The sequence below is a fragment of the Paracoccus sp. R12_2 genome (assembly GCF_017744015.1).
Lineage (GTDB): Bacteria > Pseudomonadota > Alphaproteobacteria > Rhodobacterales > Rhodobacteraceae > Paracoccus.
In genome coordinates this window covers 1-110124 of the sequence record NZ_JAGHRA010000014.1, presented here as the reverse complement: position 1 = coordinate 110124, position 110124 = coordinate 1, and the positions used below count along the sequence as shown (strand labels likewise).

Sequence of the window (110124 nt, the reverse complement as noted above, 5' to 3'; positions counted from 1 at the left end):
CCGTGTGGCAGCGCGATCTTTCGGTCGGCCACAACAAGGTCGGCGACATGCTCGCGGCCACCGGGGACGGGGCGGGGGCGCTGGCCGCCTATCGCGAAGGCATGGCGATCAGCAGCGCCCTCGCCGCGCGGGATCCGGGCAATTCCGTGTGGCAGCGCGATCTTATTGTATCACATGTGAAGCTCGCCGAGCGAGGCGGCAATGCAGTCGAGGAATATCGTGCAGCTCTAGCAATCGCGATGAAGCTGTCCGATGCTGATCGACTGCGACCCGTTGACCATTGGATGGTTTCGGAACTGGAACTGCGGTTACAGAATGCAAGGAACGAAAACGACAAGACTTAACGGAAAGCATCTGGCCGTGGGCACACAGCAATTCGTATTGACCAACGCCCAGGTACGCTGACATCCAAAGGAATATCGCTCGCCCTGCGCGGTCGGCGATTTCGGACACGCGAGATCATGGACGCCCGGCACGGGCGCTTGCAAGCCACGCCCCTTCGGCGCGGCGCCGTCCTTGACCCGTGTGGGAGACTCCAGAGACCGTGTGGGGTGGTGCGGCCTGGCCCCGGCCGAGGCTCGGCCGGGTTAACAGCCAGGCACGATTGTTGCGCCGGTTGGCCGTCGCTGCCGCGCCAGGGCGCGGCTCGGCGCGAAGCGCCGGGCCTGTCCGGTCTTCTGGCTTTCAGCCGGGGGCCGGACGGGGCAAAACTTGGCACCTCGCAAAAAAAGACCCCACGAAGATCGCGGGGCCAGTCAACCTTCGTCGCAGAAGGAAAGGGGTCAGCCTGCGCCCATGATCGCATGACCGCGCGGGTTCGCGCGCCGCAGGGTGAAGGGCAGGGCATCGAGGGCGATGCGCCCGGCCTCAAGGCTGTGCAGGAAATCCAGCAGATAGACCGGATCGCCGGGATAGGGTGCGCCGTCCCACGCCGCCCGGACCCTGCGCCGCTGCCGTGATGGCATGGCGTCGATCAGGCGGCGGGCACGCCGCCACTGATCGGCGCGGCGCTGGCGGCTGCGGGCCTCGTGCGCGGCCCAGGCATTCGCGCGGGCCTGCATCAGGTCGTCGGGGCTTTTCTGCCGGGCCGCGATCTCGGCGGCAAAGAGCGGCAGGGCCTCCCGGTCGGCTTTCTGTCTGCGGGCCAGCGCGGCTCGCTTGCGGGCGGTGTCGGTGAACGGGTGACGGGGCGATCTGAGGAAGCGCATCGGTCAGCCTGCCGTGGCGGATCGTGCGGCGACGGCCTCGATCCCGTCCCTGATGCGGCGCAGATCGGCGGCTTCCGCATGATCGCCGTGGGCCACAGCCCGCGCCAGATCAGACTCTATTTGGCGAAGATTGTCTTGGGCGGTTGCATATTCGCAGCCGATGGCATGGCCGACGCGGTAGCCCCCGCCGCAGGAGCATGAAAGACCGTGCCATGATTTCTCCCGTGCATAATCCATCTGTGCTGTCCTTTCTCAATCCGGGTTGCAGGGGCCGGGGCGCGCGATGATCACGCGCCCCGCTGGTATCAGGCCATGCCCTCGGGCAGCCATGCCGCGATGCGGGCCTCCTGCGCCTCGGTGATCCCAAGCGCCTTGCGCGTGTCGGCATCGCTGAACAGGGTTTCCAGCTTTGCCGCCTTCTCGCCCTTTTTCAGCTTGGCGAAGCTGGTGGCGGTGGGGTGATCGGTGGCGAGGTCCAGCAGATCGCGCCACAACCCGTTGAGGTAAGGGCCTCCGACGCGGGAAAAGAAGTTCGCTGCGGTGGGCGTCCAGACGTCACGGATCGCGGGCTTCGTCTCCTTGTCGATCAGCGCGGCCAGTTCGTCGGACCCGCCCCGGTAATGCGCGGCCAGCATCCGCACCAACTCGCCCCGAACATGCTCGGCCCCCTTGGCACGGAAGGCGCGGAAGGATTTGGCGAGGTCCTTGCCGTGCATGTCCCTCGGCGGGTTGGCGGTCAGCCGCTCGTCCAGCGCATATCCCTCGGCCTCGGTGGTCGGCCAGTTCGGCACGTCCTCGATTGAGATCCCGAACGGCTTGCGCCATGCAAGCCCGTGGCTCACCTGATAGGCCAGCAGGTCGATCAGCAATTCGGGATCGCGCAGCGCCGCGTTCTGCCGCGCGCCCTGCGCCACCCGGCCCAGATCGTCGCGCAGCGCGTTGCTGATGGGCGATTTTGGGGCGGCATCGGCGGTGCTGCCGTCGCGGCTCCGCGCGGCGTGTCCGGTCAGCACCTCCGCCGCAATCGCGGCCTCGCGGTCCTCGGCCCGGACATAGGCGGCCTGCACGGTCAGTTGCCCGCGACTGTCCACGAAGATGAACAGCCCGGCATGGTCGCGCTGCGCATCGGTGAAATCGCCTTGCGCGATGGCGTCCAGCGCATCGAGTTCCGCCTGTCCGTCCGCATCCAGCGCCTCGGCCTCGGCCAGTTCCGACAATGCGTCGAAACGCGCGGCCTGTTCCTCGGACAGTTCGCCCTCGATCCGGTAAATGCGGTCCAGCTTCGAGGTCACATCATAGCTGATCCACGACTCCGGGCTGGTCTCGACCCATTTCCAGCCGTGGCCGATGGCCTCGGCATCCATCGCCAGCTTGTCGGCAAAGAGCCGGTCCAGCAGCGCGCCATCGCCCAGAAACACCTCGTTGGCGAACAGATCGCGGGTGATGGGGCCGCCTGCGCCTTCATAGGCGGCAAGCCCGACATAGACGGCGCGGCGGTCGGTGTCGCGGATCGCTTCGGGTTGCAGAAGCTGTTTCAGGCGGTGGGCCGACACGTCCTGCCCGCGCACGCGGTCCAGAATATCGAGCGCAAGGGCCTCGTCCTGGGCCACGGTGAAGCATTTCGCGGCCTCAAGGGTGATCTCGCCCGCTTTCAGCGCATCGAGGATCGGGGCGGGCAGGGCGGCCAGCGCAAGGCGGCGGTAAACATGGGATTCGGTCACGGCGAAGACGCGGGCGATGGTCGGCACATCGCTGCCGGTGTCGGCCATCCGGCCATAGGCGCGGATTTCATCGGCGGGGTGCAAATCCTCGCGGGCCGCGTTCTCGACGCTGGCCCATGCCCGCGCGGTGGCCGCGTCGGGGGCCAGACGGACGGGGATTTCGGCCAGTTCCGGGCGGCGGTCCAGCAGATCGGCGTGTTTCTCGGTGGCGCGGATCAGGGCGCGCAGGCGGCGACCGCCCGCGACGATCCCGACCTTTCCGGCCTCGTCGGCAAACCCCGCGAGGTTCTGCAACAGGCCCACGGCCACGATGCTGTCGGCCAGCAGGTCGATGCGGTCGGGATCAACGTCCTGCCGTGGGTTCATGTCCGAGAGATAGAGCGCGTCCAGCGGGAAATACTGGATCGGGGCGGTGGTGATGGCACCTTGTTTCATGGGTCATATCCTTGTTTGCGACTATGGATTCGTGTTATCGGTGCCCCACCCGTGATCGGGTGAGGCGTGAGGGTCAGATGACCCCGTGCTGGTTCAGGAAGCGGCGGCCGATTCCAAACTGATCGCCCTTCCTGACGAGCGCCCACGCTTCCGCGATGCGCTGTTCAAGCCATTGGTTCGTTGTTCTCACCTCCTTTCCGGTTGCCGTGGCAGTTGACCGGCCCGCCGGGAGCATGACGCGGGCCGGGTTCGGGGATCAGTAATCGGAGGGGAACATGATGGTCAGGATGCGCCGGGTGACGGCGGGGTTGGCCGGTGCGGGCGAGCCGTAAACCAGTTCCTCGTCATAGAGGTCGATCTTCCAGAACAGCTTGAGGCTCAGCACGGTGACGGTGCCGAAACCATGATCCCCGTAAGGGTCATTGTCGGGCGTGAAGCTGCTGTCCCCGGCCACAGCCATCAGCGCGGCGGTCACGAAGTCGCGGCCCATTGCGTTGACGGCAGAGGTCACGACAACCTGGCCGCGCAGATCGCTTGCGTTCCCCTTGGTCAGCCCCGCGCGAAAACGGTCGTTCTGTTCCGCGATTGTCACGGCCTCGGCGGTCGGGAAACCGTGATCGGGCGCGGCGGTCTGACATTGCGGGCAATGGCTCGGGCAGGTCAGGGCATTGATGATCTTGCCGCAGGTGGTGCAGCTGAAATCCACGGCAAAGCTATCTTCGGCCAGCATGGGCATCGTCCTTCTCTTGCGACGGGCGGTGCGGGCCTTGGTGCCTGCTTTCCGCCGATGGGCGAGACCTCTCTGCTTGTCGTCGAAAGGCCCCATGCCTTTCGGACGGCAAAGCGGGGAGGGCGCAGCCCTGCCCGCGGCCCTGGGGCTGACTGTCAAGGCTCGGGAAGGCGGGGTGGCGCGGCCCGCAGGCGCAGCCGAGGACACGGCCCGCCAGGACGACGACGCGCGTCCCGCGCGGCGCTTGGCCATTGACCGTCAGACGCAGGGATGCGTGGCGGACAAAGGGAAGGGAAACATCGTCGTGGTGGGGGTGAGCGCGGGCGCAGCCTGCGTCGATCCCCCGGCACGTCCTCAGCCCATCATGGGCCGCGCTTCAAGCGCGGGCCGCGTCTGTCCTACTGCCCATCGCTCCGTTTCGCCGAATGCCGATTGCCATCCGCCGCCTGCTATCCGCCATCAGCGGATCGCTGCGGGCGCCAAAACCCGTTCCGCGTTTCGCGTAAGTCGTTCTGGGTGGATCGCCTCCCGGCGCTTCGCTCGATCCATGCTGTCTCGCTCAGCGCCTTGCGCCTGCGTCAGCGGTCCCGCCCGCCAGGGCCGAGATCGTCGGGGCAGGGCGCGCAGGACCGGGGTTCGGGGGGATTACCGGGGGATGGCTCGGGACGAGACATTCAGCCGGGCACCGCAGCCGCGCGTATCGACCCGACCAGCTCGGGTGGAGGCCATGAGGCCGGAACCGGGGGCGCGGCCCGAAGGGCGACGCCCAAAGGCATTTGACAGCCTTGGGCGGTTCAACTGACACTGTGGACGTTGATGCAAGGTGTGGCGGAGGACTGCTCCGAGCCTAACGGACCATCATTGCCGTTGCGATAACGGAGGTTAGCTTCATCCGATGGTTGACCGAAAAATGAAGTGCCGGGCGTAGACGGCTGATGTCGCGGGCGATCACAACGCCATGTTCGGCCAACAGGCCTCGAATCTGGTTCACAAGCCGCGTCCGGTCCGAAATCAGCCTCTGCCGGATGCGGTGGACGGCCTGTATCTCCAGTTGTTCCGGTGATTTCTGTGGAACGAACCGCATCGAGGGACGTCCGACGGCTTCGCAAATCGCTTCAGCATCGTTGCGATCGTTCTTATTGGATTTGACATAGGGCGTGACGAACTGCGGTGAGATCAGACGGACCTCGTGCCCGAGTTCGGACAGCGGCCGCCGCGCTGCATCGTCGGTGGTCACGCGCTTGCGAAGCTCAGAATCAAGGCCCGCGATCTTCTCGGCCAGCCCGGCAATTTGGTCCAGCAAGAGGCGGGCGAGGTCGCGCACCGCGGCCGGCAAGATGCCATCGTCGCCGTCGATGGCTGCTGCCAGACGCCCGACATGAGCCGGGCCGGTGGGGGCCACGATGCCGCGCTCGGCCAGATGTGCCCGCAGCGCGTTGATCGTCTGTGTTCGCGGACGAACCAGAAGATCACGGGTCCGATAGGCCATCGCCGCCGCCTGCTGGGCTTCTCTCTTCACGGCAACGAATCTCATGGTCGGCCGCGAAGCTGCTTCTGCAATTGCCGCGGCATCCGCCATGTCATTCTTCTGGCGCTTCACGAACGGCTTCACATAGGCGGGTGCGATCAGCCGCACCTCGTGGCCGGGTCGCCGATCGCCCGGCCCCAGTCATGCGCGCTAGCGCAACCTTCCACCGCCACTACGCAAGGCGCCTGCGCCGCGACGAACTTCAATAGCTGAGCGCGAGACAGCTTGCGGCGGAAGATCACCGATCCGTCCGCTCCTGCGCCATGCGCCTGAAACTCGTTCTTGGCCAATTCCAGGCCGATGATGCTAACCTCTCCCATGGACGCTCCCCTCCGTAGCGGTGCTTCAACATCCGCCATCTTGGCACATCGATGCCGCCGGGGGCGTCCACCCCATCGCTTACTTTCAAACCAATATACTTTTATTATTTGGCTTATGCAGTTTATTTATTAAAATCCCGATGGTACTCGCATGCTTTGTGAAAATTATCCTCGCAGAAAACTGTAAAAAATTACAACAAAAAATATAGACAGCGTCGACTATCAGTGACAGCAAAGAATTAACCTGCAACGCCTTACTATTCCATGCCAGCTGTTGACAGTTAGGTGATGCGGCCTTAAGTACCTTGATATTAAATGCGAAAGATGTTTTTACGGAACTGAAGCAACGCGGAGAAGTCGAAATGAAGTTTAGATCCTACATCGCAATTGTAACCATCTTGGTCAATGCCGGTTGTGGAGCCATGACGGTGAAGACGGAAAAACCGGAGAGCAATTCACAAGGGCTTCCTCCAGAACTTATCTCTCTTGTTGCACCGATGCAGGATGTATCTACAGCAAGGCTTCTCCGGAGTGATAATTGTTTTTGGTACGAGCATCGTGGGCAAGTGGAAACAACCTTGCTTCCGCTCACCACCGCTGGAGGTCGCCCTATATGTATGCAATCTCAGTCTTAAACCTCATATATCGCATCGCTCGGGTCGTTATTGGTCAAAGAATTTTTAGCTCCATGATGTCACGCTCTCAGCGGTCGAGTATAAAAACGCGGTGGAACCAATTTCTACTTTTGGATAGAGGTCATTTATGTGCGCCATGACCATCCGGACGCAGCCCGAACTGGCGCTCGTGCCAATGCTTGTCGGGAATGGCGTTCCATGAATGCGGAGGTACGTATCCCTTTCGCCAACATAGAGGTAGAGAGCGCGAGATCCGAGCGCATTATCAGGGCCGGGCTCTACTCCCCCTTCAAACTGACCGTAAATTTCTGGCTCCCGGGCAATCATGTTCTGCGTAGGGGTCCAGTGTGGCCATTCGACTTTTCGCTTGATTTTATAAACGCCGGGCTCATAGAGATCCCCCCTTCCGATGGCCACACCGTAGCGCATTGCGGTTCCACCAGCTTCGATATGGTAAAGGTATCTCGCTACGGCATCAACATGGATATCACCCGGCACCAGACCGTCATTGGCCCGTATTCTTTGAGGTAGAAAGCGTGGGTGCAGCCCCCATGGATTGGACTTGAATGCATTATAGCCGGGAGGGGTCACCTGTGCGTCCCATGCAGCCTTCTGGCTCACTGTTGGCCATGATTCCGCACGCAGTGGGCTGGAAATTGACGCTGAAAAGAGTGCGGTAGCAGTCTGTATAAAATGTCGTCTTGTCAACATATTGGATGTTCCTGTACTCCGTTCAACATCGTCACAGCACTGCCTTTTCAAGATCACGGAAATCGGCACACGATTCACGGTGTTTTAGCGATGAGGTTAGGGTGCTTGCTGTGTTCTTAGCGGACACCGTTAGCTTTTCAGAAAAGCATAGCTCCTGATTTTTTAACCTGGTTTCAGCCAGTATGTATGTTTCTATGGATAGATCATTACTGGCACCCCAGGCTGCAGCATTGCGTATACGTCTTCTATTTCCTGATCTGTCAGCGCAAGACAGCCTGCGGTCCAATCCCGCTTCTTCGGCGCCAAGACTTTGCCCTCCTGTCCGCGGCCATGAAACATGATATCGCTGCCAGCACTTCGTCCGAATTGCGCTGCATAAGCCTTATCCAGTTCGTTTGGATAGGATATTCCCACCGACAGATGATAACGGCTCCGCGGGTTGAAACGGTCGACATAATATAGTCCCTCTGGAGTTTTTCCGTCGCCCTCGAATTGCTTTGGTCCAACGGGCTGATTTCCGAGACCAAAATCATATGATCTGAGGACCGTCTGCCCGTTCAGCAGGAACATCCTGCGGTCAGCCTTGTTGACCACGACTTGAGTGACGGGGGGACCTGAGTACCTCTTGAACTGAGGTGTGGCCCCTCGCGTCGGTTGCGGCGGTCCGAATTTTCCACATGCGGCGAGAAGTGCAAGCAAAGCCAGTGACGCCTGGCGCCGGGAGAAGTTTGACATTGATCTGTTTATGCTCGATTTTTTATGCTTCAGGATAGCGGGCAAACACTTCACTGGTACCATCCAGGCGAACAAGCAGGACATCGTAAGCGTTGCGCTCTTTCTCCGGACCCATCCCTGGGCTGCCGTATGGCATTCCTGGAACCGTCAAGCCGAGAGCTTCAGGCCGCTCCCTTAGCAGGCGCCGTATATCGCCGGCAGGAACATGTCCCTCCAGAAAATAATCATCAATGCTGCCGGTATGGCAGGATGTCAGTTCGACCGGCACACCCAGATCAATCTTGTGCTGCATCAGCAAGGTGCCGAACCGCTCTTCGCTGGTAACTTGAAAGCCTTGCTCCTTCAGGTATTTGGTCCACTGTTTGCAGCATTCACAGCCGCGGCCCTCCACGACATGGATGGCCGGAAGGCTTTCTGCACATGAAAGAGATGGCAGACCGCTGGCTGCGGCAGCCATCATCAGGGCGCGTCGTGTCAGCTTAATCATTTTATCCCCTTGAGCTGTAGGATGAAGTTGTCTGGGTGCCATCAGCTCTTCTTGCTCGTATTCGGACGGAGAAAGTAGCCGGTGGTAAGACGCGCAATTGTCAGCATGACGTGGTCGGCGGGGGTCGGCATAACTGTCCGTGCCGCCGGTGCTTTCCTGATAGGGTCTGTGGGCTTGCCGTCGATCCGAACTTCGTAATGAAGGTTCGGTCCACTGACGAGGCCGGTCGCGCCCACGTCACCTACCCTGGCCCCGGCGTTCAGCTCGACACCCGGAGCGATCCCATCTTCAAAACGGGAAAGATGCGCATAGCGGGTCAGGACGCCCGCGCCATGATCAACGTCGATTGTCCGACCATAGCCCCTTATGGTTCCAGCAAACAGGACCGTTCCTGCGCCTGTCACGCTGACCGGTGTCCCGGTCGGTGCCGCGTAGTCGACGCCCGTATGCATTCGTTGCGTGCCAAGCACAGGATGTCGGCGCTTACCGAAGACTGAAGACAGGCGTGCGCCTGCGACAGGTCGCGCCGACTGCTGGACCAAGGTTCCATTCCGAAACAGGATGAAGGGTTGCTCGACCGAGCCGGTGAGGACCTCGAAGATGTCTGCGTCCTTCTCTACCCGCGCATAGGCGATCTGAGGCTCGCCCACGATCGTCTCATCAGGCAGGACGTTCTCGCTCCAGATCAATGCTATTCGCTCGGTTCCTTCGAGATCTCGAAAGTCGATTTGGCCGGCAAGGAGCGCTGCGAGATCAACTGCGAAACTCTCAGGTGCATTGTGCGTGGCGAGCGCCTGGAAGAGAGAATCGTCAAGGACGAAGGTTTCGCGCCGGACCCGTCGCAGGATTTCGGTCTTGGTCAGGGATGCTTCGAGGGGTTTCGTGAAATCCAGAATGATGTCCGTTCCGTCTCTGGTCAGCAGTGACAGACGCTCTAGCTGGGAAGGATCATCGGAAGAAACGCTCCATCTGAGTAATTGGCCTGGGCTGAGGGCCGACAGGTCGAAAACATCGGAAATGGCAAGTGCTGCCTCGGTCCGGAGAGGCACACCGATGCCCGCATGCGCCAATATCGAATCCAATGTATCCCCCGGAACGACCTCGTGTCGCGACATAGGGGCGACTTCCTCGGTGAGGAGAGAAGGTTCGGCCGGGGTTTCGACGTAAACAGATGTCGTGACGGCAATGGCGCCGGCAGTCAGCAAGGCTTGAAAGATCATCAGGTCTGGTCTCTCGTCAGGCAATAAGTTCAGGCGCCGGAGAGCGGCTGCCCCCACACGGCATCGATAGGCTGTCTACAGTTGAATAAGACGGGCGATGAAGATACCGGCAATTGTTGCCGTCAGGCCAAAGGCGATCGCGTATCCAACTGCATAATGAGCCCTGTCCTTCCGGTTGCCCCCGAGCGCGCGAGCACGCCGGAACCCCAGCAACCCGCCAATCAGGGCCGCGATGACTGTCAACATCGGAGTCGCTGCTGCTTTTGCTGGTTCATGCCTTCTCTTGCCTCACATCTTCGAAACGCGCCTTTTGGGACCTCAAGCAACTAGAGGTTCAAGGCAAAATACCCTTCGATCACGACCTTGTCAGAGAGCAAGTCGGCCTGAAGGAGGCCTGCTGCATCCGAACCGTTTAATCACCAATGCCGGTTTCGGTCATCGTCAGCCGATTACTGTCCGGCATCGTCGGTCGCGGGATTCGAAACACACAGCGAATGATCGCCCAACACCTCGATGACCGGCAATAGGAAATCCGGTCACCTGCGCACTGCACCACCAGGCGCCCAGATTCGGTTTTCCAGGCCTGTCAGGCGGGAGAGACAACTTTCGACCTCGGCAAGCTGCGCCTTGGCGATGGCATCCTTTGCGCATTGACGGGCATGACGGCGGTCTGGCGGATTTCGGCGTCGTTGGCGTTCGTTGAGGATGGCGATCACGATAAGATGGACGGCTTCCAAGGCGCGATCCTATCGCCAACCCAAACTGATACCGGCTACCGCCAGTCTCGGAAATGATCGAACTCATAATGCTTACCCATGACGAAGCTCGGCGCCTTACCGCAGGAGTTGGACGGCCCTGCCTATCTGAAAGCGATGGAAACGGCGCGCGGCAAACTGCGGTTCTCGCCGGCTGTCCGTGTGGAAACGGTTCTCGCGGTCGTGCGCAAGGCGGTTGCCCGCTTTGCAGCTTTGCGGAGAAGGTCAGGCGATGTGCTCGCCTTCGGGGTGCCTGTGATCGGTCGCACAGAGGGAATGGTCACCCAGGACTTCGATCACCCGGCAATCGGCAATGCGCCCGCCCGCGCATTGAACGACCATTCGCTCAAGCTCGGCCTTTAGCGACATCAACCTAGCGAGGCGACTTTCGACCTCAGCCAGTTGGGCCTTTGCGATGGCATCGGCGGCGGCACAGGATTGGTCAGGTCTGTCCGAGAGACTGAGGAGGTCGCGGATCGCTTCAAGCGTGAAGCCCAGATCTCGGGCATGGCGGATGAAGGCCAGCCGTTCTAATGCCTTGCGGCCATAAAGCCGCTGATTGCCCGCGCTGCGTTCGGCCTTTGGCAGAAGGCCGATCTGCTCGTAGTAGCGGACGGTCGGCACCTTCACCCCGGCCTCTGCCCCCAATTTTCCGATAGTCAGCATGAGATTTCCCTTGAACATATAGTTGCTAGAGACATTAGGTTCCCGATTCGATGAAGACAACCGCCCCTTGGGGCTTAGGAACCGCGATGACCGAACCAAAGATAGAAACCGCGCGCCACTGGACTGTATCGGGCATGGACTGTGGGTCATGTGCGACCAAGATCAAGGATGCAGTTGCGCGGCTTCCCGGCGTCAGCGGCGTCGAGGTCGGAATCATGTCGGAACGTCTGCGGCTGACGCTGGACGAGGCGCAGACCGGGTGCGACAAGGTCGAGAAGACCGTGCGGGCGCTTGGCTATGGGATCGCGCCGCGATCCGGCTCGGCAAAGGAAGAGTTCGTTCTGCCTGGTGAAACTCCCGAGCCGGACCACGTCGATGACCATGCAGGGCACGACCATGGCCCGGCGGCCGTGACAGCATCGGTGCGCGACGAGTCCGGCCATGGCAGCCCCGGCCATGTCCATAACGATCCCGCAGACCGGGGCAAGCGCTGGTATCTGACCGCCAAGGGCAAGCTGGTGATCTTCACCGCCCTGCTTCTGGGCGCGGCCTGGATCATCGAATATCTGGCGCCCGAGATCGGAAGATGGGCCTTCGTCGCCGCCTGCCTGATTGGCGTGGCACCGGTGGCCAGGCGCGCGTTTGCGGCCTTGCGGATGGGGCAGCCTTTCACCATCGAAAGTCTGATGACCATCGCCGCCATCGGCGCGCTGTTCATCAACGCCGCGGAAGAGGCGGCGCTGGTGGTCTTCCTGTTTGCCGTGGGCGAGGTGCTGGAAGGTGTCGCGGCGGGCAAGGCGCGGGACGGGATCCGGGCGCTGGCCAATCTGGTGCCGAAGACGGCGCAACTGGTTACCGGCGAGACGACGCGCGAGGTGCCTGCCGCCAGCCTGACCGTGGACCAAACCGTACTTGTGCGCCCCGGCGACCGGATTCCGGCCGACGGCGAGATCACCGAAGGCACCTCGGGCGTGGATGAAAGCCCGGTCACCGGCGAAAGCGTGCCGAAGGCGCGCGGTCCGGGGGAGCTCGTTTTTGCGGGTTCGATCAACACCGAGGCCGCACTGCGCGTCAAGGTCACGAAAGGCCCCGAAGACAATACCATCGCCCGCATCATCCGTCTGGTCGAAGAGGCCGAGGAGGCGCGCGCGCCGACCGAGCGGTTCATCGACCGGTTCAGCCGCTGGTACATGCCCGCCATTGTGGCTGTCGCGGCACTGGTCGTTCTGGTGCCACCGGTGGCCTTCGGTCAGCCCTGGGACACATGGGTCTATCGCGGCTTGGCGCTTTTGCTGATCGGTTGCCCCTGTGCGCTGGTCATCTCGGTGCCCGCCTCCATCGCCTCGGCCATGTCCACCGGCGCGCGGCGCGGCTTGCTGATGAAGGGTGGCGCGGTGATCGAGGCTGCCGCAAAAGTCAGCCGCATCGCCTTTGACAAGACCGGCACGCTGACCCACGGGCGGCCGAAGGTGACGGATGTGGTCGTGTTTGGCACCACCACCGAGGCCGAACTTCTGGCCGTTGCGTCAGGGGTCGAGACCGGGTCAAGCCACCCATTGGCAATCGCGATCCTGAACAAGGCAAAGGATGCAGGCGTCAACGCGCTGCCATCGCGGGATGCCAAAGCGCTGATGGGCAAGGGCGTCATCGCCACTGTTGGCGATGCGTCGGCTTGGGTCGCTTCGCCGCGCTACGCCATGGAGAACGGTGGGCTGGATGGCCTCGGCCTGCGTCAGGCCACGGTGTTCGAGGAAGAAGGCAAGACCGCCGTCGCCGTGTTCCGCGAAAAGACCCCGCTTGGCCTGATCGCCATGCGGGACGAACCACGCAATGACGCCAAGGAGTCAGTCCGCCAGTTGACCGCCATGGGCGTGACCTCGATCATCCTGACCGGGGACAACCCGCGCACGGCAGCCGCCATTGCCGGAAGCCTTGGGATGGAGTTCCAGGCAGACATGATGCCCGAGGACAAGCTCAAGGCGATCAAGGCCATGAGTGAACAGGGCGGCGTGATGATGATCGGCGACGGCATCAACGATGCCCCCGCGCTTAAACAGGCGTCGGTTGGCGTGGCGATGGGGTCGGGCACCGATGTGGCGCTAGAGACCGCCGATGCGGCGATCCTGCGCGACCGGGTGACCGACATCCCCGCCACGATCCGCCTGTCGCGCGCGGCGATGACCAATATCCGCCAGAACGTCACCATCGCGTTGGGGCTGAAGGCCGTGTTTCTCGTAACCTCGGTTTTGGGGCTGACGGGTCTGTGGATCGCGATCCTCGCCGATACCGGGGCGACTGTGCTGGTGACGCTGAATGCCCTTCGGCTGTTGCAGTTCAACCCGGAACGCGAGGGCTGAGCCATGGCCGAGGGACACGAACATGGCGGCAATCTGGACGCGGGCAATGTCGGGCGCGTCCGTCTCGTCTTCTGGCTGACGGTCAGTTATGCGGTCGCTCAGGCGGTCGGCGGCTGGTTCTCGGGATCGCTCGCGCTGATCGCCGACAGCGGACACATGGTGTCGGACGCGGCGGCGCTGCTTCTGGCGCTGATCGCCTATCGGGTCGCGGCGCGGGCTGCGGATGAAACGCGCACGTACGGCTTCCACCGCGTGCGGGTGCTGGCGGCCCTGGCCAACGGGGCATCGCTGCTGCTGCTGGTTGTCTGGATCACCTACGAGGCAGTGGGCCGCATCGGCAGTCCGGTCGAGATTCTGGCCGGACCGATGCTGGCGGTGGCGGTCGTCGGGCTGTTCGTGAACCTTACCGGGGCGTGGTACCTGTCGCGCGGCGACCGGCGCGATACCAACCTGAAAGGGGCGCTCCTGCACGTGCTGGGCGACCTGCTGGGTTCTGTCGGTGCCATTGTCGCGGCCATCGGCATCATGCTGACGGGCTGGCAGATCCTCGACCCGCTGCTGTCGGTGCTGGTCGCGGTGCTGGTCGTCCGGTCGGCTTGGACGCTGGTGTCGGATTCGCTGCGTGTGTTGTTGCAGGCCGTACCCCAAGGACTGGATGCTCGTGAGGCCGAAGCCGACCTCGCAACGCTGCCCGAGATTGCCGCAGCCGGGCATTTCCATGCCTGGGTGCTGACCGACGAATCCAGCGTGGCGACCGTTCACGTCGTGCCTGCCCCCGGCGTCGATCCGTTGACCCTGCCCGATCTGGTCAAGGCGAGGTTGCATGAACGCTATGACATCGACCATGTCACGGTTCAGGTCGACGCGCCCACACAGGGCATCGTCGCACAAGAGACCAGTTCGGCGCAGACGCAATCCTGACCAGAGCTTAACCCTTGATCGTCGTGGCCTGCTGGATGGCTGCGACCGATAGCCACGGAAAGAGAGAACTTGCGATGACGCGTGCCGCCCTGCTTCTTCTGATCGCGACCACCGCACTGGCTGATCAGCTAACCAAGGCCATGGCACTTTCGCTGCTTTCTCCAGGACGCGTGGTCCCGGTCTTGCCGGGCTTCAACCTGACCCTCGGTTTCAACGAGGGTGCGAGCTTTGGCCTGTTGGAAGGGGTGATGGCGGGAAGACCGCTCCTGATGGGCGCGCTGACGGGGGCTCTGACAATAGTTTTCGCCGTCCTAGCGTTTCGGGCAGACCACAATGTGGAACGGGCTGGCTATGCCCTCGTCGTGGGTGGGGCTTCAGGCAACATCATCGACCGTTTGCGGCAGGGTGCCGTGACCGATTTCATTGACCTTTACTGGCGCGACTGGCACTGGCCCACGTTCAATGTCGCCGATATTGCGATCACCCTTGGCGCGGTCCTGATCCTTGCCGCCTCGCTTCCCCTTCGTCGCCGGAAGGAGCCGATTCTTGACCAAAACTGACCCGCAAACATTGTCGCGCGATGACCTTGCGCTGACCGCCGCCTTCCTGATCGCGCTGGCGGCCGCGCTCGGCGCGCTGTTCATCGGCGAGGTGCTGGGCCAGATGCCCTGCACGCTGTGCTGGTATCAGCGCATCGCCATGTTCCCGCTGGTGCCGATGCTCGGCCTGTCGCTGTGGCGCGGAGACGGTGCGGCCAGGATGTATGGGTTGCCGCTTGCGCTTAGCGGCCTCGCACTGTCGGGGTGGCATTCCGGGCTTTACGCCGGACTGTTGCCGGCACCCATCGTGCCCTGCACCGAGAACGGCCCGTCCTGCACCGGCGAGGCGCAGATGATCCTTGGACTGCCGATCCCCTATCTCTCGCTGATCGCCTTTGCCGCGATCCTGGTCTGCCTTCTCTTGCCGAAAGGAAATCGCGCATGAACCGCCGCACTCTGTTGATCGGGGCATCGACCCTTGCACTTGCCGCCTTCGCTGGCGGTGCCGTCGTCCTGACACGCCGGCGCGAGGTTGAGGCCGAAGCCGCGGCCGCTGGGGCCCCCGCGGTGGACCCATCGCTTTTGATCCGTGCCCATTCGCCCAGCTTCGGCCCCGCGGATGCGCCGGTCACGCTGGTCGAGTTCTTTGATCCCTCTTGCGAGGCCTGCCGCGCGTATCACCCTGTCGTGCAGGACATCCGCCGCCAATTCCCGAACGAGGTCCGGGTCGTCCTGCGCTATACGGTCTTCCACGAAGGCTCGGACGAGGCGGTACGCATCCTAGAGGTCGCACGGATGCAGGAGAAATTTGAGCAGGTGCTGGAAGCCATTCTCGAAAAGCAGCCGAACTGGGCACTTCACGACGGCCCGCAGATGGATCTTGCCTGGCGGACCGCCGGTGCGGTGGGGCTTGAACTTGACAAGGCTGAAAGCCAAAGACTTTCGCCAGAGATCACGGGCATCCTCAATCAGGACATGGCCGATGTCGAAGCCGTTGGCATCCGTCAGACCCCCACCTTCTTCCTGAATGGCAAACGGCTGGAGAACCTGTCCCCCGAAAAGCTGGTCGCTGAGGTCAGACAAGCGGTCGAGGGCGCCTGAAGCGCGTCTAGGAGCGGTTGGCGAATGCCGCGAACAGGGCGAGCGTCCGCTCGCTCACATGGTGCTCGATGCCCTCGGCATCGCGTTCAGCCGTCTCGGAATCAAGGCCAAGGCTCAGCAGGAACCGCAGCACGATCTCGTGTCGGTGCCTGCATTCTTTGGCCAGCGCCCGGCCCTCATCGGTCAGAAAGACGGATCGGTATTTTGCGCGGGTGATCAGGCCATCGCGTGCGAGACGGCCAAGTGTCTTGGCGACCGTCGGTGCCGTGACGCCCATCTTCGTCGCGATATCGACGGGACGCGCCTCTCCCTGCGTGTGGATGAGTTCGGCGATCAGCTCGACATAATCCTCGGCCAACTCGTTGCGCCGCGCCACGCGCACACCGTGAAACGCCTCTGCGCGGTTGTCCGCAGTCCGTGGGTCAGGCTCGCGGGCCACCGCGTCTTGATGATCGTCTTTCGTCATCCGCGCAGTTTTGCACGAACCGGATTGACAGGTAAAGGCGTTGGGCAGATTGTTAGCCTAGACTAACTTTATGCGCCCGGCCTTTTTGTGCTTTGCCCGCGAGGAAATCCAGATCCATGCCAGCCGACACTGCACCCTCCGTCGATCCGTCGCGTCGCGCCCTACTTGTCGGTGGACTGGTGGCAGCGGGCGGCGCTGCCATTGCCGCAGGAAGTGCACGTTCGCAGTCTGCCCCCGATACCATGGCCGGTCATGACATGTCGGCGATGAAGCCGGATCCATATGCGGCACCGATGCCCGGCATGGCCCATGGCGACATGACGACGGTCGGTCTGGTTGATCATGCCCGGAACGGCTTTGACCCGACCCCGATGCTGACTGACTGGGACACGGGCACGACCGAGTTCTTGCCCGACGGGCGCACCCTACGGACCTTCGAGGTCGACGCCATCGACAAGGAAATAGAGATTGCCCCCGGCATCTTCTTTCCCGCCTGGACCTTCAATGGTCGCGTTCCCGGCCCTGCCTTGCGGGCGAAGGAGGGCGAGCGGCTGAAGATCATCTTCCGCAACTATGGCTCGCACCCGCATTCGATGCATTTCCACGGCATCCATTCGGCGCGGATGGACGGCGTTCCCGGCGCAGGTCTGATCGGCCCCGGTGAGGAATTCATTTACGAGTTCGACGCCAAGCCCTTCGGCTGTCACCTCTACCACTGCCACGCGCTGCCGCTGAAGCGGCATATGCACAAGGGCATGTACGGTCTGTTCGTGATCGACCCCGATCCCGCGCGCCAGACCGATCCGGCCCTTGCCGCCGCTGCGGCCTCGCGTGCCCTCGGCAGCCCAGAAAATGCCAACTGGCAGGAAATGGCCATGGTGATGAACGCTTTCGATACCAATTTCGACGGTGCCAATGAGATCTATGCGGCCAACACCATTGGCCAAGCCTATATGAACGTGCCGATCCGCATCGAAAAATCGCGCCCGGTGCGCATCTACCTGCTGAACGTGACCGAGTTCGACCCGATCAACTCGTTCCACCTGCATGCCAACTTCTTCGACTACTACGATACCGGCACAACCCTGACGCCCACGCAGCGCACGGTCGATCTGATCATGCAGTGTCAGGCGCAGCGCGGCATCCTCGAGTTCAGTTTTGCCGAGCATGAAGACGGCATGTACATGTTCCACGCCCATCAGTCCGAGTTCACCGAACTGGGCTGGGTCGGCATGTTCGACGTGCGGGGGCCGGAAGCATGAGCGAGCAAAGCCAACCCACCCGGCCCCCCCTGATCCGCCTGTTGCTGGTGCTGTTGCCGCTGGCGGCGATGCTGGCATCCTTCGTGTGGATCGCCTCGCTTGATCCCCTGCGAAGCTTCAACAACGGCGCCCCGCCAGTCGAGGTGCTCACGGTCGAACGGACCATTCTGGACGAAGCCGGCATTCAGGTGCTGGTGCGGGCGGGCGGGTCAGAGGCCATGAATGTCGCGCAGGTCGCGGTAGACGACGCATACTGGTCATTTACCCAGGATCCGGCCGGCCCGATTGCGCGCGGTGATACCGTCTGGCTGCGCATCCCCTATCCCTGGGTTCTGGGCGAGGCGCATCGCGTTGCCATGGTCTCGAATACCGGCACGGTCTTTGAGCACGAGATCGCCGTGGCGGTGCCGACACCCAAGGGCAGTGCTGGGCAGATGCGCCTTCAGGCGCTGGTTGGCGCGATAGTCGGTCTGCTGCCGGTGGCGCTTGGCCTGATGTTCTACCCGGCGATGCGTGGCCTTGGCAGGCAGGGCATGAATGTCCTTCTGGCGCTGACGGTCGGTCTGCTCGCCTTCCTGCTGATCGACATGACGGGTGAGGCGCTGGAACTGTCGGCGGATGCCGCCGCCTTGTTCCAGGGCGCGGCCATGGTCTGGCTGGCGGCGCTGGCCAGCTTCCTGCTGCTGATGGCCATCGGCCGCTGGCGCGGTCAGCCAGAGGGACTGGCGCTGTCCTTCTATATCGCGCTTGGCATCGGCCTTCACAACTTCGGCGAGGGGCTGGCCATCGGAGGTGCCTTCGCCGCCGGATCTGCGGGGCTTGGGACCTTCCTCGTCCTCGGCTTCGCGCTGCACAACGTCACCGAGGGTATCGGTATTGCGGCTCCGATCCTGCGCATACGACCGCCGCTCTGGAGCTTTGCCGCGCTGACCTTGCTGGCGGGCGGACCTGCGGTTCTGGGGATGTGGGCGGGCAGCCTTGCCTATGCCCCGCAATGGTCGGCGCTGGCACTGGCCGTCGGGGCGGGGGCGATCCTGCAGGTGATTGTCGAAGTCAGCAGCTACCTGATGCGGCAAAACCTCGACCGGCAGGCGGTGCTGTTATCGCCTGCGGTTCTGGGCGGGTTTCTGGGTGGTATCGCCTTCATGTATGTGACGGCAGCGCTGATCAAAGTGTAGCCGTGCGCGATCTCAACATGTCAGGCATGGACATGATCGGGCGATTCCGCGTTCGCAGGCGGCAATCTGCGTGGCTGACCGCTGACGATTGTGTGACGCCAAAGATTCGCCCTTGAAGCTCAAGCAACTGGAGGGTTTACGAACGCCGCGCAAGTGGAGTTACAGGTCAGATGCAATTGACAAGGCTGCAAAAGATTCTCTGGGCGGCGGCGGGGCTTGCGCTGTTGTGCTATGGGGCGCTTCTGCTTTTTGAAAAGCCCGTCCCCGCGCCACAGGTCGAGGCGCCATTTCGACCAACCTTCACGCTTCCTGATGCAGACGGACGCCTTCGCAGCTCGGCGGAGTTCGCGGGCAAGCATGTACTGGTGTTCTTCGGCTTCACCAACTGCCCCGATGTGTGCCCGACGACGCTGGCCGAGGTCGCCCAGGTGATGGATGATCTGGGTGATCGGGCGGATCAGGTGCAGCCGCTGTTCATCTCGATCGACCCCGAGCGGGACCGCAAATTGGGGCTGGATGAATTCACCGCCGCGTTCCACCCGTCGATCCTCGGACTTGCCGGAGATGCGGCGCAAACCAGCGCGACGGCGGACAGCTTCCGCATCCACTTCGCGCGAGAGGACGATGCCGCCGCCCCCGATGGCTATTCGATGTCGCACAGTCCCTCACTTTACCTGATCGGCCCCGAGGGCGACTGGCTGCGCCAGTTCACCTATGGCACGCCGGCGTCGGAGATCCTCGCCGACCTTCAATCGAGATTGTGAGCCCATGAAACCCATCATCCTTTCCGCTTTCCTCGCCCTGACGGCAGTTCCGGCCATCGCTTGCGAGACCGTGACCGCCGGCGACCTGACCATCGATCACGCCTGGTCGCGTGCGACCATCGGCGCCAGCCGGCCGGCGGTGTTCTATGTCGAAATTACCAATGCCGGGGCTGCAGATGACGCGCTGCTCGGCATCGCGACCACGGCTGCTGGCATGCCGATGCTGCACCAGACCCAGGTGACCGACGGGGTCGCCTCGATGCCGCATGCGTTGTCCGTCCCGGTTCCGGCAGGCCAGACCACCGCGCTGGCCCCGGGCAGCTATCACGGCATGCTGATGCGCCTGACGAACCCTCTGAAAGAGGGCGACAGCTTTCCGGCGTCTCTGACATTCCAGAACGCTGGCGAGGTCACGATCAATGTCGAGGTGCTGTCCATGCGCGCTGAGGGGCCGACGTGCTCACACGCCGGGCAGTAATCCTCGGGCTTGGCGGCACCACAGGTGCTGTGGCCTTCATGCTCGGGCTTGGCTGGTGGCGAAGCCGACCTGAGGCGCAGCCGAGCGCCGGAGTCCTGCCAGTCCCGTTTGGCGAGATGGCCTTCACCCTGACAGACCATCGCGGCAATCAGGTGCGTCCGACAGACTGGTTGGGTCAGCCGACCATGGTCTTCTTCGGCTTCACCTGGTGCCCCGATGTCTGCCCGACAACGCTGAGCGACATCTCCATCTGGCTGGAGGATCTCGGCGCTGACGCTGATCGGCTGAACGCGGTCATGATCAGCGTGGACCCGGAACGGGACACCCCGGACGTGCTGGCCGACTACCTGTCGAATTTCGATCCGCGGATCGTCGGCCTGACAGGATCACTTGCCGAGGTCCAGCGCGCCGCCTCGGGTTTCCGCGCCCGGTTCGAGAAAGTGCCCCAGGATGCCGACTATACGATGGACCACACCGCAGGGGTGTTCCTGTTTCGCGCCGACGGACATTTCGGTGGGATCATAGACTATCACGAGGATCGCCGATTTGCCGTGCCCAAGATTCGCCGGGTCCTTGATTGATGACCGACACGCGAACTGCAAAAGCAGGGTATGAGTTCATCTTGTCAGCTGGTCAGTTGGAGAACGACCATGACACGATCGTTCGACATCACGCGCCGCCGCGCCCCTGCTTTCGGGGCTGGCGGTTGCGGCATTCTCCGCAGGACCGGAGTGCGCCCAGACGCAGGGATGCGGGCGGATAAAGGAAACGGAAACATCGTCGGGGCGGGGGGGTGAGCACGGGCGCAGCCCGCGTCGATCCCCCGGCACGTCCTCAGCCCATCATGGGCCGCGCCTCAAGCGCGGGCCGCCTCTGTCCTACTGCCCATCGCCCTAGGTGGCCGCTCGCCATCCGCCTATTCATATTGCCTCCGAGGCTATTCAATTTCTACGTCCGCTTTGGTGCCCGAGGCTTCCAGCGCGCGGTAAACGGTCATGCGCGACACACCCAGATCGCGAGCGATCTGGGCCTTGGTGACGCCTTCGGCTGCCAGCCTCTTAATTTTCAGGTCCTCGACCTTCTTTTGCCTGCCTTTATAAGCACCCTTCTGCTTTGCTACCTCTATGCCGGCTCGCTGGCGATCACGGATGAACGTCAGCTCCATGTCAGCGACCATCCCAAGGACGGTTACCGGCTGGTCATTCCCTTGCCCGTTCGGGAATCCGAACTGATCCGGTTCACCCCGCAGGAATGGGCGGTGCTGGACGCGGGTATCGCGATCTTCGATTTGCCGCCCGAACGGGTTGCCGAAGCCTTCGCCATCAAGACGAGCTATCCGAAGCTCTCGGCCAATGACTGCTTCTGCCTCGTCACCACACGTTGCCATGATGACGCAATCTTGTTGACCGGCGACGGACTGCTGCGCGGCGTAGCGGCGGATGACGGCCGCCGTGTGCATGGGGTGCTCTGGGTGATCGATGAACTCAAGCGGCTGGCGCTCTGCGGCGACGACATCTTGGCTGCGGCGCTAGAATTCTGGCGTGACGATCCGACGGTGAGGCTTCCCGCGCCGGAGCTGGCGCGGCGGCTTCGCTTGTTCCGGCGAGCTTAGCACTGCCCTTCGATGCGCGTTGCGCGAGTGGCCGCTTTCTTGGTTTTTGGCGGGCTTGATGCCGCACCGCCGTCAGTCGGCTTTCCTGAAGGTTTTTCGACGTGGACCGCGGCGTGACGCCAGCCGCCGAGGGGTGGCGGTCCACGTTGACAAACCTCGGAAGGACGAAGCCGCGTGGGCCAGGCGTTGTCTATGGGGAAAGAGCGCCGACGGTGGTGGCAGCCGTGAATATGGGGACGGACCGGAGGTATGATTGCCATGCCCTCCAGAAGCATTCGGCCCAGAATGCCGATGCGCGGGCGATCAGATCCCACTGGAACCCGTCCATTTCCAGGTGTTCACGCCGTCCTCGACAAGCGCCAGCAACCCGGCGCCTCAACAGGGACCAGTGTCGGGGCGAGGGGAGTGATGGGCGTTCCATCATGCGGCCTGCTCCCGTGGTGGTGCCCGTGATTGCGGCTTTTGCCCGCGACGGAAGATCTCGACAATGCGAATCGGGCCGCCACAGCAGGGGCATGGCTCGCGAAGTGTGAGAGGAATGATCGCGTCGGTCGCCTGCGGTGTGACCTCGGGCTGAGCCGCGCCGAGCAGGCTGCGGACCTTCGCGATGTTGACCTTGCGCGCGGTGCTGGCCAACAGTCCATAGTGCCGAATGCGATGGAAGCCATCGGGCAGGACGTGGATCAGGAAGCGGCGGACGAACTCATCGGTGGCGAGCCGCATGACCTTTTGCCGGTCACCGGTCTTGACGCGGTAGTCCTTCCAGCGGAAGGCAACGGTCCCGGCATCGGCGCTGACCAGGCGGTTGTTCGAGATCGCCACGCGGTGCGTGTAGCGGCTGAGGTAGGCCAGCACCGCCTCGGGGCCACCGAACGGCGGTTTGGCGTAGACCACCCATTCCAACTTGCGGAACGGTGCCAGCCAGGCGGTAAACGCGCCGATCCCGGTCATCCCGGTAAGGTCGCCGAAGAAGACCAGATGTCCGGACCGATGGAGGTCAAGCAGGCCTTCGATAAACAGGCGACGAAAGAGCCGCGACAGCACCTGCACATGCAGGAAGAACCCTGCCCGGCAAGCGATCCAGCGGGAACCGTCGAATGACAGGCCGCCGCCCGGAACAATCATGTGGATGTGGGGATGGTGGGTCAGCGCCGATCCCCAGGTGTGCAGCACCGCCGTCATGCCGACCCGCGCGCCGAGGCGTTTGGGGTCGGCGGCGATGGTCATCACCGTCTCTGCCGCGGCGCGGAACAAGAGGTCATAGACCGCCTTCTTGTTCCAATAGGCGACTTGCGCGATCTCGGCCGGCAAGGTGAAGACGACGTGGAAATATTCCACGGGCAGCAGATCAGCGGCGCGCGCGGCCATCCAGTCGCGCGCGGCTGGTCCTTGGCACTTGGGGCAGTGCCGGTTCTTGCAGGAGTTGTAGGCGATGTGGTGGTGGCCACAGCTCGCACAACCGGCCACATGCCCGCCGAGCGCTTCAGTCCGGCAGGCCTCTATCGCTGACATCACCTTGAGCTGGGTCAGGCTGACATGCCCCGCATTGGCCCGCCGCCATGCAGGGCCATGGGCGCGGAAGATGTCAGCAATCTCCAGCTTTGGCCGGGGCACGCCCGGCGCTGATCACTCCAGCCCGCGTCGGAGGGTCAGGTCTTGCAGATCCTTGAGCCGTTCGAACGGGCTGACGGTGTTCTGGATCGTCTTCGTGGCGACATGGGTATAGCGGGCAGTCGTGGTCAGCTTCATATGCCCCAGCAGAACCTGGATCACCCGCACATCCGTCCCAGCTTCCAGCAGGTGCGTGGCGAAGCTGTGGCGCAGGGTATGCAGCGTCGCGGACCGGGTCACGCCCGCCATATGCTTGGCGGACGCGAAGGCCCGGTTCAACTGGCGCGGCGAGATCGGATTGACCCTCGGCAGGCCGGGGAACAGCCAGCCATCGGGCCGCGCCTCGCGCCAGTAATCGCGCAGCAGATCCAGCAAGCCGGGCGACAGCATGGCCTTGCGGTCACGCCCACCTTTGCCTTCTTCGACATGGATCATCATCCGATCGCTATCGATGTCCTGAACCCGGAGGTGGCAGACCTCGGCGGCACGCAAACCCGCGCCATAGCTGATGCCGAGGGCGGCGCGATACTTCAGCCCCGGCCCCGGTGCCGCCGCCAGAATGTCACCGACCTCCTCGACGCTGAGCACCGCCGGCAGCTTGCGCGGCGCCCGCCGGAACTGCATGTGCCGCTTCATCTCGTCCCGCCCGCAGGTCATGCCGAAGAAGAACCGCAGCGACACGATCCGCACGTTGAAGGTCGTCGCGGTCATACCGGCATTCGTCATGTGGAGCTGGTAGGCGCGCAGCTCCTCCGGCGTGGCAGTGTCCTGTGAGCGCTTCAGGTATATGGCGAAATCCTTGACGGCACGGATATGCGCGGCCTGGGTCTTCTCGGCCATGCCGCGAATGCGCATGTCCTCGATCATCCGCTGACGCAGCGGGGTGGCCTTCTCCTCCTTCATCGAAACCTCCTGTCTGACGGGTGGGAAGACCCCAATCGTCAGCCCGGAACGGCTTCACACATAGAGAAACGCTGGAATGGGCGACGAACGCCGGCCAAGGGTGCCTTTGCCGCGCGAGCGGCTTAGTCCTCCCGCCCTTTTCTGTAGATGCAGCTCGCAGGCGCAGCGTGGATTGAGCGCCGGCCGCCCGTTCGCCACGGGTCAGCTCGACCGGTGCGAGGGGCGCACCCACTGCTTTTACCCATCTACGCTTCTCGGCATCTGTGCCTTTGCTTTATAGACAGTGCCGCGCGAAATCCCCATCTCGAGAGCAATTTTCGTCGGAGAAATGCCTGCACTAAGTTTAGCCTGCACCTGTCCCATGTCGATCTTGGGCGGACGGCCACGGTACACCCCTTTTCGTTTCGCGGCCTTGATACCTTCAGCCTGCCGCTCCCGTCGTAGATTGGTCTCGAACTCAGCAAAGACACCAAGCATGTCGAAGAACGCCTTGCCCGCTGCGGTTGACGTATCGACGGGCTGTTCGGTGGCTGCCAAATGGGCCCCCTTCGCCGTCAACCTGGCAACGATAGTCTGAAGATCCTGCATCGACCGCGCCAGCCGGTCGATCCGTGTGACCACCAGGGTTTCGCCTGGATGGATGAAGTCGAGTATCGTCCTTAACTCTGGGCGGCCTTCCAGCGTGGCCCCGCTGCGCTGTTCTTGGCGCACCATCCCACATCCGGCAGCCGTCAGAGCCTCGATTTGGGTATCAAGGTTCTGATCGACGGTCGATGTTCGGGCGTAGCCGATTCTAGGGCTCGGTTTGTTCATTTTGGGTATGACCTTGGCGAAATGTGTTCAATATATCTAAACAGACCCAAATTGAACAGTTATTCCGCTGTAGGTGTGATCTTCATCGCTATCTGGCGCAATTTCTTCAGCACTAAGTGGCGTGTTCAGGGCGAGATTTGGAAAAAAAGTAGGGCGGACGTTCGCGCGGCGCGCGGCGAAGGTCTCGTAGGAGCCCTTTTTGACGAATGCTGCCGAGCGACTGGACGGCCGCTTCGGCGGACCCGCAGCTTAGCGAGGTGTTCTCCGTTCGGGTCTAGACATACTCCGTAATGCGTTTCAACAAGGCGACACCGGCACCTGATAGAACGCCGCAAGAAGACGTAAGCTCTTGACGACGCCCGGTGTCGAGCGGGTGGGGTCCTGTTATGTGACCGTAAACTGCCCCATCATGCCCGCATCCTCGTGTTCGAGGATGTGGCAGTGATACATGAATGGTGTCTCTTCCGAAGCCAGCTTGTCGAACCTCAGCAGGATTCCGGTCGGACCCTGCACACGGACAACATCTTTCCAACCGATCTGCGCCGAGTTGACCGGCCGTCCGTTCTGACTCACGCCTCACGATAATTGTCACACGCCTCAACACCCTTTGCGACCACGTCGAGAAGTGCGTCCACATCGTTCAGAAGGACCGTGATGCGCGGGTTGCTGATACGGTAACGGATGAAGCGCCCTTCGCGGTCGCTGGCGACAAGCCCGCAGTCCAGCAGGCACCTCAGATGGTTGGAGACGTTGGGTTGCGATAGTTCGGTCCGCTCGACGATCTCGTGAACGGCCAATGGCTCGTTGCAAAGTGCACCGAGGATGGCCAGGCGGCTCGGGTCCGCGAAGCCGCGGAACAGCTTCGCCCGTCGCTCGATGGTTGCGCTCTTGCGGTCATCGACCAATTGCGCCATATCACTCCTCGCTGATATGTTGTTCTTCGATTCATCCTAGCAGGAATAGCGCGACCATGGCCAACACCGAAAATGCCGGATCGACGGCAGATGTCCCGCCCGTCCGTTACCGGGTTTCCGGTATGGATTGCGCCAAGGATGCCGCGCAGATCGAGCGGGCGGCACAGGCAGCCGGGGTCGCGCCCGGCGATGTGAAAGTGTCGGCCGCGACGCACATCATGACACTGACTGCACCCGAAGTGCGCCTGCCGGACATCGAAAAGGCAGTCGCGGTGACAGGCTATGGCTTCGACCGGATCGAGGGCGATGAAGACATTCCGCCGAATCCCGCCCATCAGGACCCGGCCTACCGACGCGCGCTCTGGATCGTCGTGATCCTGAACGTGGGTTACGGTGTCGTTGAAATGATCGGCGGGTTCATCGCCGGGTCACAGGCCGTGAAGGCCGATGCGCTCGATTTCATCGGCGACGGCGCGATCACCTTCCTTGGCCTGCTGGCCATCGGCTGGAGCCTCGCCTGGCGGGCACGGTCGGCCTTGATCCAAGGCATCTTCCTCGGCCTGCTCGGCCTTGGCGTCCTCGGCACGACCATCGTGCGAGTCTTCGAACGGACGACGCCGGATGCAGGTCTAATGGGCCTGCTTGGCATGATCGCCCTTGTCGTCAACGTCATCTCCGTTCTGCCGCTGCTGCGGTTCCGCAAGGGCGACGCGAACATGCGGGCCGTCTGGCTATTCTCGCGCAACGACGCCATCGGCAATGCGGCGGTTGTCGTTGCCGCCGGTCTCGTGGCGTGGCTGGGCAGCGCCTGGCCGGACCTCATCGTCGCCTTCGGCATCGCCGGACTGTTCCTGCACTCGTCTTGGGCAATCATCCGCGATGCGCGGGCCGATCTGAAGGCAGCGGCATGAACAGCCGCGTTCTGGGCGGGCTCTGCGCGATCGCGGCGTTCGGCCTCGATCAGGGTACCAAGGCGCTTGCGCTGAACACACCGGCGCTTGAGCGCGGCGTCGAGGTTCTACCCTTTCTCAATCTCGTGCGGGTTCTGAACGATGGAGTCAGCTTCGGTATGCTGGGCGGGATCGTGCCTTGGTGGGGTCTCATCGCGCTTGCTGGCGTGATCGTGGCATGGCTGCTGATCTGGTTGTGGCGCGCGCCGGACAGGCTGACGGCTGCCGCTCTCGGTCTGATCATCGGCGGCGCGCTCGGCAATGTCCTCGACCGGCTGCGTTATCAGGCCGTCCCGGATTTTCTGGATTTCCATTACGGAACATACCACTGGCCGTCCTTCAATCTTGCGGATGTGGCGATTTTCTGCGGTGCGGCCCTGCTGTTCTGGGACAGCTTCCGCTCGGCGCAGAACAAGCCCGAACGTAACCACCGAGAAGAAAACGTTACGGGGAAATAATCGATGTCCAGCATTCCATCCGCAAAGGGCATCGACAGCACGCTTGCCCTGCTGCGCAACCCATATGAGTTCATTCCGGACACATGCCGCGATCTTGAGGGCGACCTGTTCGAGACCCGCATCCTCTTTCAAAAGACGATCTGCATGACTGGTGCCGCAGCTGCGGAGGTCTTCTATTCCGAGGATGGGCTCGTGCGCGCAGGCTCGATGCCGAAGCGTATCCAGAGAACCCTGCTCGGCGAAAAGGGCATCCAGGGGCTCGATGGCGAGGCCCACCGTCATCGGAAGCGGATGTTTATGTCACTCATGGCGTCGGAGCGGATCGAAGCTCTCGAAAACACGACGCGGGACCTGTTGGACCGCTACGCACGGGACTGGCAAGCGGCGGAGAAGGTCGTTCTCTACGACGAAGTGCGCGAAATCCTCACCAGAGCTGCCTGCGCCTGGTCGGGCGTGCCGCTTCCCGAAGCGGAGGTCGAGACGCGGACGGCGCAGATGACGGCGCTCTTCCAAGACGCCGGGGCGGTCGGCTGGAAGCACTGGGGTGCGCGTCTGGCGCGGCATCGCGCAGAGCGTTGGACAGCCGGGATTATTGAACGGCTGCGCGACGGAAGCCTTCAGACAGGACAGGAAAGCGCCGCCCATGTCGTCGCGACGTGGCGCGATCTGAATGGGGAGCTGCTGACCTCCAAGGTTGCCGCCGTGGAGCTTCTGAACGTAGTACGCCCGATCGTCGCCGTCTCTGCGTTCATCGCCCAGGCGGCGCATGCCCTGCATCGGCATCCCGAGTGGCGGCAAAAGCTGAAGGACGACGAGGGACAGCTCGAACCTTTCGTGCAAGAGGTCCGCCGTCTGTATCCGTTCTTTCCCGCGGTCGCGGCACGGGTGAAGAGTGATTTCGAGTGGCGCGGATATCGCTTTTCCAAAGGGTACAGGGTTCTGCTCGACCTCTACGGCACAAATACCGACGCTCGCTCGTGGGACGCGCCGCAAGAGTTCCGGCCCGAGCGGTTTCACGATCGGGAGGTCACCCCCTACGACTTCATTCCGCAGGGCGGTGGTGATCACCACAGGAACCACCGTTGTCCGGGCGAGTGGATCGCGATCAGCCAGATGAAGGCGTTTTGCAGTTTCTTCGTGAACGCCATCGACTACGAAGTGCCAGATCAGGATCTGGATCTGGAAACCGAAGAACTGCCGCCCATGCCTAAATCCCGGTTCATCATGCGCAACGTCAGGCGTCGGCAGTAGCGTCGGCCTCCTCCGGCTCGACCGACCGCGCATCCTTGGTGGCCTCAAACGCTTCCCACGCAACGTAGGGCACGATCAGAAGCGCCGCGACCGGGTCGGCCCACCACCAGCCCATCCATTGCGTCAGACCGATCCCGGCCAACACCACGATTGTCTGATACTGGCAGATCATGGTGTCCTTGGCATCGTACTTCAGGGCGGGCGCATCGAGCCGTTTGCCATAGCGATACTTGCCCCAGGCGAGGAACGGGTTGACCACGAGCGAAGCACCCAGAATCGCGATACCCCACCAGTTGAAGCCCGGCGCCTTCTGCGAAATGAAGGCGGAGACCGCCTCGTAGAGGATCGCCGCGACGACGATCCAGAAGGCACAGGCAACCACGTAGAGCGCGACCTTCTTGCGGTGCAGGACCGTGCGCTTGCCGGCACCGTCCTTCTCCCCCTTCAAGCGCCAGATCAGCGTCGCGGCTGAGGTGGCTTCGACCGTGCTGTCGAGACCCCAGCTTACCAGTGCCGCGCTGCCGGTCAGAAGTCCCACGGTGACGGATACGACGACCTCGATGATGTTGTAGACGAGGCTGGCGATCTCGACGCGGATGCCGCGCGTCAGATTGGCCTGCCGGTTATCTTTCTGACTACTCATAAGGGGTCGTTTGCGGGAGAGTGTGGAATCCTACGCTAAGCTGACTGCGGCCGTTCGCGCGGGGTGCGGCGAATGACCGGTTTGAGCCCACTTTGACCGATGCTGCGTAAAGGATGTATCGCTGCTTTCGAGGGCGGTAGAAAACCTGCTTGATCGCAGCCGCGATGCGGAGGGAAAGCAGCGCCGAGTTGTCGGAACGCGTGAACCAAAAGGCGATCTAATCGAACGATTCAGCGCTTCACCCCGTCTGCGGCTGCCTCTCAAATACTGCGCGGTGCCCAGAGAATAATACCCGCACCGACAAGGCAAATGACCGCTCCAACTACATCCCATTGATCCGGGCGATGCCCTTCTACGCCCCATAGCCACAGCAGGGACGATACGATGTAAACGCCACCGTAGACTGCATAGGCGCGGCCCGCCTGATCGGCGGGGCTGAGCGCCAGTAGCCAGGCGAAAGCGGCAAGGGACAGCATGCCCGGTGCCAACCAAAACACGCTCTTGTCCAGCCGGAACCAGGCCCAGAAAGCAAAGCATCCGGCAATTTCGGCCAGCGCAGCGGCGAAGTAGATAAGAACCGTCTTCATCGGGCCAGACATACGTTCCGAGGAGGATCGGGTCTATTGCGAAAAATCTTTCAAATTCAGAGAAGCGAGCCCAAATCCGATCCAACACTTGGATAGGCCGCCGTCATCGACTTAAGTTGCTTGGCCGCCAGGCCCAGCTTGATTGCCAGCCCGAAGAAATTGATCAGTTCGCCGTATTCCGGGCCGAACAGGTGCGCGCCGAGGATCTTGCCGTTCGACTTGTCCACGAGGACCTTCGCGGCAGCAGAGGTCTCGCCGATCCGGTAGTTCGAATACCAATCGCCAGTGTCGGTGAACCGAACATCGACATCATACCCGGCGTCCCTTGCCTCACTTTCCAACATGCCGACACGCGCCACTTCCGGGACTGTGAAGACGGCTGTAGGAATACCGGCATAATCCGGTGCGGTCTGAGTGTCTTTGAGCATGTTGGAGGCCGCGACCTTCCCTTCGATCACTGCGACTGGCGTCAGCGGCATGCCATCGGTGTCGGCGGAATCTCCGGCGGCAAAGACCGCGCTGTTTGTCGTGCTTTGCAGATGCGGGGCTACAACGATGCCCTTGTCGCTGTAATCAACACCAGCCGCCTCAAGATTCAGATCGGCCAGGGCTGCCACACGGCCCGCGCCATGCACGACCAGATCGGTTTCGATTGTTCGGGTTTCATCGCCCGACTTCACCTCGACAGTGAATGCTCTACTGGCTTCCGAGACCGACACGATTTCGGTTTCGCGCATCAGGTCCACGCCGATACCGCCGCTGCGGTCGATCAGCATTTCGACCAGATCGGGATCGAAGCCGCGTAAGGGCCGGGCGCCACGATCCACGATGATCGGGTTGGCTCCGGCCCGTGCGGCGATATGCGCAAACTCGAAGGACACGAAGCCGCCACCGATAAAAAGAACCCGATTGGGAAGGGCCTCCAGGTTGAGGAAATCCGTGCTGTCGATCACGAGATCGGCCCCTGTGAAGCTCAGCGGCCTGGGCATGGCACCGGCGGCCACGAGGAACCGTTCCGACTGATATGCCGTTCCATCGACCTCCAGCGTGTTGCTTCCCGTGAACCGCGCGGCTCCATGCAGGGTTTCGACGCCGTTGCCCGACAGGCCCTTTTCCATCTTGTCCGGCACGGGATCGGTGAAGCCACGCTTGTGTGCCATCAGATCGGCCCAGTTGATCGACAGATCACCGGGATCGATCCCCTTGCCCTGCATGAGCCGTGCCGCGTCCATGATTTCCGCACCGCGCCGCAGGATTTTCTTTGGATCGCAGCCGCGCAATGCGCAGGTGCCGCCGTAGGGCAGCGCATCGACAATGGCGACACGCCATCCTGCCGCGCCACATTTGTTGGCCGCGGCCACGCCCGCCATGCCCGCCCCGATGACGATCAGGTCGTAGTCTTCATTCATTCTCCGGTCCTTGTCCTGATCTTCATCCGGCGCAGCAGCTCAACTTTGCCACGTCCATATCGAAGGTTTGCGCCGCCAGCTTCAGCCCTTCCACGGTCGTCAGATAGGGGAAGATCGTCTCCCCGAGCGCCTTTGTGGTCATGCCAAACTTCAGCGCCATAACGAGGGTCTGGATCGTATCGGACCCCTCGGGCGCGATGATCTGGCCGCCAAGCAGCCGGTCGGACTTTCTGTCCGCCACCAGCTTGATCAATCCGCGCGTGTCGCGTGCGGCCAGTGCGCGCGGCACCTGATCGAGCGGTACGATGGACGTCTTGACGTCGAGGCCCGCGTCCCGCGCCTGGGCTTCACCGAGACCGACGCCCGCGACCTGCGGGTCGGAAAACACCACCCAGGGCATCGCGGCGTTGTCGTAGCGATGGTCTTCGCCGAGAACCGCATTTTTGGCCGCGAGCTTTGCACCATAGGCCGCCATATAGACGAACTGGTCGCGGTCGGTCACATCGCCTGCGGCATAGATGCCGCGCACCGATGTCTGCATGTCCTCGCCGACGACGATGGACCCACGCGCGTCGGTTTCCACGCCGATTGCGTCCAGGCCCATATCTTTGGTATTGGCCCGCCTGCCAGCGGTCGAAACGAGGTGATCCGCCGTCACTTCGACAGGCTTTCCGTTCTGGATCACGCGCAGTGTCACGCCCGCGTCGTCGCGGCGCACAGTGTCGTAGCTTAACCCGGTCAGAAGGGTGATGCCTTCGGCCTCGAACGCCGCCGCCAATGCCTCCGAGACCTCTGGTTCCGCGCCGGGCAACAGATGCGAACGGGCGACAAGCGTGACCTTCACGCCCATGCGGCTCATCATCTGGGCCAGCTCCGCGCCGATGTAGCCCGCGCCGATGAAGATCAGGCTTTTCGGCAGTACTTCGAGTTCCAGAAGACTGGTGCTGTTGAGCGCGCCGATTTCCTCGATGCCGTCGATGGTCGGCAGAACGGGACGCCCGCCCGTGGCGATGATGGTCCTCGGTGCTTTCAGGGTTCGCTCACCGACTGTCACGCCACCTTCGATCAGCCGCGCGGGACCGGCGTCGATGTAATCGACATCCTCATATTCCGGCAGAAGGTCCGCGTATTTCTTCTGGCGCAGGGTCGTGACCAGATCGTCCTTGGACTGAACGAGCGTCTGCCAATCATCCACTTGTGCCCGTCCCGACAGGCCGGGGAACCGCTTGGCAGCCCCCGCACAGTGCACGGCCTCTGCCGCACGGATCATCGCCTTGGAGGGCACGCATCCCACGTTGACGCAAGTTCCGCCGATGGTGCCATGTCCTACGAGGGCGACACGCTTTCCGGCATCCGCGCCGGTAATTGCGGCGGAGAACCCCGCCGATCCGGCCCCAAGAACGATCAGGTCATAGCCGCCCTGTTCATCGTCGTTTTTGTTCAGGTCTTTCATCTCAGCGCGCCTCGCCATGTTCGGGGTCTTTTGGTCTGGCGGCGAGCAGATATATGACCGCGCCGATGGCGATCAGCGGTGTCAACATGCCGAGGAGGCCGAAGACCATGCCGGTGGCGGTGCAACATCCCATCATCATAAGAGCGATCCTTTCTTTTGCGCACGGTTCAGGAGAACCGCGTAGAGTGCTGTGGCGGCGAAAACGCCGATTGTGATCCGTATTGCGAACCTGAATTCGAGAAGAATGATCAGGATCGACAGGGCCACCGCGAGGCCGGTGGCCCAAAGTTTCGGGGCCGGTCCCGGTTTGCCAGCGCGCAGCCAAAGGGCCTGTGCCACCACGGCGAGGCTGAAAAACAGCAGCGGGAACAGGGCGTAATCGAGCCAGCCCGTGAGGGCCGACAATCCGACGCCAGCGACGATGACGACCAGAAGCGGTGTAAAGCAGCAGAGCGCGGCGAAGAGCGCACCGCCAAGCCCCCATTTCAGCAGACGGTCGGAATTTTCAGGTGTGTCAGTCAAGGAGCCGTCTTTCTTTGTGATGGGTCGGGGCCGGAGGCGCGTTTCATTTGCGAACGACGCAGTGCGCGGACGATCAGGTAGGTCAGACCCGCCAAAACCAGCACGGCAATGCCACTCATTCCAGAGAGCCAAGCCCCAACGCCGCCGAACAACGCTGCAAGCACGGCAGTTCCGCCGCCGCAGCAGACGACCACGACCGGAGCTGCTATTCCGAAGGCCAGCAGGCCACCCATCAGATTGTCACGCATTGCAGGAGATTGTCACGCATTGCAGGCGGCTCAGGAGGCTGTGTCGGGCAGCACCTGCGCCGGATAGCCATTGGCCGTCACCGCGCCGATGATGCTTTCGATGGAAGTTTCGGCGTCATCGTAGGTCACGCTGTAAACACCCTGCCCGTATTCGGGGCCGTCCTCGAATGCGGCGATCTCGACCGACGGAACACCGCGCATCGAGCTGGCAACAATGAACGAACAGGACGGGCATGTCAGTTCGCTGACGGCGATCTCGACCTGGCGCTCTTCAGCGAGGGCCGGGGTCGAGAGTGCGACGATGGCCAGGGCGGATAACAGGAGATGCTTCATGGTCATGGTCCTCGTTCAGAATTTCAGGATGAAGGGGGTGATGTAGGGAAAGATCATGGCGACAGCGACAATCGCGGAAGCGGCCCAGAGGGTTGCGCGCATGATGCGGCGGTCGATGGGGCGGGCGCAGGTGCCATCGGCACAGGCCTCGGCATCTACAGGCTTGTAAGCCTTGTAGAAGCCGTATCCCAAAAACGCGGCGCTCAGCGCGAAGGTGTACCATTTGTAGGCATAGAGCGCCCAGAGCTGCGCGATGAACACGCCTGTCACGCCAAAGCTGACCAGCACCAATGGAAGGATGCAGCAAGAAGTCATCGCCAGCGCACCGAGGACGCCGAGGCCGGTCACGCCCCATCCCTTGGTGGTTTCGTCGCCAATTTTCTGCGACTGAGATTGCGGAAGTTCCGCCAAATGTTGTTCCATCGAATCTTCCTTGAACAGATGTTTCCACCGTTCTAGGGTCTGTAGTTGATACAGGCTCAAGGGATTTTTCGGCACAATGAGTAACACAAGCGTGAGATCAATTCGGCGGGGCGATTTGGCCCGCGCAACGGGCTGCAACCTGGAAACCATTCGCTATTACGAGAAAATCGGGATCATGCCGGACCCGCCGCGCAGTACGAAGGGCTACCGAAGCTACGACGATGCCCACGTCAAGCGGCTGAAATTCGTCATGCGGTCCCGCGATCTAGGCTTTTCTCTCGAAGAGGTTCGCGGGCTGCTTGGGCTGGTCGATGACCGATCCCGGACATGCGCCGAGGTGCAGATCATCGCCGAAGATCATCTGACTGACGTTCAGGCCAAGATTGCCGATCTGCAGCGCATCGAGCGCGTCCTGTCGGACACTGTTGCGCGATGCACCGGCGATGCTGCCCCAGAATGCGCGGTGATCGATGCGTTACTCGATGCTTAGTCCACCCTAAAGAAGAGGGGGCAACGGACCTTCGTGAACGGCGCAGCGAAAGCCCGAAAAGTCCGCGTTGTGTGAGTTCATGTGCAGCGCAACGAACGGCAGCTATACCGCAGCCGAAGACGCATCGGCGCTCGGTGTCCGCTGCAAGACCCGATAGACGGTCGGCCGGGAGACGTCGAACAGCTCTGCCAGATCGCTGATCGAGTAATCACCCGTGTCATACATGCGGCGCAATTCCGTCTGACGGCGATCCGATAGCTTTGGTTTTTTGCCCTTCAGCCGTCCCTTGGCACGGGCAATGGCCATGCCTTCCTTGGTGCGCATCCTGACCAGATCAGCCTCGAACTCAGCAAACGTGGCGAGGATGTTAAAGAACATCTTGCCCATCGGATCGGTCGGGTCATGGACCGAAGCGCCCAATGCCAGTTTCACCCCGCGCTTTTCCAGTTCATCTGCGATGGCCCGGGCGTCGGGAACCGACCGCGCCAGCCGGTCCAGTTTCGGTACGACAAGCGTGTCCCCTTCGCGGACTGCCGCCAGTGCCTGAGCCAGACCTGGCCGCTGCCGGTTCGTACCAGTTAGGCCATGATCGGTGTAAATTCGGTCTTCCGCCACATCGAGACCAAGGAGTGCAGTCCGTTGTGCGGCGAGGTCCTGTTTGTCGGTTGAACAACGGGCATAGCCGACACGAGTTTTAGTCATGGATGCATCCTTGGGCCAGAATTGGCCGAGCTTCATTTTGGCCGTGATCGTATGTAACGCAAAGGGCCCCTCCAATGATACTATAACCGGACCAGTCAAATGAGAATCGTTTTCCGTTGCAAGCACTGGGAGCAGTTCGTTGATAATCCGGCGTCCGGTCACCGATCCCCTTGCGGACAGAAAGGCGCGGACGTTGCGGGACGCCTGGTCCGTGGCCATCCGGTTTGAGCCGACTCCGCGACGGATCACGGACCTGACCCGGATTTCCGCGCAGATCGCTGCGGCACATGGCGGGATGCAGGGCTGAACATCGCGGGGCTTATGCGCTTTTGAGGATGTGCTCACGTTGCGAACCCAAAGGATCTTGGCAATCCGGCTGGTCGTGTATTATATATTGGTACAAATCGTCAAATTCAGGTGAGCCCATGCCTCGCAACACCTCTGTCTCTCTCGGAGAACATTTCACCGGCTTCATCAGCGCCCAGGTTGAAGCGGGCCGCTATGGTTCCGCCAGCGACGTGGTCCGCGCCGGACTGCGGCTTCTGGAAGAACATGAAGCACGCGTCCGTGCCCTCCAGACCGCCCTCGACGAAGGTGACACTTCCGGGCCACCCGAGCCGCTCGACATTGCTGCCTTCAAGGCTGAAATGCGGGCCGCCCACGCAGGATGACGAAGCTCCTGCGTTTCACACCAGCCGCCCGCGCCGATTTGGCTGAAATCTGGGATTACACCGCGCGGAACTGGGACATGGATCAGGCCGATCGCTATCTCGACGCGCTGCACGGGATCTGCCTGTCCCTGGCCGCAGGTGACACGGTCAGCCGGCCGGTTGACCTGCGGCCAGGGATACGCAAGGCGCGGGCTGGCTCGCATATGGCCTATGTCCGGGAGGGCGCGGACACGATCGACGTGATCCGCATTCTGCACCAGCGCCAAGACGTTGAGCGGCATCTCTAGCTGTTCATCTTGGCAAGAATGGAATGCAGCAATCCGCCAGAAATCAGACGGCAAATTGGCCGATCTGTAACATTAGGATGGCAGCGTTCCCAAAACTGTCGCAATGACCGCCGCGGCACCTATTTGTGACATTTTTGGCTGTCACAACCGGTAGTAACCTGCGGGTGTACCCAAATGGGACACAGTTCAAGATGGATGAGCACCGCAGCTCCGCCGACACATAGCTCAGCCGCTGCGGATCATCGGCTGTGACCGGCAGCGCTAATCCGCGTCGCGAAAGCGGCCGGTCTCGTCTGCCCCCCCCCGGCATCTGCACCCCGACCGAGGGCTTCGCCGGGGCAACCCCATCTGGCAAGCCAGATACTTGTTTGGCCTTAGCGCAGGATGCTGCGGCCGGCAAATTCGGCCGTTTCGCCCAGCATTTCCTCGATGCGGATCAACTGGTTGTATTTGGCCAGCCGGTCAGAGCGCGCCAGCGAGCCGGTCTTGATCTGGCCGCAATTGGTCGCCACGGCCAGATCGGCGATGGTCGCGTCCTCGGTCTCGCCGGAACGGTGGCTCATCACCGAGGTATAGCCCGCACGGTCGGCCATGCGCACTGCGTCCAACGTTTCGGACAGCGTGCCGATTTGGTTGACCTTGACCAGCAGGCTGTTGCCGCAGCCCTTCGCGATGCCATCGGCAAGGCGCGTCGGGTTGGTGACAAACAGATCGTCCCCGACCAGTTGCACGCGACCGCCCAGCTTGTCGGTCAGCAGCTTCCAGCCCTCCCAGTCGTCCTCCGAGCAGCCATCCTCGATCGACAGGATCGGATAGGCGTCGCAGAGCGCGGCGAGATAGTCGACATTCTCGGCCGGGCTGAACGATTTGCCCTCTCCCTTCATCTCGTATTTGCCGCCCTTGAAGTATTCCGTGGAGGCGCAGTCCAACGCCAGCATGATGTCGTCGCCGGGGGTGTAGCCGGCCTTCTCGACCGCCTTCAGGATGAAATCCAGCGCATCGCGGGTGGACGACAGGTTGGGCGCAAAGCCGCCCTCGTCGCCGATGCCGGTCGACAGCCCCGCCGCCGACAATTCCTTCTTCAGCGTGTGGAACACCTCGGACCCCATGCGGACGGCTTCGCGGATGTTCTCCGCGCTGACCGGCATTATCATGAATTCCTGGATGTCGATCGGGTTGTCGGCATGCTCGCCGCCATTGATGATGTTCATCATGGGCACCGGCAGGATGCGCGCCGAGGTGCCGCCGACATAGCGATACAGCGGCTGGCCGGTGGCTTCGGCCGCGGCCTTGGCGACGGCCAACGACACGCCGAGGATCGCGTTGGCGCCAAGCCGGCCCTTGTTGGGTGTGCCGTCCAGTTCGCACATCATCGCGTCGATGGCGCGCTGTTCGGTCGAATCCTCGCCGATCAGGTTCTCGGCCAGCTCGCCATTGACGGCGGCCACGGCCTCCAGCACGCCCTTGCCCATGTAACGGGCCTTGTCGCCGTCGCGTTTCTCGACCGCTTCATGGGCGCCGGTCGAAGCACCCGAAGGCACCGCCGCACGACCCATCGTGCCGTCTTCCAGCGTGACGTCGACCTCGACGGTCGGATTGCCGCGGCTGTCCAGGATCTCGCGTGCGAAAATATCGATGATGGCGGTCATGGGGTCCCTTTCGAAAGATCGGCTCATGCGAATGTCGCGACGCGGATATTGTTGGTGCTGCCTGATTGACCGAATGGCACCCCGGACAGAACGACCAGACAGTCGCCCGCGCTGGCCGAAAGCAGTGACCGACATTCATGCAGCGCCGTTTCGACCATGTCGTCATAGTCATGAACGGAATCCTCGGTCAGTGCCAGGGCACCCCACAGCAGCGCCATCCGGCGTCCGACATGGGGATCGCGGGTCAATACGATCAGCGGCAGGAACGGGCGGCGGGCCGAGACCCGGCAGGCGGTGCTGCCACTGGAGGAATAGGCAACGACCGCACGGGCGCCAAGCGATGAGGCCAGCGCAGCACCGATATCTGCGATGGCGTCGGCCGGCGATTCTGCCGGTTCGCGCGATGCGGAGATCGCGCGGGCGTAATGCGAGTGAGCTTCGGTGCTGTGGATGATGCGGTTCATCACCGCGACGGATTCGACCGGATAGGCGCCGGCGGCGCTTTCGGCGGACAGCATAACGGCATCGGCACCGTCATAGATCGCGGTGGCGACGTCCGAGGCTTCTGCCCGCGTCGGCGCGGGCGACAAGGTCATCGATTCCAGCATCTGCGTCGCCACAATGACCGGGCGGCTTGCGCGACGGCAGAGTGCGATCAACTCTTTCTGCCGTGCGGGCACCTGCTCGGGCGGGATTTCGACGCCCAGGTCGCCGCGTGCGATCATGATCGCGTCCGATTTGCGGACGATTTCCACGATGTCATCCAAAGCCGACGGCTTTTCGATCTTCGCTACCAGCCCGGCGCGGCCATCAATGATTCGCGTTATCTCATCGAGGTCGCTGGCGTTCTGCACGAAGGACAGCGCGACCCAATCAACGCCATGCAGCAATCCGAAGTCCAGATCGCGGCGATCTTTTTCGGTCAGGACCGGCAGGTCCAGAACCGTATCGGGCAGGTTGACGCCCTTGCGGTCACTTACCTTGCCTCCCTCGATGACCTCGGCCTCAATTCGATCGGGCGCGACGTTGCGCACCTCCAGCCGCACCCGTCCGTCGTCAATGAACAGTCGATCACCGGGTTCGAGTGCCGCGAATATCTCGGGGTGCGGCAGGGGCAACTCGGCGCCCTCAGCAGTCTCACCTTGCGCAAAGGTGACGATCTGACCGCGTTCCAAATCACGCTGCCCGCCGCCAATCCTGCCAAGCCGGATTTTCGGGCCCTGAAGGTCCTGCAGGATGCCGATCGGGACGCGGACCTCAGTTTCGATGTCGCGTATCGCCGAGATGACCCCGGCGTGGGTGTCATGATCGCCGTGACTGAAGTTCAGGCGAAAGGTATCGACGCCGTTATCGAAAAGCCGGCGCAGCATGGTGGGCGAGGCACTGGCGGGGCCGACGGTTGCCACGATCTTGGCGCGTCTGTCGCGGATCATCATTCTGTCCTTTCCATGGATCAGAGCACCATGATCGCCCTGAAATCGTTCACATTCGTCAGTGTCGGTCCGGTGCGGATCAGCGCGCCGATCCGGTCAAACAGGCTGTAGCTGTCATGGCCCTCCAGATAGTCGCGAGGGGCCAGACCGGCGGCTTCAGCCAGAGACAGTGTCCGCGGACCGATGATGGCACCGGCGACATCTTCGGTCCCGTCGATCCCATCCGTATCGGCGGCCAGCGCATGAATGCCAGGATGGCCGTCCAGCGCCAGAGCCAGAGCCAGCAGGAATTCGGTGTTTCGACCACCGCGACCGGGGACAACATCGCCGATCGTGACCGTTGTTTCACCGCCCGAAAGCAAGACCGCCGGTGGTCTGGCGGGCATGCCGTGACAAGCGGCCGAACGTGCCATACCCGCCATTGCAATGCCCAGTTGGGACGCCTCGCCCTCCAGCGCGTCGCCCAGAAGCAGCGTCGTGAGTCCGGCAGCGCGGGCGATATCTGCCGCAGCTTCCAACGATATCTGCGGCGTGGCGATCAAGCGGTAGTCGGGGGTGAAATCCGGCTGAGCGGACGGTGATTTCAGCAGGATCTCACGCGCGGGCGCCGGCAGGTTTGGCCCCAGTCTCGCCACAAGATGCGACAGGTCGTCCTCCGCGGTCGGATCGGGCACCGTCGGACCCGAGGCAATCGCCGCCGGATCGTCGCCCGGCACGTCCGATATGGCCAGCGTCACCAGCCGCGCCGGTGCTGCCGCCTGTGCCAGCCTGCCGCCCTTGATCAGCGACAGGCGTCGGCGCACGCGGTTCATGTCCTCGATGGTCAGCCCGGATGCCAGCAACAGCCGGTTGACGGTCATCTTGTCGCCCAGTGTCAGCGGCGGCGCCGGCAGGGTCATCAGCGCCGAGCCGCCGCCCGAGATCAGGGCCAGAACCAGGTCATCCGGGCCGGCCTGCCGGACCGTCCGCAGGATTTCGGCCGCCGCCTTGTGCCCGGCCTCGTCGGGAACCGGGTGCGAGGCCTCCAGCACCCGGATCCGGTCGGTCTGCACGGCATGACCGTAACGGGTCACGACCACGCCCGACAGATCGACATCTGGCCAAGCCCGTTCAACGGCCAGGGCCATCGCGGCGGCGGATTTCCCGGCGCCCACGACGATGCAGCGGCCAGCAGGCTTTTCGGGCAGATGCCGGGCGAGGACGGTGGCGGGATCAGCCGCCGCAATCGCCGCATTCAGCATCCGTCGCAACAGATCTTGCGCGTCCTCCTCCCTCATGGCGCCCTCAGATATTCTCGCCGCGGATGGCGCCGCACACGGCGTCCGTCACCTGTTGCGTGGTGGCGTTTCCGCCGACATCAGGGGTCATCACGCCATCCTCGCAGACCTTTTCGACGGCGCGCATGAGCCGGTCCGCGGCGTCTTTTTCGCCCAGATGCTCCAGCATCTGCGCGGCGGTCCAGAAGGTTGCGACCGGGTTGGCGATGCCTTTTCCGGTGATGTCGAAGGCCGAGCCGTGGATCGGTTCGAACATGGACGGATAGCGACGTTCCGGGTCGATATTGGCGGTCGGCGCCACGCCCAGACTGCCCGCGAGCGCGCCGGCAAGATCCGACAGGATGTCGGCATGCAGGTTCGTAGCGACGATGGTGTCGAGGCTTTGCGGGTTCTTGACCATCCGCACGGTCATTGCATCGACCAGCATCTTGTCCCAGGTCACATCTGGGAATTCCTGCGAAACCTCGGCGGCGATCTCGTCCCACATCACCATGCCATGCCGCTGCGCGTTGGATTTCGTCACCACCGTAAGGAACTTGCGGGGACGTGATTGGGCCAGCTTGAAGGCATAGCGCATGATCCGGGTTACACCGACGCGGGTGAAGATCGCGACTTCGGTGCCGACCTCTTCGGGCAGGCCCTTATGGGCCCGGCCGCCATGGCCGGAATATTCTCCTTCCGAGTTCTCGCGCACGATCACCCAGTCCAGATCGCCCGGTCCCACGCCGGCCAACGGCGACTGGATGCCCGGAAGGATGCGCGTCGGGCGCACATTTGCATATTGGTCGAAGCCCTGGCAGATCGGCAGGCGCAGCCCCCAAAGCGTGACATGATCGGGCACATCCGGCGCGCCCACGGCGCCGAAAAAGATCGCGTCGAAGGCTTTCAGCTGCTCTGGTCCATCCTCGGGCATCAGGGCGCCGGTCTTCTTGTAGCGCTCCGAGCTCCAGTCGAACTCGGTCACGTCGAAGGTAAAGCCTCCGTCGCGGCGGGACAGCGAGTCCAACGCCTGAAGGCCGGCGGCGATGACTTCAGGGCCGATGCCATCGGCGGGAATGGCGGCGATCTTGTAGCTTTTCATGGGTCTCTCCTCATGCGGTTCCGGGCGCCGGCTGGGTCGCGGGGCGGGCCATGGCGGCCCAACGCATCTCCTCCCTCGCGACGCCCTGCGGCGATCACAGGGCGAAACTGCGCCTCAGCCTGCGATTCCGCAATTTGCGTAGAATTATATATGAGAAGGATATAATCTGGCGGAGGAGGAGATCATGGATATTCAGCAGATCAGGTGTTTCCTGGCCGTGGCCGGGGAACTGCATTTTGGGCGCGCAGCCCAGGCCATGGACATGCTGCCCGCTTCGCTCAGCAGACAGATCAGACTTCTGGAGGACCGCTTTGAAACGCGGCTGTTCCTTCGCACAACGCGCAATGTGGCGCTGACTGAGGCCGGCATGACGATACTGGACGACGCCCGCGCCCTGGTCGCACAGGCCGATCGTTTTGAGCAGCGCATCCGCAGCGTCAGGCGCCGTGAGACGGCCGTGCTGAAGGTCGGCGCCATAGACAGCGCGGCAGCCGGATTGATGCCGCAGTTGTTGCAACTGTTGCGGGCACGGCGGCCTGACATCGAAATCCAACTGGTCGAGCAGAAGACCATCCACCTGCTGCCGCGAATCCTCAGCGGCAGCCTCGATATCGCCTTCTGCCGCCCACCAGATATCCGCGATCCAAAGATCCATTTCCAGACCCTGTTCTTCGAAACAGCCATGGTCGCCCTGCCCGTGGGCCATGCACTGGCCGGTTATTCCGAACTGACGGTCAATGATCTTGCCGACGCGCCGTTGATCGTTCCCGATCGCCGCTCTCGCCCGCATTCGCATGACTTGACCATCAAGCTATTTACCGATGCCGGTCTCACCGCACGAATTGCGCAGATCGCCGAGGAAAAGCACACGATCGTCAATCTCGTGGCGACGGGAACGGGACTGGCGATCGTGCCACGATGGGCATCGCGGATCGCTGTGGCAGGCGTCATGTTCGTTCCGCTGGTGCTTCCCGAGGGCACTACACGCGGGAAGCTGATCCTGGCCGCCGCTTGGGCACGTGGCACCCGCGACGATCAGCGCGACGCGCTACTGGCAGTTCTTGACGAAAATCTGCAGGTCATTGAGGACAGCGCCTGACAGATCAGCTCCATCACAAAACCATTGCAGGAATTAATATAATTTCTGGCGAATGTATCGCCGCGAACCTTCCACGTATCCCGGTTTCGACCTGCACCTAAGACACGAGGGGCAGAACCGGAAACCTGGGAGGAAACCATGGACCCTGCAACAATTACCCTGCTGCTACTGCTGTTCGCGATCGTCATGTTCGTGTGGGAGCGGATTCCGCTGGCCCTGACAGCCATGATCGTCTGCGTCGGCCTTGTACTGACCGGCGTGCTTGACGCAGGTGAGGCCTTCGACGGCTTCGTCAACAGCAATGTCATCCTGTTCGTCGACATGTTCATCATTGGCGGCGCGCTGTTCCAGACCGGCATGGCGGCAGAGATCGGCGGTCTCGTCACGCGCTTTGCCAGGACCGAACGGCAACTGGTCGTCGCGATCATGCTGATCACCGGTCTGATGTCGGGTGTGTTGTCGAACACCGGCACCGCAGCGGTCCTGATTCCGGTCGTGATCGGCATCGCCGCCAAATCCGGGTTTGCGCGCTCGCGCCTGCTGATGCCGATTGTCTTTGCGGCGGCGATGGGTGGCAATCTCAGCCTGATCGGAGCGCCCGGCAACATGATCGCCCAAGCCGCGTTGCAGGAGAATGGGCTCAGCTTTGGTTTCTTCGAGTATGCTCTTGTCGGACTGCCGATCCTGCTGGCAGGTATCCTCTTCACCGCCACGATCGGCTTCAGGCTGCTGCCCGATCACAAGACCGAAGAAATGGCAGCCAATAGCCTTGACGAGACCACGTCATCCGTTCCGCAATGGAAAAAGAACGCATCTCTGATCGTCCTGCTCGTCACCATTCTTGGCATGGTGTTCGAGCAACAGATCGGAATCCGCCTTCATATCACCGGTGCCATCGGAGCCATTTCACTGATCCTGTTGGGTGTCATCAGCGAACAGCAGGCCTATCGTTCGATCGACGCCAAGACCATCTTCCTCTTCGGTGGCATTCTGTCCTTGGCTGCGGCGATGGAAAAAACCGGTGCGGGCCAGATGATCGCCGAAACCGTTCTTGGCGTTACCGGCCCCGAGACGCCGATGTTCGTTTTCCTGCTGGTCATCTTCCTGCTGGCCGTCGTGATGACCAACTTCATGTCAAACACCGCGACGACCGCGCTTCTGGTGCCGATCAGCCTGTCGATCTCGACACAGATCGGTGCCGATCCCCGAGCCGTCCTGATGGCTACCGTGATCGGCGGGTCACTGGCCTATGCAACCCCCATCGGCATGCCAGCCAATGTCATGGTCTTGGGGCCGGGCCGGTATACGTTCATGGACTACACGAAGGCCGGTCTACCGCTGATCCTGGTCTCGACGGTTGTCGCAATGATCCTGCTGCCGATCCTGTTTCCGTTCTTCCCGTAGATCGGGTGGCGTTGGGGACGGAGGAAAGACCGCGAGGGAAACTCGCGGTCTTTCTTCGTGTCCACGAAACCGGCAGCAGCTCAGGATTCTACGCAAGCTTGAACGCTGACGAAAAAGCAGCCTAATCATTGAACCAAAAGCTCTCCGGTAAAACCGCATCAGTTCAATGACCACCAGGCAGCCGCCAATGCCTATCTGTCCGAAAGGCTCGGCAGGCGTGTCGGGCCGGAGCAGGTTCTGAACAGATCGCCGAAGCGGGAGATGACCATCTCCCACGATGACATCGTGCGCCTTGAACGGGAAATCCCGCAGGAGTTCGAGCTCTATGAAGGTGCCGCGTAGGACGCGGGGCAAACCGCGCAGGGCTGTTCAGGGGTGGGCGGAGCGCTCTAAATATCTGATTCAACGTGTATTAATTTGTGAATATTCCATAATCTTTGTTATTACGCATAATTTTGTGGCCTCTGCCCCTCTTGGAAAACCGCATTCAGTAGCGATGAATCGAATCTCAGGCTCAGGGATGATCTGATCCAGTTTTCAACACGCAGACCGCGAACGCGGGAAAATTCGTCCGTGTTGTCAGTCACGAGCACCGCACCAATAGCGCCGGCATGAGCCGCGATCAGCAGATCGCTCGGACCAAAGGGCCTCCCGGCGGCTTCAAGCTCGGCACGCATACCCCCTACTCCGCGTCAGCAGGCATAGCCGAGAAGCTGGCCGACCGGCGCGGATGGCAGGCGCGGCACTGGGATCGGAATTGATAATAATTCATAAGTCGCCTATCTTGACCACATGGCGAGATTGGAGAACACGCAATGATCAGCGCAGAATTGGGAAAACCTTTGGAATCCTACATCCAGCGGCTCGTGGAATCGGGCCGCTACGGCTCCAAAAGTGAAGTGCTGCGGGAAGGGGTGCGGCTGGTCGAAGAGCGCGAGAAGCGCCTTGCGGCGCTGGATATGGCCATAGAACGCGGCTTGGCAGATATCGAGGCGGGCCAAACTCATGCAATTGAAGACGTGGCTGTGGAACTCGCGCAGCGGTATGCCTCTGCATGAAGGTCCGCCTATCATCCGAAGCGCGGCAAGATCTGATCGCCATCGGTGATTACATCGCGCGGGACAATCCGCCCCGTGCGCAATCCTTCGTGGCCGAATTGGCTGGCAAATGCGCCAGCCTCGGCCAGATGCCGAAGGCTCACCCTCTGGTGCCGCGTTACGCGCAAAAAGGCGTTCGACGGCGGGTGCATGACAACTACCAGATTTTCTATCGCGCCGATGACAACGAGGTTTTCGTGATCCGTGTGCTGCATGGTGCGAGGGACTACGCTGCTCTGCTGTTTCCCGAGGATGATCCGCAATGATGAACGCTGATTGCCGCAACGAGATCATCGCCCGTCGCGGTGCCCCGGCAACCGAAGCCGAATTGCAGGCCCTGTCGGCGTAGCTCGTCGATTACTTCTCGCGCACCCGGCACGGTGGTGACCTCGACCGCGCCGCTGTTCGCTCGATCCGTGGCCGTCTCGCTCCGTCGGCTAACGCTAGCGCATCACCGGCAACTTCAGCGGCACCGCCGCAAATGCGTCACACGTTGAGTTGCCTGAAACAGGGATCATGGCGATCCCCTGCCCCCCTGCCCCCATGATGCGAGAGCGTTAGACGCTCATGTTGACTGAACGCTCCCGGCAAGATCGAGGATCTTGCGCCAATGGAGCCAGACCCAAAAACTGACATAGGCTGCGGCGATCAGGACGGGGACCGTGGGGTTCATGCCGATCAAGGCCACGAATTGAAGCGGCACAATCGAGATCAGAATGTGCAGTGGTGCCACCTGGCCGACAGCCTGTCTCAAAGCCTCATTGGAGGTGATGCCGCTATAGCTGGCACGCTGGTCCGCTTCCGTCGTTCGCCGCCGCGCCGCCAGTTCACGGGCATCAAGGATCTGGGCCATTTCCTGACCTGCGGCGGTGTCGCTCCCGAAGAGCTCCCGTCCTTCATCCAGCAATTGGGCCGCAGCCTGTTCCCACGCCTCGCATTCCTGATCCAGTTCGTCGATCTCCTTCTGCCACTGCCGATCGCGCGCCGCTCTGGCTTGGGCGGCTTTGCTTTCCTCATCGCGTTGGCGCGCCAGGAACGCCGCAACTTCGCGCTGACTTGCAGTCCTGATCTGAATGGGCCGGGTCATGGCTCGATCTCCTTTCAGATGGAGTTTACCATGTTCGCATCGAGCGAGAAACATTTCATGAACAAAGCCCGCTTTTCTGCTAGAAACCGTGACATGAAGTCCCCTGCCCTTATTGTCCTCAGCCTCCTGGCGCTGTCGACCCTCTCCATCGACCCGGTTGAGCGATTTCCCGAATACGTGCCATGGCTCGTCCCCATCCTGGCGCGGGAAAAGATCGCCGGCCCTGTGACGGATGTGCGCGACGGCGACACTATCGAGGTCCGGGGTCAGGCCATCCGCTTCGGCTCTCTCGACTGCGCCGAACTGGGCACCGCCGACGGGCGGAGCGCAAAATCCGCCATGCAGCAACTGGTCAGGGGTCAGTCCCTCGCCTGTCACGTGAATGGCAGGCGCAGCCATGATCGATGGATCGGAAGCTGCATGTTGCCGGATGGCAAGGATCTTGCCGGCATCATGATCGCGCGGCACATATGCCGCCGCTATTGGTAGGATGCCGGAACCGGCAGCGAGACGTTGAGGATCGAGCGCCGGACCGGCATCGGCCGGAACGTCACTCGGGGTCGGCATCGGTTGCGACTTCCTCCGTCAGTCCCATCTCGTCGGCCCGTTTCCAAAACGCCTCGTGCTGTGCGGAAACTTCCCGCGCACGGGCAAAGGCATCCTGCCGCGCGGCGTCGAGGCAAGCGATGTAGGGCCGGACTTCCGAAAAATACCGTTCGAAGTCTTCCGCCACCAAGTCGGCATATTCCCCGAAAGCTGCGTCGTCGGCCGGCACGAAGGGCTCTTCCGGCGGGATACAGATCGGTGCCTGCGCAAATGCCGGGTGAAAGGACAGAAGCAGGATCGCGGCGGCTAACTTTTCGGGTTTCATGTTCCGTGCCCTGCCCTCTGGCGTTCGCTGAGCCCGATCAGGCTGCGGATCAGGTACAGCTCGCCACGGCGGTATCGTTCCGTCATGGCCCGCAAGTAGCCGCCGGGCTTGAAGATGACATGGCCCGGCTCGGATTTGCGAGCATCCAGGATCAGGATCGACAGCATGGCGCTGTCCTCTCCCATCACCTCGCGCGCCGTGTTCCAGGCATCGGGGCTGATCCCGAGTTCCGGCACCCGCCGCTCGGCAGCCCAGACGAAATCGTGGAATCGCAGATATTCCGGCTCTGCCCGTCCGCTGAGATAGAGCTGCATTTCCGGTGAGGCGAGATCGAAGAGCCTCTGTGGTCCAAGCCGGGCGATAAATTCGCTCTTGAGCGCTCCGCTGGCCGCCCCATCATCTTTTTCTCGGCAATTCGGGCCGCCGTCAGGCGGCACGACATGGGATCTGTCTTGCGCGGGCTTGCCCGCGCTCCGCTTATCCACGGTCTCGTTACAGGATACCAAGGATTCTTTAGTTGTATCTTGTAGATAGGGTCGATTGTTTTCGAACGTTTCACCGTTCGGTTCTTCCCGTTTATCGAGAAGATCCAGCACGGTTCTGCACAGCCTGTCCGCCTCATCCACATGGGATTCGAGTGCGGCGAGGTCCATGCAATGAAGCCGTTCGGCTGAAGGCCACGCCTCCACCTCCTGACGGATCGCTTTGGCCTCCGGACAGTGCGGGCTGATCTCGAACAAACGATCCAGTGCGCAAGTCAGGTGACGCTTATGGGTGCTCCGCTGGCCGCGCAGAAAGATCGCCTGCTGCCGTTCGGCCTTCAATTGGTCATCCAGCGCCATCAGTTCCGCAGCGCGGGCAATCGCTGCGCCGAAGTAAAGCCCGGTTCCCGCCGCCCGCGACCGGCTGCCATTCGCGGCTGTCCTCCGCTCGATCAGCCCGGCGCGTTCCAGCTCGGCGGTGATCACGCGCGTGCGCACTTGCGATCGATCCAGCATCTTTGCCACCTCGCCGGCCGCGGCATAGATGACAGGGGATCTGTCGGGACTGGTCCAGTCACTCGGCCGGGTCATCGACGCCAGGCGTACAAAGGTATTCGCAGCTGCCCGGCCAACGCCCAGATGTGGAGCCACGCGCTCCACCAGGGCCGCAAAGCTGTCCCGCTGCATATTCCCCGGCAGCCTCGGGTGTTCGTCTTCGGTGTCGCGGTAGGCCCGCGTCGCGGCGGGATGCGCCGCCCTCTGAAATGCCATCTCTGTCCTCATGTTTGTTGAGGCACAGGTTCCGCAGGCATATCGGATCTGTTCGCACAGATGCGTTTTTGCTCTTGATTTTCAGGGTTGGGAAGGTAACTATGCTCTTAACGTTAGTGAGCAATGCAGGTCGCCAAACCTGTGTTACGCCCCAAAGCCCCCTCGTGCGGACCCCGTGCGGGGGGTTTTCAATTTCGGGTGATCTGTCTGATTCTGCTCGTGCTCCTCTTTGGGGTTTAAGCGCAAATATGCGGAGAGCGTTATGCTCGGATGGTCAGGCACCACGCAGGCTATCGCTTCGGCACTCAGTATCTGATCCACTCGTATGAGGGTTCGCCCAGATAATCGTGGTGACGCATCAGGATGGCGTCAAAGCTTCCGAAATCGCCGAGGAGCGTCGTACCGGTATGGATCCGCACCTGTTCATCGGCCCATGGTGGAACGGCCAGAGGTTCCACGGACACACGCTGGAAAGTGCCGACAGCATCATAGGAATTACGCACTGCGTAGGCCTCAGACTCCCGCCCGCCGCTGCTGTTGGTCGTTCGCTTCGACAGCTGCCAGACCTCAATGCCATCGCGATACATGCGGATTTCTGGGGAAGGCTCGCCGACATTTCGCGACAAGCCAACGGTACCTCCCATCGGGCAACGCCAGAACTGAACAGGCGGCTCGATCGGCCACGGCGTGATCCGCCGAAGCATCTCGGCATGTGCCCCTGAGCACTCAGTGGATGCAGGAAACCCACCCGCAAGGCAGAGCAATATCGCGCAGTCGATCGGGTAGCCCCCGGCAGGCGCAGCTATGAAAACAGGGAGGCTGACGGAGAGCAGACCCAAGATTGACGTACGGAAAGTGCGTTGAATATACATACTACCTACTCGCAGAGCGATTACGTAATATGATTAATCCACTTTTGTCTGCGAGGCAACGCCCGACTGAGGGTAGACCTTGGGACGAACTGCGACCGCAGGATCGAATCTGAAATTCGCAGGAACCGAGATCTGCGAAATCTCACCCGTGTTCCAGCGGTACACCGCTCGGACAGCAGCACCCTTACGAGATGTCTGGGTCAGTATGGCTTCGCGCCTTGTCGTGTGGTCACCGTGCTTCATCATGCTATCCCATCAAACTTAGGCGTCCAGAACCAGTCAGAATTTGATTTGAGGGCCGCGGTATTCTGCCGCTTCCTCAGCACGCGCTGTGTCTTTGCTAGCGCGCGTTGTCACGATACGATACGAAGAGAGACGAAACATTACGAAATCTGGACCACTATACCTTTGATCAAGAACGGAAAATATTTTTCCCTACCGGATGAATGCGACGATGATTTCAAGTCGCTTTTCATGCGTGTCGCGGCAACCGGCATCGGTCGCCCAGTCGATCACGACGGATGCCCGCAGGGGCCGTGGACGCCCGAGTTACTTGCCGAGGCTATTTCACAGATCGACGCCAACCGTACCGGGATCGAACTGCGGACAGTTCAACTCTGGTTCAAGGACAACGAGAAGGGGATCAGCACGAGCAACATCAGGTGGCTCGCCAGGGTGCTAGGCTGCAACGATCCGGAAGGGTCGAGTGCATGGCAAGTTGCATTGATGAGATCTCAGGCTCGCCTGGCGGCCCGCCGGCATTCGCGCCACCGGACGGACGGCGGGACAGGAAAGGCGCACGTTGATCCACCAGGGGACATCAAGCCCGAACAGGTTCAGGGCGATATTCACCAACCGTGGTTCGATCTCGCTCGCGTCTCGGAGGCAATCTTCAGTCGCGGATCGCCCCTCAACCTGCCCGCCTCGGTCTTCGCCGGCGCCGTCGCGTTGCAGTTCGTGTCATACTTCCTGTCAATCCACAGCGTCACCTATGTCCGCGACGATGGCATCACCAAGCAGGTTGGTTTTCTCTGGGCGCCAAACTGGACCGTCGTTTTCCTCATCTTGATGCCCATCTTCTTTGCTTTCGTGATCGATCAAGTGACAACCTGGAAGAACGAGAACCGCCCTGCACTGCTATCCCGTATCGGTGAGCATGACCGATCTGATCAATGGATGCAGCGGGTCGAGGCATCTTCGTACACCTATTGGGCCGCGTTTTTGCTTTGTATCGGTTTCGCGGGTGTCTTTCAGTGGGTAAGTGTCCGCCTGCTTCCGGTGCTGCATGGTGACGGTGCTTTCGCGATAGACTGGGGATCTCTGGCCTATGTGCGGCCTGACGAGTTCGGGATCTTCAAGCAAGCCGCGTTTACCGGAGCCGCATATCTCTACATGAGCCTGTGCTTCTATCTCTTCATCGCGGGCCTCATCCTGCTATCCAATCTGGTCGATGACTTCGCACATATCTGCAAGGCTTTGGGACCGCAGCCGAGCATCGTGCCCATTGACAGAGCTCAGTCGGCGGGAACTAGGATCATGCGAGGGATCCTCCGTGCTTCGGTCGCCGGACTTCTGGTCGCGATGTGCATGAAGCTACAAAGTCTGTATGTCGTCACTACTGCGCCGAGCGTATGGGGATGGCTCATCTCGGACTCCGGGTCGATCATGACCAGCTTCGGCAACCCGATAGATTGGGGCGACTACAGTATGCCAACCCATTTCACGAGTCTGCTTGTGGCGCTGATGGTGGGAACGGTGTATCTCTACGCCGCCATCCGCATCGGCAACGCAACTCCCGTTCAGGTGCCGTTGGCGAGACCCACGACCGCGGTCTTGTTCCTCGCCCTCGTCTACTTGCTGATCGGTGTCGTGGCTGGCTTCTCGATCTTGCTGGCGATCGCGCTCGCCGTTGCCGTCTATGGCTTCTTCGATCCCTATTTCGGCAGTCGTTACGAGCGGCAGATGGTACGCTTAAATGTATCATAATTGGCTGGACTGCTGGGACGAGCGCCGCGGGAAGCGAAGTGATGATGTAAAGCAAACTACGAATCTGGACCTCCGCTCAGATCTCGCGTTTCCAAAGGCAGAGACTGTGGCCAGTCTCGCTGAATTTCGCGCGCTCGCCGCTGCAGCCGTCGCGGATTCTCCCTCCTTTTACGGTGTAGAAACGGAAGCACCTGCGGCGAGCTGGAAAGACGGCTGGATCAGCTTTCCATCGAGTGTTTGCACCGAAACTCCGGAGAACAACACGGTTCATGCCAAGGTTACGGCAGCCAGGTCATCCGATCATGCCCTGATCGTCTTCCACCACTGGAACGCTACCTCGCGGAACGCGCAGCTTGCTCGTTTTTTTACGTGGCGCGGTCTCACGGTTGTCGAGATGGCCATGCCATATCATCTCGAACGCCACCGCCCTGGATCTAATCACGCCGACTACATGCTCAGCCCAAATCTCGGCCGCACAATCCAGTCTGTTCGCCAGGCCGTGCTAGACGGAAGGCAGCTCGTCGCCTTCTTGCAGCGTCGTGGATACGGCACGGTCTCTGTACTCGGCATCAGCTTGGGGTCCTGGGTAGCTGGCCTGATCGCGGCTCACGAACCCAAGGTCACGAAGGCCGCCTTGTTTCTCACCGGCGGTAGCCTCGCCGATATGGTGTGGACTGGGATTGCTACGCGCCACATTCGCGCAAGCCTCGAAGGCGAGATCGCACTTTGCGAGCTACGCCGCGCGTGGGCGCCGCTCAACATTGAGAGCTACGCTAATAGACTGGCCCGTTCTGGTCTAGAAATCCAGATACTGCTGGCAGAGCGAGACACTGTCGTGGTGCCCGCTTTATCGGAGAGCCTCGTTGCCGAGCTGGACCGATCAGGGGCGCAGTCGCATGTTACGAGAATGAACTGCGGGCACTACTCCCTAACCCTGCCGCCTTACGTCATCAAGGCCGGAATAGGCACCGCGAAATTTCTCAACCGAAAGGTGTGATCTGGATCGACAAGGAAATCGGCACTCCTGTCCATTATCCTTGATCAGTATTAGCAACTGTATCCCTCACGCGGTGGAAGGCTTCCATTTTTGACGGCTTTTACACAGGGCGTTAGCAAGGTTGACCAGTTTCCGGGCAACCGCGGTTATGATGACCTTGTGCGGTTTCCCTACTTTTCGCAAACGATCCGCAAAGGCCTTCATGGATGGGTTGTGATGCGCGGCGACCAGAGCAGCCTGGAACATCACATGCCTCAGGGTACGGCGACCCCCTGCAATGGTCCGCTTCCCGCGGAGGGTTCCACTGTCTTGCGCCACAGGGGCGAGCCCTACGAGAGCTGCAGCCTGTTCGCCTGTTATGGTGCCAAGCTCAGGCATTTCGGCAATCAGCATTGTGCTGGCTACGGGTCCGATCCCGGGGATGGAGCGCAAAACACCAGCGGTCTCTGCCAGCAAATCGTCGCTTGCGATGGCCTGGATGATCCGGTCTTCCAGTTCCTTGATCAGACTGTCGATGCGTTGCTTCAACTCGGTATCGATGCTGTCAAACATCTCTGCTGTGCCAAGCTTCTGATGCGCGCGGATCTGAGCCAGCAGACGTTTCCGCATTTCGACGATCTGGGCCCGCTTTGAGGTCAGAGCTCTGAGTAATCTTAGCTTTTCTGTGGGAAGGCGGCGACCAGCATCGGGTCGAAAGGCAAAGAAGCGGGCAATAAGCTCCGCGTCAATTCGGTCGGTTTTTGCGCGCGTGCCACGGCTTCGTGCGAATGCCTTCACCTGAGCGGGCGGCACTTGTCGGGCGATGACGCCTTCTTCCTCAAGTGTTTCCCAAAGCTGCCATTCCTGTCCGCCGGTCGACTCAAAGCAAACGACGGCATCTCGATCGCGGGCAAGATCCGCGACGGTCGCGTGACCTTCTGGTTCATTCGGCATTCGGCATTGAAGCCCATCGGGCAGGCAATGAAGATCCAGCCAGTCACGGCTGACGTCTATGCCGATAACGCGGCCATGTGATAGATTGTCCATGCTCTCTTCCTTCTGGTGCGCGGTCCTGAATGGCCGCAATCAACTGTCCGAGACGATGAAGAGAGGCGGTGCCGACAGGCTAAGAAGCGTGGTCAAGCCACAAGGGTCAGACGTCGCGCACCACCCCGTCACTGTCCCTGGCCAGGGACAGTGACGGGGTAAGTTTAGCAAAACTCAGATACAGAAGGGTCAGGACCCATTGATTTCTGCGAGGCGGCGTGATTCACGGTTCGAAAAACGAGCGGTGAACATGTCTGATCTCTTCTGGTTGACCGACGCCCAGATGGCGCGTCTTGAGCCCTATTTTCCGAAGTCCCACGGCAAACCCCGCGTCGATGATCGGCGTGTCTTGAGCGGGCTTATCTTCATCAATCGCAATGGGTTGCGTTGGCGCGATGCGCCTGCGGAATACGGCCCCCACAAGACGCTCTACAACCGATGGAAGCGGTGGAGCGACAAGGGCATCTTTGCGCAGATGATGGCTGGCCTGGCAGCCGATCACGGCGAGGAAAAGACGGTCATGATCGACGCGACTTATCTCAAAGCCCACCGAACCGCGACCAGCATGGCCGCGAAAAAGGGGGGCGTGGACGCCTGATTGGCCGAACGAAGGGCGGCATGAACACCAAGCTGCACGCCGTCTGTGACAGTCAGGGACGCCCACTCAATCTTTTCGTCACCGCCGGGCAGGTCAGCGACTACATCGGCGCACGGGCTTTGCTGGGTAGCTTGCCAAACGTGGAATGGCTGCTCGGGGACCGGGGCTATGACGCCGACTGGTTCAGAGACGCGTTGAAAGACAAAGGGATACGCGCCTGCATCCCCGGCCGAAAGCAGCGCAAGACGCCCGTGAAATACGACAAGCGACGCTACAAACGGCGCAATCGCATCGAGATCATGTTCGGCAGGCTCAAGGATTGGCGACGTGTGGCGACCCGATACGACAGATGCCCAAAGGTCTTCCTCTCCGCCATCGCACTCGCGGCGCTCGTCATTTATTGGCTATGAGTCCTGAGCCTAAGATATCGTGACTACAACACCATAGGCTTCTAGCTTAGATTGAGCGGCTTGCACGGCTTCGACTGGAAATCTTTCGGCATGTTCGACTACGATGTATTCTCCAGTAAATTTAGCCGCATCGGCTGCCACCAAAGCCTCGAACCCCGGAGTAACTTTTGGATCAAGGGCCCAGTCAGTCAAGGTTTGCAGAGCCCCCTTGTCCGCGATCTTTCGACGGGTGTAGCTAGCTTGTTGTTTACGACCATGCTTCTCCCTAAGAGCTTCCTCATAAGCGGTTACCGCTTGCCACAATCGTCTTTCAATAGGGTCCTCGTAGTCACGGCCAGATAACTCATATATGCGGATTCGGCACGCATTTGCGATATCCTCTCGCTTCAAGCGAACTGCGTTCGCCAACAACCTGCGAACGGCTTCCACATCGCCGATTTCATCTGGAACTGGATCTTTTGCCAATGAGTGATCTCCCTTGAGTACCTTTAGGAACTTTGTACCAGAAATACACAAACTTAAAGGAAATCTGCGGAGATGTTGACATCCGCTCGTTAGCAGTTGACCAGCGTCGATGATGGGTGTCGCGTAACGCCGGACACCTGCCATGCATCTAGCCAGGGACGAAGGTCGGCTTCGGGCCGTTGGAAAGGGCACCGTACCCAGCAGAGGAATTGCCGGGTACGGTATCGGTTTCGTGGTTTATGCGCTCTTCTTGTCGGCTTGCACCGCCAGATCGATTACGTGATGCACAAGGAACGCCTCTATCAAAGACAGGGCATAATCTCGGTCGATAGGCAGCATGCCCTCGTCCAGCCATCTGTTATCAACATAGTCTTCCGCATCCCAGAAAGCCCGCGTCGCGGTGGGATTGTCCGGCTCGATCCGGTCGAAGACTTTCTCGAAAGTGAAATTGGCGATCTCGATAGCTTTTGCTCGATCAGCAGGCGAGACAGGAAGCGACGTGATCTTGGTATCGACTGGCGCCGCCGTCGGGCAAGAGACAAGCAAGCTCCAACTCGCGAAGCCCTCCTGTTTGGCGATCTGCTTTTGCGCCTCATGGAGCGGGATGCCGCGTTCGCGGGATAGCTCCTTGGCACGGCGCTTTAGAACATAGATAGGCGTAGTTGGTCGGTTCATTCGAAACCCTCCTGGTCGAGCGAATTACACAACCCCTCCTCATGTGTGCTCGAACGGATGGTTCGATTATCAGAGTGCTCTGCATGAAGTGTGCTTTCCCAACGGAGGGGAGAGGCGCGAGCAGCGCCTGTCAAAGATAATACGTCAGTTTCGCTGAATGACAAGAGAAAGGCGCTGACATATCAGCTCGGGGAAGAGCGGTCTGTTTGAAGGCGATTCAGAGTTTCGATGCGCTGCGCCAGCATCAATCTCCGGTTCAGTGAAGCAGCGTTGTAGGTGGGTGACACGACGAACGGCAGGAATGGGCCGTCCTTGCATCGCCAGGCGCGCCTGATAATGCCAATGCAGAACCGCATCCGAGGTCGGCAGTGAGCCCCTGTTTACCGATGCTGCGCGTCGTCCGGATGTCGGCTTGCCTGAACCTGGCTAAAGACGTCACAGAACCAAAACGGGTTTCGCCAAGGGTTTGTGGCACAAGATTTTCTTGCGATCTCGGCAACATGCGGTCGCGCGCCAAAAACGCTCGTGTTTGGCCCGCAGGTTCTGGCAATGGGTTTACGTCTACCCTACTGCGAAAACACGAAGTCATGCTTCGGCTTCAGCCTTCGATGCGAACCAATCGAACGCGGCTTGGGCTGACGGCCTGCGCTTTTGACTGCGCGCGGCCAGCAAGTAGAAATCTTGCTCTCCGGAAAGGGCCTCCGGGTGGATCTGCACAAGGCGCTTTTCAGCGATGTCGCGGCGCACGAGAAAGCTGCTGACGAGGGCCGTGCCTTGGCCCGAGAGGGCCGCGTCTATTGCCAAGGCAGTCTGACTCAACCGTAGGCCATGCCCACCCCGATTTTCGACTTTGAGCTGCTTGAGAAATGCGGGCCACAGATCATGTGCATCGTGCAGTTTCGGCAGATGTGACAAAGTCTCCAGGTCGAGCGGCATGCGATGCTCCGCTACGAGCGAGGGTGCCGCGACCGCGATGACTTTCTGTCGGAACAGTCGAACGACTTCCAACGCCGCGCCGAAAGGCGGCTTGCCTTGGCGAATGGCCAGGTCGATCCCGTCCCCGTGAAAACTGGACGCCCTTTCGGTGGCGAAGACCGCCAAGTCGGCGTTCGGGTGTAAGGCCGAGAAATCCGGCAGGTTCGGGATTAGCCACTTCGCCGCGAAGGTCGGGGTCACGCTGACCAGCACCTTGTCCGGTTCCGGGCGAAGGGTCTCGGTGGCCGCGCGCAACTCGTCGAAAACGGTGGCAACGCGGGCATGATAGCCGCGTCCAGTCGATGTAAACGCCAGCCCTTTCGGCAACCTGTCGAACAGCGGCACTCCCAGTTGCGCTTCAAGCTGGCGCACCTGCTGCGCCACTGCCCCCTGTGTAACTCCCATCTCGTCGGCGGCGGCCCGGAAGTTGAGATGACGGCCTGCCGCATCAAAGGCACGCAATCCATTGAGGGATGGAAGCTGGGTCATGGTGAGATAGTAATCCTACTGGCACGCAACATCAATTCTGGCGCGAAATCCTATCAACGGTTGTCTAAATTGAAGTCAGAGCAATGATGGAGCACGCGATGTCAGTAGAAAAGGTAGCACTGGTCACGGCTGGCGGCAGTGGCATGGGGGCGGATGCGGCCCGCCGGTTGGCGGCGGATGGGTTCAGGGTCGGCATCCTATCGTCATCCGGCAAGGGTGAGACGCTGGGTAAGGAACTGGGCGGTTTCGGCATCACCGGGTCGAACCAGGCGTTGGACGACCTTGCCGCACTGGTGGAAGGAGCGAAGGATCGCTGGGGCCGGGTGGATGTCCTGGTCAACTCCGCCGGGCATGGCCCGAAAGGCCCCGCGCTGGAAATCTCGGACGACGACTGGCACACGGGGCTGGACGTCTATCTTCTGAATGTCATCCGGCCCACACGGCTGGTCACGCCACTGATGCAGGCGCAGGGCGGCGGGGCGATCATCAACATCTCGACCTTCGCGGCCTTCGAACCCGATCCGCTCTTTCCAACCTCCGGCGTGTTCCGTGCGGGCCTGGCTGCGTTCACCAAGCTCTATGCGGACAAATATGCGGCCGAGAATATCCGCGTGAATAATGTCCTTCCGGGGTTCATCGACAGCCTGCCGGAGACCGAGGATCGCCGCGCGCGCATCCCGATGGGGCGCTACGGATACGCGGAGGAGGTGTCATCCCTGATCTCGTGGCTAGCGTCCGAAGGGGCCGCCTACATGACCGGCCAGAACCTGCGGATCGACGGAGGGCTGACCCGTGCCGTCTGATGTCACAGTGACTGCGCCAGCGGCAGGGCGCATAGCCTTCACTATAAAATGGGTCGCGTCGATCATCCAGATTATGGGTTGCACGGCAACGGCTTTCGGATGGATACCTTGGAACCTCTATCTGTTCCTCGTCGGCGTCCTTGGCTGGTTCGCCGTCGGCGTGCTCTGGAACGACAGGGCGATCATGCTGATCCCTCTGGTCGCCCTCGGGGCCATGCTCGCCGGGATGAGCAGCAGCTGACCGCCGAGGACTGAACAAGGATTGCCAAAACTCAGCGTTTCTTTCACAGGCAGAATCGACCGTTTTTGACCCATAGGTTCTGACAGGGGGTTTATGTCCGGTATAGCCGCACAGGACTTCCCGCCGCTCTCGCGATGATGCCTTTCGCTTCGAGGTCAAGCTGCACGGCCTTGAGCCACCACCCCGCCTTCGCACCGCCGGGAAACAGGTCCTGATCAAGGTGAGGCAAGAGCGCTTCTTTTGCTTTGGCAACCTTCAGGCCCGGCGGCACATCGGGCAAGATAGGGAGCAGAGCGTTTCGCATGGCCTCGTATTTTGCCCGATCCAGCCGCTCCTTGCGGCCCGTATTCGGGTTTTCGACTTCAATCCTTTTGTCAGTCATTCAGAGTCCTCCTCACATCGGCCACGGGTGGATTGCGAAAGCCCATCTGGACCCAGGCCCAGAAAAGACGCCCCATGAAACCTGCAGATTGGGTTTTGGCATTTGGTAGATCGTCCGAAAGCGTTCCCGAGGCGTCCTTGGTCATTGTGCGCAGCTCCGGCCGCGGCGCTTCACCCTGGGGCCAACGAGCGGCATAGACGCTGATCCAATGCCCACCTTTGAACTCCAGCCACATGGGGGCATTGCAACACGTCGCGACGATGCGCTGCGTGGAAGCGTCATCACTCAGGCGGAACGAGGCCAGATGCGCTTCGCCCTTCACCACTTTGGCTTTGTCCTTCCGTTGCAGGACGAAACGCGTGCCGCTATTCGGTTCCGTCACCGGTGCCGCAAATCGCTCTGCTGCCGCTCGGCAGGAGGTGCAGTGGCATTCGGCTGCAAGGATTGGTGGACCATCGAGATCAAGCGCCGCGGCACCACACGAACAGGTCACGGTCGTCATGCGGGCACCTTGTCGAACGCCGCGCGCATGGTAGCGATGTCGATCTTCTTCATGCCCATCATGGCAGCCTGCGCGCGACCGGCGGCCTCGCGATCCGGGTCCGACAGCATATGGGTCAGCGCGGTCGGCACGATCTGCCAATGCACGCCGAAGCGGTCGCAGAGCCAGCCGCAATTCCCTTCGCTGCCGCCCTCGGTCAACGCGTCCCAAAGCCGATCTGTCTCGGCTTGATCGAGCGTGGCGACGGAGATCGAATGGTCATGCTTGGGCGCGAAGGCCTTGTTGCCGTCCATGAGCATGTAGCGGGTGCCCATGCAGGTCCAGAGCACCATCGCCATGTTCGGGCCGATGGGCTGGACGTGATCGACGCGCGTGTCGGGGAGGGTCGCTGCATAGAAGCGGGCGGCTTCTTCGGCCCCGTCCTTTAGAAAGATGCACATGCGTGACCTGGGTCGGTCGGTCATTTGAGGCCTCCTGTTGATTGAGTGGCGCTGACACCAAAAAGGTGATGGACGTAGCGGTCGAGATGATCCAAAGCCTCGCGCGCGAGCTCCGGGTTGTTGCCAGCTTTGGCGAGGATAAATCCGCCCTGGATGACGGTCTGAAAGTGACGGGCAAGCGAAGCCGGTGACCATCCTTCGGGCGTAATGCCGCGATCCTCAGCGGCGGCGGCGATGTCAGCCTCGAGCGTTTCGGCATGACCGAAGATGCTGGCCCCTGCCGCGTCGCGAATGTCCGGCGCAGTCGTGTGAACCTCTTGTGTGAGGGTTCCGACCAGGCAGGTGAATTCGGCTAGCTCGCCTGCGATGATCTCGCGGCGAAAGGCGATGTAGGCCAGCACCCGGTCGAGTGGATCGGCGGGCGCGTGATAGGGGGCACTCGCGAAAAATGCCCTTGTGGTCTCTGCCCAGAAATCCGCTGCTGCGACGCCGAGTGCGTCCTTTGATTTGAAATGATGGAAGAACGCCCCCTTCGTCACATCAGCGGCTTTGCAGAGATCGTCGACGCTCGTGGCTGCAAAGCCTTTGGTGCGGACGATATCCCTAGCTGATTCTAACAGTCGCGTGCGGGCATCGCCGCGTTCTGGAGAGTGCTTGGTTGGGCGTGGCATAGCAAATAGATACCAACCGGTTGGTATCGTGTCAATCTAAAATGCTTACATATCAAAACTCAACCGTTTCTGTCACCGGCGGAAAGGACCGTTTACGCTACACCGGAAGCTGCAGTTCGTGGAAGGTCAGCTTGGCCCCGCCGGTTTGGGGAAGCTGCGCCGTAGCGATGGCTTGGCTAGCGAATATCCGGAGAGGGCCGAGACAGAGCTCTGTAAATGCCTATGGGCAGAATGACGCGACAGACTGGTTGTTGCGCCGAAGCGCGGTCAGCGCCGCGCCCAAGGCAACAATCTATGATGCGATGTGCAGCGCGTCTTCGTCTCCACCCTATAGCCCTTAGGCGGTGAGGAGGGCGTAGCTGACTGACACCCAGCCCAAGGCGACTGCGCCAACTCCCAGACCGACCCCCATGAGGATGATCGCGTCGGACACACAGGCGGGAAATTCGTTCCTCGCCACCAGAGGATCGCAGACATTCTGCAGTGCAGACAAAGCCATCTTTGCCAGATGCTCGCCTTGACGGTTTTTCATCAGAAACGCAGCGAACCATGGGCGAGCATTCGGGCGACTTTGCGACACCTATCTGTCCGAAAGGACAGCTATCCAAAATGTCAGGATGACGCGCACGTCAGGCGCGAGTAACTACTGCCACACAACCGGCAAGCTTGTGTGGCCGGCGGTGTAGCACAACCTGAGTGTTAGGGTTAGTTAGTGATGCTTGTTCAACAGTCTTTTCAACAGTCTTCCTTCTCCGCGAGTTCTTTTTGTCATGTTGCTGATACCTTGCAGGCGGGCAGGTATCACCGCCTGGTCAAGAGGCCGCTCGATTGCCTTCTGGTTGCGATGGCATCCCCTTTCATCATTCCGCTGATTTTCGTGCTGGCATTGCTAGTCATGTTTGATGGCGGCAGGCCCTTCTATTCGCAGTTGCGCGTCGGTCGAGGCGGCCGCACCTATCGTATGTGGAAACTGCGCAGCATGGTCGTCGATGCGGATGATCGGTTGCGGTTACGCCTCGAGACCGATCCAGCGGCGCGCGACGAGTGGGACCGGACGCAGAAACTGCGGAACGACCCCCGGGTAACGCCATTCGGCCGGTTTCTGCGCGCCTGTTCGATGGACGAACTGCCCAGCTTTGGAACGTCCTTCGCGGCGATATGAGCCTGATTGGACCGCGCCCGATGTTGCCGGAACAGCAGGAGATCTATCCCGGCAGCGCCTATTATCGCATGCGTCCTGGTCTCACTGGCCTCTGGCAGATCTCGGCGCGCAACAGCACATCCTTTGCCGCTCGTGCAGCCTACGACGACCTTTATGAGCAACAGTTCAGCATGGCTCAGGATTTCAGGATCCTGATGCACACGGTGTCAGTGGTGCTGCGCCGCACAGGTTGCTGATGATCGAAGCTGAAGATCTCGCATTCGTTCACGCTGGCTGAAATTTGGCATATTAGCAAAGGTGTCGGACTCAGCAGCGATGGCGAGGAAAGCCATCGCGGAAATTCGGTCCCGCCGCCACGAGAATGGCCGCTTGCGTGTGTAATGGTCAGTAAGCCGCGGTGATCGGGTAGCCTTTGACGATGGAGTCGAGCAGCGCCGCGGTCTTCTCGATCGGCCAGACGAACTCCCGCTGGAACTTGGCGATTTTGATGATGCCCTTTCCGTCAGCAGCCGGGACGCGAGGAGTTTCGCAGCGGCAATGTCACCCGCCGCGCCGTCCCCACGCAGCAGCACCTGGATGGCTGCGGCCTGCATCAGGTCGTACGCCATCCGCCAGTCCCAGGCGCCGCCGGCATCACTGCCGTGTAACGTCTCGTGCATGATGCGCGCGAGCGCTGAGCTGCGCAGGGGTTGATGGTCGATCTCCGCGCCGATCTGCTTCAGGGCAGAGACGAGATCAGCGTCGGAGATTGAGAAAGCCGGGTTTGCGGTTTGGGTCTAGACATGGGGGTTTCCTTTGGATCAGGGTCTGAGTTCCAAAGGACAAAAAGCCCGCTCTACACTTTGAACGCGTAGAGCGGGCAATTTCTTAGCGGGGGGCCTACACGCCGATCATGGCCACTGCTGCGCAGCATGAAGAATGCGCAAAATGGTCACAAACTCAGGGCTTTCAGCATAAACCACGATGTAGTTTGGCCGAACAACCATCTCCCGGGTCCCATCGACACGGCCCGCGCCGTACATATGAGGACGTTCTGGAAGGAGGGACGTCTTGTGTTCAATCTCATCTTTGAGAACTTGAGCGGCATCCGGGTCGTCGTCGGAAATGTAGTCAATGATTGCCAACAGGTCCGCGATGGCCGTGGCTTTCCATTCAAGATTTGGCAAGGCGCTTCCCGTCAATCAATGCCTGGGCGTCTTGCATCACCTTCGTATGGGGCGTTGTGGGCCGTGGATCGTCCAACGCTTCCTGTACCTTCGCCCGGAACCAGGCGTCATAGGCATCCGGATCAGCAGTCAATCCGGCAGGCAAGCCGCCTTCTGCGGCCACGCGGGTCAGAAGAATACGCACCGCGTCGGAGAGCGTCAGACCGACGCCCGCAAGTGCGTCCGAAGCCTGTGCTTTCAGCTGATCGTCAACACGGACATGAAGCATGGATGTCTGGGCAGGCATGATGGTCCTCCAGTTGATGGGAATCATGTATCTCATTTGCGATACAGCTTCAAGTCGGCAGTATGTGCGCGCGTGGTTCCGTGGTGTTGTCTCAGCGAGAAACTCAGCCACCCTGACCCGCCAAAAACTCCGCCAGCACAGGACTGGCCTCGCCCTTTGCAGAGCTGAGCAGCTCCGAGCAGGCCCTGGGCCACGGCAAGGCTTCTAAAGGTCGCTTACCGGTCAGGCACCGCGTCAAGGGACATCTCGAACCGCTTGTCCTCCGCCGCAGCTTCTTTCAAGAGCGCGTCGAGATCGTCAGGTGGATTGCCATCTTCCAGCATCCCTTTGAACGTCGCATAAGCATCCGTCTTGCTGCCGTAGGCGCGCAGGGTCTTGTCGTCGTTCACCCATGCCACCACGATGATCTTCGCATCGCTGTTGAACCGGTAGAACAACCGATACTGCTGGAAGAATTTCGCCCGGAACCAGTGCTTGCGGTGATCGCCGAGTGTGCCGCCTTGCCGGAAGGCGGCGGCACCGGGATCTGCCGGTATGGCCTCGGTGACCAGCTTGAAGATGGCGGCCAGCCGCTTCGCGCAGTTCTTCTTCTGCCAGGTCTTGGGATCGCGCGCCCTACGTGTCTCAACCTCCTCGATCAGCCCTTCGAGCTGGTCCAGAAAGAGCGGATGCCCATAAATCGACCATCCGTTTACGACAAGGGGCGCTTGGGCGGCCACGCTATCGCCGCTCATTCATCCTCGCGCGATAGCGGCGCATCGAGATCGACGTCAACGTCTCCGACCAGAGCTGCAAGACGGTCATGCAAAGCCCCATCGAACGCCCGAATGCGGTCTGGATGCGCCTTGATATCGGCCTCGACAAAATCGAGAAAGACTCCGAGCACGGGATCTTCCTCGTCGCTGCGCACGGGCTCGATATAGACCCTGCCACTCGGCTCGGTGCAGTAGCGAATCTGGTCGCCCTTGCCCAGCTTGAGCTGTTTGCGCACACCCGCCGGCACGGTCGTCTGATACCGATCCGTGAGTTTCGAGACATCTTGTGCGAGCGCTGTCATGGCAGTCTCCTGAAAGAAGAGGGTCTTTGCTGTCCACCGACAGGTAATGCATTTGCATTACCATGTCAAGGTAAGCCGCAGGATCTGCTCTCGCCGGGCGGGTCGAGCAACCCACCGGCGCAGCCCCTATTCTCGCGCCGCAAAATACTCCGCCAGCACTGGGCTTGCCGCACCCTTCGCGGAACTGAGCAGCTCCGAGCCTGCAAGCGGGGCCTTCGAGAGCCGCACGAGCCCGCCAGTTTCCTCGATGCGGTAGCAGCGGCGTTTTTGCCGCCCCCGCCTGTAGTGCGTCGCGGTGACGATCTGGCAGGTGCTGCCATCGGTGAGCGTCACAGGGGTGACAAGCCTGATCTTGTCGCCTTCCTCGTAGTCCGGGATCGCAGCCCAATCCCGGCAGCGCTGACGCCAGCCATGACGGACGGTGTAGGCCTGCAGATAGCCGCCGTCTTTCGCAAGCGCCTCGAAGACCTCGCGCTGCGCCTCCTGGCTCGGGTGCTCGGCGAAGGCTTTCATCGTGTCGGGCGTGCTCGTCTTGGCGCGGGCCGCAGCGCGAATGTCAGGATGGATGAGCCCATAGCGCAACCGGCCTTTCACGGCGGCAACCGTCGTGCCGAATGTCTTGGCGATCGTCTCAGGCGTCTGGCCTGTCTGACGTCAGCGCCTGCCCTTTCGCCGCCCTCGGCGCCGACGATTTCGAGCCGTGCATTGCGATAGCCCTCCCGCGCGATCCAGACCTCGGCCGCGGTGATCGACTCCGCCAAATGCAGCAGCTCGGTATTGCCACCGAAGTCGAGGAGCACGCGGACCTGCCCAGGCTTCGGTGCCTCAGCCACCTCGAAGATCAGACGGCTGTCCGCCGAATGGCTGCGCATGATGGTGACGAGGATCACCCCGTCCGAAGAGAAGTTCCCTTCATGCAGCGTGAAGGAGCCCGGAGCGGTTCAGGTCGGATACGGTCGGGGCGGCTCCTTCTTCACGAGACGGTCAACGTCGTTCGATCTCTTCCAGGCGGCAAGCTTCTTGGTGAAGCGTGCCGGCGGCTTCGAACTGCCGTCGGTATAGCGGATCAGCGCCCCAAGGGGAGCTGTGACGATGATGGTGGTCGCAGACATGATTCCTCATCCCGAATGCGAGTGTTCGCATTCAGCATATTGATATTGCTGGCTTTTGTTGGAATGAGGGCGGGTTTCCCCGCCCCCGGATGGCTCAGATCACTCTGCGGCCATCATCGACGCGGGGTTCTCCGGCAGGTTGGCCGTCAGGAAGGCGGGGAGATCAATGTCGTCGGGCGCGCCCGCATCTTCCCCCTGCCCTTCTGCAATCGCCTCGCCGTCGCATGCCACCAGATCGGCCCGGCGCAGGACCTCGGGCAACCAGCCGGTGCCCTTGAGGAGTCGCTCGGCTTCGGTCGCCATCTCACCCTTCTTCAGGTGGTCGAAAAGCTGCGCGGTCCCCTCCCCCTTAGCCTCGCGCACGGCTTCGAGGATCCGGGCCTTCGGCACGCGGTTGAGATAGCCATCGACCGTCGGCTCCCAACCTGCCTCGACCAGGTCGAGATCCACCGCGCGCGCCACGAGATCGGCATGCGCCATGCGGCGGGTCAGGCCGCTGGCGGAGATGCCCGCACCGTAGGGGTTCACCTTCACATGGAGCGCGTTGATCCCGAAGCTTAGGCAGTGCGCCAGCAGCGCCAGACGGCTGCCCTCGTCGAGAACGGACAGATAATCCCAGAGCGCAACATCGTCGTCGAGCGGCAGATCGGCCTCCCAGGCGGCTTGCCGTTCGTCGACCAGCTTGGCCACGACGCTGTCTTTCAAATCGGGCGCCTGCGCCGACATGTAGACATGGCGCACCGATGCCTCGAGACAGCTGCCCGTCGCAGAGGAGGTGCGGAAGGTGTCCGTCACGAGCTTCAGGAGCAGGAGCGTCAGCGCGACGTCCGGCGAGCGCCCGATGGCCTCGCGCAGCGCGAGTGTCCGATGGGCGGTCAGTTCCATGACCAGCCGCTCAGGCAACGGCTTAAGCGCCCCGTCGTCGTCCTCCTCGCACGCATCCGCGCCGATCGGTTGCCCGTCTGAGGTGATGACGGTGCCGCCCCCGGACGTCACTGACGGTTTCCAGCTGGAACCGCCGACATCACCCCCCTGCCCCATGATATCCGCAGCATCACCATCCTGGACCGCGGACTCCTCACGCGGCTCGTCTTCGGGCCGGACATAGCCGCGATAGACCGCAATGCTGCCATCCCGATCCAGCGTCACGAAGACGCCCGCGCGCCCGACCTCGGCCGGGTCGTAGATCAAGGGCCGCTGTTCGAGCGCTTCCATCGCCATCTCGAGCTGCCCGAGCTGCGCGTCGATCTCCTCGGGATATTCGTCCTGACCAGAGTATTCCTCCTCCAGCGCACGATACTTGGCGAGAAGCGCGGCGTGAGACGCGCTTTCCTCGTCGGTCATCTGTGCGGGATCACCGGCGAGACGCCGCAGACCGTGGCTGTAGCCATAGGGCAGGTCGGTCGCCACCTCGATCCACTTCCAGCCCTCCGAGGCCAGCGCCTCGGCTTCGGCCTGAAGCTTCTCGGTGACCAGCCGGTCGAGCAGAGCAGGGTCCTCGAGCCAGCCACCGTCATCGCCCTGGAAGAGATCACGCAGCACGACACCGCCCGCCGCCTCATAGGCATTGACACCCACAAAGACCGCGCGGCGATCCGAGGCCCGGACCGAGGTTTCCGTCAGCATGCGCCGGATGGCGTAGGGCTCTTTGTGCCAGGAGCTCTTCACCGCATGCCAGACCTGCTCCTGACGCGCGTGAAACGGGTTCACCGTTAAGGTCATCAGTTGTTCCAGCGTCATGCCATCCTCGGCATATACCTCGAGCAGGGCAGGGACCACGGAGGCGAGCTTTAGGCGCTGCTTCACGATCTGCGGCGACACGAAGAACGCCGCTGCGATCGCCTCTTCGCCCTGACCATTCTCGCGCAAAGCCACGAAGGCGCGGAATTGATCCAGCGGGTGCAGGGCGACGCGCTGCATGTTCTCCGCAAGCGAGTCATCCTCGGCCAGAATCTCGGAAGCGGCATCCCGAACGATGCAGGGGATCGGTGCGGTCTTCGCCAGCCGCTTCTGCTTCACCAAGAGCGACAACGCCTGGAAGCAGCGGCCACCGGCCGGGATCTCGAACATGTTGGTCTCGACACCATCGGCATCAAGCACCGGCCGGACATTCAGGCTCTGCAGGAGCCCGCGGCGGGCGATGTCCTCGGCCAGTTCTTCGACCGAAACGCCGGCCTTGATGCGACGCACGTTGGACTGGCTCAGCACGAGATTTTTGAAGGGGATATCCCGCGATGGGGACAGGACGACGTTCTGGGTTGCTTTCGCCATCAGATCTTCTCCACGACGGGCGCCGGAAGCCACTCTCCCGATCTCACTTCCCGTCACCCCTCAAACCCCCAACCTTTTCCTCTCGAACATCCTGTTGCTGCCTAGAGCCGACTTAACAGCTGTTAAGGCATGACACGCGAGCCATGGACGATCTGCACTTAACAGCTGTTAAGCCGCACTCCGCCGACCGATCAACGCCATGACCATCGGCCCGCAGGAAAACTCGCCGGCTGCGGCCTTGGATGTCAGCGCGCGAAGATAGCCACCCGGCGAACGGATGTCGGCAAAGCGCTCCAGTATGGCGACAACGACGATCGACGCCTGCTCGGGGCCCATCAACCGTTGCGCTTCTTCCCAGGCGGATGCACTGATCCCCATGGCAGGCCGGACGTGGCAAGCCGCGTCGAAAAGCTGGTGCCAGTGCCGGATATCGCCTTGGTAAAAAGTTTTGAGGGAAGGGCAGGCGGCAAGTACTAGGTGGAGCGGGATTTTTGGGACTTGTCGTGTGTCCGGCTCTTCAACGTGAGCAACAGGCGCATCCGTATCATCATCTCGCGTGTCGGCCGACGCCGTGCCTTTTTCTAAGGCGGGTTCAAGATCTATAGATTCTTTATTTGAATTATGATGGTGACGATCAGAACAGGCATCATTGGTGTTCATCTCTTCTGTTTCAGGGCCATCAATGACGTTCCGCGCCTGGTCGAGAAGGGCTTCAAGTTCGACCCGATAAGCCGCAAGGTCCTCAAGCGACAGCTTGCGACGAAGGGCGCGTGCCGTGAGGGCGGCCGTGTCGCGCAGCTGATCCCAGAGGCCAAGGCCAGGCCGGATCTCCTCTCCGAACTCCGAGAGGGCCGCGAGATCGCGCCGCATGAGGCTGACGACCTCCCTCAACCGCCTGACACGCTCCTCGGCCTCACGCACGGCCTCTGCGGCCCGCGCGATCTCCTCGGACCGGCAGTGGAGCGGCGAGAGGTCGAAGCCGAAAGCCACACGCTCTTCGCCGTGCTTGCGGACATAGCGCTTCCCGTTGGGGCTATCGCGCCGCATGAGCAAGCCTGCCTCGACCAGGCGCGCCAGGTGACGGCGCATCGTGGAGCAAGGCATGCCGTTCAGTCGCTCGCAGATCGCCTTGTTGGAAGGGAAGACGACCATCTCGGTGTTCCCGCCAAGTGCATCATCTGGAAAGAAGCTGAGCAGCCCTTGGAGAACCGTCAGATCGCGCTCGGAAACCCCAAAGGCAGCCTGCGCCTTGGACAGCTCGCGCAAGAGCTCCCACTTGTTGACGGGCTTGCCAGGAACGGACGCCTCGGGTCGCTCGACTACGCGCAGATGGGCGTGCGAGATCGGCCGCATAAACGGCGAAATCGGTGTGTACTCCATGTTTTTAATTCACGAAGGCAAAATTTCCCTGGCCCGCGAATCGCTTTGCGCTTGCGGGAAAGGGGCCAGATCGCTACACTCAGAGGTGCGAAAACTGAAGTTTTGTAGCGGGCTGGTCCCGTGCGAAACCTAAGAAAGGTCTCGTGAAGCTTGCTTCTCGGGGCCTTTTTCTTTTCTGCCTGTCTCGTGCCTCCTTTGTTTGTTGCTCTTCCTCAGTCTTCCGAACGCTTCCAGCGCTCGTGAAGCTCGGCGATCAACTGCGGGGCATGGCCCTCCAACCAGCTGACGAAATCACTGTCCTCGGCCTTCAACTCGAGCTTGAGTTGCTTGCCACGACGTCCAGTAGTGACAGTGGCTGCACCGACGCCCGGAATGACCGTGCCAGGCTGCCCGCGAGGGCGAGACGAGGACGCAGTCTGTTCAGGCTTTCCTGCAGCGGAGAGGACGGCCAAGAATGCATTATCGGATTTCTCGTTTATCCCACCTTGGTGGGTGGTCTTCGCCTCACCGGCCAAAGCGGCAAGCCGTTCGCGATCGACATCTTTAGACCCAAGCAACTTCTTGAGCTCTTCCCATCGGGGCCTTCCGATGCCCGGCGCCGCGCCAATGGCCAGGATCAAGTCCTCCCCCACGGTGCGAACCACGCTTAACAGCTGAGAAACGCCTGCTTCAGTCAAATTGAGAACCTCCGCGACACCCTTGTTTGTGCGTTCAGATGCGCTCAGATGGTCACCGTCCAGCAAGGCGGCGGCGACAAGCGCGCGTTCGATGAAGCTAAGATCCCGACGCTCCTGGTTCTCCAAAAGCTGATCGCGAAGCGCCTGATCGCCCTCCATCTCCGTGACGATGGCGCGGACCTTTATGCCGAGTTCTCTGCAAGCTTCCAGCCGACGACGGCCATAGATCAGGCTGTAGCGCTCACCCTCAAGCGGCCGGACAAGGATCGGCACGCGCTGGCCATTCTTGGAAATCGAGGCTTTGAGACCCTCGGTCTCGATCTGCAAACGGTCATCGAGCCGACCTGCGGTCTCGATTTGGTCAGGCTCGATTTCGAAGACGCCGCCGCGCAGCCTGCGCCCTTCCAGTGCGTCAGGCGCATTGCGCAGGGTCTGCAACGGCATCCCGAGTTTAGGCTTTCTTGCCATTTCGGCCCCACGTGTTCTGGATGATCTCAGCGATCTCGTCGTTTACAGCGTTCATGGACTCGATTGCGCGGTCGAATGTCTGACGCGTGAAGTCCTTCTTGTCGGCCTCATAGAGCGTCTGCTTGGTCAGCCCCGCGTCAGAGATAGCCGTCGACTCAACCATATGGTTGGTGAGGACTGACCTACCGAACAGTCCACGGATAAAGGCAATGACCTCGGTCTGTGGGGCATCGCCCACCTTGTATCGGGTCGGTAGGAACCGCAGCCAGTCGAAACGAAGATTTGCACCGGCATCCCGGATGACACCGAGCAGATCAGCGGTCATGCGCAGGAACTGCGACATGGACATCAAATCGAGCATCTGCGGGTGAACGGTTACAAGGACGCCGGAGGATGCCGACAAGGCGGACATGGTCAGGAAGCCGAGCTGCGGGGGACAGTCGATGACGACGACGTCGTAGTCTGCTTCGACACTGTCGAGCGCATCACGCGCCCGCGCGAAAAAGGCGCGCGCACCACCTCGCTGAATGGCGGCCGGCGTCTCGTGCTCGAATTCCATGAGTTCGAGGTTGCCGGGAATCAGATCAAGACCGCGGATGTATGTCTTGCGGATCACATCCGAAATCGGAACCGGCTCATCGTAGCGCACCGCGTCATAGAGGGTCCCGCCCTCCATCAGGTCCAATTCAGGCTGGATGCCATGCAGCGCGGAAAGGGAAGCCTGTGGATCGAGGTCGATCGCAAGCACCCGATATCCCTTGAGCGCCAAGCGTTGCGCCAAGTGCGCCGACGTGGTTGTCTTGCCGGACCCACCCTTGAAGTTGACGACAGAGATAATCTGAAGCTCATCCCCGCTGCGACGTCCCGGTACGTAGGTGCCAGGCTTTTTTGCATTTGCCTCAAGGGCGTGGCGGATGTCCCAGACATCATCCAGCGTATACCGACGGTGACTTCCCGCAGTCATTTCGACCTCAGCGATCTTTCCTTCTCGATGAAGCTTGCGAAGATAGGTATGGTCGACCCCAAGCAACTCCGCCGCTTCACCGCTGGTCAGGCTGCGCATGACCTTCTTGGCGTCGGGGGGGAAGTGAGCCGCGCGTTGCGCGTAAAGGTTCGACGCGAGAAGCTCTGCGTAGTGCCCGATGGCAATGTCTAGGTCCTGCTCAGCGTCGCTCATCTCTGCCTCGATCCGTGGGCGCGATTTTTATGTGACCACGCGGTATTTTTCGAGACTATTGCCCGACATGCCAGATTCGCGCAAGCTCTTTCTAAATCTGGTGTCAGTAGCTGCGTCGTGCACAAGCGTGGCTACGGTTTGGTGGCAGGCTTGTTCTTGGAGCCCTTTGGATATACATTACACAGGGTATATCCACCTAGGAGGCCATGATGCAGGTCGCAAAATGGGGCAACTCGCTTGCCGTCCGTCTGCCCGCGGAGCTTGTCCGAGAACTTGGCTTGAAAGAAGGCGATCAGATCGACCTGGTCAAGGACGACGGCCAGGTGAAGGTGAGGCGCCTCGCGCGGGCGGACGAGGTACTGACCGGTCTGCGGCGCTTCCGGGGCAAGCTGCCTTCTGAGGACCGCTTGAGCCGCGACGCTGCGCATGAGCGCTGAGTTCGCTGACACGAATGTTGTCCTATACGTGCTCGACGAAGGCCCGAAGGCCGACCGGGCTGAGACAATCTTGGGGCAGGGACCCCGGATCAGCGTCCAGGTCCTGAACGAGACGCTCGTAAACTGTCGGCGCAAAGCCGGGCTCAGTTGGGAGGAGACGGGGGCGTTTCTGGAAGGCCTGCGCACATTGTGTCCTGTCGAAGAGCTGACCCTGCAAACCCATGACGTCGGCCGTGCCTTGGCGGAGAGCTACGGGTTCTCGATATATGATGCGATGATCGTGGGGAGCGCTCTGATTGCGGGCTGCGCCACGCTGTGGAGCGAGGACATGCAAGATGGACTGCTCGTTGAAAACCAGCTGCGGATAGTGAACCCGTTTGCGTAAGGGGGTGGCTGTCCGCCGCGTCTACCCTAGCAGCCCCAGCCTCTCGGCTCGCTCCAACAGCATCTTCACGGATGACGGCTGCCAACTGGTCCGCCCACGCGGCGTCCGCTCCCGCATCTTCTCGAGTCTGTTGCAGATTTCTTTCAGCGTAATTTCTGGGTTTGCGCCCTTGATACCGGCAACGATGGCGGGCAAGCGGTCGTCGGTATCGCGGCGACCGGCACGGCCAAGTACGGTTTCCGGCAGGAAGCCGTCGCGGACATAGGCATTCACGGCGCGCAACAATCGGCTTTGGGTCCATTGACGTTCGTAGGGCAGGGGGCCGTTGATGATGCGCAGCACGTCTTCCCAGGCCATGTCGGGCCGCAGGCGGCGGACTTGGGGCACCCAGTCCTGCGCGGTTTCGTTCAGCCGTTCCATATAGCCGTCCTGTCGCGCCAGCCGCACCTTGCGAAGCGCCGCGGGATCGCGAGCGCGCAAGCCTGGATTGCCGCCGATCCGGCCCTTGCTGCGCGCCGAGGACAGCCCCGCCTTGGTGCGTTCGCGGATCAGGGCGCGCTCGAACTCGGCCGCGGCGCCGAGAACTTGCAGGGTGAACTTGCCCTGCGGCGAGGACGTGTCGATCGGATCGGTCAGAGAGCGGAAAAAGGCGCCTTTCGCCTCCAGCCGCTCGAGCACTTCCAGCAAATGCGAAAGCGACCGCGCCAGGCGGTCGATGCGCACAACGACAAGGGTATCGCCCTTGCTAATTCGCTCGAGCACGCGGGCCAGCACGGGACGCGCGCGGTTTCCGCCCGAGGCTTGTTCCTCATGGATCTCCGCACAACCCGCGGATTTCAGGTCCTGCGACTGGGGCAGGGGGGTCTGATCCTCGGTCGAGACGCGCGCGTAGCCGATCAATGGCATCAAAGCAGGCCGTTTGCAGTTTCATGTACCAGCAATAAAGGATCATTTATAAACGGGTGCAAGCGCCTTCTCTGTGGTGCTGTTCGCAGCAATTGCAGGGGCAATCCTTCAACGAACTCGATCAGAGAGCATTCACGCATCCGCGCGCCCGCGACCTCTGAATAGGTGTGCGAGCACCATATGAGAGAACCCTTTGGTGCCATGCGTTATTGTGCTATTTTGCGCATATGAACACGCGCAGCCAAATATTTCTTGACGACTTTGACCCCTTTAAAGCCGGTAGGGAGGACGTCGAACAGGCTTCTGAGGACGATTTGTGGTTTTTGCCCGGTCCAGCGGAGGAGGAGCCGGATTATTTGCCGCCCGGCCCGCGGGCGGAACCTAAAGAGAACGAAGTGTACGGCGATTGGCAGCACGCCGAAGCAAAATGCGCAGCGCGCCTGGCGCGGGTGGCCGGACGGCTCGGTGCCCTGGACGACCGGCTGCGTCGCGGCCCGGAAGGATGGCGGCACCGGCTTGCGCTGATCGAAGCTGCCGAGCTCAGCTGGTTCGTGGGCGACCGGATCGGTCCGGACCGGCTGGCGCTATGGATATCCATGCGTCTGTCTGGTGTTCAGGAGGACACGTCCTCTCTGGCGCGGATTGGATGGGCTGTGCGGCGGCTCACAGGCGGACGAGGACCGATGGACGATCTGGCCGCCTTCCTTGATCGACGCGACCCTGAGAGAATTTCCGATGCTGATGAGTCTTTCGCCGACCGCGCCGGTGCGTGGCTCGATCTGATGACAAAGGCCGCTGAACTGCATCCGATCACCCTTGCCTGCATGGGCTTCCATCTTTGGAGCCTCGCAGGCCTTGGGCAGCATTCGGACCAGCTAGAGGCGGCCGTGACCGCCGGGCGCATCGCCGCAGGGGAGGGCAGGGGGGTCATCTTCGCACCGCTGGCCCTGGGGGGTGCGGGAGGTCTGCGCGCTGGCGGTTCGCCGCGCGATAGATTAGTGCGCTGGCTCACCGGTATGGAGGAAGCTTGCCTCACTGCAATGCGGCATCTGGACGACATCGAGGCATGGTCCACGAAAGCGGAAACCAGAATGAGCGCGCTTTCGGGTAAGACGCCGCCTGCCTTGCGTCGGACGTTGGCCGAATGGCCTCTTGTATCTGCGCCTATGGCGGAGGCACTGACGGGTGCAAGTCGGGCGGCCGTCCAGCGCAACCTCGCATGGATGGAGGCGCGCGGTCTCATCCGGGAGGTGACCGGACAGGGACGGTTCCGGATGTGGCGGGCGGCGGCATGAGCATGACCGGAAACAGGCCCCTGCACGGCTGCAAGGTTGAGACAGAAGGCAAAAGTTGCTCAATGATCACTTCGCCGGTAAGCTCGTCGGGCCTAATTCAGCGGAGTGGTCGGTCATGACTGAACCGAAACTGACGACGGGCACGCGGCAGGCCTACTGGCGCAAGCAGAATGCTGCAAAGTACAGTGCCCATCTCGCGGTGCAGCGCGGGCTCAAGAGCGGCGAGCTGGTCAAGCAGGAATGCGAGGTCTGCGGACATTCCCGAACAGACGCGCATCACGACGACTATGCCGCGCCGCTGCAAGTCAGGTGGCTCTGCCGACAGCATCACGTTCGACTCCACAGAGGAGGCGAGGATCTGTTCACGAACTGGCCGAGACAAGAAGCCTGATCCAACCCCATCAGCTGCGCGATTGTCCTGATGTCGCGTTGCCCTTAAATGTGAAATAGAGAATCCAATAAAATCAATGCCCTTCTTTTGCCATTAAATGAGATATTTTGCCCTAAACTGCGATATCGTTGCCCATAATTATGAAACAGAGTTCCAGCGGACTGTGTGAGATAAACGCATAGGATTCATGCTATTAGTTCAGTCGTCTCATATTTATGGGAAAGTTTTGGAAACAAAAGGGCCGCAAAAGCGTCCTGTCTCGTTGTTAAGGGCAACGCGACACGTCCTGTCTCGTTGTTAAGGGCAACGCGACAGCGACATATGTATATCTAGCATTGGAATCTGCCGGGTTTCCAGACGCAAGCGGTAGTAAAAGTTCGGGTTTTCGCCCCGGTTTGCGCCGCGTAAATTGACCCCCATGGCCGGGGGCGGCGTCCTTTCAGCGGCCATGGCCGGTCGCCCGACGTTCAGATGTTCAGAAACTTATAGGCCACCCGCGCCAGCGTTTCGGGGGTGATGGGCTTGTAAAGCAATTCGACGGATTGCCGCGCCGCCTGCTGGGCCAGCGCCTCGGATCGTTCCGCCGTCATCAGGCATTTCGCCGGCCGGCCCGGCAACAGCGGTTCCATCGCGGCCAGACAGGCCAGCCCGTCCATCCCCGCGCCCAGCCGGTAATCGACAAGGCACAGATCGGGTTCGACCCCGGTATCCCGCAACAGCACCAGCGCATCCTCGCCCGAGGGCACGTCCAGCACGTTGATGCCCCATTGTTCCAGCAATTGCGACAGGGCCAGCGTGACCTCGGCATCGTTCTCGACGATCAGCGCGGTCATGTCGATGATCTCGTCGGGCGCTGCGGGGGCGGGGGCGCTGCGGTGCAGCCGGTGATCGCCCTGCCGGGTCGAGGCCAGCTCGACCGAAAAGGTCGAGCCACAGCCCGGCGCCGATCGCAGGTCCAGCCGGTGGCCCAGCAGCGATGCGGCGCGTTCGACGATGGCCAGCCCCAGCCCCAGCCCCTCGGCGGCGCTGGCCTTGGCATCCAGACGTTTGAATTCCTTGAAGATATCCTGCTGGTCGCCGGCGGCGATGCCGCGCCCGGTATCGCGCACCTGGATCAGCTGGCGGTCGGGCCGGCGGCGGGCGGTGACCAGAACCCGGCCCCGATCGGTATAGCGGATCGCATTCGAGATCAGGTTCGCCAGAATCCGCCGCAGATAGATGCGGTCGGACACCACCGTCGCATGGGCCGGGCGGATGATCAGCTCGATCCCCTTTGCCTCGGCGACCGGGGTGAATTCGTCGCGCAACTGGTCGAACAGTGGCCGCAGCGAGATCGGCTCGATCGTCAGCGCCGCCTGACCGACCTCGAGCCGCGAGATATCCAGCAGGGCGCCCAGCAGGCCGCTGACCGAATCGAGCGAGCGCTGCACGTTTTCCAGCTTGGCCCGCTGCTGCGGCGGGGCCACGTCCTCGATCAGCGACCCGACATAGAGCGTGGCCGCCGACAGCGGCTGCATCAGGTCATGGCCCACCGCCGCGACGAAACGGATGCGGGACGCATTGGCCCGTTCGGCGCTGGCCAGCGCGTCTTGCAGTTCCAGCGTGCGTTCGATGACCCGCGCTTCCAGCGTTTCATTGGCGCGGCGGATGGCCAGCATCGTATTGCGTTCTTCGGTGATGTCGTCGATCGACATCACGAAGCCACCATCGGGAATTTCCTGCGCATAGATGGCCAGCGCGCGGCCGCCGCCATCGCGGGTCACCTCGACCTTGAAACTGTCCTTGCGGCGGACCGAGCGCACCCAGTCGACCAGCCGGTTGACCCCCTGATGGGTCGGGAATGACAGTTGCGCGCGCAAGTGATGCAACAGGTCATCGACCAGCAGACCGGCGCGCAGCCGGGCACGCGGGATCGCCAGCATCTCGCCCAGACGGGCATTCCAGCCGATCAGCCGCAGCCGCGCGTCAAAGATGCACACCCCCAGCGGCACATGGTCCAGCGTTGCCTGCAACACGGCGGTCTGGTCATCCAGCAGCCGTCCGCGCTCGGCCCGCTCGCTGAGGATCAGGTCGGTCACGTCGGTTTGCAGGATCGCGGTGCTGCCGTCGCTGGTGCGCTGTTCGGACACCTGCACCCAGCGGCCGTCGGCCATGCCCTGGGTCAGGATGAAATGGCGTTCGCTGTGGCGCTTCTTGCGCATCTCGATCCAGCCGTCGCGCGTCATGCCCGGCGGGATGACGAGATGGCGCGAACTGGCGACGAGGTGCAGATAGTCGTCAAAGCCAAGACCCGGCCGCAGCCGGTCGACGATATCGGGCAGCAGCGCGTTGAAACGGGCATTGCACAGGATCAGCCGGTCCTGCGGATCGAACAGGGCAAAGCCTTCCTGAATGGTTTCGATCGCCGCCGACAGGTTCTGCCGCGCCAGTTCCTTTTCGCGGAATGCATCGGCCAGTTGCGCATTCGACGCGTTCAGCAGGGCGAGCGCGCGTTCCAGATCGCGGGTGCGGGCGCGGACCTCGTCCTCCAGCACGGCGGCGCGTTGAAACTGGGCATAGCCGGCGCCGCTGTCCTCGGGCAGGTCCTCGACATGGCGGATCAGCGCCTGGGTGATGCGCACCAGCTTTTCATGGCGCCGATCCGGGCTGTCGCCGGGCGCCATCATCCGTTCGACATCGGTCGGCAGATCCGTGCGCGCGCCGGTCATGGGGTGCCGTCCGGCCCGTAAAAGGCGATCCCGGTCAGCGTCTGGTTGACATGCATAGTGCCGATCTGTTCGCCATAGGTGGAAAAGCCCGTGACGCGGTTTTCGGCCAGGATGTGGCTGACCTCGGTCGTCTGCTGCATGCTTTCGGCAGCGATCCGGCGAAAGATACAGTCAAAGCCCAGCACCATCCGGGGCGTGCGGTCGCGCCGCAGATCACGCATGACGCCGCCCAGATGCGCGGCCAGATCGCTCTCGGCCGACAGGGTCAGGACCATGCCCTCGGCCACGGCGCCAAAGAAGACCAGCGAATCTTCCGGCCCGACATGGCGGATGGCGCGGACATGGTGGCGACCGCCGGCGCGGACCAGAACCGGGCGGGTGGCGAAGATTTCGGGCCCGAGGCTGTCGACCGGGCGGTCCAGCAGCCGCGCATATTCGCGCGCCGCCGGTTCGTCATTGATGCGCAGCACGGCGCGGTTGACCGGATCGGCGCTGGTCACCACCATCTGGGTGCGCGACGGGCAGGTCGCGTCAAAGGAAAACACCCGGAACGGCGCCCGCGCACGCAGCAGGCAAAGGACCGCCGCGCGGGTGCGGATCTTGCCATCGGCAAAGACATGGGTGCGCACCAGCTGGCGGTCGTCGCCGGCCGATCCGCCCACCGTCGGCATCGGCCCCAGCCCACCGGCCAGTGCGGCGATCAGCTGTTCTTCATGGCCCGACAGCCCGTCAACCATCAGGATCGCCAGCTCATGCGCGAAATCCCCGCGGCGGCGGTGCAGCGCCTGCCGCGCACGGCGCAGCCGGGCGATGACGTCGCGGCTGTCGACCGCATCGACCGGGTCGATCAGCACGGTTTCGGCGGCAAAGCCCGCGGCGGGAAAGCCGACCGCGACCAGATGCCCGTCGGCATAGCCGGTTTCGCAGATTTCGCCTGCCGTGGTGCAGCCGGCGATTTCGCTGCGCGGGAAGGTCTCGGTCGCGCGGGCCAGGATCGCGTCCATGTCAGCGGCGCGGGCGGCAAACAGGATGATCAGCGCAAAGGGGCCGGGCCCAAGCGCGGCGGCCAGCCGCGCCACCGGGTCGGGATCATCCATCGGCACGGATGCGCGGCACGGGGCCAGCACGTCTTTCGCGCCCTCGCTGCCGGGGGGTGGCGGGTTAAGTGTTTCCTCCGGCATCATTCAACAGCCCCGTCATCTTCGCGTCCCGCGCCATCAGCACCGCCTGCGTTCGCGAGGTGACGCCCATCTTGCGCATGATCGCGGTGACATGCGCCTTGACGGTTGTTTCCGCTATGGCGAGCTCATGCGCAATCTGCTTGTTCATCTTGCCCTCGCAGATCAGGTCAAGAATCCGCGCCTGCTGATTGGTCAGTTGCGACAGCCGGCGGATCGCGGTGTCGCGCCCCGATGGCGGCATCGCGTCCAGTTCGTCGTCGGTGGGCAGGTCGGGGGCATAGATTTCCCCCGCCGCCAGCGCCTGAAAGGCGGCCTTGAACACCTCGCGCCGGGAATGTTTCGGCACGAAACCCGCCGCCCCGGCGGCCAGCGACGCCCGCACGACCCGCGTTTCATTGACCGATGTGACCAGCAGGATCGGCGTCTGCGGCGCGATCCGGCGCAGCGTGATCAACCCTTCCAGCCCGTCCACATCGGGCAGGTTCAGGTCCAGCAGCACGACATCGAAACTGGCGCCATCGGTCAGCATGCCGGCCGCCTGCGTCAGGTTTTCGGCATGCATGACGGTTTCGATCCCCGACACCGATTGCAGCGTCATGGCAAGCGCGTCACCGAACAGCGGGTGATCCTCGATGATCAGCGCGGTGCGAAAGGCGGCATCGGCCTCGGGTGTCGGAATTGCGCTGGTCGCCATGGCGGGCCCTTTGGGTTGGAGGGATGGGTGACGTTTAGTCTAGGTTGTGTCGCGCGCTGCGCCGAGCCGTAAATTGGTCGAACATGCGGCCTCGGGATGGGGCGCGATGACGAAAGGGACGCGAACCGCCGGCCCGCGCCCCTGACGATACCACTGGCAAGTGCCTGTCAGTTGGCCGCCAGCTGCTTGGGCAGCTTGAAGGTCCAGACGGTGCCGCCCTGGTTCAGATAGTTGACCTTCTTGGCGACCTCGCCGCCCCACAGCGGCACGGCGCCGCCCCAGCCCGAGACGATCGAGACATATTGCTCGCCATCCTGTTCCCAGGTGATCGGCTGGCCGACGATGCCCGACCCGGTCTGGAACGACCACAGGATTTCGCCCGTGGCGTCATCCAGCGCCATGAAGTCACCCTCGGGGTTGCCCATGAAGACCAGGCCGCCGGCGGTGGTCATCACGCCGCCCCACAGGGGTGCGTCGTTCTTGTATTCCCATTTCACTTCGCCGGTATTGGGGTCGATCGCCTTCAGGCTGCCGATATGGTCGTCGAAGATCGGCTTGATGGTAAAGCCCGCGCCCAGATAGGCCGCGCCCTTCTTGAAGCTGATCGGTTCGTTCCAGATGTCCATGCCCCATTCGTTCGAGGGCACATAGAACAGTTCGGTCGACTGGCTATAGGCCATCGGCATCCAGTTCTTGCCGCCGAGGAAGGACGGCACCGCAAAGACCTGCTGGCCCTTGCCGCCTTCGGCGGCCTCATTGGCGGCGCCGGGGCGGTTGTCTTCGTTATAGATCGGCCGGCCCGTGTCATCGATGCCGGATGCCCAGCTGATGTTCTGAACAAAGGGCCAGGCGTTGACATAGGCGCCATCCTGACGGTTCAGGACATAGAAATAGCCGTTCCGGTCGGCGGTGGCGAAACGCTGGTTGCCGTCCTTGTCGACAAAGGGCACGACCTCGTTCACGCCGTCGAAATCCCAGCCTTCGCGCGGGGTGGACTGGAAATGCCACTTGATCTCGCCAGTGGCGGGGTCGATCCCCAGACGCGACGCGGCATAGAGGTTGTCGCCCTTGTTGCCTTCAACGGGTTCGCCGGCGCCGCGCAGGTGGCTGTTCCAGGGCGACGGGTTGCCGGTGCCAAAGACCAGCGTGTTGGTGTCCTTGTCATAGGACCCGCCCAGCCAGGGCGCCCCGCCGCCGGTCTTCCACATGTCGCCCGGCCAGGTGGCGTTCAATTCGCCGGTCATGGTGCTTTCCGCGCCGTTCAGCGTGCCCATGTGCCCTTCGATCACCGGGCGCGTCCAGACCGTTTCGCCGGTTTCGGCATCGCGGGCCTGAACCTCGCCGACTACGCCGAATTCACCGCCGGAATTGCCGGTGATCACCAGCCCGTTCACGATCAGCGGTGCGGCGGTATAGGAATAGCCTTCCTTGTAATCGGCGATCTTCTTGTTCCATTTCACGTCGCCGGTCTTCAGGTCCAGCGCGACGATCCGCGCGTCCAGCGTGCCGAAATAGAAATTGTCGCCAAAGATCGCGCCGCCGCGATTGACCACGTCACAGCAGGGCAGGATCCCTTCGGGCAGGCGGGCGTCATATTGCCAGACTTCCTTGCCGGTCTTCAGGTCGACCGCATAGACGCGGGAATAGGACCCGGTGACATACATCATCCCGTCATGGATCAGCGGCTGGCTTTCCTGGCCGCGCTGCTTTTCGCCGCCAAAGGAAAAGGCCCAGGCGGGCACGAGGTTCTGGACATTGTCCTTGTTCAGGGTGGTCAGCGGGCTGAAACGCTGAAGGTCGCGGCCCATGCCGTTGGTCAGCACGTCGCCCGTCGATGCCTGGTCATTGGCCAGGTCTTCCTCGGTGACGGCGGCGCCGGCCGCCGTGGCGATGCCGGTCATTGCCAGGACCGTCGCCAGCACGAATCTGTTCATGTTCTCTCCTCCGCTTGGTGTTGGCCTCTCTTTGTGCCGAACCGGCCCGAGGCGTCTGGCGGTGAGTATGCGGATCGCCCCGCCGCGCCGTATATTGTCCATTGGTCGAATGGGTCGGCGTGGTGGGGGCGGGCGGCGTCAGAACAGGTTCTGATAGCGCCATTCATCCGCGTCGGGCGTGACCGCGCGGGGGTCGTAATCGGCGGCCTGCAGATCGCGCGCCGTTGTCAGGCCCTGCTGCGCCGCGCCGTCGATCATGCGCCGGCCGGCCTCGGGATCGCGCGCGATGCCGTGGCCGCGCAACAGGTCCAGCCCCCGGTTCAGCATCCCGACCGGATCGCCGGCCTCGGCCGCGCGGCGATCCCACTCCGCGGCGCGGGCCGAATCCTGCGGCCCGCCCAGCCCGTTTTCATCCATCTGCCCCATCCAGGTCATCGCCCCGGTCCAGCCGTCATCGGCACAGCGTTCGAACAGGGTCCGGGCCGGGCCGTGGCGGCCGCTTTTGGTGATGTAATAGCCGGCGGCGCAATTCGTCATCGTGGTTTGCCCGCGTTCGATGTCGCGTATGACGCGCTGCCAGGTCATCTCGTCGGGGTTCAGGTCGCCAAGCTGATCGGCGTCCTGCGCGGCGGCGGGCAGGGCACAAAGGGCCGCAAGCGCAGCCCCGCAGATGATCCGCATCATTTCCCATCCTCCGCCGGTTGCCAGACGGCTGATGATAGCACCCCGCCCTGCGGTCCGGGATTGGACCATGGTCGTATTTTCGCGGCCGGCCAATTTTCCCAAACTTCGGCGAAAGGGGGAATTTGCATGTTTCGATGGCTGTCCGCGCCGCTTGCCTGCATTGCCGTCGCGGGTGGCGCGACCGCCGAACAGGTGCGCATCGACCTGATCGAGCGGCAGGTGACGCCGCCGCCGATCCTGTCGAACCTGATCGCGCCGCCGCCCGATCTGGGCGTGGCCGGCGCCCGTGTCGCGCTGTCCGATATCGCCACGACGGGCCGCTTTCTGGGCCATGAATACCGGCTGAACGAAACCATCGTCGCGCCGGATGACGATTTTCTGGCGGCGGCACGCGCCGCCCTGGCGGATGGGGCGCGGCTGCTGGTGGTCAAGGCGCCGCCGGCCGATCTGCTGGCGCTGGCCGATCTGCCCGATGCCGCCGGTGCGGTGATCTTCAACACCGCGGCCCCCGATGACAGCCTGCGCGGGGATGATTGCCGCGCGAATGTCCTGCACACCACGCCCAGCCTGTCGATGCGGGCCGATGCGCTGTCGCAATTCGCGTTGAAAAAGCAATGGACCGATCTGGCGATGGTCCATGGACCGAACCCCGAAGACGCCGCCTTTGCCGATGCGATCCGCGCCTCGCTGACGAAATTCGGGATCGGGCTGAAGGGCGAGGCGGACTGGAAATTCGATGCCGACATGCGCCGTGTCGCCTCGGCCGAGGTGCCGCTGTTCACCCAGGACCTGCCCGAACATGACATGCTGATCGTGGCCGATGAACGCGGCGATTTCGGCCGCTATATCGCCTATAACACCTGGCAGGCGCGGCCCCTTGCCGGGTCCGAAGGGATCATGCCGCGCGGCTGGTCGCCGGTGGTCGAAAATTGGGGCGCGGCGCAGTTGCAAGGCCGGTTCCGGGACGCCGCGCATCGCGACATGCTGGTGCAGGATTTCGGCGCCTGGGCCGCCGTCGCCGCGATTGGCGAGGCCGTGACCCGCGCCGGGACCGCCGATCCTGGCGCCTTGCGCGACTATATCCTGTCGGATCAGTTCCGGCTGGCCGGGTTCCTCGGCACGCCCCTGTCGTTCCGCGGATGGGACGGCCAGATGCGCCAGCCGATCCCGCTGGTCACGGAACGCGCCGTCGTCAATGTCGCGCCGCTGGAAGGTTTCCTGCACCAGCGGTCCGAACTCGACACGCTGGGCACCGACCTGCCCACCACCACCTGCACCAAATTCGGAGTTGCCCGATGACGCCCCGCCGCTGCCTGCTTGCGCTGTCCACGTCCCTGACCCTGGCCGGCCCGGCCCTTGCCGATGAAATCTGGGTCACCAATGAACTGGACGACACGATCAGCGTCATCGATGTCGACACGCTGGCGGTCACCGCGACCTATCCGACCGGCCAGCGCCCGCGCGGCGTCACCTTTTCGCGCGATTTCAGCAGGCTCTATATCTGCGCGTCGGATTCGAATGCGGTGCAGGTGATGGATCCGGAAACCGGCGAGATCCTGCATGATCTGCCATCGGGCGCCGATCCCGAACAATTCGTCATCTCGCCCGATGACCGGCTGCTTTACATCGCGAATGAAGACGACGCGATCACCACCGTCGTCGATACCGAAAGCCGCAAGGTCGTCGCCCAGATCGATGTCGGGATCGAACCCGAAGGGATGGGGATATCCCCCGATGGCAAGATCCAGATCACCACGTCCGAGACGACGAACATGGCGCATTGGATCGACACCGAAACCCAGCAGATCATCGCCAATACGCTGGTCGATTCGCGGCCGCGCCACGCGGAATTCAGCCCCGATGGCAAGGAATTATGGGTCAGCGCCGAGATCGGCGGCACGGTCAGCATCTTTGATGTCGCGACCCAGGCCGAACTGGCCAAGATCAGCTTTGCACTGCCGAATATCCGCCCCGAAAAGCTGCAGCCCGTGGGGATGCGCTTTTCGCCCGACGGGGCGCGGGTCTTTGTCGCGCTGGGGCCGGCCGACCATATCGCGGTGGTCGATGTCGCGACGCGCGCGGTGACGGATTACATCCTCGTCGGGCGCCGGGTCTGGCATCTGGCGTTTTCGCCCGACAACACGAAACTGTTCACGACCAATGGCGTATCGGGCGATGTTACGGTGATCGACGTCGCTTCGCTGACCCCGGTCAAGACGATCAAGGTGGGGCGTTTTCCCTGGGGCGCCTCGGCCCGGCCGACCGACTGAAAAGTCGCATCGACCAAGGTCGAATTGCCGCGCATGCAGCACGGATCGACACTGAACCACGCCGCGAACGGGACAGGAGGAACCGCCCATGACGACCAAGTTTCACAAATCCCTGCTGGCCGCCATCGCCGCCGGGTGCATCGCCGTGCCGGTTCAGATCATGGCCCATGGCGATGTCGCGCCGCAGCCGATGAACACCGATGCGCTGCCCGAGGTGGGCGAGGAATGGCTGACCGAAAACCCCTATCGGGCCGAGGCGGCGGGCGAAGATGTCTGGCTCGCCGCCGTCAAGATCGGGGATTCGGGCTATAACCAGAACTGCGCGCGCTGCCATGGGCTTGGCGCCGTGTCGGGCGGCCTGGCCCCCGATCTGCGCTTCCTCGAGGCCGAGGAATATGGCGATGAATGGTATGCGGAACGGTTCCGCGACGGCTATACGCAGGACGGAACCACCAAGATGCCCGCCTTTGGCGAGGTTCTGGGCCAGAAGGCCGCCTGGGCGATCCGCACCTATATCGAGACCCGCCCCGAGGATGGCGCGCTGGATGCCAGCGCCGACCGGCTGCGCGAAATCCGCGATCAGCTGGCCGCGGGCGAGGGCGACCCGATGGCGCTGAAGGCCGAGCTGGCCGAGATCGCTGGTGCCGTCGCCACCGCATCCGGTGCGCCCAAGGCCGACAGCGCCGTGTCGCGCGCCGCTGCCGCGCTGACCGATGATCCGGCATCCGGGAAACATGCCGCCGAATTGCTGACGATCGGGCTTTCCGCATCGAACTGAGGGATGTGATGGGATCAGGTTTTCCGATTGCGGGCGCGGCCCTGCTGGTCTTTCTGGCCGGGGCCGCGCCCGGTTTTGCATCCTGCGCCGGCGTGGCGCCCGATCAGCGCCAGCAGAACAGCTTTCCGCAGGATATCGGCCGCACGCTGGACCGGATCACCGACGAGGGCTGGATCGAGATCGCGGTCTATGAAGATTTCCCGCCCTGGTCCTATCTGGCCAATGGCCAGCCGGCCGGGATCGATGTCGATCTGGCGCGGCTGATCGGCGGCGATCTGGGCGTCGAGACCCGGATCCGCATGGTCCAGGCGGGCGAGACGCTGGACCAGGACCTGCTGAACTATGTCTACAAGGGCGCGGCGGTGGGCGGGCATGTGTCGAACCTGTTCCTGCATGCACCCTATGACGTGGATTATGCCTGCCGTTTCGATCAGGTCGTCTTCACCGGCATCTATGCCGAGGAACATCTGGCGATCGCCTATGCACGCGCCGAATACCCCGAAAAGCCGCCTGTTCCGGCCTTTTTCCGTTACGACACGGTGGGGGTCGAAAACGATTCCATCTCGGATTTCTTCCTGACCGGGCTGGTCGGGGCGGCGGGCGACAAGGTGCATCGCTATCCCAATGTCGCGCAGGCGATGGCGGCCCTGGTGGCGGGGGACGTGATGGCGGTGATGGGCCCGCGCGCCCAGCTGGAAGCCGGCGCGACGGACGCCATCGGCATCCATGAGCCGCCCTTTCTGGGGCTGGAACGGTCGAAATGGACGCTGGGGCTGGCCCTGTCGACCCAGCACCGGCCGCTGGGCTATGCGGTGGATGACATCATCGGCGCGGCCATTGCCGACGGGCGGATGGAACGGATCTTTGCCGATCATGGCGTGACCTATCTGCCGGCGGTGCGCTGAAACGGGGGCAGGCCGGGGGCGGGGCGCGTCAGAGCGTCGTCAGGTTGCCATCGAAATCGACCAGCCGCACCGGGCCGGTGTCCAGCCGCCGGGCGGCGGCGGCGATGGCCGGGCGATCCATCAGCACAAAGGCCGTCGATGCCGCATCGGCCAGCGCGGCTGTTCCTGCCTCGACCGACACCGTGGACCAGCGCGGGCGCTGGCCTGCCGGGCCGATGATATGGCTCTGCCCGCCCGGAAAGACCAGCGCGCCGGGCGATGATGTCGCGATGGCCCGCCCCGCGCGCAGCGTCAGCCGCCCCAGAACCCCGGCGTCGGGATCGGCCAGTTCCAGCGCGAAATCGCCGCCAATGGCGCGGGTTTCGCCCAGATCGACCAGAATATCGCCAAGGCCGCGGTCCGCCAGCAGCGCGGCGGCGCGGTCGGTCGCGATCCCCTGGGCGATGCCGTTCAGCGTCACGGCCTGACCCTGCGCCAGCCGCAGGTCGCGCCCGTCGCGCACCAGCCCGCCAAGCGGCGTCAGGGGCCCGGGCGCCGCGCCACCGGCCAGCGCCTGCCACAGGACCTGGACCCCGGGGTCAAAGACGCCGCCGGTCGCGCCATGCACCCGCCGGGCCAGCGTCACGGCATCCAGCAGATCATCCGACGCGGTGACGCGGCCGTTGCGGTTCAGGCGCGTCACCTCGGAATCGCGGAACAGCGAAAACACCGCCTCGATGCGCCCGATCATGGCGCGCAGATCGGCCAGCACCCTGTCCGGCGCGGCGCCGCCCCGGATCACGATGCGCGCATCCGCGCCCAGCGCCTGGCCGCGCCATTCGGCCGCCGCCGCCTTCGCCGCCACCGTCGCCGCCGCCGGGCCGGCGACCAGCGCCCCGGCGGTGATCGTCAGAAAGCGCCTGCGCCCGATCATGCCGCCATCCTCCGGCCGCGCGCCTTCAGGATCAAGGGCACGCACTGGCCCGGGTCGTCATGGATCTTGACGCAGTCAAGGCACTGGAAACATTCGGAATAGCGGATTTCGCCCTTGGGCGCGATGGCGTCATATTTGCAGCGCACGCGGCACAGCTGGCAGGGGCTGCCGCAGGCCGCGCGGCGCGGGATCCAGCGGCGCAGGCGCAGCACCCCGCCGATCCGCATCAGGGCGCCAAGCGGGCAGATCGACCGGCAGAACCCCTTGAACCAGACCATCGACACCGCCAGCCAGCCGCCCGCCCACAGCACATAGGGCCAGGGGCGGTCGAAATGCATGGTGATGGCGGTCTTGAACGGCTCGATCTCGGCCACGGTTTCGGCGTGGTCGGGGGCGATAAAGGCGACCGCGATCAGACCGGCCAGCGCCACCGGCCCGGTCCACAGCAAGGCGCGGCCGAGGCTGCGCGGCGGTTCCCATTCCGGCAGCCCCAGCCGCCGCCCGGCGTGATGGGCGAATTCCTGCATCGCCCCAAAGGGGCACAGCCAGCCGCAGAACAGCCCGCGCCCCCACAGGACGAAACCAATGATCGCCGCCGCCCAGACCATCAGCGAGAACGGATCATAGAGCAGCACCGCCAGCCCGCCGCCCTGCGTCACCCCGCGGATCACCGCAAGCGGCGTGACGATCGACAATTGCCCCTGACCCCAGAACCCGACAAAGCCGATCACGGCCGCCAGGATTGTCAGCCGGATGGCGGTGAAACGCCGCTGCCGCGCCAGCCAGCTTTGCCGCATCAGCGCGGCGCCCAGCCCCAGCAGCCCCGCCGCCAGCAGGATCAGGTCCAGCCGCCGGTTGCGCAGCGCATCGACCCAGGGCGCGGTCTGCACCGGCGCGGCGGCCGCCAGAAAGAAGCGTTCCGGCAGGCCCATGGCCAGATCGAAATCGCGGATGCCGGTTTCGGGTTGGAACATGCCATGTTCGCGCTGCGCATGCAGCACCAGCGACCAGTCGCGGCTCGGGTCAAAGCCCAGTCGCCGGTCCAGCCGCACCACCATGATCGTCGCATCCTGCAACGCATCAGGCAGGTCCGGGTGCAGCTCGGCCAGGATATCGGCATCGCGCAGTGCCAGCGGCAGCCCGTCCTGCACCGCGCCGATCCGGTCGGGGGCGGTATTGCGGATGAAATCGGGGCCGACCAGCCCGTGCCGCCCGGCCTCGATCAGCAGGATCATCTCATCATCCGGGGCCAGCGTGGTCAGCCGCCGGACCTCGGCCAGGGTGGCGGGGGCAAGGACGGCGGCGGCAATCGCCGGCGGGCCGATATCGACGGCGAACAGGTCCAGATAGGCGCCGTCCGGGTCGGCCGCGGCATCCGGGTCGTCATCGGCCCATTGCGTGCCGGCAAAGGCGGCATCGGCATCGGCATTGCTGACCAGCAGGTGCCGCGCCAGCCCCTGCGCCAGCATCGCATTCCAGTCCAGCGCTTCGGCGTGATCGGGATCGGGGCGCGGCGGGGGGCCGGCGCTGATCCCCTTCATCTTTTCGCGCGCCACGGCTAGGGCGGAGGCGAGGATCGATTCATGCGCGATCCGGACGCTGGCCGTGGCCTTGGTGACGCCGTCGAGGTAGACCAGATCGCCCCCCGCCTGATCGCCATAGGGGCTGCCGACGACCAGCGCCTGATTGATCGAATGGCCGCGATATTGCGACAGGAACTGGCGCAGCGGTGCCTCGCCCAGACCGGACACGAAGATCGGCTCGTTATGGGCCAGCAGCCGCACGTCGATGAACGTGCCCTCAAGATCCAGCAGCACCAGCATGTTGATCGGCTGTCCGGAAAAGCCGGGCAGGGGCGCCAGCGGGCCGGTTTCAAACACATAGCCCGCATCGCCGCCGCCCGAATTCGTCAGCCCCCAGACGCCCTTGTCGTTCAACGGCTCGCCCAGCGCATAGGGCGCCGCGATCATGTCGCCAAGCGCCGCGCGCGTCAGCGGTTCGGCGTGCAGGGGGGCGGCCCAGAACAGGATCAGCAACATCAGCCAGCGCATGGGGGCAGACTAGCGCCGCCGCGCCGCTCATAAATGCGACCAAAGTCGACCGCGTGCCGGTCGGGGCGCGGTCCGGCGGCCGCGACCGCTAGCCCCGCATCAGCATCGCGCGAAAGCCGGACCAAGGGCCAAAAGCCCGTGGCCAGAAAGGGTTGCGCGCGCGCGGGAAGGCGTGAATGCTGTGCATAGGGATGGTGTTGTCGTGAACGAGTCGCAGTCAGATTTCTGGATTCTACCGCCCGGCAGGGTTGATGCCGAACCGGGGCAGGGCGCGCGCCCGGTTTCCGGCCCCCTGCCGATGGTGGCGGCTGCGCCGCAGACCCGGATCGCGGTGACGCGGATCGACGCTGTCACCCCGCTCGACGATTAGCTTGGCATCGACCCGAAGCGCGGCTGGCCGGCGGCGCTCGACCCGTTTTTCGCGTCGGATCGCGGGCGGCATTGCTATGTGTTGCTCGATGCGGCCGAGGGTGACGGGCTGACCGAGCTGCTGGACGGCTCCGGGCTGGACCATGTCTGTCTGTATCAAGGCGCCGCCCTGTATGAGCTGGGCGAGGTCGCGCCCTGGCTGGTGCGGCTGGAGCCCGGCAGCAGCTTTGCCCGGATGCTGCTGACGCGCGGGCGGTCGCCGGCCAGCATGTGGGGGCGGTTTGGTGGCCTGTATCTGCGGACCGATGCCGGGCTGGGCGATCTGCGGGCCCATCTGCGGCGGCGGCTGCGGGTGCAGGACGCATCGGGCAAGGCCTATTATCTGCGCTTCTGGGACAGGCGGCTGATCGCGGAACTGGCTCGGTTGCAGGGCGATTCTGCCGATATCCTGCGGGCGCTGTTCGATGGCCGCGATCTGCGCATCGACGCGCTGGCCCGCGATCTGGGCGAGGGCAATTTCGCCATCATTGCACGCCAGAATGGCGGGGATGCCGGCATGGCGGCGCCGGCAGCAGCGGCCACCGCCAGCCGCGCGGATCTGACGCTGCCGGCGGTGCTGCGCGCGGTGCGGGCATCGGCGCAGACGACCTGTGTGCAGGTGGTCACCGACGGGCTGATGCGGTCGATCCCGCGGCATCTGCGGATGCTGGATGTCCGGCGCGCCGAGGTCGAACGGCTGGTCGTGCAGGTCGCGGCCGATGCGCGCGGCTTTGGCGTCACTGGGCGGGCAGCGATCGGCAAGCTGGCCGCCGCATCGGCCTTTCTGGGCTATCGGATGCTGTAAGATCCGCGGCTGGCACGGCTTTGCGCGCCCTGGCTGCCGGTGCGCACGCCGCTGTCGGATCTCGCGTCGGTCACTCGGATGATCGAGGGTATCGCCGAATGGCGTAACAAGCAGGGGCTGGTGAGAACGGCGGTGCGAAATTAGTCCACGGAAGCGGCGGCTTGGTGCTGCTGCGGGCGGTGTAAAAGTCGTCCACCTTTTCCCTTTCTGTAGTTGCAGGGAGGGCGGGAGGATCTACAGCGTGGAGCTATATCTGAAGGTGCGTCAGGCCTGCGCGGCGGGCATGAGCCAGCGTCAGGCGGCGAAGGAATTCAACATCTCCCGCGATACTGTTGCGAAGATGATGACCTTTTCGGTGCCGCCGGGCTACCGGCGCACGGCCGAGGTCAGGCGGCCGAAGCTTGAGCCGTTCATTCCGATCATCGACGCGTGGCTTGAGGCGGATCGCCATATGCCGCGCAAACAGCGGCACACGGCAAAGCGGGTATTCGACCGGCTCCGCGAGGAATGCGGGTTCACCGGCGGTTACACGATCATCAAGGATTACATTCGGGAGCGGGAGAAGCGTCGGCAGGAAGTATTTGTGCCGCTGGCGCATCCGCCGGGTCATGCGCAGGCCGATTTTGGCGAGGCGCAGGTCAGGATTGGTGGTATTGAGCAGAAAGCTCATTTCTTCGTTCTGGACTTGCCGCATAGCGATGCCTGCTATGTCAGGGCCTATCCGGCGGCGGTGGCCGAAGCCTGGGTCGACGGCCATATCCATGCCTTTACCTTCTTCGGCGCGGTTCCGCAGTCGATCGTCTATGATAATGACCGATGCCTGGTGGCAAAGATCCTGCCGGACGGCACCCGCAAACGGGCGGAACTGTTCAGCGGGTTCCTGTCGCACTACCTGATCCAGGATCGCTACGGCCGTCCGGGCAAGGGCAATGACAAGGGGAAGGTCGAGGGGTTGGTCGGCTATTCCCGACGCAACTTCATGGTGCCGATGCCCGAGTTTGCAACCTGGGAGGCATTCAACCTCTGGCTGGAGGAGCAATGCGAGCGTCGCCAGCTCGATGTTCTGCGCGGCGAAAGCGATACCATCGGCGCGCGGTTGCAACACGATCTGGCAGCGATGCGCCCATTCCCGGCCGCGCCTTTCGAGGCCTGTGATCAGGACAATGGGCGGGTCTCGTCCCAATCTCTGGTGCGCTACAAGACTAATGACTATTCGGTGCCGGTCGCCTTCGGACATCAGGATGTCTGGATCCGGGCCTATGTCGACACGGTGGTCATCGGTTGCCGTGGGGAAGTGATCGCCCGCCATCCCCGGTGCTGGGATCGTGACGAGATCGTCTTCGACCCGATCCATTACCTGCCGCTGCTGGAACAGAAGATCAATGCGCTTGAGCAGGCAGCGCCGCTTCAGGGCTGGGAGCTTCCCGAAGAGTTCGCGACACTGCGCCGGCTGATGGAGGCCCGCATGAACCGGCATGGCCGCCGCGAATACGTCCAGGTTTTGCGGCTGCTGGAAACCTTCGATCTGGCCGATCTCCAGGTTGCCGTGAAGCAGGCGCTCCACATGGGTGCAATCGGCTTCGACGCTGTGAAGCATCTCCTGTTGTGCCGGGTAGAACGCCGACCGCCCAGGCTGGACCTGGACTGCTATCCCTATCTGCCCGAGGCAACGGTCGAGAAGACCGAGGCGCGTTCCTACATGCAGCTGCTGGCGGGAGATATGGCATGAGCGACGCTCCGGAAATCCTGCTCGCCCATCATCTCAAGGCACTCAAGCTGCCCACGTTCCTGCGCGAGCATCAGAAGCTGGCTGTCGCGTTGCCCTTAAATGTGAAATAGAGAATCCAATAAAATCAATGCCCTTCTTTTGCCATTAAATGAGATATTTTGCCCTAAACTGCGATATCGTTGCCCATAATTATGAAACAGAGTTCCAGAGGACTGTGTGAGATAAACGCATAGGATTCATGCTATTAGTTCAGTCGTCTCATATTTATGGGCAAGTTTTGGAAACAAAAGGGCCGCAAAAGCGTCCTGTCTCGTTGTTAAGGGCAACGCGACAACTGGGATGGGCTGCAAACCTTCCTGACCAATGGACGCGTGGAAATCGACTCCAACAGGGTCGAGAACCTGATCCGCCCCATCGCCCTCAATCGCAAGAACGCGCTCTTCGCCGGCCATGACGAAGGCGGCGTCGCCTGGGGTCGCATCGCGTCGCTGATCGGAACCTGCAAGATAAACGGCGTCGAGCCCTTCGCCTACCTCAAGGCCACCCTCACGGCGATCGTCAACGGCCACCCGCAAAGCGACATCGACGACCTGCTGCCGTGGAACTTCGAGCCGCCAAACTGAACAGCCGGTGGTCCGCAGCGAACGCTTACGGCGGTCCGGGCAGGGTCCCGATAGCGACCGTTGATGAGGTGTTGTTTTTCGGCCCGGTAATCCTCCCTGTTTTTAACGGGGCACAGAAGTAGACCTCAGGCAGCCATTTTCAGCTTCTGGGCGGGTGCCTTTCGGACGGCAAAGCGGGGAGGGCGTAGAGCGATCCGCCCTGCGACCCACAGCCCCGCCAGCGGCCTGCCCATCACCGGCAACCGCCCGATCCAGTTCGGCACCGCAATCAGCACAAAGCCCGCGATGACCGCGCCGAGATAGCCGAACAGGAACTCATGCGCATGCCAGCTGAACGAGTCAAACCCGATGGGCACCGGCTGTCGGCACATCATCATCGGAATCTACATCAGCATCGCGCCAATGGCCCAGAGGGCCGCCAGCAGGAAGAATGGCCGGAACCCGTAGCTGAAGAGCGCGGCTCCGGTGTAGCTGCGCATCTTTTCCGCGGTTCCCGCCATTCTGCGCTCCTCCTCAGCCAAGTTGCGCCGCAGCCGGGCCAAAATGTTCGTAGTGGATACGGTCATCCGGAACATTGGCCGCGCGCAGACCACGGATCATCGCATCCATGAAACTCGTCGGGCCACAGATGAAGTAATCGGCAACCGCCGTGTCGCTGATCCGGGCCAGCCATTCGGGCTGGATGCGACCGGATTGAACGATGCCCTCTGCCGCCGTTTCCGGGGCTTCATAGAAGACGTGGTTTTCCTGTGCCAAGGTCAGATGGCGGTCACGCATGGCATGGTGCCTGGCGTCGCGGGTGGCATGGACATGGATCATCCGCAGATCACCGCCGCCACAGGTTTCCAGCATCGAAATCATCGGGGTCATGCCGACGCCGCCGGAGAGTAGCACGACCTCGCGCTTGCCCGCCGGATCAAGGAAGAACTCGCCCGCCGGGACGGCGACGTCGATGGTGCTGCCCGGTTCGACCGAGTCATGCAGCCAGTTGGAAATTCGACCGCCCTTTTCGCGTTTGACGGTGATGCGATAGTCACGCCCGTTCGGAGCGGAGGAAATCGAATAGTTGCGGCGGAATTCTTCACCCTCAGCCGGGGTAAAGCGGAAGCTCAGATACTGGCCAGGGCGGTGACGCAGCACCGGACCACCATCGACAGGTTTCAACAGGAAGGAGGTGATCTCATGCGTCTCCGGCGTCTTCGCAGCCACACGGAACTGCCGCCAGCCGCGCCACCCACCATCCGCCTGTTCAGATTGCGTGTAGATCTGCTCCTCTCGTTCGATCAGCATATCGGCAAGGAACCAATAGGCCTCTCCCCAGGCGGCAAGGATTTCCGGCGTGGCGGCCTCTCCCAGCACTTCGGAAACCGCGCCCAGAAGGGCGGTGGCAACATGCGGGTAGTGTTCGGGCAGGATCTGCAGGCCTGCGTGTTTCTGCGCGATCCGCTCCAGCGCGCTAGCCAGCACGGCGGGATTGCGGATATGGGTCGCGTAGGCCACCAGAGCGCCTGCCAGCGCCTTGTGCTGCGGCGAGTCGCCACCTTGGTGCGACATGTTGAAGAGCGCGCGGATCTCGGGATCGGCCAGCAGGCGGCGGTACATGCAGGGTACGATCTGGTCCACATGGGCGGCAACGACCGGCGCTGTGGCCTCAATAACGGACAGGGTTTCTTCGGAAAGCGGCTTGTGCATGATGTCCTCCTGCGCGGCTTTGATGTTTCCTTTGATCGCGTGATAATATCAACTTCAAAAAGATTCCAACAAAAGGTATCTTAAACCGCTGCGACATTCCGTCTCAGCCCGATGACCGACAGGAGAAGGCCGATGCGGCTGAACGATAGCACCGACATGGCCCTGCGCGTGATGATCTTTGCCACCGCCCAAGGCGACCGGATTTTTACCATTGATCAGCTCGTCGCCACCTACCGGCTGCCACGGAGCACGATGATGAAGGTGGTGAATGCGCTGACGCGCGGCGAATTCCTCATTGCGCAGCGCGGCCGCTCAGGCGGGCTGCATCTGGCCCGCCCGGCGGATCAGATCAGCGTCGGTGCGGTGGTCCGCCATCTGGAGACGGACTTCGGGCTGGTAGAGTGCATGCGGACGGGAAATCAGTGCATCATCACCTGCCAGTGCCGCCTGATCGCGCCTTTGAAACGGGCGATGGAGGCGTTTCTGGGGGTGCTGGATGATTGTTCGGTTGCCGACATCGCGCTGACCCCGGCGGATTTCCCGATTATCGGTAACGCCACCGTCAGCCGGCTTGGCGCCACGCAGTGAGCACCGTTCCGACATTGACTGAACGGAGTTTGTGGCAGATGACCATTGCGCCGCCGCGCGGGCAAAATTTTCGACCGGCGGTTGCGGGCGAAAGACTGGGATGGATCAGTCGCTGGCGATGGCGGAGCCAGACCGCAACATGATGGTCAGCAACAGCGATGCGTTTTCCTGTGCGAACAGAGAATGGGAAACACCACCGGCGAGGTAAAGCCAGTCCCCCGGCATCATCACGCGGGTTTCCCCGTCAAAGCGGAATTCTACCCTTCCTTCCAAGCATTGGAGCGTGATGCTTCCATCGACCTTGTGTTCCTTCAACTCTTTGCCGGCTGACAGAAACAGGCGCATCGCTTCGAATTCCGTGGTCTTGACCAGTGCATATGGCCGGGCCTGGGCAGCCGCATCGCCCAAGGGTCGCAGACTGACGATCTCACCTGAAGTCGCATGCGGTATGGCCACGGCCTTGCTCCATATCTGCCCCGTCGATGACAATCTTGATGCAGAGCGGCGAATTGACAAGAGGGTTCTGTACGCGGCGGAGTGTATGCCTCCGGGGAGGGCCGCCTGAGCACGGGATTGGATTTCAGCTAAGAGCCTGAAGCTATGGCAGACCATAGCATCATGTCCCAGGTAGAGGTTCTCTCGGTCACGGATACAGGCCGGCGGCGTCGTTGGACGGACGCAGAGAAGGTGCGGATCGTGGAGGAGAGCTACGCCGCGCCCCGTATGGCTGCGGCGACGGCTCGGCGGCACGATATATCCCGCTCGCTTCTAACGCGATGGCGGCGGGAGGCGCGAGAGGGTCTGCTGATTGGCGATGGAGATCGCACGCATTTTTCGCCGGTTGCCGTGACACCGGGCCGCGCATCCGGGCCGGCAACCACCGATGTGCAGGGGCCGGCGGAAGACGCGGGACATGATCGGGTCGAGATCATCCTGGCGAACGGGCGCCGGCTTGTGGCCGCCGTCGGAACCGAGGCCTCTATCCTTGCGCGGCTTATCCAGGTGGTGGAGCGGGCATGATCGCCTTCCCGGCGGGGGTGCGCGTCTGGATCTCTGGCGGGGTCACCGACATGCGCCGCGGGATGAACACCCTGGCACTACAGGTTCAGGAGGGACTGGGGCGCGATCCCCACGCCGGCGAGATCTTCTGTTTCCGTGGACGCAAGGGCGACCTGGTCAAGCTGCTCTGGCACGATGGTGTGGGCATGTCGCTCTATACCAAGCGGTTGGAAGCGGGCAAATTCATCTGGCCCGTCAGCCGCAGCGGCGAAGCGGTGCAGGTCTCCGCGGCCCAGCTCGGCTATCTTCTGGAAGGGATCGATTGGCGCAACCCGCGCTGGACGCAACGCCCTGCAAAGGCCGGATAAATCAGCCTCACAGACTGTCGCGTAGCCCTTTATTGGGCTCTGCCTCAATCTGTGTGGCGGAGGGGCAGCATTCTTGCCCTCAACAGTTCTGGCCCGGCTCGGCCGTACATGGCGCGTTTGAGGGTCTTCAGACGATTAATCTGACCTTCTGCTTGGCCGTTGCTCCAGGGCATCTCGATAGCGTTTTTTACCGCATCGAAATCCCGGTTCAATGTGCGTGCGAAGCGCACGATGGGCGCCAGGTCGGTTTCGATCGCGTCGTCGATCCATGCAGGGAGCGGGTCTGCCTCGCGGCCACGCAGGATACCGTTGAACCGCATGACGAGGCAGCGCATCGTTGCGAAGGCGGGAGAGCCAGCCTTGATCGCGTCGATTTTCCGCGCCTGATCCGGGGTGAGTTTTCTGCGGGGTTTGATACACAGCGCTGCCGCGATGACCGGGGAGATCGCGTGCCCCGTTTCCGGGTCCCGGACCGGTTCCAGGATCTGGTGCTCCAAGGCAGGGCCCTTCGCTTGCTTTTCGGCTCTGCGCCACCCCGCCAGCAGCCGCTGCAAATGCGTCGGGCTCCCCTCGTAGCCACGCTCTCGGATCAGACGGAACAGGGCGCTTCCAGTTCGAATTCCGCCCTTCCAGCTTTGGCTCAGGAACTCTTCAAAGTACCACGGCGAAGTCGGCTTCAAAGCTGCCCGCCTGCGGTCCGGCGGCGTCTCGAACTGCAGCCATTTCGCGATGCTGCGACGAGGGAACCCTGTTCGCCGCCCAATCTCGCTGCAGGTAAGCCCCTGATTTCGAAGCGCATGGATGGTGGTGAAAATCTCTTCCCGAGACGTCCTGTGCGCAAGGCGGGACTTCAGAAGGCTTCCCTCTGCGGTGATATTGTCGGCGTCGGACAGCAGCGCCCTGCCGGTCGCACGGCCGTGAAGGTTCATCTGCTCCTCGATAGCCTGCCGCAGGTTCTGCACGATATGAAACCGGTCGGCGACCTGTTCCGCTTGCGGCGCGCCTTGCCGGGCAGCCTGGGCGTAGAGACCGCAGCGATCTCTGCTGATCACTTCCACCTCGGGATGTCGTTTCAGCCAGTCGGTGCAGGTGACCACATCACGATCTTCGAGAACATCGATGACCGCGCGACGCTCCAGATCGACGATGATCGTGCCGTAGGTCTGCGACTTCCGCCAGCTCCAGTCGTCGATCCCGATGACGGTCGGCGGCTCGGCAGTGTCTTGAGCACGGTTCTTCAGCTGCCTAAGCACCGTGTCATCACTGACCCCAAGGCCCAAGCGGTGCAAGAGCCGCTCGGCAGGCCGCCCGCCGGTCGCGTGCCCAAGATGGCTGACAATTTCCCCGACACGCGAAGTGCGCCGCGCAAAAGGACGCGCAATCGAGCCGATCTGGTCCGAGAAAGTCCGGCGCGGGCAGGCGGGTGCCAAACATCGCCAACGGCAAACCCAGAGGGTTACCGTAACCCCGTCACCATGGGCGGGATAATCCTGCAGCCGCCTACGCCGCCAGCCGTGACGACGTCGCGATTGCAATCCACAGTCTGGGCAGATGCCGTTTGGTGTCAGACTGCCGGATACAGTCCACCCGCCGGAATCGCGCCGCTCAACGCTTTGAACGGAAACATCGCTCCCGGGCGACCAGTGCTTCCTTGAAATCATCACTATCCCTCCTGAATCTTCCCGTTCTCAGGATAGTGCGCCACACAGATTGAGGCAGAGCCGATTTAAGGGCAACGCGACACCCGTGGAACAAGCTCGACTACAATGTGAGCAAGGGCGGCTTCGTCACGGATATCCGTGAAGAAGAAATCAGCGGCGCGCCCGCTCGGAGCGAAAGATGGGATGAGGATCGAGAATGGGAGGAGCGGATGCACAGCCATTACGGTATCGCTCCATACTGGCTCTGATTCATTCACAAAACGGCCGCCCGGACCTTTGTGGGCCGGGCGGCAATCTAAAGTCAAGATTGAGAACCGTTAGCTGTCGAAAATCGCAAGGCCGATGGCTGAGAGGAAGAGTTTTGGGCGGCGGTCAAAGCGGCTCGAGAGGCAAATTCTAATCCCTGAGACGCCCGAGCGTGATCGCGATCCGGTTGCAGCGCTTGTACCGGCGCTCGTCATTCTTAAGTATAGTCACCCTTGGTCCATCTGGACGTTGGTTTCGGGAGTCGCTGGAAGATGGACCAATGCGCTGTGGTGACGCCCGAAATTCTTGTGTTCTCTCCATTCCTCGCTCAGGATCACCGTTGCTTGACGGCAGATCGTTGACTTTCCGCACAAGGCTCTGTTCTTGAGCACGCACGCGATGGGGCGACAGGCTTGATCCACCCCCTATGTCGTACGCGATTGTCCTGGGCCAAGATCGTTGTATCTTTGCTCGCGGACAAGCGCCAGTAGCTGTTCTTCTGGGGAAGGCGAAAAAGGGAGCATCACACCCAGGGACTGCCTAGTAGAGTCCATTCTTCAGATAACCGGAAGCGTCGAAACAGTCGATCGGCACAACCAAGGAAACCCGTCATACGGCTGACCGACGGCATGTACGCAAAGCGCCGCGCAGAGCTCGCGCCTGAAGTGGTTCGGCAATCCGGGGTGCGGGTTCGAAACCCATCCGTTCCATTGCCTCCCCTTCGGCAGGACTGGGCGGGTTCATCACGGACGCCAAGATAAGCGCGATCAGGGCTCGAGTGTTTCCCTCGGCTTTGCGGAGCACCGAGAGGGCAGGGAGGAGACATTTCTCGATTGCGGTGAAATCGGTTCCGAGGGGGAAACCGGGAAGAATGGATCCCCGGTACGGGGCGAGCCAGCTGGCGATCGCTTGCGGAGTGTTGGTCCGCTGCGCAGGGGGAACCTTGTAGCTGGGGGAGATCTTGCCAGCATTCCGGGCCTCTTTCAATAGAGCGTCCTGAAACCGGCTGTCGGCGATCGCGATGAGGCGTCTGATCACCTCTTCGTCGTTCTCCCCGCGCAGGTGCGCCGCGCCGTATTCCGTCACCACGATGTCGCGCATGTGGCGGGGCACGGTGGTGACGGGAAGCTGCCAGACGAGGTTGGACGTAACCTTGCCCTTGCTGTAGCGGGTGGCTGGCAGGGTCAGGATGGCGCGGCCGTCTTCGAGGGCGAAAGCCTGCTCGACGAAGTTGAACTGCCCGCCCACGCCGCTGACCATCTGGCCGGGCTTTGCCGCATCGGACATCGCGTCCCCCAGCAGGCTGACCTGCATGCAGCCGTTGACGAAGCGCGCATGGCACCGCGCCGCGCGCTTCGCCGCCTCGTCGCCGTAGAGTGCATTGGTGAAGCTGACCGGCATCATCGCGATCTTCGCCCGCTGCCCGGGCGGCATCGCGCGCAAACGTTCGTACATGTCGCGCGCATCCACGAAGAACCCGGCGTGGATGGCGGCTCCCGCCACCTCGCGGCGGATGACTCCCTGCTCGAAAAGCGCAAGCATCCCGCCGACGAGCATTTCGGTGACGCCGTAGAGTCCGATGTCGAAGGGGGCGGTTTCCTCGCCGGTCAGCGGCATCGGGGCATCGGACCAGAGCGGGTCGAGCGCACCGCGATCCCGGGCGAGCAGCGCGTTCGCGACCGCATCGCCAATGGCGCCTATCCCGATCTGAAGCGTGCCGCCATCGGGCACCAGCCGCGCGACATGCAGGCCGATGGCGTGCTGGATGTCGGAAACAGGACGGCGCGGCAACGAGAACAGCTCGAACGGCTCGGCGGGATCGAGCAGCATCTGCACCGCCTCCTGCTTGAGTTCGGCAGGCCCCTGCATGAAGGGCAGCGCCTTGTTCACCTCGCCCACGGCGACGAAGTCCATCTCGCCTTTGCGGCGCAATTCGAAGAGGTCGGAGGAGATGTCGGTGTTGCACGACAGGCTGAAGCGATCGCCGTCCCGCGCGAGCAGTTGCGCCAGCACGTTGGGCCGCTGCGCGATCAGCACGTCGCGGGCGTGCGTGTAATTGGCCGAGATGTAGTGTCGTTGGGCATAGGCGTTGTCGACCCAGTTGCCAGCTTGGAAGAAGAACTCGGACACCTCAATGTTGTCGGGCAGCCCGCCAGCCTTTATCATCTCAGCATAGTGCAGAGCGGGGTAGCGTCCGAAGAGCCTGTCGACGGCCGGGTCGAGAAAGCGCCGCTCAATATCGGAGCCGGGTGCCGGACGCTGCAGGGTCAGCGCAGTGAAAATCGAGAGCTTCAGTCTGGGATCTATGACGGCGGCGCGGCTCAGCGCGTTGACGAGCGTGACGGGTTTGCCGAGGCCGAGGGGCAGGGCGAGGCGGATTTCTCCGCCAACATTTTCGTAGAGGGCGCGGGCCATCGCGTCGGCATCGGAGAAGCGCTGCAATTGCTCAGCCAAGGGTGGACCATCCCTCATTCGGAGCGAAGCGCGCGCCATGAGCCTGCTCCAACGCCTTCAGACGGATGACGATCTCTTCGACACCACGGCTCTTCGCGTAGTGCATAGGTCCGCCGCGGAAGGGCGCGAAGCCCGTGCCGAAGATCATCGCGCGATCTACCTGATCTGCGCATTCGGCCACGCCCTCGTGGAGAACCTCCACGCAAGCGTTCAGCATTGGCAGGATCAGTCGGTCCGTGAGATCGTCGGGAGCGTCGTCGAGGCTGGCACGGGGATAGGGCGTGCCATCGGACCAGTCGTAGAAACCCTGGCCGGACTTCTTGCCCAACTTCCCAGCTTCGACGTTCTCGCGCAGCCTGTCGGAGATCTCGGCCATGGGTTTCTCAAGGCTGTTGCGCAGCGACTCCGCCACGTGCAGTGCGATATCGAGCCCGACCTGATCGGCCAGCGTCACCGGCCCCATCGGCATTCCGAAGCGCATTGCAGCGGTGTCAATCACTTCCTTGGGGACCCCCTCATCCATCAGCACCATCGCTTCCATCAGATACGGGGTGAGCGCGCGATTAACGACAAAGCCGGGGTAATCGGCCACGCGAGCGGGCAATTTTCCGATTGCCTGGCAGAACTTTGCCAAGCGGCGTGAGGTAACTTCGTCGGTGGCACTACCGTGAACAACCTCGACGAGATCGACCTTTGAGACCGGGTTGAAGAAATGAAGCCCGGCGAACCGCGCCTTGTCAGGTGCTTTCGCCGCGAGATGATCGACTGAGAGGCTAGAGGTATTGCTGGCAAGGATCGCGCCAGGCTTCAACTCCAGTCCATTATAGATCTTTTTCTTGACTTCCAGATCTTCCGGCGCGGCTTCGATCACGAGGTCAGCGGAGCCCGCACCATAGCACCTCGGGTCAGGCATCAGCCGGTCTAGTGCATCTCGGGTCTCTATGCGGGTCAGGTGCTTGTCTTCACAGATTTCCGCAGCCAGCTTCAGGGCCTTCCCAAGTGGCTCGGTCTCGACCTCGCTCAGCGTCACCCGCTTGCCCTTTATCGCGGCCATCACAGCGATCTCTGCTCCCATCGCGCCCGCGCCGATTACGTGGATATGGGTAATACCGTCTCCGCCATCTCCCGCATCCTTCAGACTCTGTCGCAAGAAGAACACGCGGCGGAGGTTCTTCGAAGTCTCGCTGTCCAGCAGCCTCGCGAAGGACGCGATCTCGCCCTTCTGCATCTCAGCCCGGTCCTCGCCGTGCTCTTCCCACAGGTCGATCAGTGCATGGGGTGCCGGATAATGAACCTTGGGCGCCTTCTTCTCGATTTCGCTGCGCATCTGGCGAACAGCAAAGCTGCGCACCCGCTCGATATTAAGTGCCCGTGCTTTGAGTCCCGGCGATTGCGGCCTGATCTCCCCCCTCGCGGCGGTCCGAACCGCTGCGGCGACATGGCGCTCCTCCACCACCGCATCGGCGATGCATAGATCCCTGGCCTTCCCGGTGTGCACCGTCTTTCCGGTGAGCATCAGTCTCATCGCTTCGCTCGGATCGATCAGGGCGGTAAGGCGGAAGGTGCCGCCGAGACCCGGGTGAAGGCCGAGTCGAACCTCGGGAAAGCCGAAGGATGCGCCGGGCGTGATTAAGCGGGTGTCGCAGGCCAGCGCCAGCTCGAAGCCCGCGCCGAGGGCGGTGCCATGCACCACGCAGATCGTCGGGCACCTGAGCGCCTCGATCCGGTCGAGCACGTCATGGCCCTGGCTTAAAATCTCCGTCGCTCCTCCATTGGACATGGCGTCAAAGCTGCCTATATCGGCGCCCGCAGCAAACCCGCCGGGCTTGGCCGAGCGGATCACCAGGCCCCTTGGTAGATCGGCTTCGGCGGCGGCGATATGGCTATCCAGCTCGCGAAACACAGCTTCCGAGATCGTGTTTGTCCGGCTGTCGGCCTTGTCCAGTGCTAACCAGAGGATGCCATCCTGGTCGCGCCCTACGCGCCAGCTACCCTCACGGCCCCCTGCACCGCCCAATTCCAGCTTCACCTCACCAAGATATTCAAGCACATGTCCGGTCATTACACTGCCTCCAGCAGCATCGCGCCGCCGAGCCCTCCACCGATGCACTCGGTCGCGATGCCGAGCCGTCCACCGCGCGCCTTCATCGCCTTGGCGAGGTGCAGCACGATTCGGTTGCCACTGGCACCCACCGGGTGGCCGAGGGAAATAGCCCCTCCATCGACGTTCAGGCTGTCGCGGTCGATCTGGCCGAAGGCGGTTTCATAGCCCAGCACCTCACGGCAGAAGTCGTCGTCCGCCCATGCGGCGAGGCAAGCGAGTACCTGCGCGGCGAAGGCCTCATTCAGTTCCCAGAGGTCAATGTCCACTACCCCGAGGCCGTGGCGTTGAGCGATGGGCGTGGCCGAGAGCACCGGTCCAAGACCCATAATAGAAGGATCGAGCCCGGACCACTCGCTGTCCTTGATCTCAGCCAGAGGGGTCAACCCGTGGGCCTCCACCGCCCTTTCGGAGGCGAGGATGCACCAGCTCGCGCCATCGGTGATCTGGCTCGAGTTGCCCGCCGTCACCTTACCATGAGGCTGTTCGAACACCGGGTTCAGCTTGGCGAGGCCAGTCATGTCACTGTCCGGGCGCACGCCGTCATCGTGGTCGTAGACGGTGCCGTCGCGGTCGATGGCGGGCATCACCTCATCGGCCAGCCGTCCGTCGGTCTAGGCGGCCGCCAGCCGGTGATGGCTTTGCATGGCATAAGTGTCGGCGGTTTCGCGGGAGATGCCGAAGCGGTGGGCCAAAATCTCTGCTGTCTGGCCCATGTTCAGCTCGGTGATCGGGTCGGTCAGGCCGCGTTCTAGGCCGATAACGGGCTTGAAGAACTCGGGCCGGATGCCCGCCATCGCCTTGGCCTGATCGAGAGGACCCCTTGCGGTGTTCATCCTGCCGAACCACTCGACGGCGGACTGGCGAAGCACGAGGGGCGAATGGCTCAGCGCCTCGGCGCCGCCAGCAAGGATCATCTGGTGGGAGCCATTGCGGATATAGCGGTAAGCGGTGTCAATACTCTGCATACCCGAGCCGCAATTGATCTGCATGGTGAAGGCCACGATCTGCTCGCCGAGGCCCAATCGCAGGGAAGCGACGCGGGCGGGGTTCATCTCATCGGCGATAACATTGACACAGCCCAAGATTACCAGGTCGAACGCGGTGCGATCGAAGGGCTGGCGAGCCAGCAGAGGGCGACCGCATTGCACCGCCAGGTCGACGGGAGTGAAGGGGCCCGGCCCGCTGCGGGCCTTGAGGAAGGGCGTGCGCGCGCCATCGACGATAAAGACGCGCTGGGTGGTATGTCCGCTCATTCCGCAGCCTCCCGTGGGGCGGGGCCGCGATTTGGCGTTCGAACCGGGTACAGCTCGGCCAGCGCTCCAGGCGTGAAGTCATCGACCGCGACCACCTCATTCACCAGCGCCTGCATCGCCTCAATCTCGGCCAACTCGGGCTCGCTGAGGATGCCCGCCTCGACCGCCTCCCATGGCGGCATCCTCGCATCGCGCAGGCGTTTCATTACCGGGGCCAACTCGACGACCTTGGCGTAGCACTGGTTGAGCACTTGTACGCCGTCGCGGTTGCAACCCTCGAAGACGCGACCGGTGATCCGGTTCCGGGCCTCGGAGGGCTCATAGATCAGCGCGCTCACTGCCTCGGTCAGGCGGTCGTCAGCGCCGCGGCGGGTGGTGCCGGGCAGGGTGAAAAAGCGCAGCACCCATGTGACCCAACGGGCAGGCAGGTTGGCGATCACCTCGTCCAGCGCGGTCTGGATGCGTTTGAATCCCTCGGCGGCGGCAAAGCGCAGCACCGGCAGGTCGGTCTGCTGGCGGCCCTCATCTTCCCACCGCTTGAGTGCGGCTGAGAGGATGTACATTTCCGACAGGATGTCGCCCATCCGGCCCGAGATCATCTCCTTGCGCTTGAGCCCGCCGCCCAGGGTGAGGAAAGCGAAATCGGCGGTAAGCGCATAAGCCGCCGACCAGCGCGACAGCTCGCGGTAGATCGGCACGGCCGCCCCGGCATCCGGAGCAGGCGCAAATCGACCACCGGTCAGTGCGCGGCTCCAGGCGCGGAACATCGTTTTGGTCGTGTGGCCGACATGGGCCCAGAAGCTCTTGTCAAACGCGTTTAGCGATGTCTCCGGGTCGTCCTCCTGGAGGGCCATCATGTTGTCGAGCATGTGCGGATGGGCGCGGATCGAGCCCTGTCCAAAGATGATCAGCGAGCGGGTGACGATATTGGCGCCTTCCACGGTAATGCCGATTGGCACGGCGCGGTAGAGCGGCTGAAGGTAGTTCGAAGGGCCGTCAATGACCGCCTTGCCGGAGTGCACATCCATCGCATGGTTGAGCGCATCGCGCATCCTGTAGGTGGCATGAGCCTTTATGATCGCCGAGATCACCGACAGCGCGCGTCCCTCGTCCAGTCCGGCGCAGGTGAGGTGGCGCGCGGCATCCATGGCGTAGGCGTCCGAGGCGAGTTGCGCCATGGGGGTCTGGATGCCGCCGAACTTGCCGATCGGCAGGTTGAACTGTTCGCGTATGCGCGCGTAGGCTCCGGTGGTGTGGGCCGAGAGCGCGATGGCCGCGCAGCCCATCGAGGGCAGAGAGATGCCGCGTCCGGCGGCTAGTGCCGACATTAGCATCATCCAGCCGCGCCCGGCATATTCCGGCCCGCCGATGATATTCTCGAGCGGGATGAAAACATCGGTGCCTGTGGTCGGCCCGTTCATGAACATTGTCGAGGAGGGCAGGTGGCGGTTGCCGGTCTCGACGCCCTCGAGGTTGGTGGGAACCAACGCGCAGGTAATGCCGATGTCTTCGATATCGCCGAGCAGCCCGGCTGGGTCGCGTAGCTTGAAGGCGAGGCCAAGAACAGTGGAGACCGGAGCGAGCGTAATATATCGCTTGGCCCAGTTGAGGCGAATGCCCAACACCTCTTCACCGTCCCAACTTCCCTTGCAGATCACGCCCTCGTCGACCATCGCTGAGGCGTCCGAGCCGGCCTCGGCACTGGTCAGCCCGAAGGCGGGTAACTCGCGCCCATCGGCCAGTCGGGGCAGCCAGTAGCTCTTCTGATCGTCGGTGCCGAACTGGTGGATCAGTTCGCCGGGGCCGAGCGAGTTGGGCACCATCACGGTGACGGCGGCCGCCACCGAGCGGGTGGAGATGTAGCGGATGATCTCGGAATGGGCGAAGGCAGAAAAGCCAAGGCCGCCATGCGACTTGGGAATGATCATGCCGAAGAACTTGTGCCGGCGAAGGAAACTCCAGACCTCGGCGGGCAGGTCGGCGGCCACGTGGTTAATCTGCCAGTCGTCGATCATGTGGCAGAGTTCGCGGCAGGGCCCGTCGAGAAAGCCCTGCTCCTCTGCACTGAGCTGCGGTGCCTTGACGGCGAGGAGTTTCGACCAGTCCGGGTTGCCCGAAAACAGTTCGGCCTCCCACCAGACTTCACCGGCCGTCAATGCTTCGCTTTCGGTCTGGGAAAGGGCGGGCAGTGCCCCCTTGGCCCAACCGTGAATCGGCTTGGTCAAAATCCGAGCGCGCAGTCCTGTCATAGGAGCCCCTCCACTGATCGAACGTCAGTCGACCGGATGGGGTTCCGACGGGCAGGATGACAAGCAAAGCTGTCAAGACCAACCCGTCAAGGGCAAGAGGATCTGGCCCTTCCTGGCCGGTTCAGATGCCGTGCTACGAGACCGCAACCAGCAAAGGGCGATGGCGAGGTGCGCCAGCGAAACCAGCACCAGCAAGCGGTCGCGAGTGAGCAGGCTCACGGCGAAGATCGCGATTCCGTCTCGCCGGCAGATCTTAGTAAAGCTCTCCTCGCCGCTAAGCCCTTCAGGCACGATCCTGATCTTCCGAATGGTGCTTCCGTTTGCGCCGGCGGATGAACTTCACAATCAACTTTGCCGTCGGCTGCACTGTTCCGGCTTGGCGTCTCACGCGCATTCGCCATCGGTAGGAGAGGGGATGGACGATATCGGTGGTTCATCCGGCAGTCCAAGGAGCAGGTAAGGAAGTGGAGCAGCGCGTGCTCCTCGATTACCACCCGAAGCAGGATTCGAGCACGGGCGGCACGTGAGAAAGGCCTCCAGGGACGGAGGTTCGGCCCGCTCCGAATGCCGATGAGGTCGAAGGTTTGGGGGCTTCTCGAACACCTGTCTTTCAAGCGGTCCTCATGCGGCGGAACGTTCGTCCGAGCCAGCAAGCAGCAGACGCAAGATGTCAGATCGGGTCAGGATCCCTACAAGTCGCCCCTTCTGTGTCACGGGAACGACTTCGCTTCCCTGCGCCGCCAACCTGTTGAGGAGCACACCAACGGGCATACTGTCGGTCACCGTATTGTCGGCGGATCGCATCACGTCTGATACAGTGCGACTCTGAGATCTCTGCAGCCAGGCCGCCGAACGGTCGTGTGTGGCAACGGCTCGGAGAAGATCTGCCTGGAGCAAAAGACCTTGTAACCTCATATCTTCATCTACGACCGGGAGACTCTTGATGGCCTGGCTGCAGAACAGACGCGCCGCCTTCGGGAGCGGCGTGCCAGGCCGGACCGTAATCAGATCGGTGGTCATGATGTCGCCGCACGTCGTGCCGTCAAAGCGATGCTGGGCCGCTTCTGCTTCGGCCGCGGCCAGCAACCGGCCGAGGTCTGCCACACCAAGGTTGGTCGACTGGTTGAATCGGTCGAGCAGTTCGCTGAGTTGCTCGGTCGTCAGACCCAGACGTGGCGCAGGACCGCGGGTCTGGTCCGTTTCGGGCTGGCGGAACGGATACACCCGCCCGGTTAACCTGTTGTAGACGATGGCGACAAGGACCAGCACGGCTGTGGTCAGTCCAACAGGCATCAAGGCAAAAAGCGGTCCTACCTCCAGGACCGCACCCGGATCGAGGGCGGTGAGCAATGCCACGGCTCCTCCCGGCGGGTGGAGCGCCCGGACAAACATCATGGCGGTGATCGCCGCGCCGACTGCGACGCCGACCGACCACGGGGCGGGAACGATCTGGAGCACGAAGATAGCGACGAGTGTTGCCGTCACATTGCCGACGACAGCCGACCATGGTTGGGCGAGGGGCGAGTTAGGAACGCAGAAGACAAGCACTGCCGTCGCCCCAAGTGGTGCTATCAGATAGAATGACGATGCCCCCAGTCTGGCGCCCAAGCTCACGATCAGCGCGCACAGGCTGATCCCAAGCAGTGCACCGACGCCGGCACGCAACTGCTCAAGGCCGTGGGAGGCCGGCAGCGCTGGAGAGAGATGATACCATGCCCGCATATGAGAGGCCTCCTTATCTGCATAAAGGGCGAGCAGATTCGTATGCCTATGCCTCAAATGTCATCGGAATGTGAATGGCCATGTCCGATGAAAAGGAAGCTGGTCCTGTTTCTTCCTGATTGCCGGAACGGAACTCCTGCGAAGAAACCAAGATCGAAACGCGTGATTGCTCGGTGTGTCCCGCCTGCCATCGGCCGTCGTGCCTTTTGGCGAACGATGCCCGAGGCCGGATCCTGCGGCTTGTGGACGGTGGGCACCAGAGAGCCTGGCGCGCGTGATCTCTCCGGGCCACTAACGCAGATGTCCGAGTTGAGAATGACTGCAATCTTCAGCCAAGGCACCGCACTCCCAAATAACTGCCAAGACTAGGATCCCTTCGATGGCGGCGCCGATGATCTTGAAGCACTGGAGTGCCGGCACGGCGAGCCAACGCCGTTGCACCTCTATGCAGCAGAATACGTTATCGAAAAGGCGAGTACGGACAGACACGAGCCGGTTCTCGAAAACGTCAGCTAGACGTGCGGACCTGACATAGGTCTCGCCGATGTCGCGGCGCGCGGTCGGGGGGCGCAAGTTCCGGTTTGGAGAATGGCGCTAGCAGTCCTGAGGCCTGATCGACCGGCTCTCGACCGGCCGCCGAGGCACGACTGATCTTTGTCTGCTGACGGAACAGATCGGTTCAGTTCGCCGTTTCCCGGGCATCAACTGACATTTCGGGAGGAAATGACATGAAGATGCACACGACATTGATGGCGAGTTGCGCCCTGGCGATCATAGGCTCCGGGGCCTATGCCGACTGCGCCGAGGAATTGGCCTCGCTGACCGAAGACGGCGCCGGCGCCGCCACGACTCAGGGCATCTCAAAGGACGGATCACTGGCGCCCCTCGAACAGCCCGCCGAGTCCGCAGATGCCGCGGAAACAGGCGCTGAACCCGCAGCGGATGCGAGCAATACGACCGCCAGCGGCGGGACCGCAACGTCGAGCGCTGGCGAGAGCGCGTCCGACGAGACAATGGCCACTACCGACACCAGCGGCGGCGGTTCATCTGCAACTGGCGATGGGATCTCCAAGGACGGCACGCATACTCCTCTTGAAGGAGAAGCCTCCGGAAGCGCGGAGATGAAGGCGATGTCCGGGGAGGACGCCGAGGCGCAGCAGGATGGCGAGCCAACGGCCGCGGATGAAGCTCACGCGGACTCAGGTGCGGAAAGCCCGGCGATGTCGGAATCCGCTGACGCGGCCGATGCCGCCTCGGCGGGCTCCTCGATGGAGGGCGATGCCGATCGCGAGGCCCTCATGGCTCGCGCCAATCACGCCTTGGCATCGGGCGACGAAGAAGCCTGCATGGCGGCCGTGGAGGAACTCAAAGCCATGTAAGCTGATCCGAACGGGTCAGGTAACGGCCCGATGGATCGCCGTTTCCATGCGCTGGTGGCCGGGGGAGCGCAAAGCGTTCCTCCAGCCCTCCCGGCCACGTTAGAGGGTGGGATCCTGGACGCTCTGCCGCACCTCTATCTGTGGCCGAGCTCGCGACAAAGGATGGCTTGCTCCTCAACCGACAACTGCTTTCAGCCGATGGTGACGCATGGCTTACCTTTCAAACTGATTGTAAGGTAGCTGTCTACGCTTGCCTCTGGAACGGGTTCTTGGTGCATGGGAATCTTGACCCGCATCTGTTATCTGCGGCCTTTCTCGCCCAAAACTGTCCCGGGCCAGTTTCGAGAAGCACGCTCCGCAGCGGCGGCGACACTCATTCCGTGCCCCGGCCGCGGCGCTCCAATATGACGAAGATGCGTAGCACTGCGAGAGCGAGCAACGTTGCCACGATGGCCAAACCGATGTGGCCCAGTCCGCTGGATACGCCGACAGCTCCGGCGAGCCACATGCCAGCGCCGGTAGTCAACCCCTTCACGTCACTGCCGCGCGTGAAGATCGTGCCGGCCGCAAGAAATGCGACCCCGGCGGTTACAGCCTCGATGAGGCGGATCGGATCCTTGCGGATGCTGTCGTCATCCACAATTGTAGACATCATCATGCCGAGAGTGATCAAGGCAAAAAGACATGCCGCCAATGCAATCATGATGTGGGTCCGGAGCCCGGCGTGCTTTTGTCGGGATTCGCGTTCCCAGCCGATCAACCCACCCAGCACGATCGCGCCAGAAAGGCGAAGTAGAACGATGGTCCAGCCAAGCCCCGGCAGCGGCGGTGCGGTCAGTTCTCGGATCAGTTCGTCCATCGGTGCCTCGTTTTCGATGAAAACACATCTTTCGCCCCGGAGATTTGCGCGAAAGTTGGTGACGCCTGATCAGGCGGCGGCTTGAAGTTGGCCTACGCCATCACAGAATTCAATACCTTGGAAGATCTCGGTAAGGCAGAAGCACGAATCTCTTCGTCGGCTCGCGGACCGGCGGTCGCCATTGCCTCCAGCCTACGAAAGTCCGCAGATCTGATCGGCAGCGAACCTCAGGTATTTCCCCCATATATGCAGGCTCGCATCCCGTATTACCTGCGTCGATGACCTGCTGCTGTTGGATGTCACTGAGAACTGACCCAGCATTGTCATCGAGATTTGACCCGCCTGTCAGTATGTCGGTCGGTTCATGACGGGGTCAACATTGGCGTCTCCTTCCTCTTCTTTTTCGCGGTCTCCGAG

116 protein-coding genes and 10 pseudogenes are annotated in these 110124 nt (G+C 62.3%); 48 read left to right on the top strand and 78 right to left on the bottom strand.

The window, feature by feature from the left end; genetic code table 11:
* The coding region (locus J7359_RS15600) for a hypothetical protein (protein WP_209057979.1) at positions 1-344 on the top strand (344 nt) is incomplete at its 5' end.
* Between the two features lie 438 nt (positions 345-782).
* Here the strand turns inward: J7359_RS15600 and J7359_RS15595 are convergent.
* The 3 genes from J7359_RS15595 to J7359_RS15585 form a co-directional block, all read right to left on the bottom strand.
* Positions 783-1208 carry a hypothetical protein gene (locus tag J7359_RS15595; protein ID WP_209057977.1) on the bottom strand — a complete coding sequence of 142 codons (426 nt, stop codon included), beginning with the start codon at positions 1206-1208 and terminating at the stop codon, positions 783-785.
* A gap of 3 nt (positions 1209-1211) precedes the next feature.
* The gene (locus J7359_RS15590) at positions 1212-1445 is read right to left on the bottom strand and encodes a hypothetical protein (protein ID WP_209057975.1); all 234 of its coding nucleotides are present in this window, start codon (positions 1443-1445) and stop codon (positions 1212-1214) included.
* Positions 1446-1513: 68 nt separating this feature from the next.
* Positions 1514-3364 (bottom strand): ParB/RepB/Spo0J family partition protein, encoded by a 1851-nt coding sequence (locus tag J7359_RS15585; RefSeq protein WP_209057974.1) that lies wholly within the window; start codon positions 3362-3364, stop codon positions 1514-1516.
* A gap of 85 nt (positions 3365-3449) precedes the next feature.
* Between J7359_RS15585 and J7359_RS20185 the strand changes: the two genes are divergently transcribed.
* Positions 3450-3581, top strand: coding sequence for a hypothetical protein (locus J7359_RS20185; RefSeq protein WP_280637522.1), 132 nt, complete (start codon positions 3450-3452; stop codon positions 3579-3581).
* 39 nt (positions 3582-3620) lie between these two features.
* Here J7359_RS20185 and J7359_RS15580 read toward each other — a convergent pair whose 3' ends face one another.
* From J7359_RS15580 to J7359_RS15540, 10 genes and pseudogenes are all read right to left on the bottom strand, one after another.
* Positions 3621-4094: a DUF3768 domain-containing protein gene (locus tag J7359_RS15580; RefSeq protein ID WP_209057973.1), complete on the bottom strand. Its 474-nt coding sequence runs from the start codon at positions 4092-4094 to the stop codon at positions 3621-3623.
* 940 nt (positions 4095-5034) lie between these two features.
* Positions 5035-5295: pseudogene (locus J7359_RS20020) on the bottom strand (transposase); the annotation flags it as partial.
* Between the two features lie 33 nt (positions 5296-5328).
* Positions 5329-5942 (bottom strand): annotated as a pseudogene (locus tag J7359_RS15575) (IS110 family transposase); the annotation flags it as partial.
* A 680-nt stretch (positions 5943-6622) separates the two neighbouring features.
* Positions 6623-7288: a L,D-transpeptidase gene (locus J7359_RS15570; protein ID WP_209057972.1), complete on the bottom strand. Its 666-nt coding sequence runs from the start codon at positions 7286-7288 to the stop codon at positions 6623-6625.
* A 192-nt stretch (positions 7289-7480) separates the two neighbouring features.
* Positions 7481-8023: a L,D-transpeptidase family protein gene (locus J7359_RS15565; RefSeq protein WP_209057971.1), complete on the bottom strand. Its 543-nt coding sequence runs from the start codon at positions 8021-8023 to the stop codon at positions 7481-7483.
* 22 nt (positions 8024-8045) lie between these two features.
* Positions 8046-8483, bottom strand: a complete 438-nt coding sequence (locus J7359_RS15560; protein ID WP_247740456.1) for a DUF411 domain-containing protein — start codon at positions 8481-8483, stop codon at positions 8046-8048.
* 68 nt (positions 8484-8551) lie between these two features.
* Positions 8552-9730 carry a M23 family metallopeptidase gene (locus J7359_RS15555; protein ID WP_209057968.1) on the bottom strand — a complete coding sequence of 393 codons (1179 nt, stop codon included), beginning with the start codon at positions 9728-9730 and terminating at the stop codon, positions 8552-8554.
* 75 nt (positions 9731-9805) lie between these two features.
* Positions 9806-9976 carry a hypothetical protein gene (locus J7359_RS15550; RefSeq protein ID WP_209057967.1) on the bottom strand — a complete coding sequence of 57 codons (171 nt, stop codon included), beginning with the start codon at positions 9974-9976 and terminating at the stop codon, positions 9806-9808.
* A gap of 290 nt (positions 9977-10266) precedes the next feature.
* Complete coding sequence (locus tag J7359_RS15545; RefSeq protein WP_209057965.1) at positions 10267-10467, bottom strand: hypothetical protein; 201 nt, start codon at positions 10465-10467, stop codon at positions 10267-10269.
* Positions 10468-10710: 243 nt separating this feature from the next.
* Positions 10711-11151, bottom strand: a complete 441-nt coding sequence (locus tag J7359_RS15540; RefSeq protein WP_209057963.1) for a helix-turn-helix domain-containing protein — start codon at positions 11149-11151, stop codon at positions 10711-10713.
* Between the two features lie 86 nt (positions 11152-11237).
* Between J7359_RS15540 and J7359_RS15535 the strand changes: the two genes are divergently transcribed.
* From J7359_RS15535 to J7359_RS15515, 5 genes are all read left to right on the top strand, one after another.
* The gene (locus J7359_RS15535; protein WP_209057961.1) at positions 11238-13508 is read left to right on the top strand and encodes a heavy metal translocating P-type ATPase; all 2271 of its coding nucleotides are present in this window, start codon (positions 11238-11240) and stop codon (positions 13506-13508) included.
* A 3-nt stretch (positions 13509-13511) separates the two neighbouring features.
* On the top strand, positions 13512-14429 hold the full coding sequence (locus J7359_RS15530) for a cation diffusion facilitator family transporter (protein ID WP_209057959.1): 918 nt from the start codon (positions 13512-13514) through the stop codon (positions 14427-14429).
* A gap of 74 nt (positions 14430-14503) precedes the next feature.
* The gene (gene lspA / locus J7359_RS15525) at positions 14504-14989 is read left to right on the top strand and encodes a signal peptidase II (RefSeq protein WP_209057956.1); all 486 of its coding nucleotides are present in this window, start codon (positions 14504-14506) and stop codon (positions 14987-14989) included.
* A 10-nt stretch (positions 14990-14999) separates the two neighbouring features.
* Positions 15000-15413, top strand: a complete 414-nt coding sequence (locus J7359_RS15520; protein WP_209057993.1) for a disulfide bond formation protein B — start codon at positions 15000-15002, stop codon at positions 15411-15413.
* Entirely contained in the window at positions 15410-16069 is a 660-nt protein-coding gene (locus J7359_RS15515) for a thioredoxin domain-containing protein (protein ID WP_209057955.1), read from the top strand. The genes J7359_RS15520 and J7359_RS15515 overlap by 4 nt, the downstream gene beginning before the upstream one ends.
* 7 nt (positions 16070-16076) lie before the next feature.
* Here the strand turns inward: J7359_RS15515 and mntR are convergent, their stop codons facing one another.
* Positions 16077-16535, bottom strand: a complete 459-nt coding sequence (gene mntR / locus J7359_RS15510; protein WP_209057953.1) for a manganese-binding transcriptional regulator MntR — start codon at positions 16533-16535, stop codon at positions 16077-16079.
* A 116-nt stretch (positions 16536-16651) separates the two neighbouring features.
* Between mntR and J7359_RS15505 the strand changes: the two genes are divergently transcribed.
* The 5 genes from J7359_RS15505 (at position 16652) to J7359_RS15485 (ending at position 20798) form a co-directional block, all read left to right on the top strand.
* Positions 16652-17797 carry a multicopper oxidase domain-containing protein gene (locus J7359_RS15505; protein WP_209057951.1) on the top strand — a complete coding sequence of 382 codons (1146 nt, stop codon included), beginning with the start codon at positions 16652-16654 and terminating at the stop codon, positions 17795-17797.
* A complete protein-coding gene (locus J7359_RS15500) occupies positions 17794-18975 on the top strand; it encodes a metal transporter (protein ID WP_209057949.1) in 1182 nt (393 codons plus the stop codon). The genes J7359_RS15505 and J7359_RS15500 overlap by 4 nt, the downstream gene beginning before the upstream one ends.
* 170 nt (positions 18976-19145) lie before the next feature.
* Complete coding sequence (locus J7359_RS15495) at positions 19146-19739, top strand: SCO family protein (RefSeq protein WP_209057947.1); 594 nt, start codon at positions 19146-19148, stop codon at positions 19737-19739.
* 4 nt (positions 19740-19743) lie between these two features.
* On the top strand, positions 19744-20217 hold the full coding sequence (locus J7359_RS15490) for a copper chaperone PCu(A)C (protein ID WP_209057945.1): 474 nt from the start codon (positions 19744-19746) through the stop codon (positions 20215-20217).
* A 38-nt stretch (positions 20218-20255) separates the two neighbouring features.
* Positions 20256-20798: an SCO family protein gene (locus tag J7359_RS15485; protein ID WP_209057992.1), complete on the top strand. Its 543-nt coding sequence runs from the start codon at positions 20256-20258 to the stop codon at positions 20796-20798.
* A gap of 356 nt (positions 20799-21154) precedes the next feature.
* On the opposite strand, the gene J7359_RS15480 is transcribed toward J7359_RS15485, so the two are convergent.
* Positions 21155-21382, bottom strand: coding sequence for a helix-turn-helix domain-containing protein (locus J7359_RS15480; RefSeq protein ID WP_247740451.1), 228 nt, complete (start codon positions 21380-21382; stop codon positions 21155-21157).
* A 42-nt stretch (positions 21383-21424) separates the two neighbouring features.
* Here J7359_RS15480 and J7359_RS15475 point away from each other — a divergent pair, with 42 nt between their 5' ends.
* On the top strand, positions 21425-21829 hold the full coding sequence (locus J7359_RS15475; protein WP_209057941.1) for a type II toxin-antitoxin system VapC family toxin: 405 nt from the start codon (positions 21425-21427) through the stop codon (positions 21827-21829).
* Positions 21830-22249: 420 nt separating this feature from the next.
* On the opposite strand, the gene J7359_RS15470 is transcribed toward J7359_RS15475, so the two are convergent.
* The 5 genes from J7359_RS15470 to J7359_RS15450 all read right to left on the bottom strand — a co-directional run bounded on the left by J7359_RS15470 (position 22250) and on the right by J7359_RS15450 (position 26070).
* The gene (locus J7359_RS15470) at positions 22250-23443 is read right to left on the bottom strand and encodes an IS91 family transposase (protein ID WP_209057940.1); all 1194 of its coding nucleotides are present in this window, start codon (positions 23441-23443) and stop codon (positions 22250-22252) included.
* A gap of 12 nt (positions 23444-23455) precedes the next feature.
* On the bottom strand, positions 23456-24343 hold the full coding sequence (locus J7359_RS15465) for a site-specific integrase (protein ID WP_209057938.1): 888 nt from the start codon (positions 24341-24343) through the stop codon (positions 23456-23458).
* A 237-nt stretch (positions 24344-24580) separates the two neighbouring features.
* Positions 24581-25156, bottom strand: a complete 576-nt coding sequence (locus J7359_RS15460) for a recombinase family protein (RefSeq protein ID WP_209057936.1) — start codon at positions 25154-25156, stop codon at positions 24581-24583.
* 384 nt (positions 25157-25540) lie between these two features.
* Positions 25541-25729, bottom strand: coding sequence for a multicopper oxidase domain-containing protein (locus tag J7359_RS20015; protein ID WP_209057934.1), 189 nt, complete (start codon positions 25727-25729; stop codon positions 25541-25543).
* Entirely contained in the window at positions 25726-26070 is a 345-nt protein-coding gene (locus J7359_RS15450; RefSeq protein WP_035746440.1) for a metalloregulator ArsR/SmtB family transcription factor, read from the bottom strand. Before J7359_RS15450 ends, J7359_RS20015 begins: the two co-directional genes overlap by 4 nt.
* 56 nt (positions 26071-26126) lie before the next feature.
* Between J7359_RS15450 and J7359_RS15445 the strand changes: the two genes are divergently transcribed.
* Genes J7359_RS15445 through J7359_RS15435 form a run of 3 tightly spaced genes read left to right on the top strand, consistent with a single transcriptional unit; the run spans position 26127 to position 28729 of the window.
* Positions 26127-26981: a cation transporter gene (locus J7359_RS15445; protein ID WP_209057932.1), complete on the top strand. Its 855-nt coding sequence runs from the start codon at positions 26127-26129 to the stop codon at positions 26979-26981.
* A complete protein-coding gene (gene lspA / locus J7359_RS15440) occupies positions 26978-27478 on the top strand; it encodes a signal peptidase II (RefSeq protein ID WP_009807499.1) in 501 nt (166 codons plus the stop codon). The genes J7359_RS15445 and lspA (J7359_RS15440) overlap by 4 nt, the downstream gene beginning before the upstream one ends.
* A gap of 3 nt (positions 27479-27481) precedes the next feature.
* Complete coding sequence (locus J7359_RS15435) at positions 27482-28729, top strand: cytochrome P450 (RefSeq protein ID WP_047998166.1); 1248 nt, start codon at positions 27482-27484, stop codon at positions 28727-28729.
* On the opposite strand, the gene J7359_RS15430 is transcribed toward J7359_RS15435, so the two are convergent.
* The 9 genes from J7359_RS15430 to J7359_RS15395 all read right to left on the bottom strand — a co-directional run bounded on the left by J7359_RS15430 (position 28713) and on the right by J7359_RS15395 (position 34347).
* Positions 28713-29372: a cation transporter gene (locus tag J7359_RS15430; protein ID WP_082379096.1), complete on the bottom strand. Its 660-nt coding sequence runs from the start codon at positions 29370-29372 to the stop codon at positions 28713-28715. The genes J7359_RS15435 and J7359_RS15430 overlap by 17 nt on opposite strands.
* 260 nt (positions 29373-29632) lie before the next feature.
* Positions 29633-29959, bottom strand: coding sequence for a YnfA family protein (locus tag J7359_RS15425; RefSeq protein WP_040546036.1), 327 nt, complete (start codon positions 29957-29959; stop codon positions 29633-29635).
* 56 nt (positions 29960-30015) lie between these two features.
* Positions 30016-31368 (bottom strand): NAD(P)/FAD-dependent oxidoreductase, encoded by a 1353-nt coding sequence (locus J7359_RS15420; RefSeq protein WP_017467591.1) that lies wholly within the window; start codon positions 31366-31368, stop codon positions 30016-30018.
* A 22-nt stretch (positions 31369-31390) separates the two neighbouring features.
* A complete protein-coding gene (gene merA / locus J7359_RS15415; RefSeq protein ID WP_057796628.1) occupies positions 31391-32821 on the bottom strand; it encodes a mercury(II) reductase in 1431 nt (476 codons plus the stop codon).
* A 1-nt stretch (position 32822) separates the two neighbouring features.
* Entirely contained in the window at positions 32823-32957 is a 135-nt protein-coding gene (locus tag J7359_RS20180) for a hypothetical protein (RefSeq protein WP_280637521.1), read from the bottom strand.
* Positions 32957-33343 carry a mercury resistance system transport protein MerF gene (gene merF / locus J7359_RS15410; RefSeq protein WP_007803570.1) on the bottom strand — a complete coding sequence of 129 codons (387 nt, stop codon included), beginning with the start codon at positions 33341-33343 and terminating at the stop codon, positions 32957-32959. Before merF ends, J7359_RS20180 begins: the two co-directional genes overlap by 1 nt.
* A complete protein-coding gene (locus J7359_RS15405; protein ID WP_072629817.1) occupies positions 33340-33591 on the bottom strand; it encodes a hypothetical protein in 252 nt (83 codons plus the stop codon). The genes merF and J7359_RS15405 overlap by 4 nt, the downstream gene beginning before the upstream one ends.
* Positions 33592-33621: 30 nt before the next feature.
* Positions 33622-33924, bottom strand: coding sequence for a hypothetical protein (locus J7359_RS15400; RefSeq protein WP_040545980.1), 303 nt, complete (start codon positions 33922-33924; stop codon positions 33622-33624).
* Positions 33925-33939: 15 nt separating this feature from the next.
* Positions 33940-34347 carry a mercuric transporter MerT family protein gene (locus tag J7359_RS15395; protein WP_247740454.1) on the bottom strand — a complete coding sequence of 136 codons (408 nt, stop codon included), beginning with the start codon at positions 34345-34347 and terminating at the stop codon, positions 33940-33942.
* Between the two features lie 76 nt (positions 34348-34423).
* On the opposite strand from J7359_RS15395, the gene J7359_RS15390 reads away from it, so the two are divergent.
* Positions 34424-34837, top strand: coding sequence for a helix-turn-helix domain-containing protein (locus J7359_RS15390; RefSeq protein WP_153218054.1), 414 nt, complete (start codon positions 34424-34426; stop codon positions 34835-34837).
* A 102-nt stretch (positions 34838-34939) separates the two neighbouring features.
* Here the strand turns inward: J7359_RS15390 and J7359_RS15385 are convergent, their stop codons facing one another.
* Positions 34940-35539 (bottom strand): recombinase family protein, encoded by a 600-nt coding sequence (locus tag J7359_RS15385; protein ID WP_209057990.1) that lies wholly within the window; start codon positions 35537-35539, stop codon positions 34940-34942.
* 425 nt (positions 35540-35964) lie between these two features.
* Between J7359_RS15385 and J7359_RS15380 the strand changes: the two genes are divergently transcribed.
* Positions 35965-36210, top strand: coding sequence for a type II toxin-antitoxin system ParD family antitoxin (locus J7359_RS15380; RefSeq protein ID WP_209057930.1), 246 nt, complete (start codon positions 35965-35967; stop codon positions 36208-36210).
* On the top strand, positions 36207-36497 hold the full coding sequence (locus tag J7359_RS15375) for a type II toxin-antitoxin system RelE/ParE family toxin (protein ID WP_209057928.1): 291 nt from the start codon (positions 36207-36209) through the stop codon (positions 36495-36497). The genes J7359_RS15380 and J7359_RS15375 overlap by 4 nt, the downstream gene beginning before the upstream one ends.
* A 374-nt stretch (positions 36498-36871) precedes the next feature.
* Here the strand turns inward: J7359_RS15375 and eno are convergent, their stop codons facing one another.
* Genes eno through J7359_RS15355 form a run of 4 tightly spaced genes read right to left on the bottom strand, consistent with a single transcriptional unit; the run spans position 36872 to position 41937 of the window.
* Positions 36872-38146 (bottom strand): phosphopyruvate hydratase, encoded by a 1275-nt coding sequence (eno, locus tag J7359_RS15370; RefSeq protein ID WP_209057926.1) that lies wholly within the window; start codon positions 38144-38146, stop codon positions 36872-36874.
* 23 nt (positions 38147-38169) lie between these two features.
* The gene (pyk, locus tag J7359_RS15365) at positions 38170-39579 is read right to left on the bottom strand and encodes a pyruvate kinase (RefSeq protein WP_209057924.1); all 1410 of its coding nucleotides are present in this window, start codon (positions 39577-39579) and stop codon (positions 38170-38172) included.
* A 20-nt stretch (positions 39580-39599) separates the two neighbouring features.
* A complete protein-coding gene (locus J7359_RS15360) occupies positions 39600-40856 on the bottom strand; it encodes a glycerate kinase (protein ID WP_209057922.1) in 1257 nt (418 codons plus the stop codon).
* A gap of 7 nt (positions 40857-40863) precedes the next feature.
* Complete coding sequence (locus J7359_RS15355; RefSeq protein WP_209057919.1) at positions 40864-41937, bottom strand: tartrate dehydrogenase; 1074 nt, start codon at positions 41935-41937, stop codon at positions 40864-40866.
* Positions 41938-42121: 184 nt separating this feature from the next.
* Between J7359_RS15355 and J7359_RS15350 the strand changes: the two genes are divergently transcribed.
* Positions 42122-43036 carry a LysR family transcriptional regulator gene (locus J7359_RS15350; protein WP_216034251.1) on the top strand — a complete coding sequence of 305 codons (915 nt, stop codon included), beginning with the start codon at positions 42122-42124 and terminating at the stop codon, positions 43034-43036.
* Positions 43037-43174: 138 nt separating this feature from the next.
* Positions 43175-44440, top strand: coding sequence for an SLC13 family permease (locus J7359_RS15345; RefSeq protein WP_209057917.1), 1266 nt, complete (start codon positions 43175-43177; stop codon positions 44438-44440).
* A 443-nt stretch (positions 44441-44883) separates the two neighbouring features.
* Here the strand turns inward: J7359_RS15345 and J7359_RS15340 are convergent, their stop codons facing one another.
* On the bottom strand, positions 44884-45117 hold the full coding sequence (locus J7359_RS15340) for a hypothetical protein (RefSeq protein WP_209057915.1): 234 nt from the start codon (positions 45115-45117) through the stop codon (positions 44884-44886).
* A 138-nt stretch (positions 45118-45255) separates the two neighbouring features.
* On the opposite strand from J7359_RS15340, the gene J7359_RS15335 reads away from it, so the two are divergent.
* Both J7359_RS15335 and J7359_RS15330 read left to right on the top strand, forming a co-directional pair.
* Positions 45256-45498: a type II toxin-antitoxin system ParD family antitoxin gene (locus tag J7359_RS15335; RefSeq protein WP_209057913.1), complete on the top strand. Its 243-nt coding sequence runs from the start codon at positions 45256-45258 to the stop codon at positions 45496-45498.
* Entirely contained in the window at positions 45495-45803 is a 309-nt protein-coding gene (locus J7359_RS15330) for a type II toxin-antitoxin system RelE/ParE family toxin (RefSeq protein WP_209057911.1), read from the top strand. The genes J7359_RS15335 and J7359_RS15330 overlap by 4 nt, the downstream gene beginning before the upstream one ends.
* 299 nt (positions 45804-46102) lie before the next feature.
* Here J7359_RS15330 and J7359_RS15325 read toward each other — a convergent pair whose 3' ends face one another.
* Positions 46103-46624 carry a hypothetical protein gene (locus J7359_RS15325; protein WP_209057909.1) on the bottom strand — a complete coding sequence of 174 codons (522 nt, stop codon included), beginning with the start codon at positions 46622-46624 and terminating at the stop codon, positions 46103-46105.
* Positions 46625-46642: 18 nt separating this feature from the next.
* Between J7359_RS15325 and J7359_RS15320 the strand changes: the two genes are divergently transcribed.
* Complete coding sequence (locus J7359_RS15320) at positions 46643-47113, top strand: hypothetical protein (protein ID WP_209057907.1); 471 nt, start codon at positions 46643-46645, stop codon at positions 47111-47113.
* Between the two features lie 61 nt (positions 47114-47174).
* On the opposite strand, the gene J7359_RS15315 is transcribed toward J7359_RS15320, so the two are convergent.
* The 3 genes and pseudogenes from J7359_RS15315 to J7359_RS20010 form a co-directional block, all read right to left on the bottom strand.
* A complete protein-coding gene (locus tag J7359_RS15315) occupies positions 47175-47495 on the bottom strand; it encodes a hypothetical protein (RefSeq protein WP_209057906.1) in 321 nt (106 codons plus the stop codon).
* Complete coding sequence (gene repC / locus J7359_RS15310) at positions 47492-48748, bottom strand: replication initiation protein RepC (RefSeq protein ID WP_209057904.1); 1257 nt, start codon at positions 48746-48748, stop codon at positions 47492-47494. The genes J7359_RS15315 and repC (J7359_RS15310) overlap by 4 nt, the downstream gene beginning before the upstream one ends.
* Positions 48749-49386: 638 nt before the next feature.
* Positions 49387-49620: pseudogene (locus J7359_RS20010) on the bottom strand (hypothetical protein); the annotation flags it as partial.
* 408 nt (positions 49621-50028) lie between these two features.
* Between J7359_RS20010 and J7359_RS15300 the strand changes: the two are divergent.
* Together J7359_RS15300 and J7359_RS15295 are read left to right on the top strand one after the other, a co-directional pair.
* Complete coding sequence (locus J7359_RS15300) at positions 50029-51606, top strand: hypothetical protein (protein ID WP_247740449.1); 1578 nt, start codon at positions 50029-50031, stop codon at positions 51604-51606.
* Complete coding sequence (locus J7359_RS15295; protein ID WP_209057902.1) at positions 51596-52603, top strand: dienelactone hydrolase-related enzyme; 1008 nt, start codon at positions 51596-51598, stop codon at positions 52601-52603. The genes J7359_RS15300 and J7359_RS15295 overlap by 11 nt, the downstream gene beginning before the upstream one ends.
* Before the next feature lie 66 nt (positions 52604-52669).
* Here the strand turns inward: J7359_RS15295 and J7359_RS15290 are convergent, their stop codons facing one another.
* Complete coding sequence (locus J7359_RS15290; RefSeq protein ID WP_209057896.1) at positions 52670-53629, bottom strand: IS110 family transposase; 960 nt, start codon at positions 53627-53629, stop codon at positions 52670-52672.
* Positions 53630-53879: 250 nt separating this feature from the next.
* Between J7359_RS15290 and J7359_RS15285 the strand changes: the two genes are divergently transcribed.
* Positions 53880-54637 (top strand): IS5 family transposase gene (locus J7359_RS15285; protein ID WP_209057894.1). Its coding sequence is split into 2 segments (ribosomal slippage): positions 53880-54204 and positions 54204-54637, totalling 759 coding nucleotides; the frame shifts between segments, so codons are not numbered across the junction.
* 9 nt (positions 54638-54646) lie between these two features.
* Here the strand turns inward: J7359_RS15285 and J7359_RS15280 are convergent.
* The 3 genes from J7359_RS15280 to J7359_RS15270 all read right to left on the bottom strand — a co-directional run bounded on the left by J7359_RS15280 (position 54647) and on the right by J7359_RS15270 (position 57241).
* Positions 54647-55102, bottom strand: a complete 456-nt coding sequence (locus J7359_RS15280) for a hypothetical protein (protein WP_209057892.1) — start codon at positions 55100-55102, stop codon at positions 54647-54649.
* Positions 55103-55339: 237 nt separating this feature from the next.
* Positions 55340-55777 carry a hypothetical protein gene (locus tag J7359_RS15275; protein ID WP_209057890.1) on the bottom strand — a complete coding sequence of 146 codons (438 nt, stop codon included), beginning with the start codon at positions 55775-55777 and terminating at the stop codon, positions 55340-55342.
* A 585-nt stretch (positions 55778-56362) separates the two neighbouring features.
* Positions 56363-57241, bottom strand: a complete 879-nt coding sequence (locus J7359_RS15270; protein ID WP_209057888.1) for a LysR substrate-binding domain-containing protein — start codon at positions 57239-57241, stop codon at positions 56363-56365.
* 98 nt (positions 57242-57339) lie between these two features.
* Here J7359_RS15270 and J7359_RS15265 point away from each other — a divergent pair, with 98 nt between their 5' ends.
* Positions 57340-58044, top strand: a complete 705-nt coding sequence (locus tag J7359_RS15265; protein ID WP_209057886.1) for an SDR family oxidoreductase — start codon at positions 57340-57342, stop codon at positions 58042-58044.
* Positions 58034-58285 carry a DUF6552 family protein gene (locus J7359_RS15260; RefSeq protein WP_209057884.1) on the top strand — a complete coding sequence of 84 codons (252 nt, stop codon included), beginning with the start codon at positions 58034-58036 and terminating at the stop codon, positions 58283-58285. Before J7359_RS15265 ends, J7359_RS15260 begins: the two co-directional genes overlap by 11 nt.
* 91 nt (positions 58286-58376) lie before the next feature.
* Here J7359_RS15260 and J7359_RS15255 read toward each other — a convergent pair whose 3' ends face one another.
* The 5 genes from J7359_RS15255 to J7359_RS15235 all read right to left on the bottom strand — a co-directional run bounded on the left by J7359_RS15255 (position 58377) and on the right by J7359_RS15235 (position 60779).
* Entirely contained in the window at positions 58377-58667 is a 291-nt protein-coding gene (locus J7359_RS15255) for a hypothetical protein (protein WP_209057882.1), read from the bottom strand.
* Positions 58660-59169, bottom strand: a complete 510-nt coding sequence (locus J7359_RS15250) for a hypothetical protein (protein WP_209057881.1) — start codon at positions 59167-59169, stop codon at positions 58660-58662. Before J7359_RS15250 ends, J7359_RS15255 begins: the two co-directional genes overlap by 8 nt.
* Positions 59166-59633: a VOC family protein gene (locus J7359_RS15245; protein WP_209057880.1), complete on the bottom strand. Its 468-nt coding sequence runs from the start codon at positions 59631-59633 to the stop codon at positions 59166-59168. The genes J7359_RS15250 and J7359_RS15245 overlap by 4 nt, the downstream gene beginning before the upstream one ends.
* Positions 59630-60280 carry a TetR/AcrR family transcriptional regulator gene (locus J7359_RS15240; protein ID WP_209057879.1) on the bottom strand — a complete coding sequence of 217 codons (651 nt, stop codon included), beginning with the start codon at positions 60278-60280 and terminating at the stop codon, positions 59630-59632. Before J7359_RS15240 ends, J7359_RS15245 begins: the two co-directional genes overlap by 4 nt.
* A 337-nt stretch (positions 60281-60617) precedes the next feature.
* Positions 60618-60779 (bottom strand): hypothetical protein, encoded by a 162-nt coding sequence (locus tag J7359_RS15235; protein WP_209057878.1) that lies wholly within the window; start codon positions 60777-60779, stop codon positions 60618-60620.
* 216 nt (positions 60780-60995) lie between these two features.
* On the opposite strand from J7359_RS15235, the gene J7359_RS15230 reads away from it, so the two are divergent.
* Together J7359_RS15230 and J7359_RS20005 are read left to right on the top strand one after the other, a co-directional pair.
* Complete coding sequence (locus tag J7359_RS15230) at positions 60996-61442, top strand: sugar transferase (RefSeq protein WP_247740448.1); 447 nt, start codon at positions 60996-60998, stop codon at positions 61440-61442.
* Positions 61439-61678 (top strand): sugar transferase, encoded by a 240-nt coding sequence (locus J7359_RS20005; protein WP_247740447.1) that lies wholly within the window; start codon positions 61439-61441, stop codon positions 61676-61678. The genes J7359_RS15230 and J7359_RS20005 overlap by 4 nt, the downstream gene beginning before the upstream one ends.
* Before the next feature lie 261 nt (positions 61679-61939).
* Here J7359_RS20005 and J7359_RS20000 read toward each other — a convergent pair.
* The 12 genes and pseudogenes from J7359_RS20000 to repA all read right to left on the bottom strand — a co-directional run.
* Positions 61940-62191 (bottom strand): annotated as a pseudogene (locus J7359_RS20000) (methylase); the annotation flags it as partial.
* Positions 62192-62332: 141 nt separating this feature from the next.
* Positions 62333-62608 carry a type II toxin-antitoxin system RelE/ParE family toxin gene (locus J7359_RS15225; protein WP_209057877.1) on the bottom strand — a complete coding sequence of 92 codons (276 nt, stop codon included), beginning with the start codon at positions 62606-62608 and terminating at the stop codon, positions 62333-62335.
* Positions 62595-62894, bottom strand: a complete 300-nt coding sequence (locus J7359_RS15220) for a type II toxin-antitoxin system RelB/DinJ family antitoxin (protein WP_027246657.1) — start codon at positions 62892-62894, stop codon at positions 62595-62597. Before J7359_RS15220 ends, J7359_RS15225 begins: the two co-directional genes overlap by 14 nt.
* Positions 62895-63109: 215 nt before the next feature.
* Positions 63110-63628 (bottom strand): type II toxin-antitoxin system YhaV family toxin, encoded by a 519-nt coding sequence (locus J7359_RS15215; RefSeq protein ID WP_209057876.1) that lies wholly within the window; start codon positions 63626-63628, stop codon positions 63110-63112.
* Positions 63625-63951 carry a type II toxin-antitoxin system PrlF family antitoxin gene (locus J7359_RS15210; RefSeq protein ID WP_209057874.1) on the bottom strand — a complete coding sequence of 109 codons (327 nt, stop codon included), beginning with the start codon at positions 63949-63951 and terminating at the stop codon, positions 63625-63627. The genes J7359_RS15215 and J7359_RS15210 overlap by 4 nt, the downstream gene beginning before the upstream one ends.
* A 126-nt stretch (positions 63952-64077) precedes the next feature.
* Positions 64078-64359, bottom strand: a pseudogene (locus tag J7359_RS15205) (hypothetical protein); the annotation flags it as partial.
* 6 nt (positions 64360-64365) lie between these two features.
* Positions 64366-64596 (bottom strand): annotated as a pseudogene (locus J7359_RS20260) (chromosome partitioning protein ParB); the annotation flags it as partial.
* Positions 64542-65063 (bottom strand): annotated as a pseudogene (locus J7359_RS20255) (hypothetical protein). The pseudogenes J7359_RS20255 and J7359_RS20260, both read right to left, overlap by 55 nt.
* Positions 65064-65162: 99 nt before the next feature.
* On the bottom strand, positions 65163-67334 hold the full coding sequence (locus J7359_RS15190; protein ID WP_209057872.1) for a ParB/RepB/Spo0J family partition protein: 2172 nt from the start codon (positions 67332-67334) through the stop codon (positions 65163-65165).
* 168 nt (positions 67335-67502) lie between these two features.
* Positions 67503-68714 (bottom strand): plasmid replication protein RepC, encoded by a 1212-nt coding sequence (repC, locus tag J7359_RS15185; RefSeq protein ID WP_209057870.1) that lies wholly within the window; start codon positions 68712-68714, stop codon positions 67503-67505.
* Between the two features lie 212 nt (positions 68715-68926).
* On the bottom strand, positions 68927-69859 hold the full coding sequence (gene repB / locus J7359_RS15180) for a plasmid partitioning protein RepB (RefSeq protein WP_209057868.1): 933 nt from the start codon (positions 69857-69859) through the stop codon (positions 68927-68929).
* Positions 69843-71036 (bottom strand): plasmid partitioning protein RepA, encoded by a 1194-nt coding sequence (gene repA / locus J7359_RS15175; protein ID WP_209057866.1) that lies wholly within the window; start codon positions 71034-71036, stop codon positions 69843-69845. Before repA ends, repB begins: the two co-directional genes overlap by 17 nt.
* Before the next feature lie 209 nt (positions 71037-71245).
* Between repA and J7359_RS15170 the strand changes: the two genes are divergently transcribed.
* Both J7359_RS15170 and J7359_RS15165 read left to right on the top strand, forming a co-directional pair.
* Positions 71246-71473, top strand: coding sequence for an AbrB/MazE/SpoVT family DNA-binding domain-containing protein (locus J7359_RS15170; RefSeq protein ID WP_209057864.1), 228 nt, complete (start codon positions 71246-71248; stop codon positions 71471-71473).
* The gene (locus J7359_RS15165; protein ID WP_209057863.1) at positions 71463-71858 is read left to right on the top strand and encodes a PIN domain-containing protein; all 396 of its coding nucleotides are present in this window, start codon (positions 71463-71465) and stop codon (positions 71856-71858) included. The genes J7359_RS15170 and J7359_RS15165 overlap by 11 nt, the downstream gene beginning before the upstream one ends.
* 21 nt (positions 71859-71879) lie before the next feature.
* Here the strand turns inward: J7359_RS15165 and J7359_RS15160 are convergent, their stop codons facing one another.
* Complete coding sequence (locus tag J7359_RS15160) at positions 71880-72764, bottom strand: recombinase family protein (protein ID WP_209057862.1); 885 nt, start codon at positions 72762-72764, stop codon at positions 71880-71882.
* 227 nt (positions 72765-72991) lie between these two features.
* On the opposite strand from J7359_RS15160, the gene J7359_RS15155 reads away from it, so the two are divergent.
* Together J7359_RS15155 and J7359_RS15150 are read left to right on the top strand one after the other, a co-directional pair.
* On the top strand, positions 72992-74059 hold the full coding sequence (locus J7359_RS15155) for a hypothetical protein (RefSeq protein ID WP_209057861.1): 1068 nt from the start codon (positions 72992-72994) through the stop codon (positions 74057-74059).
* Between the two features lie 115 nt (positions 74060-74174).
* Positions 74175-74450 carry a hypothetical protein gene (locus J7359_RS15150; RefSeq protein WP_209057860.1) on the top strand — a complete coding sequence of 92 codons (276 nt, stop codon included), beginning with the start codon at positions 74175-74177 and terminating at the stop codon, positions 74448-74450.
* 467 nt (positions 74451-74917) lie between these two features.
* On the opposite strand, the gene J7359_RS15145 is transcribed toward J7359_RS15150, so the two are convergent.
* From J7359_RS15145 to J7359_RS15125, 5 genes are all read right to left on the bottom strand, one after another.
* Positions 74918-77158 carry a PAS-domain containing protein gene (locus J7359_RS15145; protein ID WP_209057859.1) on the bottom strand — a complete coding sequence of 747 codons (2241 nt, stop codon included), beginning with the start codon at positions 77156-77158 and terminating at the stop codon, positions 74918-74920.
* Complete coding sequence (locus J7359_RS15140; RefSeq protein ID WP_247740443.1) at positions 77155-78342, bottom strand: FIST N-terminal domain-containing protein; 1188 nt, start codon at positions 78340-78342, stop codon at positions 77155-77157. Before J7359_RS15140 ends, J7359_RS15145 begins: the two co-directional genes overlap by 4 nt.
* Positions 78320-79033, bottom strand: a complete 714-nt coding sequence (locus tag J7359_RS15135; protein ID WP_209057857.1) for a response regulator transcription factor — start codon at positions 79031-79033, stop codon at positions 78320-78322. Before J7359_RS15135 ends, J7359_RS15140 begins: the two co-directional genes overlap by 23 nt.
* Positions 79034-79200: 167 nt before the next feature.
* On the bottom strand, positions 79201-80967 hold the full coding sequence (locus J7359_RS15130) for a PQQ-dependent methanol/ethanol family dehydrogenase (RefSeq protein ID WP_209057855.1): 1767 nt from the start codon (positions 80965-80967) through the stop codon (positions 79201-79203).
* A gap of 138 nt (positions 80968-81105) precedes the next feature.
* Positions 81106-81648 carry a sel1 repeat family protein gene (locus J7359_RS15125; RefSeq protein WP_348524399.1) on the bottom strand — a complete coding sequence of 181 codons (543 nt, stop codon included), beginning with the start codon at positions 81646-81648 and terminating at the stop codon, positions 81106-81108.
* Positions 81649-81777: 129 nt separating this feature from the next.
* Between J7359_RS15125 and J7359_RS15120 the strand changes: the two genes are divergently transcribed.
* The 4 genes from J7359_RS15120 (at position 81778) to J7359_RS15105 (ending at position 85604) form a co-directional block, all read left to right on the top strand.
* Positions 81778-82950: an ABC transporter substrate-binding protein gene (locus tag J7359_RS15120; RefSeq protein WP_209057851.1), complete on the top strand. Its 1173-nt coding sequence runs from the start codon at positions 81778-81780 to the stop codon at positions 82948-82950.
* Positions 82947-83921 (top strand): YVTN family beta-propeller repeat protein, encoded by a 975-nt coding sequence (locus tag J7359_RS15115; RefSeq protein ID WP_209057849.1) that lies wholly within the window; start codon positions 82947-82949, stop codon positions 83919-83921. Before J7359_RS15120 ends, J7359_RS15115 begins: the two co-directional genes overlap by 4 nt.
* An 88-nt stretch (positions 83922-84009) precedes the next feature.
* Positions 84010-84699, top strand: a complete 690-nt coding sequence (pedF, locus tag J7359_RS15110; protein ID WP_209057848.1) for a cytochrome c-550 PedF — start codon at positions 84010-84012, stop codon at positions 84697-84699.
* Between the two features lie 8 nt (positions 84700-84707).
* Positions 84708-85604, top strand: coding sequence for a transporter substrate-binding domain-containing protein (locus tag J7359_RS15105; RefSeq protein WP_209057847.1), 897 nt, complete (start codon positions 84708-84710; stop codon positions 85602-85604).
* 28 nt (positions 85605-85632) lie between these two features.
* On the opposite strand, the gene J7359_RS15100 is transcribed toward J7359_RS15105, so the two are convergent.
* Entirely contained in the window at positions 85633-86517 is an 885-nt protein-coding gene (locus J7359_RS15100) for an FAD:protein FMN transferase (RefSeq protein ID WP_247740442.1), read from the bottom strand.
* Positions 86514-88568 (bottom strand): 4Fe-4S binding protein, encoded by a 2055-nt coding sequence (locus tag J7359_RS15095; protein ID WP_209057846.1) that lies wholly within the window; start codon positions 88566-88568, stop codon positions 86514-86516. The genes J7359_RS15100 and J7359_RS15095 overlap by 4 nt, the downstream gene beginning before the upstream one ends.
* A gap of 202 nt (positions 88569-88770) precedes the next feature.
* On the opposite strand from J7359_RS15095, the gene J7359_RS15090 reads away from it, so the two are divergent.
* The 5 genes and pseudogenes from J7359_RS15090 to J7359_RS15070 all read left to right on the top strand — a co-directional run.
* On the top strand, positions 88771-88938 hold the full coding sequence (locus tag J7359_RS15090) for a hypothetical protein (RefSeq protein ID WP_209057845.1): 168 nt from the start codon (positions 88771-88773) through the stop codon (positions 88936-88938).
* A 78-nt stretch (positions 88939-89016) separates the two neighbouring features.
* The gene (locus J7359_RS15085) at positions 89017-89781 is read left to right on the top strand and encodes a DUF4123 domain-containing protein (RefSeq protein WP_209057844.1); all 765 of its coding nucleotides are present in this window, start codon (positions 89017-89019) and stop codon (positions 89779-89781) included.
* Between the two features lie 283 nt (positions 89782-90064).
* Entirely contained in the window at positions 90065-91510 is a 1446-nt protein-coding gene (gene istA, locus J7359_RS15080) for an IS21 family transposase (RefSeq protein WP_247740441.1), read from the top strand.
* Positions 91507-91593: pseudogene (locus J7359_RS15075) on the top strand (ATP-binding protein); the annotation flags it as partial. The gene istA and the pseudogene J7359_RS15075, both read left to right, overlap by 4 nt.
* A gap of 252 nt (positions 91594-91845) precedes the next feature.
* A pseudogene (locus J7359_RS15070) lies at positions 91846-92133 on the top strand (transposase domain-containing protein); the annotation flags it as partial.
* Between the two features lie 125 nt (positions 92134-92258).
* Here J7359_RS15070 and J7359_RS15065 read toward each other — a convergent pair.
* Complete coding sequence (locus J7359_RS15065; RefSeq protein ID WP_247740440.1) at positions 92259-92510, bottom strand: NnrS family protein; 252 nt, start codon at positions 92508-92510, stop codon at positions 92259-92261.
* A 136-nt stretch (positions 92511-92646) separates the two neighbouring features.
* The gene (hmpA, locus tag J7359_RS15060; protein WP_209057842.1) at positions 92647-93825 is read right to left on the bottom strand and encodes an NO-inducible flavohemoprotein; all 1179 of its coding nucleotides are present in this window, start codon (positions 93823-93825) and stop codon (positions 92647-92649) included.
* A 111-nt stretch (positions 93826-93936) separates the two neighbouring features.
* On the opposite strand from hmpA, the gene J7359_RS15055 reads away from it, so the two are divergent.
* Positions 93937-94413, top strand: a complete 477-nt coding sequence (locus J7359_RS15055; RefSeq protein WP_348524398.1) for an Rrf2 family transcriptional regulator — start codon at positions 93937-93939, stop codon at positions 94411-94413.
* Positions 94414-94518: 105 nt separating this feature from the next.
* On the opposite strand, the gene J7359_RS15050 is transcribed toward J7359_RS15055, so the two are convergent.
* A complete protein-coding gene (locus tag J7359_RS15050; protein WP_209057840.1) occupies positions 94519-94869 on the bottom strand; it encodes a cupin domain-containing protein in 351 nt (116 codons plus the stop codon).
* A gap of 144 nt (positions 94870-95013) precedes the next feature.
* On the opposite strand from J7359_RS15050, the gene J7359_RS15045 reads away from it, so the two are divergent.
* Positions 95014-95433: a transposase gene (locus tag J7359_RS15045; RefSeq protein WP_209057839.1), complete on the top strand. Its 420-nt coding sequence runs from the start codon at positions 95014-95016 to the stop codon at positions 95431-95433.
* Positions 95430-95780, top strand: a complete 351-nt coding sequence (tnpB, locus tag J7359_RS15040) for an IS66 family insertion sequence element accessory protein TnpB (protein WP_209057838.1) — start codon at positions 95430-95432, stop codon at positions 95778-95780. The genes J7359_RS15045 and tnpB overlap by 4 nt, the downstream gene beginning before the upstream one ends.
* Before the next feature lie 44 nt (positions 95781-95824).
* On the opposite strand, the gene J7359_RS15035 is transcribed toward tnpB, so the two are convergent.
* The 6 genes and pseudogenes from J7359_RS15035 to J7359_RS15010 form a co-directional block, all read right to left on the bottom strand.
* Positions 95825-97348 carry an ISL3 family transposase gene (locus J7359_RS15035; RefSeq protein ID WP_209057981.1) on the bottom strand — a complete coding sequence of 508 codons (1524 nt, stop codon included), beginning with the start codon at positions 97346-97348 and terminating at the stop codon, positions 95825-95827.
* Between the two features lie 948 nt (positions 97349-98296).
* Positions 98297-100141, bottom strand: coding sequence for an acetyl-CoA hydrolase/transferase C-terminal domain-containing protein (locus J7359_RS15030; RefSeq protein ID WP_247740439.1), 1845 nt, complete (start codon positions 100139-100141; stop codon positions 98297-98299).
* Positions 100134-102203 (bottom strand): 3-hydroxyacyl-CoA dehydrogenase NAD-binding domain-containing protein, encoded by a 2070-nt coding sequence (locus J7359_RS15025; protein ID WP_209057834.1) that lies wholly within the window; start codon positions 102201-102203, stop codon positions 100134-100136. Before J7359_RS15025 ends, J7359_RS15030 begins: the two co-directional genes overlap by 8 nt.
* Positions 102203-103498, bottom strand: a pseudogene (locus J7359_RS15020) (acetyl-CoA C-acetyltransferase). The gene J7359_RS15025 and the pseudogene J7359_RS15020 overlap by 1 nt, the downstream one beginning before the upstream one ends.
* Positions 103495-105747 (bottom strand): acyl-CoA dehydrogenase, encoded by a 2253-nt coding sequence (locus J7359_RS15015; protein ID WP_209057833.1) that lies wholly within the window; start codon positions 105745-105747, stop codon positions 103495-103497. The pseudogene J7359_RS15020 and the gene J7359_RS15015 overlap by 4 nt, the downstream one beginning before the upstream one ends.
* Positions 105748-106368: 621 nt before the next feature.
* The gene (locus tag J7359_RS15010; RefSeq protein ID WP_209057832.1) at positions 106369-107469 is read right to left on the bottom strand and encodes an HPP family protein; all 1101 of its coding nucleotides are present in this window, start codon (positions 107467-107469) and stop codon (positions 106369-106371) included.
* Positions 107470-108197: 728 nt separating this feature from the next.
* On the opposite strand from J7359_RS15010, the gene J7359_RS15005 reads away from it, so the two are divergent.
* Positions 108198-108848: a hypothetical protein gene (locus J7359_RS15005; protein WP_209057831.1), complete on the top strand. Its 651-nt coding sequence runs from the start codon at positions 108198-108200 to the stop codon at positions 108846-108848.
* 373 nt (positions 108849-109221) lie between these two features.
* Here the strand turns inward: J7359_RS15005 and J7359_RS15000 are convergent, their stop codons facing one another.
* The gene (locus tag J7359_RS15000) at positions 109222-109707 is read right to left on the bottom strand and encodes an MgtC/SapB family protein (protein WP_209057830.1); all 486 of its coding nucleotides are present in this window, start codon (positions 109705-109707) and stop codon (positions 109222-109224) included.
* Positions 109708-110124: the final 417 nt, after the last annotated feature.

What these genes read in the sequence shown, in the direction of transcription:
- J7359_RS15405 (WP_072629817.1), bottom strand. Translation starts at nt 33,591, where the DNA reads ATGCGTGACAATCTGATGGGTGGCCTGCTGGCCTTCGGAATAGCAGCT.
- J7359_RS15025 (WP_209057834.1), bottom strand. Translation starts at nt 102,203, where the DNA reads ATGACCGGACATGTGCTTGAATATCTTGGTGAGGTGAAGCTGGAATTG.
- pedF (WP_209057848.1), top strand. Translation starts at nt 84,010, where the DNA reads ATGACGACCAAGTTTCACAAATCCCTGCTGGCCGCCATCGCCGCCGGG.
- hmpA (WP_209057842.1), bottom strand. Translation starts at nt 93,825, where the DNA reads ATGCACAAGCCGCTTTCCGAAGAAACCCTGTCCGTTATTGAGGCCACA.
- J7359_RS15460 (WP_209057936.1), bottom strand. Translation starts at nt 25,156, where the DNA reads ATGAACAAACCGAGCCCTAGAATCGGCTACGCCCGAACATCGACCGTC.
- J7359_RS15105 (WP_209057847.1), top strand. Translation starts at nt 84,708, where the DNA reads ATGGGATCAGGTTTTCCGATTGCGGGCGCGGCCCTGCTGGTCTTTCTG.
- J7359_RS15015 (WP_209057833.1), bottom strand. Translation starts at nt 105,747, where the DNA reads ATGACAGGACTGCGCGCTCGGATTTTGACCAAGCCGATTCACGGTTGG.
- J7359_RS15005 (WP_209057831.1), top strand. Translation starts at nt 108,198, where the DNA reads ATGAAGATGCACACGACATTGATGGCGAGTTGCGCCCTGGCGATCATA.
- J7359_RS15065 (WP_247740440.1), bottom strand. Translation starts at nt 92,510, where the DNA reads ATGATGATGTGCCGACAGCCGGTGCCCATCGGGTTTGACTCGTTCAGC.
- J7359_RS15445 (WP_209057932.1), top strand. Translation starts at nt 26,127, where the DNA reads ATGGCCAACACCGAAAATGCCGGATCGACGGCAGATGTCCCGCCCGTC.
- J7359_RS15170 (WP_209057864.1), top strand. Translation starts at nt 71,246, where the DNA reads ATGCAGGTCGCAAAATGGGGCAACTCGCTTGCCGTCCGTCTGCCCGCG.
- J7359_RS15355 (WP_209057919.1), bottom strand. Translation starts at nt 41,937, where the DNA reads ATGAAAAGCTACAAGATCGCCGCCATTCCCGCCGATGGCATCGGCCCT.
- eno (WP_209057926.1), bottom strand. Translation starts at nt 38,146, where the DNA reads ATGACCGCCATCATCGATATTTTCGCACGCGAGATCCTGGACAGCCGC.
- repC (WP_209057904.1), bottom strand. Translation starts at nt 48,748, where the DNA reads ATGGCATTTCAGAGGGCGGCGCATCCCGCCGCGACGCGGGCCTACCGC.
- J7359_RS15130 (WP_209057855.1), bottom strand. Translation starts at nt 80,967, where the DNA reads ATGAACAGATTCGTGCTGGCGACGGTCCTGGCAATGACCGGCATCGCC.
- J7359_RS15330 (WP_209057911.1), top strand. Translation starts at nt 45,495, where the DNA reads ATGAAGGTCCGCCTATCATCCGAAGCGCGGCAAGATCTGATCGCCATC.
- J7359_RS15125 (WP_348524399.1), bottom strand. Translation starts at nt 81,648, where the DNA reads ATGCGGATCATCTGCGGGGCTGCGCTTGCGGCCCTTTGTGCCCTGCCC.
- J7359_RS15385 (WP_209057990.1), bottom strand. Translation starts at nt 35,539, where the DNA reads ATGACTAAAACTCGTGTCGGCTATGCCCGTTGTTCAACCGACAAACAG.
- J7359_RS15245 (WP_209057880.1), bottom strand. Translation starts at nt 59,633, where the DNA reads ATGACCGACCGACCCAGGTCACGCATGTGCATCTTTCTAAAGGACGGG.
- J7359_RS15390 (WP_153218054.1), top strand. Translation starts at nt 34,424, where the DNA reads ATGAGTAACACAAGCGTGAGATCAATTCGGCGGGGCGATTTGGCCCGC.
- J7359_RS15565 (WP_209057971.1), bottom strand. Translation starts at nt 8,023, where the DNA reads ATGTCAAACTTCTCCCGGCGCCAGGCGTCACTGGCTTTGCTTGCACTT.
- J7359_RS15320 (WP_209057907.1), top strand. Translation starts at nt 46,643, where the DNA reads ATGGAGTTTACCATGTTCGCATCGAGCGAGAAACATTTCATGAACAAA.
- J7359_RS15210 (WP_209057874.1), bottom strand. Translation starts at nt 63,951, where the DNA reads ATGACAGCGCTCGCACAAGATGTCTCGAAACTCACGGATCGGTATCAG.
- J7359_RS20005 (WP_247740447.1), top strand. Translation starts at nt 61,439, where the DNA reads ATGAGCCTGATTGGACCGCGCCCGATGTTGCCGGAACAGCAGGAGATC.
- J7359_RS15140 (WP_247740443.1), bottom strand. Translation starts at nt 78,342, where the DNA reads ATGATGCCGGAGGAAACACTTAACCCGCCACCCCCCGGCAGCGAGGGC.
- J7359_RS15480 (WP_247740451.1), bottom strand. Translation starts at nt 21,382, where the DNA reads ATGGAGCTGACGTTCATCCGTGATCGCCAGCGAGCCGGCATAGAGGTA.
- J7359_RS15420 (WP_017467591.1), bottom strand. Translation starts at nt 31,368, where the DNA reads ATGAATGAAGACTACGACCTGATCGTCATCGGGGCGGGCATGGCGGGC.
- J7359_RS15315 (WP_209057906.1), bottom strand. Translation starts at nt 47,495, where the DNA reads ATGAAACCCGAAAAGTTAGCCGCCGCGATCCTGCTTCTGTCCTTTCAC.
- J7359_RS15360 (WP_209057922.1), bottom strand. Translation starts at nt 40,856, where the DNA reads ATGAGGGAGGAGGACGCGCAAGATCTGTTGCGACGGATGCTGAATGCG.
- J7359_RS15435 (WP_047998166.1), top strand. Translation starts at nt 27,482, where the DNA reads ATGTCCAGCATTCCATCCGCAAAGGGCATCGACAGCACGCTTGCCCTG.
- J7359_RS15465 (WP_209057938.1), bottom strand. Translation starts at nt 24,343, where the DNA reads ATGAAGGAGGAGAAGGCCACCCCGCTGCGTCAGCGGATGATCGAGGAC.
- J7359_RS15240 (WP_209057879.1), bottom strand. Translation starts at nt 60,280, where the DNA reads ATGCCACGCCCAACCAAGCACTCTCCAGAACGCGGCGATGCCCGCACG.
- J7359_RS15135 (WP_209057857.1), bottom strand. Translation starts at nt 79,033, where the DNA reads ATGGCGACCAGCGCAATTCCGACACCCGAGGCCGATGCCGCCTTTCGC.
- J7359_RS15145 (WP_209057859.1), bottom strand. Translation starts at nt 77,158, where the DNA reads ATGACCGGCGCGCGCACGGATCTGCCGACCGATGTCGAACGGATGATG.
- J7359_RS15160 (WP_209057862.1), bottom strand. Translation starts at nt 72,764, where the DNA reads ATGCCATTGATCGGCTACGCGCGCGTCTCGACCGAGGATCAGACCCCC.
- J7359_RS15230 (WP_247740448.1), top strand. Translation starts at nt 60,996, where the DNA reads ATGCTTGTTCAACAGTCTTTTCAACAGTCTTCCTTCTCCGCGAGTTCT.
- J7359_RS15485 (WP_209057992.1), top strand. Translation starts at nt 20,256, where the DNA reads ATGCTCGGGCTTGGCTGGTGGCGAAGCCGACCTGAGGCGCAGCCGAGC.
- J7359_RS15120 (WP_209057851.1), top strand. Translation starts at nt 81,778, where the DNA reads ATGTTTCGATGGCTGTCCGCGCCGCTTGCCTGCATTGCCGTCGCGGGT.
- J7359_RS15350 (WP_216034251.1), top strand. Translation starts at nt 42,122, where the DNA reads ATGGATATTCAGCAGATCAGGTGTTTCCTGGCCGTGGCCGGGGAACTG.
- J7359_RS15535 (WP_209057961.1), top strand. Translation starts at nt 11,238, where the DNA reads ATGACCGAACCAAAGATAGAAACCGCGCGCCACTGGACTGTATCGGGC.
- J7359_RS15495 (WP_209057947.1), top strand. Translation starts at nt 19,146, where the DNA reads ATGCAATTGACAAGGCTGCAAAAGATTCTCTGGGCGGCGGCGGGGCTT.
- J7359_RS15190 (WP_209057872.1), bottom strand. Translation starts at nt 67,334, where the DNA reads ATGGCGAAAGCAACCCAGAACGTCGTCCTGTCCCCATCGCGGGATATC.
- J7359_RS15530 (WP_209057959.1), top strand. Translation starts at nt 13,512, where the DNA reads ATGGCCGAGGGACACGAACATGGCGGCAATCTGGACGCGGGCAATGTC.
- J7359_RS15165 (WP_209057863.1), top strand. Translation starts at nt 71,463, where the DNA reads ATGAGCGCTGAGTTCGCTGACACGAATGTTGTCCTATACGTGCTCGAC.
- lspA (WP_209057956.1), top strand. Translation starts at nt 14,504, where the DNA reads ATGACGCGTGCCGCCCTGCTTCTTCTGATCGCGACCACCGCACTGGCT.
- J7359_RS15345 (WP_209057917.1), top strand. Translation starts at nt 43,175, where the DNA reads ATGGACCCTGCAACAATTACCCTGCTGCTACTGCTGTTCGCGATCGTC.
- J7359_RS15220 (WP_027246657.1), bottom strand. Translation starts at nt 62,894, where the DNA reads ATGCCTGCCCAGACATCCATGCTTCATGTCCGTGTTGACGATCAGCTG.
- pyk (WP_209057924.1), bottom strand. Translation starts at nt 39,579, where the DNA reads ATGATCCGCGACAGACGCGCCAAGATCGTGGCAACCGTCGGCCCCGCC.
- J7359_RS15255 (WP_209057882.1), bottom strand. Translation starts at nt 58,667, where the DNA reads ATGACTGACAAAAGGATTGAAGTCGAAAACCCGAATACGGGCCGCAAG.
- J7359_RS15100 (WP_247740442.1), bottom strand. Translation starts at nt 86,517, where the DNA reads ATGATCGGGCGCAGGCGCTTTCTGACGATCACCGCCGGGGCGCTGGTC.
- J7359_RS15215 (WP_209057876.1), bottom strand. Translation starts at nt 63,628, where the DNA reads ATGAGCGGCGATAGCGTGGCCGCCCAAGCGCCCCTTGTCGTAAACGGA.
- J7359_RS15430 (WP_082379096.1), bottom strand. Translation starts at nt 29,372, where the DNA reads ATGAGTAGTCAGAAAGATAACCGGCAGGCCAATCTGACGCGCGGCATC.
- J7359_RS15585 (WP_209057974.1), bottom strand. Translation starts at nt 3,364, where the DNA reads ATGAAACAAGGTGCCATCACCACCGCCCCGATCCAGTATTTCCCGCTG.
- J7359_RS15570 (WP_209057972.1), bottom strand. Translation starts at nt 7,288, where the DNA reads ATGTTGACAAGACGACATTTTATACAGACTGCTACCGCACTCTTTTCA.
- J7359_RS20180 (WP_280637521.1), bottom strand. Translation starts at nt 32,957, where the DNA reads ATGATGGGATGTTGCACCGCCACCGGCATGGTCTTCGGCCTCCTCGGC.
- J7359_RS15555 (WP_209057968.1), bottom strand. Translation starts at nt 9,730, where the DNA reads ATGATCTTTCAAGCCTTGCTGACTGCCGGCGCCATTGCCGTCACGACA.
- J7359_RS15580 (WP_209057973.1), bottom strand. Translation starts at nt 4,094, where the DNA reads ATGCTGGCCGAAGATAGCTTTGCCGTGGATTTCAGCTGCACCACCTGC.
- J7359_RS15115 (WP_209057849.1), top strand. Translation starts at nt 82,947, where the DNA reads ATGACGCCCCGCCGCTGCCTGCTTGCGCTGTCCACGTCCCTGACCCTG.
- J7359_RS15505 (WP_209057951.1), top strand. Translation starts at nt 16,652, where the DNA reads ATGCCAGCCGACACTGCACCCTCCGTCGATCCGTCGCGTCGCGCCCTA.
- J7359_RS15490 (WP_209057945.1), top strand. Translation starts at nt 19,744, where the DNA reads ATGAAACCCATCATCCTTTCCGCTTTCCTCGCCCTGACGGCAGTTCCG.
- J7359_RS15000 (WP_209057830.1), bottom strand. Translation starts at nt 109,707, where the DNA reads ATGGACGAACTGATCCGAGAACTGACCGCACCGCCGCTGCCGGGGCTT.
- J7359_RS15235 (WP_209057878.1), bottom strand. Translation starts at nt 60,779, where the DNA reads ATGGCTTTGTCTGCACTGCAGAATGTCTGCGATCCTCTGGTGGCGAGG.
- J7359_RS15265 (WP_209057886.1), top strand. Translation starts at nt 57,340, where the DNA reads ATGTCAGTAGAAAAGGTAGCACTGGTCACGGCTGGCGGCAGTGGCATG.
- J7359_RS15335 (WP_209057913.1), top strand. Translation starts at nt 45,256, where the DNA reads ATGATCAGCGCAGAATTGGGAAAACCTTTGGAATCCTACATCCAGCGG.
- J7359_RS15560 (WP_247740456.1), bottom strand. Translation starts at nt 8,483, where the DNA reads ATGATGGCTGCCGCAGCCAGCGGTCTGCCATCTCTTTCATGTGCAGAA.
- J7359_RS15270 (WP_209057888.1), bottom strand. Translation starts at nt 57,241, where the DNA reads ATGACCCAGCTTCCATCCCTCAATGGATTGCGTGCCTTTGATGCGGCA.
- J7359_RS15375 (WP_209057928.1), top strand. Translation starts at nt 36,207, where the DNA reads ATGACGAAGCTCCTGCGTTTCACACCAGCCGCCCGCGCCGATTTGGCT.
- J7359_RS15150 (WP_209057860.1), top strand. Translation starts at nt 74,175, where the DNA reads ATGACTGAACCGAAACTGACGACGGGCACGCGGCAGGCCTACTGGCGC.
- J7359_RS15380 (WP_209057930.1), top strand. Translation starts at nt 35,965, where the DNA reads ATGCCTCGCAACACCTCTGTCTCTCTCGGAGAACATTTCACCGGCTTC.
- J7359_RS15290 (WP_209057896.1), bottom strand. Translation starts at nt 53,629, where the DNA reads ATGGACAATCTATCACATGGCCGCGTTATCGGCATAGACGTCAGCCGT.
- J7359_RS15340 (WP_209057915.1), bottom strand. Translation starts at nt 45,117, where the DNA reads ATGCGTGCCGAGCTTGAAGCCGCCGGGAGGCCCTTTGGTCCGAGCGAT.
- merA (WP_057796628.1), bottom strand. Translation starts at nt 32,821, where the DNA reads ATGAAAGACCTGAACAAAAACGACGATGAACAGGGCGGCTATGACCTG.
- J7359_RS15155 (WP_209057861.1), top strand. Translation starts at nt 72,992, where the DNA reads ATGAACACGCGCAGCCAAATATTTCTTGACGACTTTGACCCCTTTAAA.
- repC (WP_209057870.1), bottom strand. Translation starts at nt 68,714, where the DNA reads ATGGAGTACACACCGATTTCGCCGTTTATGCGGCCGATCTCGCACGCC.
- J7359_RS15425 (WP_040546036.1), bottom strand. Translation starts at nt 29,959, where the DNA reads ATGAAGACGGTTCTTATCTACTTCGCCGCTGCGCTGGCCGAAATTGCC.
- repA (WP_209057866.1), bottom strand. Translation starts at nt 71,036, where the DNA reads ATGAGCGACGCTGAGCAGGACCTAGACATTGCCATCGGGCACTACGCA.
- istA (WP_247740441.1), top strand. Translation starts at nt 90,065, where the DNA reads ATGAGCCAGCGTCAGGCGGCGAAGGAATTCAACATCTCCCGCGATACT.
- mntR (WP_209057953.1), bottom strand. Translation starts at nt 16,535, where the DNA reads ATGACGAAAGACGATCATCAAGACGCGGTGGCCCGCGAGCCTGACCCA.
- J7359_RS15325 (WP_209057909.1), bottom strand. Translation starts at nt 46,624, where the DNA reads ATGACCCGGCCCATTCAGATCAGGACTGCAAGTCAGCGCGAAGTTGCG.
- J7359_RS15395 (WP_247740454.1), bottom strand. Translation starts at nt 34,347, where the DNA reads ATGGAACAACATTTGGCGGAACTTCCGCAATCTCAGTCGCAGAAAATT.
- J7359_RS15515 (WP_209057955.1), top strand. Translation starts at nt 15,410, where the DNA reads ATGAACCGCCGCACTCTGTTGATCGGGGCATCGACCCTTGCACTTGCC.
- J7359_RS15295 (WP_209057902.1), top strand. Translation starts at nt 51,596, where the DNA reads ATGTATCATAATTGGCTGGACTGCTGGGACGAGCGCCGCGGGAAGCGA.
- J7359_RS15400 (WP_040545980.1), bottom strand. Translation starts at nt 33,924, where the DNA reads ATGAAGCATCTCCTGTTATCCGCCCTGGCCATCGTCGCACTCTCGACC.
- J7359_RS15550 (WP_209057967.1), bottom strand. Translation starts at nt 9,976, where the DNA reads ATGTTGACAGTCATCGCGGCCCTGATTGGCGGGTTGCTGGGGTTCCGG.
- repB (WP_209057868.1), bottom strand. Translation starts at nt 69,859, where the DNA reads ATGGCAAGAAAGCCTAAACTCGGGATGCCGTTGCAGACCCTGCGCAAT.
- tnpB (WP_209057838.1), top strand. Translation starts at nt 95,430, where the DNA reads ATGATCGCCTTCCCGGCGGGGGTGCGCGTCTGGATCTCTGGCGGGGTC.
- J7359_RS15045 (WP_209057839.1), top strand. Translation starts at nt 95,014, where the DNA reads ATGGCAGACCATAGCATCATGTCCCAGGTAGAGGTTCTCTCGGTCACG.
- J7359_RS15450 (WP_035746440.1), bottom strand. Translation starts at nt 26,070, where the DNA reads ATGGCGCAATTGGTCGATGACCGCAAGAGCGCAACCATCGAGCGACGG.
- J7359_RS15595 (WP_209057977.1), bottom strand. Translation starts at nt 1,208, where the DNA reads ATGCGCTTCCTCAGATCGCCCCGTCACCCGTTCACCGACACCGCCCGC.
- J7359_RS15540 (WP_209057963.1), bottom strand. Translation starts at nt 11,151, where the DNA reads ATGCTGACTATCGGAAAATTGGGGGCAGAGGCCGGGGTGAAGGTGCCG.
- J7359_RS15590 (WP_209057975.1), bottom strand. Translation starts at nt 1,445, where the DNA reads ATGGATTATGCACGGGAGAAATCATGGCACGGTCTTTCATGCTCCTGC.
- J7359_RS15055 (WP_348524398.1), top strand. Translation starts at nt 93,937, where the DNA reads ATGACCGACAGGAGAAGGCCGATGCGGCTGAACGATAGCACCGACATG.
- J7359_RS15250 (WP_209057881.1), bottom strand. Translation starts at nt 59,169, where the DNA reads ATGACGACCGTGACCTGTTCGTGTGGTGCCGCGGCGCTTGATCTCGAT.
- J7359_RS15275 (WP_209057890.1), bottom strand. Translation starts at nt 55,777, where the DNA reads ATGAACCGACCAACTACGCCTATCTATGTTCTAAAGCGCCGTGCCAAG.
- J7359_RS15500 (WP_209057949.1), top strand. Translation starts at nt 17,794, where the DNA reads ATGAGCGAGCAAAGCCAACCCACCCGGCCCCCCCTGATCCGCCTGTTG.
- J7359_RS15095 (WP_209057846.1), bottom strand. Translation starts at nt 88,568, where the DNA reads ATGCGCTGGCTGATGTTGCTGATCCTGTTCTGGGCCGCCCCCCTGCAC.
- lspA (WP_009807499.1), top strand. Translation starts at nt 26,978, where the DNA reads ATGAACAGCCGCGTTCTGGGCGGGCTCTGCGCGATCGCGGCGTTCGGC.
- J7359_RS15010 (WP_209057832.1), bottom strand. Translation starts at nt 107,469, where the DNA reads ATGCGGGCATGGTATCATCTCTCTCCAGCGCTGCCGGCCTCCCACGGC.